Source organism: Senegalia massiliensis (assembly GCF_009911265.1).
Taxonomy (GTDB): domain Bacteria; phylum Bacillota; class Clostridia; order Tissierellales; family SIT17; genus Anaeromonas; species Anaeromonas massiliensis_A.
This window is the reverse complement of record NZ_QXXA01000012.1, coordinates 1-115343: the sequence shown is the minus strand read 5'-3', so window position 1 is coordinate 115343 and position 115343 is coordinate 1. Positions and strand designations below refer to the sequence as shown.

Below are 115343 nucleotides of genomic sequence, written 5' to 3'. Positions count from 1 at the left end.
AATAGAGCCCCTAAAAACGTAAAGAATATACCAAATTGCGCCGCCGCTCCAAGTAATAAACTTTTAGGATTAGCAATTAAAGGACCAAAGTCTGTTCCTGCTCCTACGCATAGAAAAATAAGAGGAGGATAAATTCCAAGTTCTGTTCCTTGGTAAATATAGTATAAGAGTCCCCCTTTATCCATAAGTCCTGCAAGTGGCATATTTACAAGTAACATACCGAACGCTATGGGTATCAATAAATAAGGCTCATATCCTTTTTTAATAGCTAGATATAGAAATGTTAATGCTATACCTATCATAACAAATTCTCCAAGAGTCATAGCTGCAAAGCCGGTACTCTCCCAAAATTCGAGTAAAATATCCATCTAGAGTTACCTTCCTTTCTATTAGTAATATTATTCTAAGGATATTAATGCGTCTCCTGAATTAACAGATGCTCCCTTAGAAGTATTTACTGCTGCAACTTTTCCACTTCTTGGTGCTACTATTTCATTTTCCATTTTCATAGCTTCAAGTATTAATAAAACATCTCCTTCAGAAACACTATCCCCTTCTGATACTTTTATATCTAATACTGAACCAGGCATAGGTGCACTAACTGTCTCTGCACCTTGTGGTACAGCTTTTGGTGTAGAAGCTTTTGGTTTTTCTTGTTTTTTAGGTTGTGGTGCTGGAGATGGTTCTGGTCTTTTAACTTGTGTAGTAACTTGACTAGGTCTTGACTCACTTGCACTTGCTCCTACTTCTTCTACTTCAACCTCGTAAGTATTTCCATTAACAGATATATTATATTTTTTCATATTGATATCCTCCTTATTTCATTTTACTTATCTTATTATATACTGCTCTTTCTCTTCCCGCCTTCATCCATATTGGAGAAGTTTGTTGAATTCTTCTTATATTCTTTATATTTATATTCTCTACTCTACTTCCAGTATGTGCTGCTATTGCTGCTGCAATAACTGCTACTATTTCTTCATCATTATCAACTATTTCTTCTGTATCCTCTACAATTGCATTGTCTCCAATAGGAGGGGTTTCCTTTTGAACAGATGTCTTTTTAGAATCATCTTTATAAAATATTGCTTTAAACCCACCTAATATAAAAGAGATAATGATAAGTGTGAGAAATACTATACCCATACTAAATAGAGTCACTATTAATCCTTCTGAAAGATTAACTCCATCTTGTAAATTCATCTACTCTCACCTCTCTAACTAATAGTATTATAACGGAAGATTACCATGCTTCTTAGCTGGCATTTCTTCTCTTTTACTTGCTAACATATCAAAAGCATTTATTATTCTTGGTCTAGTTAATTGAGGTTCTATTACATCATCAATATATCCTCTAGATGCTGCCACATAAGGATTTGCTACAGTATCTCTATATTCACCTATTTTCTCACTTCTTGTTTTTATAGCATCTTCTGAATTTTTTATTTCTTTTCTAAAGATTATATTTGCTGCACCTTCTGGACCCATTACTGCTATTTCTGCACTAGGCCAAGCAAGTACAAAATCTGATTTAAGATGTCTTGAACACATTGCAATATATGCTCCACCATAAGCTTTTCTTAATATTACAGTAACTTTTGGTACTGTAGCTTCAGAATATGCATATAACATTTTAGCTCCATGTCTTATAATTCCACCATATTCTTGCCCTGTTCCTGGTAAAAATCCTGGCACATCTACAAGAGTTAGAAGTGGGATGTTAAATGCGTCACAAGTTCTTATAAATCTTGCTGCCTTGTCTGAAGCATTTATATCTAAACATCCTGCTAAAACTTTTGGTTGATTAGCTATTATACCTACTGATCTACCATTTAGTCTCATAAATCCTGTCATTATGTTTTGTGCATAATATGGTTGTACTTCTAAAAACTCACCATTATCTCCTAATATAGATATTATATCCTTCATATCATAAGGCTTATTTGGATTTTCTGGTATTATCTCATTTAATTTTTCTTCTATACGATTTATGTCATCTTGTGATTCAAAACTTGGAGCATCTTCTAAATTATTAGAAGGTAAGAAACTAAGTAATGTCTTGATATTATCTAATGTTTCTTCTTCTGTATTATTTATAAAATGTGCCACACCACTAGTACTATTATGTGTCATAGCTCCACCTAGTTCTTCAGCTGAAACTTCTTCTCCTGTAACTGTCTTTATAACTTGAGGACCAGTTATAAACATTTTACTTGTATTATCTACCATAAATATAAAGTCAGTTAAAGCTGGAGAGTATACTGCTCCACCTGCACATGGACCCATTATAACTGATATCTGAGGTATTACACCTGAAGCTTTCGTGTTATTATAGAATATATTTCCATATCCAAAAAGTGCATCTACCCCTTCTTGTATTCTTGCTCCACCAGAATCATTTATACCAATTAAAGGAGCTCCTACTTTAATTGCCATCTCTTGTACTTTACAAATTTTTGCTGCATGCATTTCACCAAGTGAACCACCTATTACAGTGAAATCTTGAGCAAATACATATATTAATCTTCCATTGATAGTTCCATATCCTGTAACGACACCTTCACCAGGGGCCTTTTTCTTTTCCATACCAAAATTAGTACATCTATGTTCAATAAACGCATCTATTTCAATAAAACTACCATCATCTAATAAATATTCTATTCTTTCTCTTGCAGTCATTTTACCTTTTGCATGTTGCTTTTCAATACTTTTTTCTCCACCGCCAAGTCTTATATTTTCTTTTCTTTGGCGTAATTCTTCTACTCTTTTATTAGACATTTATAAACCTCCTAGCCACATTAATCTCTTTGGCATAATTCTATCAATACACCATGAGTACTTTTTGGATGTAAAAATGCTATTTTTGCTCCACCAGCACCATATCTTGGTTTTTCATCAATCATTCTTATACCTTTTTCTTTCATTTCTTCTATAGCTTTTTCTATATCATCTACTCTGTAAGCTATATGTTGAACCCCTTGACCCTTTTTCTCAATATATTTTGCTATAGGACCATCTTTATCTGTAGATTCTAATAACTCCATTTCTGTATCACCTATAGGTAAAAATGCAACTTTTACCTTTTGTTCCTCTACAGTTTCTGTGCCTTGTAAATCCATACCTAAAACATCTGTATAAAACTTTAATGTTTCTTCTAAATCTTTTACAGCTATACCTATATGATCTACTTTACCTACCATTTTACATTCCTCCTTTAAATAATAGCATTAAATAATTCATCCTTAGCACTATAAGGATCCACTTCTTTATTGTATACATCTTTTAATATATTGTCTAAAAGATTATATATATCTCTATCATTAAATATTCTAGACTTAATCTCTTGTTCAACTAAATCTATTATCTCAGATCTCAGTCTCTCCGTTCTCTTGCCTTCTAATTCCCCAGATGATACTAAGTATTCTTTATGACAGATAATTTCTTTCACTAAATCTTCTATTCCTTCATTTTGACTTGCTATAACATTTAATATAGGTGGTTTTTTATCAGAATTATCCATTTCCACCATCATCTTTATTTCCCCTGTAGTTCTCTCTGCTCCATCTAAATCACTTTTATTTATAGCAAAAATATCTGCAATTTCCATTATACCTGCCTTTATAGCTTGAATATCATCTCCAAGTCCTGGCACCATAACCATCACAACTGTATCCGCTGTTTTAACTATATCAACTTCAGATTGTCCTACGCCTACAGTTTCAATGAAAATATAGTCACATCCAAAAGCATCAAATATTTTTATAGCTCCATATGTCGCTTTTGAAAGTCCACCTAAATGTCCTCTTGTTCCCATACTCCTTATAAATACATTAGGATCAGTTGATAATTTATTCATTCTTATTCTGTCTCCTAATATTGAACCACCAGTGAAAGGACTAGTGGGATCTATAGCAATGATCCCCACTTTTTTACCCTTATCACTTAATTCTTTACTCAATCTATAAGTAAGTGTTGATTTTCCTCCACCAGGTGGTCCTGTAATTCCTACAATATGAGCATTTCCTGTGTATTTATATATTTCTTTTAAAATTTCTAAAGCTCCTTTTTCATTATTTTCAGCTTTAGTAATAGCTCTAGCACAGGCTCTTTTATCTCCTTCAAGTAATTTCTTTACCAAATCCAATATTAGCACCACCTAATTTTAGTTACTTCTTTAAGTTATTTTTTATAAATTCAATTGTAGTAGTAGTAGGTGTTCCAGGTGTAAATACTTCTTCTATACCTGCTTTTTTAAGTTCTGGTATATCATCTTCTGGAATAACTCCTCCTCCAATAATAAGTATATCTTCTGCACCTTCTGCTTTCAATAATTCAACTACCTTAGGGAATAAATGATTATGTGCACCTGATAATATACTTAACGCTACAACATCAACATCTTCTTGTATTGCTGATGCCACTATTTGTTCTGGGGTTTGTCTAAGTCCTGTATAAATTACTTCCATACCTGCATCTCTCAAAGCTCTTGCAATAACTTTTGCCCCTCTATCATGACCATCTAATCCTGGTTTAGCAACTAATACTCTAATAGGTCTATCCATTTAAAATCCTCCTAATCTTTTTCTTATAACATTACTGCTTGCTCATATTCTCCAAATACTTCTCTCATTACTCCACATATTTCTCCTAATGTAGCATATTCTTTTACAGCATCTATTATATATGGCATAACATTTTCATCTGATTCACATGCATTTCTTAAAGCTTTTAATTTAGACTCAACTTCATCATTATTTCTTTCTACTTTAAGTTGATTTATTTTTTCAACTTGCATTTCTCCAACTTTAGGATCTACTTTTAGTAAATCTTTTACTGGTTCTTCTTCTGATTGGAATTTATTCATTCCTACTACTATTTGTTCTCCTGATTCTATTGATTTTTGATATCTATATGCAGCATCCATTATTTCTTTTTGAATATAACCCATATCAATTGCTTTTGGTGCTCCACCTATTTCATCTATTTTTTCAATATATTCCATAGCTTTCTTTTCAATTTCATCAGTTTTAGCTTCTACAAAGTATGAACCAGCCAGTGGATCTATAGTATCAGTTACTCCACTTTCATGAGCAACTATTTGCTGTGTTCTTAAAGCTGTTCTTACAGATTTTTCTGAAGGAAGTGCTAATGCTTCATCTTTAGAATTTGTATGAAGTGATTGAGTACCCCCAAGTACAGCTGCAAGTGTTTGAATAGCAACACGAACAATATTATTTTCAGGCTGTTGAGCTGTAAGAGTTGACCCTCCTGTTTGAGTATGGAATTTAAGCATCATTGATTTAGGATTTTTAGCATTATATCTTTCTTTCATTATTCTTGCCCATAATCTTCTAGCTGCTCTATACTTAGCCACTTCTTCAAGTAAGTCATTATGTGCATTAAAGAAAAATGATAATCTTGGTGCAAATGAATCAACATCTAATCCTGCTTTTATAGCAGCATCTACATATGCGATTCCATCAGCTATAGTAAATCCTACTTCTTGAGCTGCAGTAGATCCTGCTTCTCTTATATGGTAACCTGAAATACTTATTGTGTTCCATTTAGGCACATTTTTTGAACAATATTCAAAAATATTAGTTATAAGCCTCATAGATGGCTCTGTTGGGAAAATATAAGTTCCACGAGCTATATATTCTTTCAATATATCATTTTGTATAGTCCCTCTAAGTTTCTCTTCTGATACACCTTGCTTTTCTGCTACTGCTATATACATAGCAAGTAATACTGCAGCTGGAGCATTTATAGTCATAGATGTACTTACTTTATCTAAAGGTATGCCATCAAATAATAATTCCATATCTTTAAGTGAATCAATTGCAACTCCAACCTTTCCAACTTCCCCTTGAGATAATGAATGATCAGAATCATATCCAATTTGAGTTGGTAAATCAAATGCAACAGAAAGTCCAGTAGAACCTTGTTCAACTAAATATTTATATCTTTTATTTGATTCTTCAGCTGTAGCAAAGCCTGCATACATTCTCATTGTCCATAATCTTCCTCTATACATTGTAGGTTGAACACCTCTAGTATAAGGAAATTGACCAGGAAAACCTAAATCTTCATTGTAGTTTAATCCATCAATATCAAGTGGAGTGTAAAGTCTTTCTACTTCAAGACCTGAACCACTTTTAAACTCTTCTTTTCTTTCTGGGAAACGAGATAAAGCTTTGTCTAAAGTACTCTCTTCCCACTTCTCTCTTGAATCCTTCATTGCTTTAACATTTTCATCATTCTTCACAATTTTGCCTCCTTTAAATTAAAGGTCATTATATCATTATAATTTATTTACTTCTATATTTTTTATAACATACCTTCAACAAATACATATATTAAATTTAATTAATATATCATTACTTCATACTACCTTCTTTCAGAAATTTTGCATGCCATGATAACGATTTCTCAATACAATGAGGTGTATGTTTATGTTTACAAGTATCAAATGCTTCATTATAATACTCATGAAGTTTTTCTTTGTAATCTGGATGTGCACAATTTTCAATTATTACCTTAGCTCTTTCTCTAGGGCTTAATCCTCTCAAATCTGCTACACCTTGTTCTGTTACTATTACATGAACATCATGTTCTGTATGATCATGATGAGATACCATAGGTACTATTGATGAAATATCTCCATTTTTTGCAATAGATTCAGTTGTAAATATTGATAAATATGCATTTCTTGTAAAATCTCCAGAACCACCTATTCCATTCATCATTCTAGATCCCATTATATTAGTAGAATTTACATTTCCATATATATCAACTTCTATAGCTGTATTCATTGCTATTATTCCAAGTCTTCTTATTACTTCTGGGTTATTACTTATCTCTTGTGGTCTAAGTATTACTTTATCTCTATACTTATTAAAATTTTGATAAAAATCATCTAATCTATCTGGTGATACTGTTAATGAAGTTCCAGATGCAAATACCACTTTACCTGAGTCAAGTAAATCAAGTGCAGAATCTTGAATTACTTCTGAGTAAATTTTAAGATTTTCAAAATCAGAATCCACAAGACCTCCTAGTACAGCATTTGCTACACTCCCTACTCCTGATTGTAATGGTAATAAATCTTTTGGTAATCTATTTTCTTCAACTTCTTTCTTTAAAAAGTTTATAAGGTTACCTGAAATTTTCTTAGATGTATCATCAATAGGTGCTACAGGACGAGTCCTATCTTTTTTATCAGTGATAACAATTGCAACTATTTTTTCTAGATCACATGGTATATAACCTGTACCTATTTTTTCCTCTGTCTGTGTTATAGGAATAGGCTCTCTATTTGGTGGGTTTTTTGGAGAATATATATCATGTATCCCTTCAAGTGATAGAGGTTGACTAGTATTTATTTCTACTATTACTTTATCAGCCTTTTCTATAAATACATTAGAATTACCTACTGATGTAGAAGGAATTATACCTCCATCTTCTCTTATAGCAACAGCCTCTACCAAAGCTATATCTATATTTCCAAAAAAACCATACTTAACCCATTGTGGTGTGTGGCTTAAATGCATATCAGCATATTCTATTTTGCTATCATTTATACCATTTCTAGAATCTTTATTAGTTTGATAAGGATATCTCCTCTTAAGTACTCCCGAACGGGCAAGTGCTCCATCTAGCTCATCTCCTACAGATGCACCAGTTATTATAGTTAGCTCTAAATCTTCTCCATTTTCTTTTCTTTCAGCTATGGCAAGAGGTACTGCTTTTGGATAGCCAGCAGGTGTAAATCCACTAGTTCCTACTGTCATACCTTTTTTAAAAAATTTTGCAGCTTCACTTGCTTCCATTATCCTTTTTTTAAGTTCTTCATTTCTCAATCTATTTTCTATCAACTAAATTCCCCCTTATTTTATACTAATTTACCATTTATTTTACTAAAATTCTTATGACACATTTTTATAGTTGTTAAAATAGCTTTTTTTGCAGAACCAAAATAATGTTTTTTTACCTTCATTTCTAATTGATTTAAATCACTTATTTTTTCACCTACTAATAGTTCTTTTACAAATGTTCTTCCAAGATAAGTAGACAATGTTGGCTCAACATCTAATATTTCTCCTGTGCATTTATCTACTGTCATTGCAAGTGCTACTACTCCATATAATTCTCTTGCAGTAATTCCCTCAGGAAGTTTAGCATAACCTGTTAAAAAGACTTGATTTTTATACAATTCGATCACTCCAATTAAAAGCTTTTAATTATATTTTAACAGAAAAATTGCTTTCATAGATAATTATATGAAGATTTTTTTCACACCTCCTTTGTTTAATTATTAACCATCGAAAAAAAATATAAAAAAGCACAGTAGAACTAAGGATTAAACTTAGACTACCGTGCTATAGTTATTTTATTGATAAAAGGTTATTTTATCACCACAACCATATGGTATCTTTATTAAATTTTCTAAATGTTTTTCTTTAAATACATTATAATATAATGATAATTATAATACAAGTATAAAATTAATATTTTTTACTTTTAATATAATTGTTATTCATTTATTTTTGAAATATTCCTTTATTCTTTCGACATTTCAATGTATTCCCCGGGAAATTACGACAGGAAATTTAATCATATAAAAAATATGGCTCATTGAGCCATATTTTTTATTCTTCTTTATCAATATCTTTATCTTCTTCAACTATTTTATCTTCTATATTTTGTTCTCCGATATTTTCATTCTTTATATCAATTTTACTTTCTTCATCATAAGCTTCTTGATTTTCTATCTTTTCTTCAAAGATAGAATTGAATTCATCCTTATTTAATGTTTCTTGTTCTAATAATTTTTGAGCTACTTCATGAAGCTTATCTATATTTTCTGTAAGGATATTCACAGCTCTTTCATATGCTTCTTCTACTATTCTTCTCATTTCATGATCAATTTCAGAAGCTACTTCCTCACTGTAATCCTTACTTCTACCTATATCTTTACCAAGGAATACTTGACTATCATCTTTTCCATAAGTCATAGGTCCAAGTTTATCACTCATACCATAATGAGTTACCATATCACGTGCAATTTTAGTTGCTCTTTCAATGTCATTAGATGCACCTGTACTTATATCATCTAAAACTAATTTTTCTGCTACTCTACCACCTAATAATTCAACAATTTTTTCTTCCATTTCTGTTTTAGACATATAACTTCTGTCTTCTGTAGGTAAGCTCATAGTAAATCCACCAGCTCTACCTCTAGGCATTATAGTAACCATATGCACTGGATCTGCATTCGGAAGTAATTTACCCACAACTGCATGACCAGCTTCGTGATAAGCTGTAAGTTTATTTTCTTTTTCACTTCTTACTCTACTACGTTTCTCAGGTCCAGCTATAACCTTCGTAATCGCTTCTTCTAAAAGCCTCATTGGTATTTCCTTTAAATCTTCTCTTGCAGAAAGTAATGCAGATTCATTCATTAAATTTTCTAAATCTGCTGGAGTAAATCCTATAGTTCTTCTTGCAATTACATTTAAATCTATATCTTTAGCTAATGGTTTACCTTTAGCATGAATTTTTAATATAGCTTCACGTCCTTTAATATCTGGAACGCCAATTTGTACTTGTCTATCAAATCTACCTGGTCTTAAAAGAGCAGGGTCTAATATATCAGGTCTATTTGTTGCTGCTATAATTATAATACCTTCATTTATTCCGAACCCATCCATTTCCACAAGAAGTTGGTTAAGTGTTTGTTCTCTTTCATCATGACCACCACCAAGACCAGCTCCTCTTCTTCTACCTACTGCATCAATTTCATCAATAAACACAATACAAGGTGAACTCTTCTTAGCTTGTTCAAATAAGTCTCTAACTCTGGATGCTCCAACACCTACAAACATTTCTACAAAGTCAGAACCACTTATACTGAAGAATGGTACTCCTGCTTCACCAGCAGTTGCCTTGGAAAGATATGTTTTACCTGTTCCTGGAGGTCCTACCATTAAGACCCCTTTAGGAATTCTAGCACCTAAATGTGTGAATTTTTTAGGGTTTTTCAGAAAATCAACTACTTCAACTAATTCTTCTTTTTCTTCTTCAAGTCCTGCTACATCATCAAATGTAATTTTGTTTTTAGGATCTTCTTTATGCATTTTTGCCTTACTTTTACCAAAGGACATTACTCGTCCTCCACCACCTTGTGACTTTTGCATAAATACAAACCAAAATACTATAAATATAAGTATCATAAATATAGTTGGTAATGCGCTAATATACCAAGGAGTCCCTGGATCTGGTTTAGCAGTAACCTTTATCCCTGTATCAGCAACCACTTCATCATAATATTCTTTCTCTACTTCAGGTATATATGAAGTAAACTTAGTTTTTGCCTCATCATTTAACGTACCTTGAACTTTATTTTTAACCAATGTTACTGATTCTATATTTCCTTTTGCTGCTTCTTCTTTAAATTTTGAATAGCTAAATTGTACAGTTTCAGCTTTACCATCCATAAATAGCCCTACTACTAATACAATAACTACGAATATAAGTAAATAAGCACTTATACCTCTAAAAAACTTCCTCAAAAGTGTTCCTCCTTCCAAATTAAAAAGACTAATATTAAATTATTCTATCACAGATGAATTTAAAATACAATTATAGTTAACGGTATACATTTTCTTTTAATATCCCTATATACGGAAGATTCCTATACTTTTCTGAATAGTCTAGTCCATAACCTACTAAAAATGCATCTGGAACAGTAAATCCTACATATTTAACATCTATATCAATTTTTCTTCCTGTTGGCTTATCTAATAAAGTACATATTTCTATACTTTTTGGTCCTCTAGACTTTAATATTTTCATAAGATAACTAAGAGTTAAACCACTATCTATAATATCTTCTACTATTAATATGTTTTTATCTTCAATACTAGCATCTAAATCTTTAATAATTTTCACTACTCCAGAAGATGTTGTTCCTTCTCCATAACTTGATACATCCATAAAATCTATTTCTAAAGGTACATCTATATTTTTTATCAAGTCACTCATAAACATTATTGCACCTTTAAGTATACAAATAACCGTTAATTTTTCACCTCTATAATGTTCTGATATTATTTTACCTAATTCACTATTTTTGTTCTGGATCTGTGTTTCATCAATTAAAACTTCTTTAATATCTTGTTTCATCTTTACCCCCTATTTTTTATAGCAATCATTAAAACTTTTTCTGTATTACAACTTACTTTATAATCTTCACTTATTCTATGACCTACTACCCATAAAATTCCTTGCTTGTCATAGATAATAGGTATTTTATTCCTCTTTTCTCTTGGAATCTTTTCATCAATAAGAAAGTCTTTTAATTTTTTATTTCCTTTCATTCCTAAAGGTCTAAATTTATCTCCTGGTTTTCTAAATCTTATAAACAAACCACCTACTATTTTATCATAATCAAAATATTTTATAAACATGTCTTTTTGATTTATTTTATTTTTGTTAAAATTTTCAACTTTTAAAGTTATTTCTAACCTTAATACATCTATATAATTAGTATCTTTTAAGCTTAATTCTTTATCTAATATTATTTTTTCTTCCTTAGTTTTAAATCTTATTTCTAAGTAGTTATAATTTATAAATGCTTCTATTCCATTAGATATATCTATTCTTTTACCTGTACTATTATTTTCAATTAAATTTATTATTGATTCTATATGTATTTGTTCTACTTCTTTTAAATGACCTATTAATTTTTCAATTGCTACTCTTATTATTCTATATTGAATTGCTTTATGTTGATTAATTAACATCTCTTTATCTAATGAAATTTTTTCTTTTGAAATTTGAGTTTTTAAATTATTAAACTGTTCATTAGCATAATCATTTATAAAATCAGAATCAACTTTCATTATCTTGGAAGTTCTATAAAGAGTATCTATTATGGATGGATTGTATTCTTTTTTAATATTAGGTATTAAGTTTAACCTTATCTTATTCCTTCTATAAATATCCATTTTATTAGTTTCATCTATTCTTACTTTTATATTATTTTCAGAAATATATTTTTCTATTTCTTCTCTGTTTATATTTAATATAGGTCTAATAATGTCACCATTTTTAAAATCCATTCCTTTTAATCCATCTATACCTGTTCCTCTTAAAAATCTCATAATCATAGTTTCTGCTTGGTCATTTTTATTATGAGCTACAGCAATACTACCTTTATTATTATATTTTTTAAAAGTTTTTCTAAAAAAATCATATCTTAATTCTCTTCCTGCTTCTTCTGAAGATATATTTTTTTGTTTAGCATATCCATTCATATCAACTTTTATAGAATGAAAATCAACTTTCATATTTTTACATAGTTCTTTTACAAAGATTTCATCTTTATCTGTCTCAATTCCTCTTGTTCCATGATTAATATGACAAACTACTATGTTAAATTTAATTTTTTGTTTAATTTTATCTAATGTTGATAATAAAAAAATTGAGTCAGGCCCACCTGATACTCCAACTATAATATTATCATCTTTTTTTATTAGATTATATTCTTCTATTGTTTTTAATACTTTATTCTCCATCTAATCCCTCATTTAAATTATATATATATTTTAAATAAAACCCCTAAAAAAATCAAAAAAAGACTTAAGCTAAGAAAAAAAAATCTATCTATATATTTAATAGCATATAATTTTTCATTACAATTTAATATATTATCTATATCATGTATATACTCATTCATATTATATTTACCTTTTAATCCTCTTGTAATCAGCGTCTTAATATCATCATTAATTTTTAGTGTCTTCATCTTATATATTATATCTTCAATATTATTTGTCAATGGATTATAACTTTCCTTAGTTAAAGATGAGATTAGCAAAAGGTTTACAGAAAACACCAATGCTCTATCATCATAAAAAGGTGTATCAAGAAATGAATTAATATTATATAAAGGTGTATATTCTTTTATTGAATAATTATTTTTTGTTACTCCTCCAAAATCTATTAATTTTAATTTTCTAGTATTTTTTTCAATTATTATGTTTTCAAATTTTATATCCCAATAAGTATACCCTAATTTATAAATATCATATAGATTTTTTGATAGTTCATATGATATTTGGAGTAATTCTTCTATATTAGATTTACCTTTTATATATTCATTTAAACAAATTCCTTCTATGTATTCCATAACAAAAAAATATATGTAACCATGTCCAACATATGCATCATCCAAATCATAAACCTTAGGTATAAATGATAATGACAATTTTTTTAATACATTAAACTCAATTGTAAGAGATGTTATATCATCGGAACATTTTAAAGCAAATTTTTTCCCTTGATTATTTCTTACTAAATAAACAATTCCTATATTTCCTCTGCCTAACTCTTTTTCTATTATATATCTATTCTTATTCCATCTTCCCTTTATAATACCTATAGTCATACTTTAATCTCTTTTCATATGGATATATGCATTTTCTAATGCCTCTCCAGTGGGAGTAAGACCTTGCGTAACTATACTTTTTAAGCTTTTTTTAAGTGTCCTTATATTATCAGTAAAATCACATATAAGTTTATAATCTTTATCCTTATAAGGGAAAATCATAACTGCTATATGATTTTTACCTTTTCTAGACTTTAGTGTATTTAAAAGATTTATTATTGATTTTTTTGCAGCATTAACTTTTAAATTCATACTTTTACTTGTATCTAATAATATAATAGTCTTTAAGTCAAATGAATCTGATAAATCTTCCATCATCATTATTACTTTTTGTCTACAAGTTGGATCTACATTTGAAATATCACTACCTACTACTTTTTTTAATTCAGTATTTATTACTGATTGCAATGTATTATATATTGATTTTTTTGTTGTATTATATACTGTAGAACTTAAGTTTTCTATATTTGTTAGTTCACATACTCCTTTACCTATATCAGCTATACTTTCCAATTCAAATTTTGCTCTAGTATTACTTTTTTCATTTAATATACCTATTGTACTAACAGTTATTCCTTCTTTAATTACTTTTTTAGTTATATTAATAGGATTTTTAAAGCTATTCGATTCACCATCTGTAACTAATATTATCTGTTTAAGAAATATTTCTTTTTGCATTATACTACCCCCTATTATCTTTTAAAAATAAGTATTGCCAATAGGAAAATAGATAAACAAAAAAGATAAAGCAAAAGCTTTATCTTTTTTTCCATACTTTAGTTACTAATACTGTCATATCATCTTTACTATTATCACTTGATACATCTATTGAATTCTTTAAAATTTGATCAGCTATTGTTTGTGGATTTTTACTTTTTATATTTTCTATTATATCTTTCATCCATTTCTCTTTATCATAAACCTCTTCATTTGAATCTAATAATCCATCTGACATCATTATTATAAAGTCCCCATCCTCAATATTACTCTCATAAATATTAAAATCTACCTCTTTCAATATTCCAACTGGAAGTGTATTAGAATTTATTATCTCAACTCTATCTTTCCTTTTTATAAAAGTAGGAGCTGAGCCTATTTTTATAAATTGTGCATTTCCTTTATATAAATCTAAAATGGACATATCAATAGTTGTAAAAACTTCTTCATTAGATTTTAATACTAATATTGAATTTATAGTTCTCAAAGCCAGTTCTTTATCATATCCCGCTTCCAAGAATTTTTCTAATAAATTTATGGTAATACTACTCTCTGTTTTAGCCCTTTCTCCTCTCCCCATGCCATCACTAAGTACTGCATAATAATTATTTTGTCTTTCACCAAATGTATAACTATCACCAGAAATATAATTATCATTATCATAACATACAGCAACTCTTGTCACAGAACTATATCTATTGGATTTTATTAGTTTGAATCTTACTCCCTTATCATAGTCTAAATCACTTGTAGAAAATCTATCTCTTATTAATCTATATCCTACTACTTCTGATGCTATATTAATCACCTTAGAAATCATCCTCTCTTTATTACAAGTTATTTTTAAATCTATATATATTTCAAACTTACCTTCATTTGATTCTGTAACTGTTATTTCTTTTATAGGTATATCTTCTTTTCTTAATTCACTAAATATATTTCTTTCAACCTCTTCTTTGAATCTTATATCGGTATATATTTCTTTTGCTAAATCTTTTATTATGTTACTTACACCATTCAATTGTTGAGATACCATTTGTCTACTTTCTGTAATTTTTTTCTCCCATTTATAATTTAATCTATAAATATTAAATATATTATTTATTTTTTCAATGAAATTATTTTTGTTTTTACACCTATTGTGAAATAATTCCGGTAAATCTCTTTCAGAAATCACTCCTTTATTTTCCAATTTTACTATTACTTCAAACATTTTATTGTAAGTATTATAAAAATCATTTTTCCAACATATTCTATTCATTGGACAATTACCACATATTTCAGAAGATATAGAATCCATTAAAGAAGATATATCATTTTCTTCTAATATATTCTCTCTATACGAAACTTTCTTGAGGATATCTGATAACTCTTTGAATACACTGGAGAATTCATTTAATCTTCTGAAAGTAATATCTTTTATTCTATTACTATATACATCTTCTACTAAATAACCTCTATCTGAGCCTATAATTATTTTATTACTAGCTCCAGAAACCTTCTTAGAAACTAGAAAAAATATAATAGATGCTATTATCATCTCTTTAAATCCTATTATTTCTGTAGAAAAACCATTTATATAAAATGACATTATCAAATTCCCTAAAGTAAATCCTAATATTATTCCAATTTTCCCTATATCCTTAAATACACCTGCAAGTAACCCTGATATAGCAAATATTGATATTATATAAGGCATGTCCACTTTGGACATTGAGCTTATAAGACCTATACTAACACCTATAACAGTAGCCATACTTATACCTCTTGTATATGCAAAAAACAATATAAGAAATACCCCTAATATATCCATTATAGATAAAGAAAATATTGAAATGTCAGATACTCCTGTAACTGCTATAGATAACATAATTACCGAAGAGATCATTTCTTCATTCGTAAATAACCTATTCTTAATATTATCTAAAAAGCTTATGCTATATGTAAATATAAATGATATTGAGAAAACTATAATTGATTCAAATATAATTATCATTAAATCATATATATAAAAGTCAGTTCCTATCATAATCATACTTCTAAAAATAAAAAGTATAGATGCTGTCAATAGTGAAAATAATATTTTTTTATTTTTAAAATCTAATATATTAATTAAAAAATATAGAATAATCATAGGAATAATATATTGATAACTATTTAACCCATGTATTGTTATAGTTCCAATAGATACTGCTATCAATGTAGAAAACTTAGATTTATACTTAAAAGAGTATGATACTAAAAAAGCTATTCCAAAAGGTGTTAAGTTATTCATTACGGATGCTCTAGATATACATAAAGAAATTAAAAATACTGCTATACTATTAATTGTAATTTCTTTTTTGTATATGTCTCTTAATATTTGTATAATTATTTTTTTACTATCTTTCTTAATTTTTAGATTATTCAATTCCGTATTTATCATTAGAACCACCATCCTCTATCGTTACCTACATATATTCTAACAAAGTAAAAGTAAAATATTTGTCAATTATGGTTGTCCAAACTTAAAAACTTTTCGTCATAAAAGTAGATTTTTTTTAATTTTTTATCTATCTATCAGCTTTATAATGTTTTTTTGATTCTACAAATTTTTCAAGTATAATAAAAAACGATATATTAAAATGTTAACATTTTAATATATCGTTTAATAAATATTATGATTGCTATAATAAATCAAATATTATTATTTTATTGAATTTAAGATTTAGAATTCATACCTCTTTTTGAATCTCTAGATTTAATTTGATCTTGTCTTTCGTTACTGTCTTTTAGAAACTTTGAAAGTTTATCTTCAAATGATAAGCCTTTCATCTTTGGATCAGCTTTTTTTGACCAATCAATTTCTTGTGGATTACTTGTTTTTGGTTTAGCTTGTCTTATGGATAAACTAATTTTGCCTTTTTCCATAGATAAAACTTTCACCTTAACTTTTTGTGCTTTTTTCAAATAATTATTAATATCTTTAACATAATCATCTGAAACCTCAGAAATATGAACTAATCCAGTCTCACCTTCTCCCAGCTGAATAAATGCTCCAAAATTAGTTATACCAGTAACTGTTCCTTCAACAATACTACCTACTTTAACGGGCATAAATACAATACTCCTCCTTTTAATATCTATACTAATCTACTAAAGTATATATGAATATTTAATATATGTCAATATACCTATTTTCTAAGGTGTTTCATCAAATACATTTTTTAACTTATTTTTATCTATGTAAATTATTTCATTAGGTTTTACCATAAACAATTCTTCTCTTGCTACATTCTCTATATGTTCTAAAATCTTCTTATATTCTTCTTTTTGTTTCTCATTATCTAAAGAATTCATATAGTTAACTGGATTTTTAGCAGATGATATATTATTTAAATACTCAGCTTTTTTTTCATTTTCAGAAATATATTCTTTTAGTTCTGTTTTTTTCTGTTTTTGATCTTTTATATTAGCTTCAAGTTTATTTATTTCAAACTCTTGTCTTATAAATATACTTGCTAAGTAAATAATAAATAGTATCATCAATATGTATTTTATTTTAAATTTATTTTTTTTCCTCTTTTTCATATTAGGTCCTCTATTCCTAAATAGTTTTATTTATAATTATATTATATGCTATAATTTCCATATTTTAAAGCAATAAATATAGAACATTATTACTATTTTTTTCGCTTATCATTATCTTTATACCCTTTTTTTATCCATTTTAATATTTTTTTAAGAAGAATTTTTATTATATTTATTAATATTTTAATAGGAGAAATTATAGTATCAAGTGTTTTTTTAAACACCTTTATAATTTTATTCATAATAAAAATTAATATTTTTATTATATATTTACTAAATATTATTTTATAAAGAATACTACCAACTAAAAATCCTAAAAAAACATACCATCTAAGTTCTGCAGAGTTAGTATAAAACAATAAAAATAATACTATAATAGATATCAGTATAAAGAATATAGTATCTTCTATCATTGTAGCAATTTTTTTTGGCTTTAGATAATATCTAAATACTCTGTATAGATCATATATAAGCCCTAAAATAATTCCACCTATAATTAATTTAATTAATATATAAAATTGTTCTAATACTAAATTTGACATATTACTCCCCCAGTTAAAATAAACACTTTAACTATTTAAACATTTTCTTAAAAAAACTTCCTTCTTTTGATCCTGTATTTATTTTATTACTATAAGCAAGAGATTCTATCGTGCCCTCAATCTTAACATTACCATCTTCAAGATTTAACTTGCTTATATTTAAAGATTCTCCTTTTATAGTTAAAGATCCTCTTACTGTATAAATCACTATTTGACTTTCATTAAAACTTTCTACTTGTTCTACTCCTGATATATTTAATTTTTCTCTATTTTCTAAAGATAAATTTTGTAATTTCATGTCCTTTTCCACACTATCCCCTCCTTATATCTATAGAATAAGATATGAAACTACATATTAATTTATTACAAAAAGCACCTGATAAATGAAATCATTTATCAGGTGCTTTTTATTCAACCACTTTATACATTTCTGATGATTTTTCTTTAGGTGCATGTTCTAAAATTTCCAATACTTCTATTTTCATTGTATTATTACCAAAATTTATTTCGATTTTATCGCCTACAGATACTTCAGAACCTGCCTTTGCAACATTCTCATTTATTAAAACACGGCCAGTATCACATGCTTCTTTTGCTACTGTTCTTCTTTTTATTATTCTAGAATTCTTTAAGAATTTATCTATTCTCATTTTTTCACCCCTTAAGATCTATTATAATTCAATTTTATAATATTAAGCTTTATATTACAATATTCTAAATATACAAATCTCTTTTAGGATAAACTTTAAATGTTCCTATCATACTAATTGATATTATTATAAATGAAATCACAATATAAACTAATTGCAATTCTAAATTCTCTAATATGTATGATGATTTAAAGTATTCAAATGGAGTTATATATTTTAAAAAATCAATTTTATCTGTAAGTCCTATAAGTACAGATATTATATAAGTTACAAATAAAATTGTAAGTGAAATATTTCCTGATTTCTTATACCTTTTTGTTATTGAAGCTATAAAAATACCAATACTTAAAAATATTAATTGAGTTAAAAATATTCCTAGAAATAAAAGTAATAAAAACTTATAAAATTTCCCATCAGGATTATGTTGTAGTCCCATTATAACTATAGTTAAAGCTGTTAAAAAATTTAAATTTATAACTTCTAAAATAGATGATATGATTTTATTTACTATTGCCTTTTTTCTTGAAACAGGAAGTGTAAATAAAAATTCAGCTGTTTTGTCTCTTTCTTCCTTTGAAATAATTGAACTTCCTAAAAGTGATGCATGAATAGATAAAGGCAAATAGATATATAGTGAAATAAGACTCAAAAAACCAGATAAAGTAGTCATATCAGCATCCCCCATCCCAAGTGCACTTAGTACTGAATCTGGAAAAGAATTAAGTACATCATTAATTTCAGGACTATCTCTAAAAGCACTAAATTCTATAAATACAGCTATAATAAGTAAGATCATACTTACAGACCATATTATTCTAGATTTAAAATTAGATTTTAATTCTCTTCTAATTATATTCACATTTTTCACCTCTCTTACAATGAATTAATATCACGTTTTAAGTATAAGATGTAATTTGATATAAAAGATACAATTATAACTATTACCCCTATAACTAAAAGAGATATATTATATTTTCCATTTTTTAAAATATATCCTGGTTCAAAATAATAAAATGGAGTAATGTATCCTAATAAATCACTATCTATTATCCCTCTTATTGAATTAACTACATAAAGACCTATAGTAAGACCAAAGGAATAACTAAGTACTGACCTTACTTTGCTTACAATTACAGATATAAGCATCCCTATTCCAAGAAAAAACAATTGAAATACTGGTACTATACTAAGTAATATAATTATATTTTGTTTATCATATACTTCTCCATTATTAAATATTTCAAGAGCTATAAAACTTGATATTGATATAGATATTGCAGTTACTAATAATCCTAAAAAAGCTGCTAAAAACTTAGAAAAATATATCTTTTTTCTTGACACAGGTTTAGTCATTAAAAAGTCTGCAGTCAATTCCCTTTCCTCTTCTGAAAGAATAGAAAAACCATAATTAGCACTTTGTATTGCAATTACAAGTTGTATAATACTAAATGTAAGAGTAAAATATCCTATTAATGTAGTAAAAGAAAGTCCAGATTGCATTCCAAAAGCTTGTAAAAATTCTTCAGGGAAATTTTCCATAAGCTGATTAAAACTTTCAGAATCTTGAGCTAATCCAGGAAAGAATGCCATATAAAACAACATAAATCCAGATATAGAAATGGACCAGATAATTATAGATTTTATTTTCATTTTAAATTCATGCTTAAATATATTCATTATCTTCACCTACCTATAATAGTGCATAAATATTTCTTCTAAAGTTGGCTCTTGAATCATAACATCTTTTAAGTCTATTCTATTTATATTTTCTATCATTATATTTATATCACCTTTATAGAAAAAGGTTATTTCATCTTCATTTTTGTCTAATTTTGTAACTCCATCAAAGTCAAATAAATCCTTATTTAAATTTTGACCTCTTATAGATATTTTTTTATAATTATTTTCTCGGAGTGTTTTTATATCTTCAACCTCAACAATAGATCCTTTTCTAATAATAGCTACTCTATTACAAAGTTGTTGAACTTCCGATAATATATGAGATGAAAAAAATACAGTAGCACCTTTTTGATTTTCACCTTTTATTATTTCAAAGAACTTCTGCTGCATTAGTGGATCTAATCCACTTGTAGGTTCATCTAATATAATTAATTTTGGTTCATGTAATAGTCCTTGAACTATACCTACTTTCTTTTTATTTCCATAGGATAAATCTTCTATTCTCCTATCTAAGTCTAGCTCCATAGCACTTGAAAGTTTTTTTATCCTATTAGAATAATCTCCTTTATAAAAGCTCGCAGAATAATTAAGTAAATCTTTTACTTTCATTTTTTCATAATAAAAAATTTCTGAAGGAAGATATCCTATATTTTCCCTTATTTCAGGACCATAATTTATAACATCTTTCCCAAATATTTTTGCACTTCCTCCACTAGGATATATAAGATTTAATAATAATCTTATGGTAGTTGATTTACCAGCACCATTTGGTCCTATAAACCCAAATATTTCTCCTTCCTCTATATCTAAATTTACATCTTTTATCCCAAGTGATTTTCCATAATATTTCGTTAAATTCTTAGTCTCAATTATACCCATTAATTCCCCTCCTTGAAAGTTGACTTATATGGTCAATTATAGAATATCATATGTTAAAAACTTAATCAATAAAATAATAAAAAAACTTTGCTGATTGAAATCAACAAAGTTTTTTTATTATTTACTGTTTCTTTAAATTTTTTATATTAAAAAATACTATAACATAACTTTTACTTTAAAAATTTATTTCTTCTCTATTGTATCAAAATATTCTTTAATTTCATCACATAATACATTAATTAACCTCTCTTGATATTCATCTTCTTGTAACCTAATTTCATCTTGAGAATTTGAAAAAAATCCCGTTTCTACAATTACACTAGGTTGATCTCCATACTTTAAAACATGATATTCTTCTAATATATATTTTAAATTTACCCCTAATTCTTGATTAAATGCTTTTTGTAAAGATGTAGCAAAATCAAGTGAACCTTGTTTACGAACAAGTATCTGAGTTCCTTTAATTTCACTACTATATTCATTAAAATTTTGATGTATGCTAATTAACATATCTGCATTAGCATCTTCAATAACTTTTCCTCTATCTTCAATTTTAAGTTTTGTATCTGTTCCTAATTGTTCTGTTATTTGCTCTGTTCTTGTCATTATAACAGTAGCACCAAGTTCTTTTAACTTACCTTCTAATATATAACTTATTTTCAAACTCAAATCAGCCTCTTGAACTTCAGTTCTGGGTCCAATTGTTCCAGGATCTGATCCCCCATGTCCTGCATCTACAATTATTTTTTTTCCACTTAAAGGCCCTTTTACTTCCTCATCTAATGAAGGTATTCTATCTTCAGAAATTCCTTGAGCTTCTGTAAAAGAAGTATCTAAATAGCTGTTCAATTTATTTTTTCCAAATATTAAAAGAATAAACATAAAAATTAAAGCTAAAGTTAAAAAAATCACTCTTACTCTTCGTACCTTTTGTTTTCTCTTGTTTATAATATTATTTTTTTTATTCAAATTATTACCTACTTTCTAATATTTAATATTTTGTAAAAAGAATCTAAGATAAATTGTATTTATATAAGTTTTATGCTTGTCCTATTATTGAAATAAATTTGATAATACTTATTAGAGTATTCTTCTTAGAAAAAATGATGTAACCCTTATATATTAATATATATAAGGGTTACATCATTTTTTCTACATAGTTGTATCATTTTTGCATATTTAGTTATTAATAAAATGCTATCATAAAATAATTTGGTCTTTTTATAAAGGTATATTTTACATTTAAATTATTAATATTCACATAATAAAATCCTTTTGTATTATCTTCATTTTGTTTAAATGCCACTTCTTTAGAATCAATTTCTAGATATTCCAAAAATGCTATTGGTGATATTTTTGATGTATCAAATGGTAATTTATCCTCCGTTGAATAAATAGAAATTTGATAAATCACTGAAGTTTCAGTATCTATAGTTACTGATATCCCAAATTCCGGATAACTTATAGTTATTTCCCAAACACTTGTTGAAGTATTAGGATTTACACTATCCATAAAAGTAGCTTTATATAAGTAGATTGTAGTATAGTCCTCATCAATATCAAATTCTGGTAAACCGTTCATTTTCTGAACTGTAAGAATTTGTTCCTTGATTATATCTATCAAATTGCTTATTCTTTCATTTTTTATATCTATCTCTTGACGTGTAATAACACCTGTTTTTTCAGTTTGTGCTTTTACTATTGTTTGTATTCGTTCAAGAGTATTATAATCAAAAATAGACTCATGTTCAATCTTCAAGGATTCTTTAGAAATCTTCTTAATATTATATTTATTAAATAATCTTTCATTATTAAGCTTTGTTATCCAAATAGGTGATATTGCTATTATAAATAAGACTATTAATAGAATCATTACTTTTATAATTTGATTTGTTTTACTCACTTTGTACTCCTTTCATTATAACAGTAACTTTTGTTCCTTCACCTACAGTACTATAAAATTCTATTTCAAAATCATGCAATCTTAATATTTGGTCACAAATAGATAACCCAAGTCCTGCACCACCTTGTTCTCTAGCTCTAGATTTATCTACCATATAAAATGCCTCTTTAATTTTTGAAAGCTCATGTTTTTCCATCCCTTTACCATTATCCTCTATAATGATACGATAAGTATCTTTATCAGGTATACCAGTAATATGAATATACCCCTTTCCATCTATTGCTTTTCTTGCATTATCAATTATATTGATAAATACTGTTTTCATTAACTCAGGTTCTAACTTAACAATTGCAGGTCGAAGATTTATTAACATTTCTATATTCTCTTCTTTTAACTGCGGAGAAATAATAAAATTTATTTCTTCTAAGAACTCTCTAATTAACACAGGAACAATATGAATTTCTTGATTTTTTAAAACAATTAAATCAAGAAGTCTCATAGATAAAGTTTCTAGCCTCTTACCCTCAGTAAAAATATAGTTGGCACATAAACTTATTCTTTCTGGATTTAATTCTTTCCTTCTAAGCATATCTGAATATCCAATAATAGATGTAAGTGGAGTTTTTAATTCATGAGAAAAATCACTAACAAATCTCTCTCTTCTCTCTGCTTCTCTCTTCAATTCATAAATTTTTTCTTCTAAGTCATCTGCCATATAGTTAAAATTTTTAGATAATAACGAAAATTCATCTTGACCTTTTATTTTTACTCTTTTACTTAAATTGCCTGCTGATATCTCTTTTGTAACTTTTGTTAAAGATACAACTTGTCTTATTAGTAATTTTGATATTATGAATGTAAGTGTTCCTCCTAAAACAAAAATTCCAACTATAATCCACATAACCATATTATACTGTGATTTTTGATTATCAAAAATATAAGTTACATCCTGAATTGTTTCAATATAATAATTTTGACCAAAAAATTTTGCAGGTCTAAATGCCTGAATATATATTTCTGATTCCGTCTGTTTAAGGGTATATCCTTTTTGACTTATACTTAAATCTTTAAGAAGTCTTTTATCAAGATTTTTTTCTAAAGAGGAATAAAAACTTTCTTTCTCGTTATTTACAATACTAAATCTAATTTTACCATTTGTAGTATTAATATTTATAGATTCAGCAACTTCATTAATCATATCATTAGTATCATTGTTCATATAAAAATTTTCATTATCCTTTAACTCATTTGCAAGAGAATAATAAACTATATCTCCAAAAGAATAAGCTGTTTTAACTTCACTCTCTAATAAAGAATTAAAGTTAAAGTTAATTAAAATATAACCCCCTAAAGAAAAACAAATAACACATACAAACATAGTAGCAAAAAACATTTTCCAAAAAAATTTCAAGGCTATACCTCCAACCTATAACCAATTTTATATATAGGAATAATCTTATTTTCAAGAGATAGCTTTTTCCTCATTCTTTGTACATGCAAGTCTACCGTTCGACTATCTCCCATGTATTCTCCTCCCCAAACCTGTGAATAAATTTGACTACGATATAATGCCCTATTCTTATTTCTTGCAAAAAGAACCAATAAATCAAATTCCTTAGTAGTTAAATTTATTTGCATTTCATTTTTAGTTACAATTCGGGCATCAATATCTATCAGTATATCTAAAAATGAAATGTACTGTGCTGTCTTATTATATCTTCTAAGTACAGTTTCTATCCTTGCTAAAAGTTCCATAATATTAAAAGGTTTTGTTAAATAATCTTCAGCTCCTAACTTTAATCCTTTAACTTTATCATTAACACTTGACTTTGCTGTCAAAAAAATAACTGGAACATCATAAAAATTAATATATTCTATCAATTCATATCCATTAATCTTAGGCAACATTACATCTAATAAAATCAAATCAAATGAATCTTCCTCAATAATATCTGCAGCTTCTTGTCCATTATAAACACAAGTACAATCATACCCTTCATCCATTAAGCTTATTTTTATTAAGTCAGATATAGGTTTTTCATCTTCAACAATTAATATTTTTATCACTTATAGTACCTCCTCTAAAAAATAGATACACAAAAATTATATCATAGCTATATAACATTTATTATAGAAATATTTATAATATACTTACTTTTATTTCCATTCCTAAAAATATAATACTTCCTTTATATTTAATATTTAAATACTCTAAACATACAAAAAAGCAACTTATAAGAAATTGAAATTTCTTATAAGTTGCTTTTTATACCAATAAATTCTTCTAATATATTATAGCGAAAATCATATGTTCAATACAATATATTATACTTAGATTGTTAATCTAATTAAATTCAAACTACTTATTTACTGTTTCTTTTAATGTCTTACCTGCTTTAAATACAGGTGCTTTTGATGCTGGTATTTGGATTTTTTCTTCAGGATTTCTTGGATTTCTTCCTTCTCTAGCTTTTCTGTGTCTAACTTCGAAAGTTCCAAAACCAACTAATTGAACTTTTTCTTCTTCAACTAAAGCTTCCTCTACACTTTTTATAAATGCATTTAATGCTCCTTCTGCATCCTTTTTAGTCAACCCACTTTTTTCTGAAATACTTGTGATTAATTCTGCTTTGTTCATTAATAATTCCTCCTTAATTTTTTCATGTATTAAGTATTGATTTATAAAATCCATTATATCATGGATCGAAAAGCTATAAATAGCTTATTCTAGTTTTTTTACGAAAATCCTTCTTTTTTTAGAAATTTAACCTAAATATTTTTTGCCTCATTCCATAATTTTTCCATATCTTCTAAATTACTTTCTTCTAATCTTTTTCCTTGCTTTAAAATTGTATCTTCTATATATTTAAATCTTGATATGAATTTATTTATGGTTTTATTTAAAGCAGTCTCCGGATTAACATTTAAAAATCTTCCAAAATTTATTATTGCAAATAAAAGATCTCCAAATTCATCTTCTATATTTTCAATTACTTTTTCATCTATAGCAACTTTTAATTCTATTATTTCTTCTTGAATCTTTTTATATGCATCTTCCTTGTAATCCCAATCAAATCCAACCTTAGATGCTTTTTTTTGAATCTTATATGCTTTTAAAAGTGTTGGAAACTCTTTAGGTATACTCATCATACTTTCAGTAATAGTATTTATATCTTTATTTTTGTTTTTTAATTTGTCCCAATTATAACTTATATCATCTATACCATTTACTAAAGTATCAGAAAACACATGAGGATGTCTATAAATCATCTTATTTGAAATAGAGCTTATAACGTGCCAAATATTAAAATATCCTTCTTCTCTAGCTATTTGGCTAAGAAAAACTACCTGTAACAATAAATCTCCTAATTCTTCTTCTAAAGCATCTATATCATCTCTATCTATTGCATCAACTACTTCATAAGATTCTTCTATTAAATAGGCTCTTAAAGATTCAAATGTTTGTTCATTATCCCACATACAACCATCTTTACTTCTTAATCTTTCCATTATCTCAATAAGATTATTCATATCATATGAATTTTTATTACTATTTGTCTTTGGGATATATATAGTTGAATCATAATTATACTCATCAAGTCTATCTAATTTGTATAAGGGTATAGAGTACTTTTTTTTGTCAAAGAAACTATTTATTATTTCAATAGGATGATTATCACTATAAATTTCCTCTAAATGTATTTTTATTTCTGATGCAATAAGATTATCATAAATTCCAAAAATTATCAAATCACTATTTAAATCTAAAGTAGTAGCTTTTATATCTGAAGCATCTATTACTTTAATATTACTTGTCATAGGTTTTTCTAATACATTAAATACACTTTCTATAAAACCACCATTATTATAGACATTAATTTTAATTTGTTTGTCCATTTGATGATTCAATAATATTTGAGTAACCTTGTCAAAAAGCAAAGGACTTTTAGGAACACAATAATTGATAACAGAATATTTTTTGCTATTTTCTATTAAATCATTGACGATATTAATATATACATTATCAAAATTATCTTCAGTCTCATATATATAATCATAAGATGAATAATCAATATCTTTTTCATTTAAATAATATATAATGGGACTTTTATCTGTTCTAAAGAAATTCTTATGTTTTTCTAAAGCCTTTATACTTTTAAAATTTAGATCACTAACATCACCAAATCCCAAACCAATTATATTTATTATTGACATAAAAACCTCCATAAGCTTTAAAGATAGTAAGCATCAGTCTCTTTTAAGTATATTGCTAAATTAATATAAAATCAAGTACTATCTTCTAAGTAAACCTATTTTTTTCAATTTTATAGCTAATTTACTTCCTCCAGGTAGCAATTCAAAGTCTTTACTTGTTATAGTAGATGTTAAAAGTAAGGCAAATCCATAACTAATTCCTCCAAATGCAATTGCAATTAATGTAGCTAATCTAGAACCAATAAATCCATCTAATAAATTATAACTTAATGATACAATTAAAGTCATTATAGCTACTGATAAAATAGGTTTGAAAAATAAATCTATTAAATTAAATCGAATTCTTGCATACTTTTTTACAGCTCTTAAATTTAAAAATGAAGCTATCATATAAGCTGTAATTGTACTTACTGCTGCTCCTTTAACTCCAACTCCAGGTATCCCAGTCAATACATATACTATTACCACTTTTGCTAATGCTCCAATTATAAGATTTCTCACAGGAATAAAGGCTTTGCCCATTCCTTGAAGTATAGCAGTAAGTGATTGAACTAAAGTCAAAAATATTACACTAAAAGATAGTACTCTAAGTATAGAACCTGCACTTTCTTGAACTTCAATTGGATTACTAAAATAAAGCAATTTAATAATAGGTTCAGCTAGTATAAAAAGTCCCATAGCTGCTGGAAGTCCAATGAGTAAAGTAACCCTTATTCCTGAACTGGCAGTTCTTTTAACTTCACTAAATTTTTTTCTGGCAAAAGCAGTTGATATAGCTGGTACAAGACTTGATCCTATTGCAACTGAAAATACTTGAGGAAAGTTTATTAAAGTTTGTGCCATTCCTGTAAGTTGGCCATATAATCCTGAAGCTTCTTTTTCAGTATAGCCTATATCTTGAAGTCTTCTCATTACAATGGCAACATCTATTGTGCCAAAAAGTGGTACAACTGAAGCACCTATTGTAATTGGTATAGCTATTACTAATATACTTTTTATTATTTGAGAAGTATCTTGTTTTTTAAATCTTTCTGATCTTCTTATTTCTCTTCTAATCTTTTTTCTTCTTTTTAAATAAATATATATAATAGTAATACTTCCTAAAAGAGCTCCTGCTGAAGCACCAAAGGAAGCTCCACCTGCTGCCATAGGAAGACCTTTATCAAATCTAAGAATTAATGCAACTAATAATAATCCCATTCCTACTCTTGCAAGTTGTTCTATTACTTGTGATAAAGCAGTAGGTGTCATATCTTGTCTACCTTGAAAATAACCTCTAAAAGCTGACATTATAGGTGTAAATAAAAGTGCAGGTGCAAGTGCTATAAGTGCATAATAAGCATTTGAGTTACCTATTTTATCAGCTATAGTTTTTGCTCCTAAAAATACAAATGATGAAGTTAATATTCCACCAATTAAAAGACCTATAAAAGATATTCTAAATATTCTTTGTGCTCCTCTATAATCACCAATAGAATTTTTTTCTGATACTAATTTGGCTATAGCAACAGGTATTCCTGCTGTTGAAATTGCAAACATAAGTGTATATATTGGATAAGCAGCTTGATAATAACCCATTCCAGTATCACCTATCATGTTCGCTAGAGGTATTCTATATACTGCTCCTAATATTTTAACAAGAAAACCAGCTATACTTAATATAGCAGCCCCTTTTAAAAAATTATCTTTACTCATTTATTTGTTCCTCCTAATATTATATCTAAGACCAATACTTTGATTATATCAGAAAGTTTATAAGTTGAAAACAAAAACAATAATAAATACCTACCATAAGGTAGGCACTTATCATTGCTCCATTTGTTTTGATAAAAAGCGAGATGCTGTCTCGCAAAGTTTTACTTCTAATTCGCCCATCTTATCATTAGAATCTTTTGATAATACTATAACTGCGCCAATAGGATCTCCTTGTGTTACTATTGGTGATATGACTTGAGATGTATAGTTTTCAGGGTTATATTCTTCTGCAGTTATACGTATAGGTTTTGTATTACCTTCAGTTAAATATACTTCTTTCCCCTCAATTAACTTTTCAAGTTCAGGACTTAATCTTTTATTTAAATAACCTTTTTTTGTGCCTCCAGATATTGCTATAATATTATCTCTATCTGAAATTAAAGTGGTATAACCTGTAGTTTCATTTAAAGAATCTGCATATTCACTTGCAAACTCATTTAATTCTCCTATTGGAGAATATTTCTTCAAAATTACTTCTCCCTGTCTATCAGTAAATATCTCCAAAGGGTCTCCTTCTCTTATTCTAAGTGTTCTCCTTATTTCTTTTGGTATAACCACCCTTCCTAAATCATCTATTCTTCTAACTATTCCTGTAGCTTTCATTTTATTCCTCCTGTAAAATTAATATGTACTCAAGTTAGACTTATTATTTTACTATTTGCCATTTTTTATACATCATAGATAATTTTTTCTATAAAAATAAAACTGCCATGTGGCAGTTTTATTTTTATTCGCTTTCTTGTTCTTTATTTTCTTTGTTTTCATCTTGATTTTGACTTTCTTCTGAATTGTTATCATTTTTATCATCTTGATTGTCTTCTTCTGAATTTTCATCAGCATTATCTTCTTTATTTTTTTCTGCTTCTTTTTCAAAATCAATTAATATCTCTGTATCTGCTTCTTCTATTAACTCCTGAGCTCTTTCATTAAATTTCTCGCCTTTTAAATTTTCTTTTATTTCTTCCTCATTTGCTTCTAATCCTTTTTTCTCATCAGTAACTTTTATTATGTGATATCCATATTCACTTTTTACTGGACCTGATACTTCACCCTTTTTAAGTTCAAATGCTGCATCTTTAAATTCAGGAACTAAACTAGCATCCTTACCAAAAAAGCCTAAGTCTCCTGCGTTTTGTTCTGCACTTGGATCAGTCGAATATTCTTTTGCAAGTTCTGCAAAATCTTCTCCTTCTTTTATCTTATTTTTAACTTCTTCTGCTTCTTCTTTAGTTTCTACTAAAATATGACTTGCTTTTATTTTGTCATATGATTCTTTATTAGCTTCATATTCTTCTTTTACAGATTTTTCATCTATTTTAACTAATTTATCCATAAGTTTATTAATTGTCATACCTTGTTTATACATTTCTTCAAAATATTCCTCTGAAATACCTAATTGGTCTAAGTAATCATTAAAATTCTTTTCCTTTTCTTCTGTATTTCTAAATTCTTCTAATTCTTTATCTAATTCTTTATTTGTTACTTCAATTTCTTCCTCATCAGCTTTTTGAAGTAAAACTCTTTGATTTATTAAATCTTGTAACGAGCTTTGCTTTAATTGTTGCTCATAAGTAAATTCACTACCTTCTATAACTTGATCCCACATTTCAGGAGCAATATAACCACTTAATTCTGCTTCTTTCTTTCTATAGTCTACATATTTCTCAAGTTCATCTTCTGTAATATTTTCATCATTAACTTTTGCAACAGCTTTTTCTGCTTTTTCATCACTACATGCTGATATAAATACAGATACTGTGACTAGCAATATCAAAGCCCAAATAACTCTTTTATTTTTAATCAAATACATCATCTCCTCAATTTATACTATACTAAACCATTATATATTATTTTTTTATTTCTTTAAACTCTTTATCTTTTGAAATATCTCCTCTAAAGCTGTAAGTATCTTATCTTGTGAAGTATTATTAAGTTTATATTTCACTGCAGGAGTGCTAGATAAATCAAATGACATCTTTCGTCCAAAACTATCATATAGTGCATTTATCATTTCAGGATTCATCTTAGAATTTTTATCAAATTCAAGTATAAGAATATCATCCTTTTGTGACAGATTTGTGAACATCAATTTATTTGCAATAGATTTTATATATCCAATCCTAAGTAAATTATCTACAGGTCTTGGTATATCCCCATATCTATCAATTAACTCTTCTAACAAATCTCTATATTCTTCTCTATCATCAATAGATGTAATTCTCTTATACATTCTTATTTTTTGTTCTGAATTTTGTATATACTTATCAGGAATATAAGCATCTACATTAACTTCAACTGTAGTTTCTACTCTTTCAGTATCAATATTACCTTTTAATTTATTTACTGTTTCTTCTAGATATTTTACATATAAATCATATCCTATTAAAGTCATATGACCGTGTTGTTCTGCTCCTAATATATTTCCAGCGCCTCTTATTTCTAAATCTCTCATAGCTATCTTAAATCCTGATCCGAACTCCGTAAACTCTTTTATAGCTTTTAATCTTTTTTCTGCCACTTCTGTTAACACCTTATCTTTTTCATAAGTAAAATAAGAAAATGCAATTCTATTTGATCTACCAACTCTACCTCTTAATTGGTATAGTTGAGATAAACCCATTTTATCTGCATCATATATTATCATGGTATTTACATTTGATATATCAAGTCCAGTTTCAATTATAGTAGTACAAACTAATACATCATATTCACCATTCATGAAATCAAGCATTACTTTTTCAAGTTCTCTTTCACTCATTTGTCCATGAGCTACAACTATTCTTATTTCAGGCAATAATTCCTTTAATCTAGCTGCAATCTTTCTGATGCCACGAACTCTATTATATACAAAATATACCTGACCTTTTCTATTTACTTCTTTCAATATAGCTTCCTTAATCATATTTTCATTATATTCAACTACATAAGTTTGAACAGGATATCTTTCTTCAGGTGGCTCTTCTATTACAGACATGTCTCTTGCTCCTATTAGTGCCATATGAAGGGTTCTTGGTATAGGAGTAGCAGTAAGTGTTAATACATCTACGGATTCTTTTATTTCTTTTATTGTCTCTTTATGTTTGACACCAAATCTTTGCTCTTCATCTACAATTAAGAGTCCTAAGTCCTTATATTTTACATCCTTTGTAAGTAGTCTATGTGTACCAACTATTACATCTATATTTCCACTTTTTAAATCCTTAATTATCTCTTTTTGTCTTTTAGGTGTTCTAAAACGACTTAGCATTTCAACATTAATAGGAAAGTCACTAAATCTTTCTACCATAGTATTAAAATGCTGTTGTGCAAGTATTGTAGTAGGTACAAGCATGGCTACTTGTTTGCCATCTAAAGTAGCTTTAAATGCAGCTCTTAGAGCTACCTCTGTTTTCCCATATCCTACATCTCCACATAATAGTCTATCCATAGGAGAAGGTTTTTCCATATCACTTTTAATATCTTCTATACATTTAATTTGATCTTCTGTTTCTTCATATGGAAATGTGTCTTCAAATTGATTTTGCCAAGGTTGATCTTTAGAAAAACTAAAGCCTTTTACTGTTCTTCTTTTTGCATAAAGCTCTAATAGGTCTATTGCCATTTCTTTTATAGCTTTTTTAACTTTACTTTTAGTTCTAGCCCATTCTCCACTTCCTAATTTACTTACTTTAGTTTTGCCTACTTCACTTCCAATATATTTTTGAATTAAATCCATTTGATCAACTGGTATATATAGTCTATCTTTTCCTGAATATCTTACAGATAGATAATCTTTTTTTATTCCATCTACTACTAGTTGTTCCATTCCAATATATTTACCTATACCATGATTTTCATGTACTACATAGTCTCCTACTTTTAAATCTCTAAAGGAGCTTATATTTTTTTGATCTTTTTTATTTTTCTTTCTTCTTTTTCTTTTTATAGTTCCAAAAACTTCTTTATCACTTATTATCATAAATTTAATATCAGGATACTCAAAACCAGATGCTATAGTTCCGGGAACTATAACTACTTGGCCTGTCTTTATATCTATATCATAAGTATCAGAATAAATATTATCTATACTCTTTTCTTTTAAATTTTTAGATAATCTCTTTCCCCTTTCATCAGTTCCTGATAATATAACTATTTTATATCCTTTATATCTTAAACGATTTAATTCATCTTTTAATATATCCAGTTTGCTATGAAATGCTTGAACAGATTTAGTAGATATACTCACTATTTTTTTAGGTTTAAATTGCTTATTATTTTTAAGCAATCCAGTCATAGTAACTACATCTTTAGAATTTAATATTTTAATTATTTCTTCATAATTATAAAAGATATCTTTATGAGAATTTAATACCTCACCTGATTCATACAGGTCTCTATATTTTTCTAAAAAATCATCATTTAATGACTTTATATTTTCATCTATTCTATTTGGTTCATCTACTAAAATTGTAGTATCATTTTTAATATAAGTAATTATATTAGATAAATCTTCTATCATATAAGGTAATATAATATCTAAATTTTCTATTGAAAGATTACTATCAATTCGTTCTATATAATATTTAAATTTTTCTTCTAAATTTTCCGATTTTTGTTCTTCTTTATTTAATTTAAATTTCTTTAAAGTACTATTTAACTCTTTTTCAATTTTTTCTTTTATACTTTCTTTAAACTGCTCTTCTATAAATATTTCTTTAGCTGGAGTAATTTTAGCCCCAGTAAAGTTTTCTATTGAACGCTGATCTTTCAAGCTAAATGTTCTTATAGAATCTACCTCATCATCAAATAACTCAACTCTGAAAGGATATTCATTTGTGGTAGGAAAGAAATCTATTATTCCACCTCTTACACTAAACTGTCCATGTCCCTCTATCATATCAACTCTTTCATAACCTTGAACTATCAGTGAATTCACAATTTCATCTAAATTTAATCTATCACCAAAATTTATTTCTTTTTTGTATTTCTTAAAGATATCTTTTTTCATAACTCTATTTAAAATAGATTCAATACTTGCAACTACTATGATATTTTCTTCATTAATAAGCCTATCTAACACTTTAAGTCTTTGGTTTGAAATATCATGACTAACTGCATCAAAATCATAAAAAACTAATTGTCTAGCAGGATAAATCTCAGAATTTTGTGCATCAAACAATGCTAAATCTTCTATTATTGATTTAGCTCTTAATTCATCATAAGTTATTATAAGCACTTGTCCTTTTAAATCTTCTTTTATAGCATATGCTATATGTGATATATTTTCTTTAGATAACCCATGAAGAGATATAGGTGATAATTTATTTTTTAAATTTTTTATTAATTCATTGTAAGAAGCAAGATTATTCAATTGCTCTTTAAATACATTCATTTGACACACTCCTTAAAATACCTTTAGCCTAGGATTTAAATCCTAGGCAATTAAGTATTTTATATCTTTAACTATTGTACATATTCATTGATCGTTCTATATCTGAATTCATAATTTCCTCTACTGCTTTGGCAGCATTTAAGATAGCTTCATCAATTAATTCTCTATCTTCTTTATTAAATCCACCTAATACATGACTAATTAAATCTTTATCATAACCAGGTTTACCTATGCCAATTCTGATTCTTGGAAATTTATCATCTTTTAAATGGTATATTACTGATTTCATTCCATTATGACTTCCTGCACTACCTTTTTTCCTAATTCTAAGATTACCAATAGGTATATCTATATCATCATAAATTATAATAATATTTTCTATAGGCAGTTTATAAAAATCTGAAAATCCTCTAACCGTAATGCCACTATCATTCATATAGGTTTGAGGTTTTATGAGTAATACTTTTTTTCCGTTTATATTAGCTTCTCCATACACAGATTGATGCTTTATCTTATTTACTTTAATTCCTAGTCTTTCAGATAAAATATCTATAGTATCGAAACCTACATTATGCTTAGTATTACTATACTTTTTTCCTGGATTCCCCAGACCTACTACTAAATACAACTTTTTCAACTCCTTAATTTTACTTGAAAAGTTTACTTACTGATTTATTTGCATATATTCTATTTATGGCATCTGCAAATAAAGGTGCTATTGATACTACTTCAATTTTGTCTATTTGTTTTTCTTCAGGTAGAGGTATAGAATCTGTTACTATTAATTTCTCTATCATTGAATCTTTTAACCTTTCTATTGCAGGACCTGATAATACTGGATGAGTACAAGCTGCATATACTTTTTTAGCTCCAAAATCCTTTAATACTTTAGCTGCTTTTGCCATAGAACCAGCAGTATCAATAATATCATCTACTATTATTACATCCTTGTTATTTACATCTCCAATTATATTCATAACCTCAGATACATTTGCTTTAGGTCTTCTCTTCTCTATTATAGCTATAGGTAAGTCAACTATACTTGCAAAATTTCTCGCTCTTCTAACTCCTCCTATATCAGGTGAAACTATAACAGTATCGTTATTAATTCTACCTTTATCTATACAATCTCTTGCAAGAATTGGAACACCTAATAAATGGTCTACAGGTATATCAAAATACCCTTGTAACTGAGTTGCATGTAAATCAATTGTAACTACTCTATCTGCACCTGCTACAGAAACTAAATCTGCTATTAATTTAGATGTAATTGGATCTCTTGCTTTTACTTTTCTATCTTGTCTAGCATATCCATAATATGGTATCACTGCATTAATCCTACCTGCTGATGCTCTTTTTAATGCATCAATCATTATTAAAAGCTCCATAAGGTTTTCATTTACAGGAGGATTTGTAGGTTGTATTACAAATACATCTGCACCTCTTACAGTCTCGTTTATATTTACTGATATTTCACCGTCACTAAATCTAGTTACTTCAGAATCACCTAAAGTCACTCCTGCTTCTTCACAAATTTTTTCTGCTAATTTCTTATTTGCATTACCTGAAAAAATTTTAATGTCTCTTCCCATCACTTGCATGTTAATCCTCCTAAAGTTATTATTTATTTTTATTATTTTTAAAAACCCACCCGGGTTTATTTACTTGTCTAGCACGTGCTATTGATAAGTCCCCTTCCATTACTTCCTCTGTAATAGTAGAGCCTGCTGCTATATATCCATTATCTCTAACATTAACTGGTGCTACTAAATTTGAGTTACTACCTACAAATGCATTGTTCCCTACATTAGATCTAAATTTATTTTTACCATCATAGTTTACAAAGACTACTCCGCAACCAATATTTACATTTTCTCCTACATCTGCATCACCAATATATGAAAGGTGAGATGCTTTAGAATTATTACCTATATTAGCATTTTTAACTTCAACAAAGTCACCAATCTTAACATTTTTACCTATATTACTTTTAGGTCTTAAATAAGCATTTGGACCTATCTTAGTGTCATCACCAACAATACTTTCTATAAGTGTAGATGATTTTACATTTATTCTGTTACCAAGAATTGTATCTGCGATATTTGAACTTCCTTCTATAATACAATCCCTACCTATCTTAGTATTTCCTTTAATAACTGCTCCAGGATAGATTATAGTATCTGTCCCTATCTCTACACCTTTTTCTATATATGTAGCTTTAGGATCTACCAAGGTTACACCATTTAACATATGATACTCATTGATTTTCTTTCTCATAATCTCTTCAGCTTCTGATAATTGGACTTTTGAATTCACTCCAAGTATTTCAGTATTATCTTTTAATATAAATCCATCTACATTATATCCATTATCTGATAATATTTTTATTGCATCGGTTATATAATATTCATTCTGAGAGTTATCATTCGTCAAATTATTTAAGGCATACTTAAGGGCACTACCTTTAAACATAAAAATACCTGAATTGATCTCTTTTATCTTACGTTCCTCTTCTGTTGCATCTTTATGTTCTATTATACCTATTATATTGCCATTTTTTTGTCTTTTTATTCTACCATAGCCCGTTGAATCTTCAAATTCTGCTGTTAGTACTATAGCATCTAAATTATTTTTAGAACTATAATCTACAAGGTCTTTTAAAGTATTTCCTTCTATTAGTGGAGTATCTCCTGTAAGTATTATTACTCGATCATTATCTGATATATAATTTTGTGATTGCATTACTGCATAACCTGTGCCATAAGGTACACCTTCACCTGTAGGTTGAGTTACAAATTCTATATCATTTCCACTTAAAGCTTCTTTAACCCTCTCTTTACCATGACCTACAATCACTATGTTTTTTTCGCACCCAGCATTTTTAGCTGCTTCAATAACATGACTTGCCATAGGTTTTCCACACACATGATGAGCTACCTTAGGTAAATTTGACTTCATTCTCGTACCTTCGCCAGCTGCTAGTATTACAGAAATTATCATCTTAACACCTCTACTTATTAAAATATCATTTTTACACTAAAGTCTTCTGAAATGATTTTCCTTTATATTATAACAGAAAGATATAGTATTTTATAGGGTTTTTAAGGATAATTAAGATGAAATATTTTTTGCATCAAAAAAGATACCTAAATTTATAAGAAGGTATCTTTAAAATTATGTTTGAGATTAGGCTAATTCTTCGCTTTCTACATCTAATTGAGCTTCATACTCATTGAAAACAGCTTCCTGAATTTTAGCTCTAGTATCTGAATTAATAGGGTGAGAAATATCTCTAAACTCTCCATCAGACATCTTCCTACTTGGCATAGCTACAAAAAGTCCATTTAATCCTTCTATTATTTTGATATCATGAACTACAAATTCTTCATCAAATGTTACAGAAACTATTGCTTTCATCTTTCCTGTTCTATTGATTTTTCTAATTCTTACATCTGTTACCTTCACGAACACCCACCTCCTAAACCTTATAGATGATATAAAATTTTTAGCTTATATTTATATTCTCCATACAATTTAAAATTCCTTCTTTTTTTGCAAAATTTCATTAACTTTTTTTAATATTTCTAAATATTAAAAAATCGATTTATTAGGAGTTATACTTATTTTATTTTCTGACTTATTTATTGATTTAAAATTTAATAATGCAATATAATCATCTATTAACTTTTCTTCTGGATCAGGTGTATTTATAAGTACACCTGTCCCAACTACTTCTACATTAAATTCGTTCATCATATCTTTTATTCCTTTAGCAGTGCCACCTGCTTTCATGAAGTCATCTATTATTAATACCTTTGAATTCTCTTTTAAAGCCCTTTTAGTTAAAAACATAGTTTGAATTTTTTTTGTTGAACCTGATATGTAATTTATACTAACAGTAGCTCCTTCAGTTATTTTTAAATTCTTTCTTATTATAACTAATGGAACATCTAATATTTTAGCAGTCATAGTAGCAAGGGGTATGCCTTTAGTCTCAATAGTAACTACATAATCTATATTTTCTTCCCAAAATTTAGTAGCAAATATACGTCCTATTTTATATGATATATCAGGAGAATAAAGTATATCTGACATATATATAAATCCTCCTGTTATAATTCTATTTTCATCTATTAATTTACTAGATAAATCATCCAAAAAAAATTCTGCGTTCTTTTTAGAAATAATCGGTATAAATTTAACGCCACCACTGGCACCAGCTATTGTTACTATTTTTCCTAACTCTAGAGTCTCAACTAATTGTTTAATCATCATAATATCTTCACTTATACTTGATTTTGCAGTTTCAAACATATTGGTAAAATATTTGTAAGTAAATACGTGATTTGTTTTTTCAGTAAGTATATTCATTATTGCAGCTAATCTATCTTTCCTGTTAAATTTTTTCAAAAAGCTCACTCCTTAACGAATTATATAATTATTTAATTATATTTTATTCGTTTTTATAATAATTATCAATGACAATTACTTTTTATTTTATAAAGTTTTGAATTGTGGTATAATCGTGAAGAGTATATTACGCATATTTTGGAAATAATATAGATATTCTAAACTGGAGGTAATCATATGTTGAAATTTGATATAAATAAAACTAATTATAAAAAAATACACTTTATTGGCATTGGCGGAATTAGTATGAGTGGTCTTGCTGAAATTTTACTAAACAGAAATTATATAGTTACAGGTTCTGATATGAATAATTCTAAAATAATAGAAAAACTAATAAATAATGGTGCTACCATACATATTGGTCATAATTCTAAAAATATAGAAGATGTTGATTTGATAGTATATACTTCAGCAATTGGAGAAGACAACCCTGAATATGTTTTTGCAAAAAAAAATAAAATACCTATGATGGACAGGGCAACTTTTCTTGGAGAATTAATGAAAAGCTATAAGGATTCTATAGCTGTAGCAGGAACTCATGGAAAAACTACTACTACTGGAATGATAGCATCTATTCTATATATTTCATTATTAGATTCAACTATTCTTTTAGGTGGAGAACTAGATTCAATAGGTGGAAATGTAAAAATTGGAGATAATAAATTACTTCTAACTGAAGCCTGTGAATATAAAGAGAACTTTTTAAAATTTAATCCCACAATAGGAATAATATTAAATATTGACGAAGATCATCTAGATTATTTTACTGGCATGGATCATATAAAAGATACATTTAAAAAGTTTAATAATTTATCCCTTGAAGGTGGCTACTCAATTGTAAATGGTGACGATGAAAATGTTAAAACCATAATAAATACAGCTAAGAATATTATTACTTTTGGACTTAATTCAAACAATAATTACTATGCAACTAATATAAAATATAATGATAAAGGTTACGGTGAATATGATCTATATATAAATAATAAGTTTATAGACCATATAAAATTAAATGTTATAGGTGAACACAATATATATAATTCACTTTCTGCTATTGCAGCTACTTTTATATCAGGGGTAGATATAAAAACAATAAAAGAGGGCTTAAAAATATACAAAGGAACCCATAGAAGATTTGAAGATAAAGGAATAGTTCAAGGAATTCAGTTAATAGACGATTATGCTCATCATCCTACTGAAATAAAAGCCACATTAAATTCTATAGGTGACAAATACAATAAAATTTATTGTGTGTTTCAACCACATACTTATACAAGAACTAAATCTCTTTTAAAGGAATTTGGCAAATGCTTTAAAGGATCAGATAAGATAATTATTACAGATATTTATGCAGCAAGAGAAAAAAATACAGGAATAGTTAATTCAAAACAATTAGTAGATGAGATAAATAAAAATGGTCAAGACAGTATTTTTATCGAAACTTTTGATGAAGTAGTTAATTTCTTAGAAAAAACTGTGGATAAAGGTGATTTAATTATAACTATTGGTGCAGGAGATGTGTATAAAGTTGGGGATATGTTTAAAACTAAAATAAATAAATAAAACTTTCAAATATTTAGGTTTAAAAAAAATCTATTTGGTTATAAATATACTATACCTTAGTCCCCACTCCCCCATTAAAAGAGCTCCCAAAAATTGGGAGCCTTTTTTTATTATTCTGCTATTTTTTCATCTAAATCTTCATCAGCTTCTACACCATATATTTCTTTCATTAATTCTCTTGTTTCATCTTCATTATGTTCAAAAAATGATAATGTCCATCCTTGGAATGTAAGAGATTTTGTTTCTCCAGGAAGGGTATGAGCATTTACATTATTCATATTCATTCCTATAGCTTTTGTAGCATTGGCAGTTATATCTAATACACTCATATCAGTTTTTACTTCTTTTGCAACAGTCATTGCTACTTTTGGAAGATTAAATCCTAATGCTTTTTTAAGAGCTGCTTTTATAAATTTCTGTTGAGCTTCTACTCTACCAATATCTCCATTTGCATAGCCTTTTCTAAATCTTAAAAAACCTATAGCTTCACTACCATTTAAAACTTGTGTTCCTTCTTCTAAATATCTCATTTCTTTTGTTCCATCTGGATAAAAGTATTCATATTTCATCCTTTGTGGCACGTCCATCTCAACTCCACCTAAAGATTCAACTATGTTTTCTACTCCATCATAAGATATTGTAGCATAGTTATCAATAGGTACACCTAGTATTTCTTCTACAGCTTCCATTGTTTTTTCAGCAGCTACTTTATGTCCTTTTTTTAAATTCCTAATATATACTGCATTTAATTTTCTATTGTCTGCTGTATCATATCCTGGTACATGATATTCAGTATCTCTAGGAACAGATATCATATCTACTTTTTTAGTTTTAGGATCAAAACTTGCAAATACAAGTGTATCACTTCTACCTTCTGCTTCTATTCCAATAAGTAATACATTTATTCTATCACTGTTTGCTACTGCTTTTTCAAATGCAGGCAAATTTTCTATTTCCTCTTGAGTATAGTCACGCATTGGATGGTCATTCCTTTTATCATTTGCATTTGCTGTTGAATCAAAGAAATTAAAATAAGTATAGGCACCTGCTCCCATTACTACTGTAAAACATAATAGGGCGATGGAAAAAACCTTTAGAAAATATTTCACATTTTATCATCCTTTATATTCTAATTGTAAGTTCACATAGTTATTATATCACATCTATGTATATATAGTATTATTTTTTTATTTAAAATATAAAGAATCCATACTTAAAAGGAGTCATGAGAATATTATTTTTAAATCTTACTATTATGTCTAAAGAAAATAAAACCCTAGACACAATGTCAATTCAAGCTAACAAACCCTAATATTTGAATTAAAAATTCATATGGCTTTTCATACATGGATGCATGACCTGAATTATTAAATATTACAAATCTAGAATCCTTTATTTTTTCATGTATCACTTTTTGATATTTTAAAGGTGTAACTACATCTTCATCTGAACCCATTATAAGTGTAGGTACATTTATCTTATATAATTCATCTGTAATATTTAAATCTTCAGCGCTAATTGTAAGTCTTACAAATGCATCATACCATTCTTTTGTAAATATATTAGTAAACATTTCTTCTCTTTTTCTGAGCCATTCTATATTTTCTTCATAAAATTCTGGGGAATATATTACTGGTATTGTAGTTTTAAAAAAATTAGAACCATCATATGTTTCAGCTGCATTTATCCAAGATTTACCTACATCTTTTAAGTTGTGATTTGTATAGCTTGTGGTATTTGCAAGTATTAGTGAACTAAGGTAATCTTGATATTTAAGTGTGAATTTCATAGCAACTTCTCCACCATAGGATATACCTACCATATGCACTTTTTTAACTTCTAAATAATCAAATAATCCTTTTAGTGTTTCTACATGTAAGTCTTGTGTGTATTGATAATCTACTTTTTCAGATTGTCCCTGATCTATGAAATCTACTAATATTAATTTATTATTTTTAGATAAACCTTCAATATATCCTTGCCAGCTTGCTGTACTCATCATTATTCCATTTAAAAGTATGATAACTTCGCCTTCACCATATGCTTCATAATAAATATCCATACCATCAATATTTACTATTGCCATATAATCACTCCTTACCATATCATAAGTTCATTTGCTCTGTTCTTAATTTCTTCTCTAAAATCAGGATGAGATATATTTATAAGTCTTTCTACTCTTTCAGCTATATTTGTACCACGAAGACTTGCTATACCATATTCCGTCACTACATAATCTACATCATTTCTAGATAATGTTACAATAGAACCCTTATCTAATAAAGGCACTATTTTAGAGATAGTTTTTCTTTCATCACCAACTCCTGTCCTTACACTTGCAGTAGATGATAATGCTATAATAGATTTTCCCCCTTTTGAATTTTGTGCCCCTATAGCAGTATCTGCTTGACCACCAGTTCCACTAAATTGATTATGTCCTATTGATTCAGATGCACATTGTCCTGTTAAATCTACTTGCAAAGTAGTATTTATTGATACCATCTTATAATTTTTACCTATTACGCACGGGTCATTTACCCAGTTTCCTTTCATAATCATTACCGCTGGATTATCATTAATAAAATCATATAATTTTTTAGTTCCAAGTGCAAATGTAGCTATCATCTTTTCAGGATACAATGTCTTTTTCTTTCCTGTTATAACACCATTTTTATATAAATCTACCATTCCATCTGTCAGCATTTCTGTATGAATCCCCAAATTCTTTTTATTCATAAGAGCATCTGCTACAGCATTTGGGATACCCCCTATGCCAAGTTGTAAGGTAGAACCATCTTCAACTAAAGTAGAGATATATTCTCCTATTTTTTTATCTATTTTACTTGGTTTTTGAGCTGGCAATTCAGGTACCTCATAATCTACTTCTATGAAATAATCTACATCTCTTATATCTAAAATAGTATCACCAAATGTCCTTGGCATATTAGGATTTATTTCAAGCATTACAACATCAGCATTTTCTATTATTTCTCTTTCATATGTTGCACTTAATGATAAAGATACATATCCATGCTTATCTACAGGAGAACAAGTTCCCATATAAATATTAGGCTGTCTATGATATAGCCTTTTTGTAGCCGAAAAATGAAGATGATTTGGTATATAGGAAACGTTTGCATGCTTGTGAGATTTTCTTATAGGAGGAGAATAAAACCATCCATCCATATGAAAATGACCTTTATTTTTATGGTTAGTAAAATACTCATAAACTCCCATAGGAAGACATGTAGATAAATTGACATTTTCTACTCTATGAGATATTTTATGCAAATTTTCTAAAATTCTTTTAGGCTCAGCTGCACCAAGAGCAGAAACTAAATTTTGATTTGATTTTATCTTTCTTAATGCTTCATCTAAAGAGATTACTTTTTTACTATATATATTATTTATATCCATTGTAATACCTCCTTAACCCCATCTTATGACATTTGCAGCCCAAGCATATCCTATACCTGCTGCTATCATTGAAACAATGGTTTTATCTTTAATCTTACCTTCTTTTAACCCTAAATAAAGAGATAATATTTGATCCACTTGACCCATATGACCATAATTTTCCAGGTAAATACTGTTATTTTTATCTAAATTTAAACTTTCTAACATTAATTCATACATTGAACGCTTAAAATGAAGCACTGCAAGATATCCTAATTCATCTTTATCTACATTAGATTTTTCAAATGCTTTATCTATACATTTAAACCAATTATTCATAGATACTTCATTTAGTCTATCTTTCATATGAACTGGATTCATTAATTTAAGAGACTTGTAAGCTTCACCTAAATTGCTTTCATCTATTGGATTTACAGTTCCGCCAATTTCTACACCTGCATCTCTTGACATAGAACCATCACTCATTATATGAGTACCTAATAATAAGTTTTTATTATAATTTTTCTTTAGTATAATAGCTCCACCACCAGCAGCTAAATTATACATCATAGAAGACTTTGGATCAGCATAATCTATTAAATCCCCATTTCTATATCCGCCTACTATCATTACTGTATTTATATTATCATCTGAAAGCATCATATCTTTTGCTATTTTCATAGCTGCAACTGTAGTACAACATCTTTGTTGTACATCCAGTGACCATGCATTTTTTGCGCCAATTTTTTCTTGAATATATATTCCTGAGGTGGTAAGAGGATATTCCTTCCATTCTTCTCCCATACATAATATTAAATCTATCTCTAGTGGATCTATTCCTGTATTTTTAATTGCATCAAGTCCTGCCTTTACTCCCATTTCTTGAGTACCATCACCTATATCAGGAATAGTTTTTTCTATTATACCTAATTTTTCTTTTATAGCTTCTTCTGCCCAAATACCTCCTGTAGCATCAGATATATCTTTTGCTGTCATTCTTACTTCAGGTATATAAACTCCCATACCTACTATACCTACATTTGGCTTTTGCATATTAAAACCTCCTAAAGTTTTTACATATTTATATTGCATAATCTATGCCAATAAAACTATAGTGAAAACGGCTAATTTTAGCTATTTTCATTAGTATAAAATATGCTATTTATTAGGCTGTTTAAAGTGTATTTTATTTAAACAAAAACTATATTAATTTAGTGTATTTTATATATACATGTTTTTTTATAGGACAGAAATTTTCAAAAAAAGAAGCATGCTTTATCGTTTTAAACAAAAACAAATATATTTTTATTTATATCTAGTAAATCTTAATTTCTTGATATTTATTGCAACAGATAAAATTTTCATATCCGTAATAATTTTATCTATAACTTTAAGAAACAGGTCTTAGAGCTAGAGCTCTTTGACCTGTTTTTCTCTTAGAAGCTTTTTATTTTAAAACAGCCCCTTTATTTTTTTGAAGTGAAATCAATTATAGAATCAATCAATTCATCAAGGTTGTCTATTAACGGTGAATGTCCACTATTTTCAATAACTTTTAATACTGCGTTATCCCCTATAGCATCTTTAATTCCTTTTGCCATTTCCATTGGAACAACATAATCCCTGTCTCCTTGAATTATTAACGTGGGAACCTGAATTTTCTCTGCTAGATTATTTCCTTCTACTACACCATTGTGTTTATTACTTATATTAAATGTTAATAATGCATAGTCTACATCAACTAAATTCCTTTGAGTTAACATATCTTCTAAGTAATCATCATATCTAGAATCATTAGGCTTATTATGAGTGTATATAGTCATTTCCCAGATTTGCTTTAAAGTCTCCTTATCCTTGTTCTTATAAGCGTTAAGGATAGGCATAACTTGGATAGGATCCATGGCTACTTCCTCTTTCGTTTTCAAAATTTCTCCTATGATAGGATTTCCTTGCTCATCTTTTTTAAATATTGGATATCCACTCACTCCAACTGATTCAAGTAAAATTAAATTTTCTACGTACTCAGGATAGTCCGCTGAAAATTGCATAGCCACTCCTCCACCAGTTGACCAACCAGCTACTGTGAACTTCTCCAAACCTATTTTGTCTACAAATAATTTTACATCTTCCGAAAAATCTTTAATGGAATTAATCTCCTTATTATATGTTGATATACCAAAACCTCTTAAATCTATTGCATATACTTTATAATCATCAGGTAGATTCTCCATTAATAAATCCCAATGCTTAGAGGATGTCATATTTCCATGTATCAATAGTAAATTTTTTTCACCACTACTACTTTCTCTATAACCTAGAGTTTCTCCGTTGTCTAATTCTAGTTTTTTTAATTTAATATCCATAAATCTCACCCTTATAGTTTATTATTTATATATTGCAAAAATTATTCTAAAGAGAAACATGTGATTTACATCCATTTATTTTATACTAATTATTAAATTAATACACATGTGCAAAGATAATGCATCATTTGATCCTTAATTATATATTCTATCTTATATAATATACTTTTCATTATTATTTAAATTCCATAAAATCTGTCATTTGTTTAAATTGATAACTTCCATTTTCTTCTACAACTTCACTTACTGCCATTTGAGTAACTCCTTCTCTTTCTCCTTCTGAATAAGATATTTCAGAAGCTAGACCTTCTGTATAATTAAGCCCATTCATTGCTTCTATATACCCGTCCCAAGATAAATTATCTTCAGCCTTTTTAAGACCAGCTACAAAAGTTTCTCCTGCTACCCAACCTGCCATTGTATATGAGTTTATTGGTGTATCTGGATAGTATTCTTTCATTGCATCCATTAATGGTTGTAATGACTCTTCTGTAACTTCTAACCAGCCCATTACATGTAGATTCTTAATAGCTTTTTCTGCTGCTGGTGCTGCTACTTCTAAAAATGATGCATCTGCATTTGAATAAGTTGTAAGAGAATCTACATCAGTCATACCTGCATTTTCCATGTTTTTAAGTATTCCTGCTGCACCTGTACTTAATCCATATATTATAATTAAATCAGGATCTTGTTCTTTAGCCTTTTGAATTGGTACTGTAAAGTCTGTATCACTTGCTCCAAATGGTATTTCTGCTTTTAATATATCTTTTTTATCTAGTTCATCTAATCCTGTTTTAAATCCTTCTAACCCATCATTACCTACATCATCATTTTGATAAATTACTACTACATCTTCTGCATTAAATTCTTCTACTGCAAATTTACTCATAAGTTTTCCTTCATATAAGTAATTTGGTTGTACTGGGAAGAAATTTTCACCAGCTTCTGTAAGAGATGCTGCTCCTGATCCAAAATATACTGAAGGTATACCTTCTTCTTTAATAATTTCTTCACTTGCTACTACTCCAGGAGTTCCTAAATGACCTACTACAGCAAATACTTCTTCGTCAAATATTAGAGATTCTATTGCTTGAACTGACTTATCTGGTTTAAATTCATCATCTTTTTTCAGAAGTTCTATCTCACGTCCATTAACTCCACCATCTTTATTTATAGTTTTAAAATAAGCTTCCATTCCAGCTACATAAGGAGCTCCTATAAATGATAAGGGTCCTGATTGTACTGCAACTGTTCCAATTTTTACATTATCTTCACTTACACCTTGTGCTAATTCTTTTTCACCTGATGTTTCGCTTGAATCGTTACCACATGCTGCCATAGAAATAGTTAACATCAATATCAACATAATCGCTATAATCCTCTTTGCCATTTTTATTCCTCCTTTAATTTCCACCTAGATATGCTTTTTTAATATCTGTATTTACTAATAATTCTTTGCTATTTCCTTCTAACACCACCTTTCCCGTCTCTAAAATATAGCCATAATCTGCAATAGATAATGCTTGATAAGCATTTTGTTCTACAAGTAATACTGTAGTACCTTCCTTGTTTATATCTTTTATTATTTGAAATATTTCTTTAACTATAATAGGTGCAAGACCTAGTGAAGGCTCATCTAAAAGTAAAATTTTTGGCTTAGCCATAAGAGCTCTAGCTATTGCAAGCATCTGTTGTTCTCCTCCTGATAAAGTCCCTGCATATTGTTTTTTTCTTTCTTTAAGTATTGGAAAATAATTATAAACTTCTTCTAGAGAATTTTCTATATTATTTCTATCTTTTCTAGTGTAAGCTCCTGCTTTTAAATTTTCTTCTACACTTAATTCAGGAAATATTTGTCTACCTTCAGGAGATTGTATAATTCCTTCTGATACTATTTTTTCAGGAGTATATTTATTAAATGATTTATTATTAAATTTTATTTTTCCTTTTTGAGGTTTTAATAATCCTGATATAACTTTTAATGTAGAAGTTTTTCCAGCTCCATTTGCTCCTAAAATGGTTACTATTTCTCCTTTTTTTATATTTATATTTATATTTTTTAAAGCATGAATAAATCCATAATATGCATCTATATTTTGGAGTTTTAACATTATACTATTTCACCTCCCAGATAGGCTTTTTGAACTTCTTCATTTTGTTGTATCTCAATAGGTGATCCTTCCGCAATTTTCTTTCCAAAATTTATAACACAAATTTTTTCACAAATATCCATTACTAGACTCATATCATGTTCTACTAATAAAATTGTAATATTTAATTCATCTCTTATTCTTATAATTAATTTTGCAAGTTCTTTAGTTTCAGTACTATTCATACCGGCAGCAGGTTCATCTAATATTATAAGTGATGGATCTGATACTAAAGTTCTTCCTAGTTCAATAAGTTTTTGTATTCCATATGGTTGTGATGCTGCCAACTCATGTTCTTTTCCTTTTAACCCTAAAAACCTTATTACATTTAATGCTTTTTTTCTTATTCTTTTTTCTTCCTTTATTGCACCTGGAAGTCTAAAGCCATATGAAAAAATATTCCCTTTTGTATTAGTTTGAAGACCAATTAATATATTTTCTAAAACCGTCATAGTCTTTACAAGCTCCACATTTTGAAAAGTTCTTACAAGTCCTTTATCTATTACTTGATGAGTTTTATAGTTTAAAAGATTATATTCTTTATTATTAAAAAATTTTAATTCTCCACTATCTGGATTATAAAATCTACTTATACAATTAAATACTGTAGTTTTTCCAGCTCCATTAGGACCTATGAGACCATATATAGTGTTCTTTTCTACATTAAAAGATAAATTATCTACTGCTTTTAATCCACCAAAACTGATAGATAAATTTTTTATAGTTAATATGTCCACTTTAAAACCTCCAATCTATACCACTTTTTCTTCTTTTAATTTTTCTTCTTTTGTTTTTTTATTAAATAAAAATTTAATTTTGATTCCAAGTCTTGCAATCCCTTGAGGCATAAACATTATTACTACAATTAAAAGTACTCCTGTTAAAATCATAGATAAATTTCTAATCTCACCTATTACAGGAATTTCCTTTAATATTTCTGGAATAGCTGTTAAAAAAGCAGCTCCTAATATACTTCCAAATATACTAGCTAGACCTCCTATAACTACCATTGCAAGTAAGTTAAGTGATAATTCTACTCCCCATTGATTGGGCTCTACAAATCTAATTAAATGTACATATAACCCTCCGGCTATACCAGTATAAAATGCTGATACTGAAAATGCTATAAGTTTATATTTAAAAATACTTATACCCATAGCTTGAGCTGCATGTTCACTATCTCTCATAGCAATTAAACCTCTACCTATTTTTGAATGTATAAAGTTATATGAAAAAATTGATAAAAGAGCCAAGATTATAAGAGAAAATATATAAAAAGACTCTCTACTTCGTAAACTTGTTCCAAACAAATTTATAGCACTTGCATTCATCCCAGAAAAACCATTTGTAAATGCTACCCACTCTTTAAATACTTGCTGTATTGCTACACCAAAGCCAAGTGTTGCAATAGCAAGATAATGTCCTTCAAGTCTAAGTGCTATAAGACCTAAAATTAAACCTATCACTAATGGTATTAATCCAGCTAAAAATATTCCTATTATAAATTCTACTCCTCCCATTTCAGGTAAAGTATTTGTTACATATGCTGATATATAAGCTCCAAGCCCCATAAAAGCAGCATGACCAAGTGAAATCTGTCCAGAATATCCAAGTAGTATATTAAATCCTAAAGCTGCTATTGAATATATTACTATTGTATTTATAAGTGTCATAGTAGATCTTTGTACTCCTAATATAAATGGTAAGCTTGATATTATTAAAATAAAAATAATATATATAGTAGTTTTTTTATTTATATTCTTCATATATTACACCTTCTTTCTATGAGTTTTTCCAAATAATCCTGTAGGTTTTAATATGAGTATGACTATTAACAGTCCATAAACTATTACAGTTTTCCATGCAAGTGATATATACATTCCTACTAAATTATCTAGAACTCCTATTATTAATCCACCGAGTACTGGTCCATAAAAAGAGCCGAATCCCCCTAATACTGCTGCTATAAATGATTTTAAATGAACTTCTCCCATCATAGTAGTAGATACATTTGTGGTAGGTGCTATTAAAATTCCTGCAAGCGCCCCCAAAAGTGTTGCTGTAATCCATGCAAACGAATAAACTTTAAATACAGGAATCCCCATAAGTCTAGCTGTAATTTCATTTTGTGCTGTAGCTCTTATTGCAATCCCTAACTTTGTTTTATTTATTATATAAAATAATATCCCTGTAATTATCATAGTAAGAGCAATTATAAATATTGCATTTGGTTGAATTACCACACCACTTACTTTAATATTATCTACATCTATTGCCCTTCTAAAGTAATATGAGTCAATACCAAATATTGCTGAAGCAAGGCCTCCTATTATCATTATTAGTCCTAATGTAATTATCATTTTGCTTACAAGTGATGCATTTGATGCAGGTCTTATAAATATTCTTTCTACTAAAAATCCAAATATAAGCGCAAATACTAATGCTCCTAATACAGCTAAATAATAAGAAAAACCAAAGCTATCAAATAATGTAAAAGATATAAATGCCGAAAACATAGCCATTTCACCTTGAGCAAAGTTTACAACATCTGATGTTCTAAATATTAAAACTAGTCCTAAAGCGGCCAAAGCATATAAACTTCCTGTTTCAAGACCAGCTATTACATTCTGAAAAAATATTGCCATTTTTACCCCTCCTACTCATACTTTTGAAAACGCTTTCTTTTGTAATATTATATTTGCAATATTTATGCCATATATCACAATATTATAGAATTGCTATTTTATCTATATTTAAATAGAACAAAATAAATCTATTTATAAAAAAAAGTAAAATTGTATTAATTTAAAACAACTTTACTTGAAATTACTGTATTCTATTCATACACTGTCCAATCATACTACACAGAGATATTATATCTTTCAATTTTGTCATAAAGATTAGATCTACTTATTTTTAGTAAATTTGACGCTTTTAATTTATTTCCTTTTGTATAAGTTAAAGCTTCTATAATAGCTTTTCGTTCTGCTTTTTCTATTATTTCTTTTATAGATTTTACAGGACCTATTGTTATTTCCTTTTTAGTTTTTGTTATATAATTAGATAAATGTCTAGTAAGTATTCTATTATTATCCGTTAAATTTACAGCTCTTTCCAAGATATTTTCAAGTTCTCTTACATTTCCAGGCCAATCATGCGATTTCAAATAATCCATAGCTTCATGGGAAATTTCATTTACATACTTTCCTAATTGTTTAGATATCTTTTTTAATAACAATTTACTTAGAGATTCTATATCATCTATTCTTTTTCTTAAAGGTGGTATTTCTATACTCATAACATTTAATCTATAATATAAATCTTCTCTAAATTTACCTTCTTCAACTAATTCTTCTAACCTTTTATTCGTAGCTGCTATTACTCTTATATCTATATTTTGTGTTTTATTGCTTCCAATCCTTTCAATCTCACGTTCTTGCAAAACTCTTAATAGTTTAGATTGCATATTTAAAGGCATATCTCCTATTTCATCTAAAAATATACTTCCTTTGTTTGCTAATTGAAATTTACCTATTTTACCGCCTTTTTTAGCTCCAGTGAATGCTCCATCTACATACCCAAATAACTCTGATTCAAGTAATTCTTCTGGTATAGCAGCACAATTAACTTTTACAAAAGGATCAAGATGTCTTCGGCTATCATTATGAATAGAATGAGCAAATAATTCCTTACCTGTACCGCTTTCACCAAGTATTAGTACATTAGAGCTTGTCATAGAAGCTTTTCTTCCCATGGATTTAATTTCATTCATTATAATACTTCTACTAATTATATTTTCCCAAGAATATTTAGCGCCTGATAACTCTCTTAATCTATTTCTATAGTGCTTTATTTCTGTTTCTAAAAGTTTGTTTTTCTCTATTATATCTCTAAACTGTTCCATGTCTTGAAAAAGCACCATCCCGAAACCATAATCTACCTCACCATTTTCATCTAATATAGGGATTCTATGAACAATACCAGTATGACCATTTTCAAATTTATGTTTCCAAGCTATTTCAGATTTTTTTGTTTGAAAAACATAAGGAAATCTAGAATATTTATCTACATCTTGAACCTTTTTACCTATTATATATGATTTTTCATATCCTAAATAATTAGCAAAAATATCATTAATCATTATGATTTGTGTATTTCTATCTAATAATATAAGTGGGACTGGTATAGGATCAAATATTTTTTGCATAGTAGATACTAAATAATTATTTAATTCTAAATTTTTTGTCATTTCTATCTCCCTTCAAATTCTTCATTAATTATATATATCATATTATTAAACACTAAATTAATTCTTTCATCTTTTAGAAAATTTTCTTCTATTTGCGATTTTAATAGTAATATAAATTCTATTATATATTCCTTTACACTAATACTTGTTCTAGATTCAATCATACTTTTAAACCACTTTATTTTATTTTTAAATATTACATACCTTTGTGTTTCAAGTATTATTTTTAACCCTTCTATAGTATCATTAGATGCCATATGTATAACTTCTTCAGAAGAACTAGAATATTGATTAAAATATTTTTTATCTTTAGCTCTAGCTATAGTAGACTTAATTATATTTATTTTTTTCTTATCTAAAAGTATAATTAATTCATCTATATCCATATCATCATCCCCTTTAGATTATCTTATATATATCATATAATATTTTCCATAAAATTAAAACAAAAAAAGAGTATACATCAGAATTCTGATATATACTCTAGTTAAACTTTATTTATATTTACTATCTTTCAACTATAAGTGAAGTACCTTGTCCTCCACCGATACATAGAGTTGCAAGTCCTGTTTTAGAGTTTCTTTTCTCCATTTCATATAATAATGTAATTAAAATTCTAGCTCCACTAGCTCCTACTGGATGACCAATTGCTATAGAACCTCCATTTACATTTACTTTCTCTGGATCCATTTTTAAATCTTTAACTACTGCAAGTGATTGTGCAGCAAAAGCCTCATTAGCTTCTATTAAATCTATATCTTCAATGCTTAAATCAGCTTTTTCAAGTGCTTTTTTAGTAGCAGGCACTGGACCATAACCCATTATTTTAGGATCTAACCCTGCTGAACCATATGATTTTATAGTTACAAGTGGTTTAAGTCCTAATTCTTCACATTTTTCTTTACTCATTAAAATAAGCATTGCTGCTCCATCATTTATTCCTGATGCATTTGCAGCTGTTACTGTACCATCTTTTTTGAATGCTGGACGTAATTTTGAAATCTTTTCTTTAGTTACTCCTTTTTTAATATATTCATCATCTTGTACTACTATAGGTTCTCCTCTTCTTTGTGGTACTTCTACAGGTACAATTTCATCTTTAAATCTTCCTTCAGCTTGAGCTTTTTCTGCTCTATTTTGACTTCTTACTGCAAACTCATCTTGCATATCACGAGTTAAATTCCATTGTTCCGCTATATTTTCTGCTGTTATACCCATATGAATATCAAAGAACGCATCAGATAATGAATCATTAATCATACTATCAACTATCTGTCCATCTCCCATTCTTTGTCCCCATCTTGCCTTAGGAAGTAAATATGGAGCATTACTCATACTTTCTGTTCCTCCTGCCAGTATAACATCAGCATCTCCAAGCATTATAAACTGTGCTGCCATACTAACAGTTCTAAGTCCTGAACCACAAACTTTATTTATTGTCATTGCTGGAGTGGTTTCTGGTATTCCTGCATTTATAGCAACTTGTCTTGAAGGGTTTTGTCCAAGTCCTGCTGACAAAACATTTCCTATTAAAACATTATCTACCATTTCTGGCTTTATACCTGCTCTTTTCATAGCTTCTTTTGCTGCTACAACACCTAAGTCTATTGCTGATAATTTTGATAAAGCACCTCCAAAAGCACCTACTGGTGTTCTTGCTGCTCCTACTATTACTACTTCTCTCATTTATAACTCCTCCTTGTATGGTTAATATATTAACGATGTCTTTACATAACTCGAACCTTGCACTATGCAAGGTTCGTAATATTTTTTATTTATCTATTATAATCATAGAATCCTTTTTTAGTTTTTCTACCTAACATTCCGCCTCTTACCATTTTTCTAAGTAATGGGTGAGGTCTATATTTAGAATCACCAAATTCATCATATAAAACTTCCATAATGGCAAGACATACATCTACACCAATTAAATCTGCAAGTGCTAATGGTCCTATTGGATGATTTGCTCCTAATTTCATAGCTTCATCTATATCTTCTTTAGATGCAACTCCTTCTGCAAGTATACCTGCTGCTTCATTAATCATTGGTACTAGTATTCTATTTACTACAAATCCTGGTGCCTCTTCAACTTCTACTGAAGTTTTTCCTAACTCCTTAGACATTTCAATTATTTTCATTTTTGTTTCTTCACTAGTTGCTATTCCTTTTATAACTTCTACTAGTTTCATAACTGGTACTGGATTGAAAAAATGCATTCCAATTACCTTTTCAGGTCTATTTGTAGCTGATGCTATTTCTGTTATAGAAAGAGAAGAAGTATTTGAAGCAAGTATTGCATCTTCCTTACAAACTTCATCTAATTCCTTAAATATTTTTTTCTTTATATCCATATTTTCTACTGCTGCTTCTATTACTATATCAGAATCTTTTATATCATCATTAGAAAGTGTACCTCTAACTCTACCCATTATTTCATTTTTCTTATCTTCAGTTATTTTTTCTTTTTTTACTAATCTGTCTAAATTTTTAGATATGATTTTTATACCTCTATCTATTCCCTCTTGATTTATATCCTTTATCATTACATCATATCCCGCTCCTGCAAATGCTTGAGCTATTCCTGAACCCATTGTTCCGCCACCAATAATTGTAGCTTTCATATTCAGCCTCCTAACAGTTTATTTATTTTTGAAATTTGGTTTTCTCTTTTCTATAAATGCATTCATTCCTTCTTTTTGATCCTCTGTTGAAAAACATAGTCCAAATAAATCTTTTTCTATTTCTATTCCTGTTTCAATATCTGTTTCAATGCCTCTATTAATTGCAGCTTTTGAATATCTTACAGCAAGCTGAGCTTTAGATGATATTTTCTCAGCCATTTCTAGTGCAGAATTCATTAGGTCTTCTTTTGATACAACTTGATTTACAAGTCCAATTTTTTCTGCTGTATTAGCATCTACCATATCGCCTGTAAATATTAACTCTTTAGCTTTAGCAGTTCCTACAAGTCTTGAAAGTCTTTGGGTCCCACTAAATCCTGGAGTTATTCCAAGTCCTACTTCTGGTTGACCAAATTTAGCCTTTTCAGATGCTATTCTTATGTCACATGCCATAGAAAGCTCACATCCTCCACCTAATGCAAATCCATTTACAGCTGCAATAACTGGTTTTTCCATTATTTCTATTTTTCTAAAAATATCACTGCCAAGCTTACCAAATTCTCTTCCTTCACTTGCAGTTTTTTCTTTCATTTCTAGAATATCAGCACCTGCTACAAATGCCTTACCTTCACCTGATAATACAATAACGTTTACATCTTGATCTTTATCAAGCACATCAATTGCATTATCTAGTTCCAATAGAGTATCTGTATTTAATGCATTTAAAGCTTTGGGTCTATTAATTTTAAGTATTGCTACATTTTCTTTTTTCTCCAAAGTTAAATTATTAAAATTCACATTATCCCTCCTCTATTTCTATATAATTTTAATATGCAAATACTATGCCAGTTTAAAAATATATTTATTTTTGTTGCAATAACTATATTTAAGTAGACATATATTTATTTGAATTTAAAAAACTGTGCAGAAACCCATACAGATGTATAAAATAATATACACCAAGAGTTTTTGGCGTATACTGTCAATTAGCTTTTTTTATCATGTTATTATATGCTTTATTTATTTTAAATACTCCTAAATAATTATTTTCATTATCTATTACTGGTAAAATATCATATCCCTCTTTAAATTGAATTTCTAATGCTTCCATTATAGTTTTATTCTGATTTATTGCTGCTATATTCTCTATATTTTCTTTCATAAATACAAAATTCTTCCCTATATAATACATACCTATATATTGTCCATTTTTTAATACAGGTAAAATATTTATATCTTCTTCAAATTTTAACTTTGCATTATTTTCCACATTATTTAATTCTATTGTAGGGTAATTCTTAACTAATGTATTTTTAATATTTGCTACATCTGCATAAGAAGTAAAACTTTTTATGCCAAAAAATTCATTTATATAATTATCTTCTTGGTTAAAAAATATATCCTCTCTACTACCAGATATAATAAGCTCCCCTTCTTTTAATAACACTATTTTATTTCCAAGCTTCATAGCTTCATGTATATCATGAGTTACAAAAATAATAGTCTTATTTACTTTTTTGTGTATATCTATTAATTCATCTTGTAATTTTTTTCTAGTAATTTCATCTATAGCTCCAAAAGGTTCATCCATTAAAATTATAGGAGGATCTGCCGCTAGTGCTCTTGCAACTCCAACTCTTTGTTGCTGTCCTCCACTTAATTCACGAGGATATTTTTTTAAATCATTTTTTGTAAGACCTACAAGCTCTATAAGTTCCCTTGCTCTTTGTTTTCTTTGAACCTTTTCCACTCCTTTAATCTTTAGTACATATGATATATTTTCAGATATATTTAAGTGTGGAAATAACCCTACTTGTTGAATTACATATCCTATCTGACGTCTTAAATATATTTGATTCCATTTAGATATTTCTTTATTATTAATATATATATTACCATCAGATGACTTAATTAATCCATTTATTAACTTTAAAGCTGTTGTTTTGCCACATCCAGAGGGACCAATCAATGTTACAAATTCACCTTCATTAATCTCTAAATTCAAATTTTTCAAAGCTTTTTTTCCATTACCATAATCCTTTGAAACATTCTCAAACTTTACTACTGCCACTATAATAGTCCTTTCTCTTCTAAAAATTCATATGCTACATCTTCTGGATCTTCATTTTTACTCTCAACTTTATTGTTTATATTTCTTATTTCTTCTTCACTTATATTATTAGCTAACATATTCAAAACATCTTTAAGTTCTGGATATTCTTTTAATGTTTCATTTTTAACTACTGTTGAAGCATAATATGATGGGAAGAAATTATTATCATCTTCCAGTACTTTTAATCCATATTCATCTAATAACCCATCTGTAGAGAAAGCATTTATAACATCTACTTTACCTGATTCTATTGCTTGATATTTAAGTCCTATATCCATTTCTTTTGTGTCTTTAAAATTGAATCCATAAACATTTTTTATAGCATTAAATCCATCATCTCTTTCATAAAAATCATACTCAGCTCCAAATACAAGTTCTTCACTATTTTCTGCTAAATCTGAATATGTTTCTATACCTAATTCTTTTGCTTTTTCAGCATTTACTGCCAATGTAAAAGTATTATTAAATCCATACTGGTCAAGCCATAAAAGATCAAATTCTTCTTCATAAGCTTCTTTTGTTCTTTTATACATTTCATCAGGATCTTCTATCAAATCATTTTCAAGAACAAACATCCACCCTGTGCCTGTATATTCTGGATAAAGATCAATTTCACCAGAAATTATTGCAGGATGTAAGTTACTAGTTCCACCTGCTATACCTGATTTCATATCTACATTTATCTCTGTTTTTTCTTCCACTAAAATCTTTATCATTTCACCTATTATATATTGCTCTGTCATAGGCTTTGTTCCTATAGTTATTGACTTTTCCTCTCCAGCACCTGATGTTTCTTCTCCATTTTCATCATCACAAGCTACAACTGTTCCTAGAATTAAAAATAATGCTAAAATTAATATTCCAATTTTTTTAAGCATTTACGTTTCCTCCTTTAATCTTTTTCCCTGCACTTTTCTAATAACTAATTTTTCTATAAACTCCAATATTCTATCAGCAATAATAGCAAGAAGTGCAACTAAGATACTCCCCGAAAATAATAATTCTGTATTATATGTGGTTATTCCTCTCCAGATAGCTGTTCCTATACCCCCTGCGCCAATAAATGCAGCTATTGCAGTCATAGCAATAGTCATAACTATCATTGTTCTAAGTCCTGCTATTATAACTGGAAGAGCTAGAGGAAGCTCTATATTAAATAATAATTGAAACCGAGTACTTCCCATTCCTTTTCCTGCTTCTACTATTGATTTGTCTACTTCTGTAATCCCTACATAAGTATTTCTAACAACGGGAAGAAGACCATATATTATAAGTGCTAATATTGCATTAGTAGTACCTAATCCAATAACAGAAACCATAATTCCAAAGAACGCTATCACAGGTATAGTATATAAAAAGTTAGTAAGACTTATTACAAATGGTGCTAATCTTCTATACCTAGAAATTAATACTCCAAGTGGTACACCTATAAGTGTTATAAAAGTTATAGCAATTAAAGAAATTTTTATATGCTCTAAAGTTATTTCTAAAAAATAATCACTTCTTTCTATATATATCCTAAACAATCCAGATATTGAATTAAAAAAATCCATATTATCCCCCCAGTGTTTCTAGTCATTCATTAAAAAATCTATACCCTTTATATTATATATATAATCATGATATAATTAATAATATTCATATTGTTTATATAATATCATTCAGGGTAAATAATGAATTGAAATATTAAAATAATAGGGAGGTTTTTTAGTGGAAAATATTTTGCAAATATTAAAATATGCTATGGAAATGGAAAGGCAAGGACAAAGATTTTATCAAAAATATAAAGATGAAATTGAAGATAAAGATGTTAAAAAAGTTTTTGAAAGTTTAGCTGATGTGGAAAACGACCACTATAATATATTAAAAAAGCATTATGATGGATTATCAAAAAATAATAATTGGAATTCTTTTGATATCGAACTTTCTGACGGAAGTGAAATATTTGAAAATGTTTTTGAACAAGAAAAAGATAAAATGACAAAACGAAATTTAGAATCTAACTTTTCTGATATGACTATTATGAGAATGGCATATTTAATAGAAAATGATTTTGCTAATTATTATAGAGAAGCTATAACCAAAACAGATAATGAACAAGCTAAAAACCTACTAAAAACATTAGCAGAATGGGAAGATAAGCACAGAGAATATTTTTACAATGAATTCAAAAAATATATGCAAGATAGTTGGTTTGATCAAAGCTTCTATCCATTTTAATAAGGAGTGTTATACTTGACAGAATTAGATTTTATTTATAAAAGAAAAAGCATTAGACAATTTAAAGAAGAAAATATTAATGATGAAGATATAAAAACCATTATAAAAGCAGCTACCCAAGCACCTTCAGGCAAAAATGAACAAGGTTGGCATTTTGTTGTCATAAAAAATAAAGAAAAAATAAAGAAATTAGCAAATATAGTAGAAGAAAAAAATGATGAATTAGCATCATATTTAAATGATGAAAATGATAAAAGAAACCTTACAAAATTTCTTAAATATCATACTATATTTAAAAATGCTCCTATTATAATTTTAGCATATGCTAAAAATTATATTCCAGCTGGATATAAAGCTCTAAAAGCTAAAGGAGCTTCACAAGAAGAAATTCATGACCTTCTTAGACCATCTCCTGGAATACAAGGAATTTCAGCAGCAATGGAAAATTTACAACTAGCTGCAGCTAGTATGAATTATGGTACATGTTGGATGACAGGTCCATTATATGCAGCAAAAGAAATATCTGAGTATGTTGGGTTCAGTAAAGAGAATTACTTTTTAGCTGCTATAACACCTTTAGGTATCCCAGAAAATGAAAATGTTGTATCACCTCCTAGAAAAACTCTAGAAGAAGTTTTAACTATAATAGAATAAAATAAAAATAACCCATATGGGTTATTTTTATTTTATTCTATTCATTAATTCTTTTCTTAATTCTTCATATCCCGGCTTTCCTAAGAGGGCAAACATATTTTTCTTATATTCTTCTACTCCTGGTTGATTAAATGGATTTACTCCTAATAAATATCCACTTAAACCACATGCCTTTTCAAAAAAGTATATTAATTTTCCTAAATAATACTCATCCATTTTCGGTATATTAATTATTATATTTGGTACTCCGCCATCTACATGAGCAATTAGTGTTCCTTCAAATGCTTTTTTATTAACAAAATCCATAGTCTTACCTGCTAGATAATTAAGACCATCTAAATCTTTCTCATCTTTTTCTATTTCTATATCTACTTCTGGATCATTTATATTCAATATAGTTTCAAATATATTTCTTCTTCCTTCTTGAATATATTGACCCATAGAGTGAAGATCTGTTGAAAAATCTACAGAAGATGGAAAAATCCCTTTACCATCCTTCCCTTCACTTTCTCCATATAATTGTTTCCACCATTCAGATATAAAATGAACATGTGGTTCATAGTTTACAAGTATTTCTATTTGTTTACCTCTATTATATAATATATTTCTCACTGCTGCATATTTATAGGCTTCATTATTTTCTAGACTATTATGACTATATTCTTCTCTAGCTTTTTTTGCGCCAAATATTAGTTTATCTATATCAATTCCAGCTACAGCAATAGGTAATAATCCTACTGGAGTTAAAACTGAGTATCTTCCACCTACATCATCTGGAATTATAAATGTTGTATATCCTTCATCTTCAGATAATTTTTTAAGTGCCCCTTTAGAAGCATCTGTAGTAGCATATATTCTTTTTTTAGATTCTTCTTTTCCATATTTATCTTCCAAAAATTTTCTGAATATCCTAAATGCAAGTGCAGGCTCTGTTGTAGTACCTGATTTAGATATTACATTTATACTTATATCTTTATCTTTTATTTTACTCATTATTTTATTTATATATTTTCCACTTATATTATTTCCCACAAAATATACTTCTGTATCTTTTTCATTGTCTTCTAAAGCTTCTATTACTGCTCTAGCACCTAAGTATGATCCACCTATTCCTATAACTAAAAGCACATCTGATTTTTCTCTTATATCATTAGCACTTCTTTTAATTTTTTCAAGTTCTTCTTGTTCTAAGTTATCAGGTAAATCAATCCATCCTAAATAATCATTCCCAAGACCTTTTCCTGATTCCAATAAATTATGTGCTTTACTTACAAAAGGTTCTATAGCTTTTAATTCTTCTTTTTTTATCATTGCATTAGAATAATCAATAAAAATATTATCCAAAAAATCTCCTCCTTAATTTCACTTATTATCATTATATCACTTAATCTGGACATAAAAAAAGAAAAGTTATTAAGATATAACTTTTCTTTTGATTCCTGGAAATGTTGGTTTGTTAGGATCATTATTAGATATATACTTATATATATAATCTTCTGCTCTTATTCCTTGATGTTTTAATCCTTCATTACCAAATAAAACATTAAACTCTAATATATAAAATTTGCCTTCAACTTCTACTACATCAAATCCTGCATGATTAATACCTAATTTTTTTGCAACTCTATCTACTAAATCTACAGCTTGTAAAGGTATATCTTCAAAAGAATAGCTAGCTCCCTTAGCTATATTGTTATGAAATTTTCCTTCTTCAGCTATTCTCCAATATGCACTTATTACTTTATTACCTATATATACAACTCTTAAATCTCTATCTATTGGTAAATACTCTTGAATATATAATATTTCATTTTTATTTATATAATTCTTTAATTGATTTCTATTTTCTAAAAGAAATACTCCATTTCCCATTGAATTTTTTATTTCTTTTGCTACTACAGGATATCCAAACTCTTCTTCAATTATATCAATTGTAGAATTAGAACTTCCCATTATTCTAGTATATGGTATATTTTTAGGAAATGTTGCCATGAAAGCTCTTGTCATTTCAACTTTATTATGTCCTAAATGAAATGTATCTATATTTGGAAAAATATTTTTCTTCAAACCATACACCAACGAATTTACTTGCCAATATTCTGGAAACAATATAAAATCAGCATCTTTAATTTTATCTATTTCTCTAAACATATTTTCAGGTTTTATATATGTGATATTTTTCATGCCTATTGTTCTAAATGGATTAAATGATATTATTTTCATCTTCTAATTCCTTTCTCTTTAACATGTAAATATATTACTTTAACTTGAAGAAGATGTCAATATTTTTTTATAATAATATTATATTTTTTTTATTACATTCTTCTACCATCCATTTAGGCCAAATAGAAGATTGTACCTCACCAATATGAGCTTTTCTCAAAAAGAACATACAAAGTCTCGATTGACCTATTCCTCCCCCTACAGTAAGAGGTAATTTATCTTGTAATAATAACTCATGATATTCAAGGGTCTTTCTATCCTCACAATTAGATAATCTTAATTGCTCTTTAAGTGCTTCTTCATCAACTCTTATACCCATAGAAGATATTTCAAATTCACTATTTAATACTGGATTCCAGAATATTATATCACCATTTAGATCCCAATCATCATAATCAGGAGACCTCATCCCATGTGGCTCACCTGACTCTAAATTTCTACCTATTTCCATTATAAATACAGCCTTTTTTTCCTTTGCTATTTTTCTCTCTCTTAATTCTGGACTTAAATTAGGATATAATCTTTCTAACTCTTTTGAAGAAATAAATTGTATTTCTTCAGGTAAAATAGGCTCTATATGATCATATAAACCACATATATATTTTTCTGTATCCTTACATATACCATATATTAGTTTTACTATTTCCTTTAATTTTTCTTGATTTCTTTCTTTTTTATCTATTATTTTTTCCCAATCCCACTGGTCAACATATATTGAATGAGTGTTATCAAATTCTTCATCTCTTCTTATTGCATCCATATCAGTATAAATTCCTTCTCCAATTTCAAAATTGTATCTCTTAAGTGCCATTCTTTTCCATTTTGCAAGAGAATGAACTATTTCTACATTAGACTCAGAATCATTTTTCATATCAAATATAACTGGTCTTTCTACACCAGATAAATTATCATTTAATCCAGTATTTGTTCTTACAAATAAAGGTGCTGATACTCTTAATAAATTTAATTTTTTTGCCAATTTTCTTTCAAAATAATCTTTTATAGTTTTTATAGCTATTTCTGTTTGTTTTAAGTTTAATGTTGGTTTATAGTTACTTGGTATAATTAATTTAGTATCCAAAAAATCCACTCCTTTAATTTTATATTTTAAAATAAAAAAATCTTTTATCTCTATATAGAGACAAAAGATATATTTTGCACCACCCTAAATGATATTTATCAGTACGGAAACTATGTTTCGATACTGTCCAATAAATAACGGTTTGGTTCCGACTAAGCCTAATTTTCTAATGAATTTCAGTTAGCTATTTAGAGGCGTTTTTCATTATAAGTTTTGTATCGAACTTTCACCATCGTCGACTCTCTAAAACAAACTCTTGTAATTACTCTCCTCATCACAATATTTAAATCTATTTAGTTTTTTATTAGAAATAATTATATTACAAACATTTAATAAAGTCAATAAAAACCAGCCTATTTTTTAGACTGGTTTTTAATTCATTCTAACTTTTAATAAAGCTATATCATCTTGTGGTTCATCATAATGAAAACAATTCATTGATTTTAAAATATATTTTATAAGATTACCTTTTTTATCCTTAATACTATTTTTTAATCTTTCTATTCCATATTGTTCTCCAAATTTATTTCGAAGTTCTATTATGCCATCTGTATAAAATAATATTTTATCATTTTTTTGTACTTTTATAGTCTTTTCATTATAATTTATATCATCAAACAAATAACATATTGGAAATCCAGTATTTTCTAAAACTTCTATACTATTATTTCTCAATAATAAAGGTAAACTATTATGTCCAGCATTTGCGTAGGTAAATGTACCTTTCCTTTTATCTAATACTCCATAAATTATTGTAAAATATTTATCATCATCTATGTTTAAGTCTAGAAAACTCTGATGTAATTCCTTCAATACATTGGAAGGTTGTATTGTGGTATCCATTATTGCTCTCATGGTCTGTCTTACAAACATAGTAAGTATAGAAGCTGATACTCCATGACCCACTACATCAGATATATAGATACCTGTATACCTTTCATTGATATTAAATACATCAAACATGTCCCCACTTAATACTTCTGAAGGTTTGTATATATAATCAATAGATACAGAGCCATAATTGCCTTTTGGAGGTAAAATTCTTTTTTGCAATGCTCTAGAATATTTAATATCTTTGTTCATCTTTCTATTTCTGTCTATTACTTGTTTTTCAAGATGCTTTTCCTTTGTTATATCTCTAAACACTTCCACAACTGCATATATATTTCCGTCATTATCCTTAACTGGAGAGCTTTTTATAGAAAATACTCTTCCATTTATAATTTGTTCTTTTTCAGATATAGCTTCTGTTTGAAATGTAGTTTGAGTTATACATCTGTTACATTCACAAGTTCTTCCAAGAGAAAAATAGCATGATTTTCCTAAAGAATTAAAGCCAAGCTCTTTTTTCATAGTTTCATTTTCATATATAACTATTCCATTTCTATCTATAACTCTTACCCAGTCAGCCATACTATCTAATATATTACGAGTTAATTTTTGATTATTAATATGATCTTTATTTAAAAACATTTCAATACTATTATTAATACTCAAATCAGATACCTCCCCAGGTTTGAGAAGAATTTTCAAACCAATATATACAATTATATCATAATAAAATTTTTATTTATATAGTAGACATAAAAATAATTAAAAATGACCCTGAATACTATAGTATTCAGGGTCATTTTTAATTATTAAAATCTACTTCTTCATATCCATCTTCAATATATCTAGATAAAGAATAAAGTAAATCTGAGAGTCTATTAACATATTTTAATAAATGTTCATTTACATCAGCTTCTCTTGCAAGTGTAATTATTCTTCTTTCTGCTCTTCTACATATAGTTCTACTTACATGTAGAAATCCCGCAGCTTTTCCTGCTCCAGGTATTATAAAATAATCAGGAGTTTCTACCATATCTAAATATTCATCAATTTTATTTTCTAAAAATATTACTTCATCTTCTGTCATTTCAAACTTAAGCTTTGATTTATCTTCTGTAGCAAGTTCTGCTGCTACATCAAATAATTTTCTTTGAATCTTATTTAATAAATCATACACTTTTTTATCTTCAATAAAGTTTTTAGTTAAACCTAAATATGAATTCAACTCATCAATTGTTCCATAAGACTCTACTCTTATACTATCTTTAAAAACTCTTTTACTATCATAAAGACTAGTTTTACCTTTATCACCTGTTTTAGTATATACTCTCATAAAACACACCTCCAAATTCTAAAATAATTATACCCAAAGAAAAATGAATTATTCTACTTATTAATGGATATAAAAAATATATATATTAAAATAACATTTCTAGGAGTTTATTATGAAAAATAAATTGAAACTAATTACAATTATAATAATTATATTATTTGTTTATATAACAAATTTACACTATCATTTAAGAAGTTATCTTATAATGTATCCTTTAAAAATATATTATAAAAACACAGGCTTATATAATGATATCAATATAAATATTCCTACTAGAAAAATAAATAATACATCCTTTTATCCTTTTATGCTATATTTTAATTCTAAAAATGGTTTTTCAAACTATATAAACGAAGATGTGGAATTAAGTATTTCATATAATTTTGGAGGATTTAAATTTCTTAATGAATATTCTAGTTATTATGATGAAGATTCTGAACTATTTTCCGCATTTTATGGTGCATATATTATTGATTCTAAATCAAATAACCCCTTTGGATTTAAATCAAATGGAGATATAAATATTGATTTATTAGAAAAAGTTCCAAAGTATGACCAAAAATATTTGGTACTACGTTCACTTGGTCTTAATCCTAAAAAATCGACTTTTAAAAATGATATAATAGATATTGAAGAAAATATAGAATATATCAAAAGTGATAATTGGATAAAAGTAGATTCCAAAATTCGTACAAATTCCCCAAATCATAATAAGAAAAATTTCCAAAGAGGTTATATTCAATTTGGCAATCCTAAAAACACTAGCAAAAACTATCCCATTATAAATATGTATGGAAGAATGTATGTCAAATATTTCAAAAATTATGATAAAACAATAGGATTCTATATATTAGGAAAAAATAAAAATATAGTTGATAAAATAGATAATGAAATTATGTCAAGAGCATATATTAATTAAAATAAGTCCTCTATAGAGGACTTATTTCAACCATTCAGGTTGTGTTCTTATATATGGTCTTATGCCATATTTTTCATCATGCTCTTTCAATGCTTCATCTATGTCTTTATTACTCTTTATATTTTCAATATCAACACCTTGGCTAAAAGGACAACTAGATATACAAATTCCACAATCTGTTCCTAATATTCTCCACATATTATAGCAATCTTCCTGATTTATTTGCCACCTATTTATACCATTTATATCTTTTTTATCTTTTGGTATAGCCTTGCCTGGACAAGTTCTCAAGCATCTATTACATCTCTCACAAAAATTATTTAAACCAAAGTCTTTATATTCATCTTCTATTAAAGGTATATTTGTAGTAATTAGTCCAAGTCTTATCATTTGACCATATTCTTTTGTGATGATTATTCCATTTCTTCCTATATCTCCAATACCTGCATCTCTTGCTACAAGCGGTAATACAGCTAAATAATTTGCATCCATATGATTTCTAGCTTCATACCCAAGTTCTCTTAAAAAATATGATATCTGCATTCCAATAATACTTGCTTTTACATAGGCATTTGAAGTATCTATGATTTCTGAGACTTGTGGGGATCTATTTAACATTTCCTTATCCATTTTAACAGCAAAAACTATACCATATTTATGGTTTGAATTTACTTTATCACCATAAGTTTCATTATCCCTACCTCTATTAGAATACCAATGATAATTTCGCATTCTCGTAATACCTACCTTGACAGCACCAAAGTGTTTTGAAAGACCTTTTATTCTTCTAGTGATAGTTTCACTATTCACATCCACCTTTTCAAGTGCAGGAATTCCTTCTGATATTTTTTTTATATCATTTAAAAATTTAAAGTTTGCTTCAGCTATTTTAGAATTTATTGGATCATATGTGGCAGTTCCTTCTCCACAAATTTCAGGTTTATTTCTAATTTCATCATCTTTTTCTTTTTTCTCAGGATGATTATTATAATAATTATTATAGTCCTTAGAACCTTCTTCTAAATTCATACGTGAAAACATAGTATCTCTTTCATCTATTTTTTTCATAATTTATTTCCTCTCTAAGCTAAGTTTTCAAGTAAATTTAAATCTTTTATAATTATTTTCTTATTCCCTATTAATTCTATTATATTATCATCTTGAAGTGAACTTAACTTTCTACTAACTGTTTCTCTGGTTGATCCTATATAATTTGCCATATCTTCTCTACTAAGTGGTATCTCAAGTTCTACTATACTTTCTTTGGGTGTACCAAAATCTTTAATTAAACTTAAAAGTAGTCCTGCAAGTCTAGATTCAATATCTTTTGTTCCTAGCCTTTGTATTTGATTTTCTAAATTTACTACTCTATCATGAATTACACCTAATATTTTTAATGCAATTGTAGGGTTATTTAAAAGTATTTTGTCAAAATCTTTTTTAGTTAGTATTGATATTGTGCTATCTTCCATAGCTATAGCATTAAATTTAAATTCACTTTGTTTTATAAGACTCATATCTCCTATAAAATCACCTTCTGCTAATATATATATAATTTGTTCTTTTCCATCTCGTGTATATTTAAAAGCTTTTATTTTACCTTTATTTATTAAAAATAATTTATCTGAAATATCTCCTTCAAAAAAGAGCATATCATTTTTTTTGTATTTTCTTACTTCTAATTTATTTGTAATTTGTGCAAGCTCCTCTTCTGGAAGTATGGAAAATATAGATACTTTTTTAGCACAATATTTCCCTTGGCATAAATCACAAACTCCATTACAATTGCTCATAGTTTCACCCTATTCTACTATATATTTCTAATTATAATTCAATTATATTATATCATAAAAAAATAGGATGGTTAACCATCCTATTTATGCCCTTTTTCAGGTACTATACATATAAATTTAAACTTACCTTTGCCTACATTTTTAAATTGATGAAGTTTATTTTCAGGTACATATGCATATGAACCTTTCTCAACTTCATGTTCTTTTCCATCTATAAATAGTATTCCTTTTCCTTCTAACATATAATTAATATGAGGCCATGGATGACTATGCTTTGGAGTATAGCCCTCTTCTTCTACCTCCATCACTCTCATTACGTGACCTTCCCATCCTTCTTTTGGTGATATTATAGCTTTCATTGATGCACCTTTTACTTCTGGATTATCAAATTCTACTTTCTCTATATTCTTTTCATGAGATACTATCATAATAAACACTCCTCATAAATAAATTTAGTATATATTTATTATACCCTATAATATACTATAAATGAAACTTATTTTGATACTCGAAATAAGTTTTGATATACTATAGGTAACTATACTCAAGGGGGACAATATGGACTATGCCGAGAAACGTAAACTAATATTAAAAGGAGATATGGCAAAAGTCATATTAACTTTATCTGTTCCACTTATGATAAATAATTTAATACAGACAATTTATAACTTAACAGATACTTTTTTTGTAAGTAGGCTTGGAGATATAGAAGTAAATGCAGTTGGTTTTGTATGGCCAATTATCTTTTTTATGATGTCGATTGCAGTAGGCCTTTCAATATCAGGAACAGCTCTAATTTCTCAATATACAGGTGCTAATGATCATGAGCAAGCAAAAGTTGTTGCTGGACAAATTATTTCATTTTCTTTTATTTCTTCTACAGTTTTAGGAATATTAGGTTTTTTTACTACCCCATTTATCGTTTCAATAATGGGAGCAGAAGGAGAGTTATTTAATTATAGTGTAGATTTTTTAAGAATAATACTTTTAGGGCTTCCAACTATGTTTATATTTTTTGCTTTTAAAGCAATAAAGCAAGGTCAAGGGGATACTTATACTCCTATGGTTCTTGTAGCTTTTTCGGTAGCATTGAATATAATTTTAGATCCTATTTTTATTTTTGTATTTAATTTAGGAGTAAGCGGTGCTGCAATTGCTACAGTTTTAGCAAGAGGAATACTTGCACTATATGCCATGTATATTTTATTTACAAAAGATGATGGTATAAAATTAAATAAGTGTCATTTGAAAGTTAAAAAATATTGGCTTAAAAAGATTATTTTAGTAGGCCTTCCCTCTTCAATTGGTCAATCTACTGCTTCTCTTGGATTTGCTGTATTAAATGTATTTGTAAAATCATTTGGAAGTGCTACACTTACAGCATTTATAATTGGTAATAGAATAAATTCACTTATTCTCATGCCTGCTATGGGGATAGGTAGTGCACTTGCTACAATAGTAGGACAAAATTTAGGTAAGGATAATATTTTAAGGGCAAGAAAAGCTGTAAAAACTAGTGCAGCACTTGCTACGATATTTTTAATTATAGGTGGATCTATTGTATTTATAACAGCACCACAAATTATAAATTTATTTACAAATAGTAAAGATGTAATATCACAAGCCACATTTTATTTAAGAGTTATATCTGCTTCTCTACCTTTAATGGGAATATTTCAAATATTTAATGGTACTTTTCAAGGCTCTGGACATACTATCATGGCAATGCTTATTATGGGTTCCAGACTATGGGTATTTAGGATACCTTTGATACTCATATTTAAAAACTTTACCAATTTAGGTGAAAAATCAGTATGGTTTGCAATGATATTAAGTAATGCATCTGTATGTTTAATAGGATTTATTCTTTATTTATCTAGAAAATGGGAAAATAAAATAATAAAAAAAGAATTTAGTTAAATTTAATAAGAGGTGATTATTTTGTTCAACTTGGATACTTGAGTATCTTACATTACAGATAACTCGACTAAAATCATTACTGAAACATTTGATAAAATACTTAATGAAAAAGGAGTTACTAGAGTGCAATGGATTGCACTATATTATTTAGGAAAAAACAATAATGTTAATCAAAGAGATTTAGCAAAACTTATGAATATTAAAGAATCTACTATAGCTAGATTAATAGATAGAATGGAAAGAGAAAAATTAGTTATACGTAAAAAAAATCAATCTGATAAAAGAGTTATAAATATAATATTAACTCAAAAAGGAAAAGAAACAAGAATAGAACTTTTACCTGAGGGAGAAAAATTTAATGAATTAGTATCAACAGGTATAAAAGAAGATGAATTGGAAATATTCATGAATGTACTTCATAAAATGGTTTCAAATGTAAGTAAACATAATATCTAATATTATGTTTACTTTTTTATTTAATATTGATTGACAATTAACAAATTACTTGCTATACTAAGTATATTAAAATGTTAAATCTAAATTAGGAGGAGTTAATAATGGCAGATGTAAGAAAAATGTTAAATGATTTCACAGGTGGATTAGAAGAACTAGCAGAATCTAACGAAAAGCATGTAGGTGCTTTTATGGGCCTTTTAGAAGCATCCTATGAACCTGGAGCATTAGATTTAAAAACTAAAGAATTAATGAGTATAGCTATAGGTTGCTATAATAGATGTGAATATTGTATTGTCTTCCATACTTATAAAGCACTTGAAGCAGGAGCAACAAGAGAAGAGATTCTTGAATCAGCAATGGTAGCTGTAGCTTTTGGTGGCGGCCCTTCAATTGCATATAGTGTAACATTACTAAAAGAGTCATTGAATGAATTTGAAAAAGACTTTAAATAATTTAAATAAGTGCATAAGACAGTAGAGATACTGTCTTTCTCTAATATTTATTAGAAAAGGATGAGAAAAATGTTGATTGATATTAAGCTTGAAAAATTATCTGGACATTCTAATAATGGAAAGATAGGAAAAGTATATGTAAAAGTTAATGATAATATAAAATCAGGAGATGAAATATTAGATATAGAATCTAATAAAGGTAATAAAACAATAACCTCTACTGCTTCTGGAGTTGTTAAATCAGTTAAGGTTCAAACTGGTGATACGGTCAAAAAAGATGACATACTTATAACAGTTGATGGTGAATTAAAAAATACTTCTTCTAAGAAAAAAAGTACATTCAACTATATGGGTGGATTAATGAAGCCTAAAAAAGAAGAAATAGATATGGATATAACTGTTATTGGTGCAGGTCCAGGTGGATATGTAGCTGCTATTTATGCTGCAAAAATGGGAGCTAAAGTTGCTATAATCGAAAAAGAAAAAGTAGGTGGAACTTGTTTAAACTGGGGTTGTATACCTACAAAAGCATTTGTAACTTCAGCTAAAATGTATGACAATTTAAAGAATATAAATGAATTTGGATTATGTGCTGAAAATATATCAGCTGATATAAAAAAAGTAGTTTCTAGAAAAAATAATATAGTCAAAGAGTTAACTAACGGTATAGAATATTTATTTAATAATAATAATGTTACTTTATATAAAGGAAATGCTAAAGTTTTAGATAAAAACACTGTATTTGTAAAATCTAATAATACAGAAACAACTATAAATACTAAAAATATAATTTTAGCTACAGGTTCTAAAGTATCTATGATTCCTATTAAAGGTATTGATTCTAAAAATGTTCTAACTAGCAAACAAATACTGGATATAAATAAACTACCTAAAAAACTCACAATCATAGGAGGAGGAGTAATAGGTATGGAGTTTGCTTTTCTTTTCAATAACTTTGGAGTAGATGTAACTGTTATTGAATATATGAATGATATACTCTCTAATATCGATAATAATATAGTTTCAGAAATTACTTCCATAGCAAAAGAAAAAGGAATAAAAATATATACTTCATCAAAAGCTGAAGAAATAATTGATTCTGAAGATAAAGAAAGTATTGTATCCTTCAGCAAAAATAATAAATTACATTATATTACTAGTGATAAAGTGTTATTATCTGTAGGAAGAGAACCAAATTTAGGTGAAATAGATTTAGAAAAGTTAGGTATTGAAAGAAATGAAAATAAAAGAGGAATAAAAGTAAATACTAAAATGCAAACTAATATTTCTAATATATATGCTATAGGTGATGTTACAGATAAAATTCAACTAGCTCATGTAGCGTCTCACCAAGCTATAGTAGCTGTAGAAAATATTTTAGATAAAGATGTAGATATGGAATATGATGTTATACCTTCTGCCATATTTACAGATCCAGAAATAGCAATAGTTGGATTAAATGAAAAAGAAGCTAAAGAAAAAGGGTTAGAAATTTCCATTGGTCAATTTCCTTTTTCCTCAAATGGAAAAGCATTAACATTAGGAGAATCTAAAGGATTTGTTAAAATAATTAAGGACAAAGAAACAGGAGTTATATTAGGTGGTTCTATAATAGGTCCTCATGCTACAGATTTAATTCATGAAATAGCTTTAGCTATAAAAAACAAGTTAAAAGACATAGATTTAATGAATACTATACATGCTCATCCTACAACAGCAGAATCTATATATGAGTCTATATTAGCAAGTACTGAAACTGGTGCTATTCATAATTAATAAAAAAGAATTGGTTTAAACCAATTCTTTTTATATTAACTCATATCTTCTAAATGAGAAGTTTGAAGTAAATAATCTGCATAAAGTTTGTTTGTTTTTCCTAATTTATAAGAAAGTTTGTCTACAAATATTTGAAGAAATTTCATTCCCATCTTTGGTTTTGACCTAACTATCTCTTCAATTTGTGATTGCTCTAAAGATAAAACAGTTAAAAATTCAGTTGCTTTACCATTTACATAGTATTTTTCTGTAGCTATTGCAGTTTCTCCTATGAAATTTCCTGTACAAAGTGTTGCTAAAGAAATTTCTTCATTTTTTTCATTACGCTTAAATATATTTATACATCCATCTACTATTATATAAAATTTTGAATCCTGTTCTCCTTCTTTAAATACCATTTCATTATCATTAAAGAACTTAATATTTGTAATTTGTGCAATTTCTTTTATTTCTTCTTCTGTAAAAATTCCAAATTCTTTTATACTCTTTATTTTATTTATCTTATCTTCTAAACTGATATTTTTTTGTTTTTCTTTAGCATCTACATTTTGTTTAGATAAATTATTACTTTCCATTATTTTTCTAATTTGATATCTATTTTGTATAGTAAAATCAACTATTTTTTGCCAATTTCTTTGTATATATCTATATTGAGTAAAAGGATCTTTTTCTTTTACTGCTTCATATTTACTTATATAAATATTTTTCATAGTCTCTTTTGAAGCTTCCGTATCACCTTCTGCTAAATATTCTAAGGATAATAATACATTGGTCTTATATATTTTATCTTCTAAATCATCCTTTAAAAATTCACCAGGATAAGGATCAAAATCCTCTGGTTTTACTATGGTCATATTATTTACAGCATATTGTGAAGATAGCTTTGCTCTTTCATACATAAATCTATAAATATCTTCTCTAAATCTTTGCCATACTGGATGATTTTTTTTAGGTGGAAGATGTTTCACAGAAAGTTTATTATCTAAAAAGAAATTAAATCCAAACATCTTTGAATTAATTAAATAATCAATATCTTCTCCTCTCGTAATATTAGGATCAAAAGCTATAAGCTGATAAAGATTCTTGTGAATCACCATTGCTCCACCAAAAGCAAAAGGAGTTTGTTTTAATCTTGGTTCACAACCTATAATTTTATCAAATGCTTTAGCTTTACTACCAAATCTATCCCAATATGTCATCCAAGGCTCCATATCTACATCATCATAATATTCATCATGCTTATTTAGATAGTATCCAGCAACTCCATATATAATTTCACCATATATCCTTTTACCTATATATTTCTTAGACATGGATATGAAATTTTTATTTTCAATTATTTCATCATCATCTATTAAAATTACTACATCTGAAGCTAGTATATGGGCTGAAAAAAGACACATATTTCGAACATTAGAATATCCTTTCAAACTCATCATATCTATTATTTCCCTTTTCAAATCAGAAGATTTAAAAATATTTTTTATAGTCCTTAAACTTCTTGGAGTAAAAAGAAAAGTTTCAATCCCCATATCTACGCTATTTATTATATTTTTAACCTTTTCTTCAGCTTCTTTCTCTATATCTATTGTTGTAGGGCATAAAAGTATAACTAATTTAAAGTCTTTATCATTTAAATTTTTCAAACTTTCAAGTGTCCTTTTTAATGTCCCTTCCTTATCTACAGGAGTAGGATGATCATATATTGCATCTCCTTTTTTCCACCCTTCAGTTGATTTTCTGGACCAATATGTCGGTATAACTACAGTTTGTCTCATTTCTTAACCCCTCCATAAATTTTTTCTAAATTATCTAAAGTGTTTTTCCATGAGAAGTTTTTCTTAGCATATTTATAGCACCTTTTACTTCTTTCTTCTTTATCATTTCTAGTAAGTTCATTTCTTATAGCAGATGCAAGTTTCATATCATCATCTACATCTACAAGAGTTCCTACATCATCATTTATAAAATCTACAAGTCCTCCTTGGTTTGTAACTACTACAGGAGTTCCACAACCAAGTGCTTCTATTGCAACAAGTCCAAAAGGCTCTACCCTAGAAGGTACTGTACTTACATCTGCAATATTATATAAATCTACTAATTTTTTTTGACTTACATGACCTAGAAAGAAAAGATTATTAATGCTTAACCTATCCTTTAATTCTACTAGCTCTGAATAAAGTTCTCCATTTCCTGCAATTAATGTAACAACAGTTTTACCCTCTATACTATTATTATAAGTTTTAGCAGCCTTTACTAAAACATCTACTCCTTTAAAATGTGTAAGTTTGCCTGCAAAGGATACTATATAATCAGGACTTGTATTTACTCCAAAATTCTTTAAAATTTTCTTTTTATCTAAATCCATTGGTTTAAATAATTCTTCATCATATCCATTCATAACTATTTCAGTATCTTCATCATTTACTCCATATAAAGACTTAACTTCACTATCAACTTGTTTTGATATAGTTATTATTTTAGATGCATTTCTTGCCCCTTCTAAAGCATATTTATGATATCTACTATCTTTTTTAAATCCTTTCAAATCTGTCCCATGTGCTGTTACAATATAAGGTACTTTTGTTTTAGAAGCAGCAAAAGGTGCAATCCATAAATGTTGAGCATGAATTATATCAGGATTAAAGTCATCTACTTCCTCTTTTACTCTTTTTAAAAATACATCAATATAATCTTTCATTTGTTCATTATTTAAATCATAATAAGTATTCATACTTCTTGGGTGAGATGTAAAGCATGGAAAATCATAATCTAAATCCCAATCAGTACTATTTACACCTTTAAAGTATATTGGTCTTTGTTCAAATATTTCTTCTCTTGGTTTTTCATTTTCAGGAAATATTACCCTCACTTCATTTCCTCTTTTAGTAAGTTCTATTGCTAAATTTCTTGTATATACACCACTTCCAGAACCTTCAAGGGGAAAGTGATTAATTAATAATATCTTCATATATTCCATCTCCTTTTTTTAGTTTAATCATAGTTTTTTCCCAACTTTTAATAGTTTTCTTGTAATCTTTTATGACATGAGGTAAGTTGTTATAACTATTTTCTAAAGCTTCTGGTAATATTAGAAATCTATCGTCGTTTAAATATTCTGATAATTTTAAGGATCCAAACTTTATATTTTTTAACTGTTCTTCCTCTATATTTGATAAATCTTCTTCCATTAACCAATTTAAAAATGGATTTCTTCCTATCCAACCAAGACATGCATAGTAAAATCTATCTTTAATATTTTTATTATTTTTTATATCTGGCACATTAGGATAATTATTATAAGTATCATGAAATATCTTAACATCTATATCTATAAAATCTTCTTTTATTGTTTTAGATTTTAATCCTAAAATTGTATCTTCGCCTCTAGATAGTACATTATTTTTGCCATCTGGTGAGTAATATGAAGAATAAAATGGTGGCAATTTATCAAATGTTTCTAGTTTTATAGCTAAATTCCCACCTAGTATTTTGTGCCTAACAAAAGGCTCTTTAATTTCACTATCTATTTTCAGACAATTATGAATATTATAGTTCTTAATATATTCATATATTATTTCTTTTTGAAGCCCTATGAAAAGTTCCTTCATACCTTCAAACTCCATAGGTGGTATTATATAATAACCTGAATAATCCGATGTAGTTACTATTATATTTTCTTTCTTCATATAAGTCATATGTGAACCTATAAAGTCTATTTCTTCTTTTATAATTTGTCCCTTTTCTTTTCTCAAAACATAAGGATATACATCAGTATCTATGAAGAATAATATATCAGTGCCTGTAAGCATAGCTTTTAATATAGCATGATTTCTATTTATTCCATATGGAACTATTCCATCAGTTGATAATGTTTTTACCTTTAATAAACGATTTATATCTTTAGAAGAAACTCCTTTATAAAGTAGATCTTTATATAAGTCTGATTTATCATTTATTTTTACAGCATGAACCTTTACTTTTTTACTAAAGTATTTAACTGTAGTTTTATCAATTTTATGAGAATACACCACTATAACAGAGTAGATCTTATGACCAAATTTTTCTGCATTTTTAAGAAAATCATCTAATCCAGTATTAAAGTTAAAATTCTTTGTAATCATTGCTATTGAAATATTCATTTATCAAGATCTCCCTTATTCACTAAAATTTTATAATAAAAATGAACCCTGAGACTTATAAATAGCCTACTGGTCCATTATTTTCTGTATTTATACCCAATTTTCTGAAAATTTAACTTTGATTTTGTATTTTACAGAAATATTTTATATTTACATGGGTAGAATATATAATATTAAATATTAAGGATGATTTTAATGAAAAAATTAATTTTTACTTTATTAATACTTTATACCATATTATTCTTTGTAGGTTGTACAGAAGAAATGAAAAATGAAGCTATAGGTATAAGAGGAGAAATAGAAAAAATAGAAGCTAATAATACTTCTTCCTATACTATTTATGTGGAAGGAAAAAAAGAATCTGACACAGAATATGATAAAGCATCTGTTTATGTAGACAGTAACACAACAATTTATGATGGAACTAAAAAAGTTAATATAGAAGATTTAGAAGAAGGTCTGATGGTTGAGATAATATTTGAAGGTGGAGTAAGAGAGTCATATCCAGTTCAGGCAGATGCTAAAAAAATTTACATATTAGATGAAAAAATATAAGGCTAAATTATTATAATTTAGTCTTATATTTTACTCTACAGTGATTTCTACAGTATTTGAATTAAATCCTAATCTTTCTTTTAATTCATCTGTTATTTCTATTTTTATAGTATCTCCAACTTTTAAATCTTTATATATATAATGAAATGCAGTAACTATTGTACCATCTGTCATAGTTTCTTCATTTGGTTTTGGAGTTAAGGATTTTATATGTTCATTATAATGATTTCCACTTATTTTTCCTGATCTTATAATTTCATTTAATTTTTCATTTTGAGTTGTAATATTAGGATATCTCTCACTAAGTATTATTGAAAATTCTTTTTTATCTGTTGTAATTTCACTATTTAAAATTTCTTCATCACCAATACTTAATTCATATCTAAATAATCCTTTTGCTAATTCTTTTTGATTTTTCTCATATTCTTCATTTTTGTTTTCAAGTTCATAAATTCTCTCTTCCAAATCTTCTACTTTTGCATTTTCAACATCTTCATTATCATCAGTACAAGCTGATAACATGACAGATATTACTAAGAAAAAAATTAATACTCCAATTTTCTTTTTCATTTAAGCTACCTCCCTTTAATCTAATTCCAACCCCATTTGTATTGAACTATAGTATTTTCCATTTAAATATAAATCTCTTGTTATTATACCTTCTTTTTTAAATCCTAGTTTTTTATACAATTCTATAGCTTTTGTATTATCTTCTCTAACTCGTAAATTTATTTTCTTAATTATATCCCCATCTTCTGCCCAAGTTATCAAATGCTTTACTAGTTCTTTCCCTATACCTATGCACCAATATTCTTTTAATACACTTACTCCAAATTCTCCAGTATGCTTAATTCTTGGTCTATGCCCACCTCTAAAGGTCAAATTTCCAACTATTTTATTATCTATTAATGCTATTATATTTAGATTGTTATTTGAATTCAAAATGTTTTCTAGCATCTTTTCTTCATCTTCAACAGAAATATTAAATTCTCCTCGACCAAATGTAAGAAAATCAGATTGAACAGAAATTTCCTGTATATAATTTATTAGTTTTTTTGCATCTTCTTTTCTAGTCTCTCTAATTAGAAGTTTATTGTTATTTTTAAGTAATACTTTTTTCATTTATAATCACCTCATTTTTGTCCGCTAATAATTATCATGGGAGATATATTAAAATCCCAAAGTCTTTTATTTTCATCCAACATATTTATTCTTTTAACATATCTTTCATTAATTAATCCCATTAATTCATCTTTCTCTTTAACAGTTAATATACTTTCTTTTGCACCTATACTCATATTTATAAACTGCAATATACTCTCATGTTCTGATTCTATTATTAATCTTTTTCTTTTATAAGAATTTCTAGCATCATCCGTACAACTAACATAATTAAGCGTATCTAAATGTATTTCTTTAAACCCAACTTTTTCAAATAATCTTAATATATTTTGAGGGTTATCAAAATATTTTCCTACCTTTAATTCATCTTTTACTTCTTTTGTATATAAATCTATTTTGTTCATGAGAACTTTTTCCCTAGTAGTTGGTGTAATATTATCTTTACTCATTAAGGCTAACTCTGGTCTAATATTTAATATAGATACATATCCACCTTCTTTACATACTCTATATTGTTCTTCTAAGAATTTCTTATTTGGTACATGTTCTATTACAGTATGAGATGTACACGCATCAAAAGTGTTATTATCAAAAGGCAATGATAATGCATCTCCTTCAATATACTGAATATTACTTAATTTTTCTTTTTTAGCTTTCTTTCTGCAATAGTTTATAAAGTTATGATCCATGTCTAAACCAGTTATTTTTATATCTTTAGATAAATATTTTCTAATCTTTCTAGTAAAAGTACCAGTTCCACATCCAACCTCTAATATATTCTTTGCATTTTTAATTCTAATAAATTCAATTATCTCTTCTATTTTATTTTCTGTAAACCTTAAATCTCTACTAGTATCTAAACTATATATACTTTGTATTTTCTCAGACCAATTCCTATTTTCCATAGGTACCCCCCTAAAATATCCTTTCATCTTATTTCCCCTTAATCATTTTCTATATTTTCAAAATAATTTCTGCATCTATTATTCCACTTAATTTCATATTCATCTTTACTTATTATCCTTTTAGTTAAATCTTTTACTGATTTTATATTAGCATTCTTGCACCAATCAATAAAAACTCTATAATCTTCTAAGTTGCTATCGTTATCTATATAAATATATACATTTTCATACCCATTTATATATCCTTGTACAATCCTAGTATGTCCATCAAGCGAAATATATGTCCCATTGCTTTCTAATACAGGAATTATCAACTTTTCTTCAGAATCTAACCATGAGGAAACATTTTTTAATTTTTCTTTACTTATATATAATTGAGAAGGTTGGATATCATCAATATGTATCTTTTTTAATTCTTTAAAACCCTTATTTTCAAACTCTCCATTTTCATAATAAATAGTTTTAAGAAATGGATTCCAGTATAATATTTCATCTATAAATAGATTGGTTACTTTCTCTTTATCTACTCCTTCTACTTCTATATAAATATTTAACTTAGCAACCCTCTGACTAATTATATATAGCTCTCCTGTAGCAATTGTATCTTCATTATTATGGATTGCTATAAAAAAATTATTGTTTTTTAAAACACTTTTATCCCTACAATATTTATTATATTCACCTATATCCCTTTGAACTTCAATATTATTAATATCTAACATGTTTGTCACCTCTTAAATAACTTCATCTTTAAGTATAGAATAATACTTACAATCTGCAAATTGACCTCTTGAATTTTTAATTATCTTTCTAAGTGTACCTTTATATTTACTAAAAAAGATTAAGAAATTATTTCTTAATCTTTTTTAGGCTTTGGTCCAAAGTATTGATAATAATCTACTTTTATTCTACCATTATATAATTTTCTCTTTTTAGAAGCTTTTTTCCCATAAAGCTTTTCAAAATTTTCATCTGAAGTTATTATATATTTTGACCATGTTCTTAAGTTTTTAAATTCTTTACCCATATCTTTATATAATTCTTCTACTTCTTTTTTATCACCTAACCTCTCACCATATGGAGGGTTAGTTATGACTACTCCAAATTTATTTTTTATATTTATTGTAGAAAATTTTCTTACTTTAAAATCAATTGAATCATCTACTCCTGCTTTAAAAGCATTATCTTTTGCTATATCTATTGCTTTTTTATCCATATCTGATGCATATATTTTTAAGTCTCTATCGTGTTTTATGGATTTAAATGCTTCTATCCTTTCTTTTTTAAAAGCTCCATCAGGAATTATATCCCAGTCTTCTGATGCAAATTTTCTATTTAATCCTGGAGCAATATTTCTACCTATCATTGCTGCTTCTATTGGGATTGTACCTGAGCCACAAAATGGATCTAATAATACTCTATCATGACTCCAAAAACTTAACTGTACAAGTGCTGCTGCAAGTGTTTCTTTAAGTGGTGCTTCCATAGCTTCTTTTCTATATCCTCTTTTATGAAGTCCAACTCCAGAAGTGTCTATTGTAAGTGTTGCTATATCTTTTAAAAGGGCTACTTGAACAGTATATTTTGCTCCAGTTTCACTAAACCAATCTGTCCTATACTTTTCTTTCATCTTTTCCACTATTGCCTTTTTTACAATTGATTGACAATCAGGAACACTATATAATTTTGATTTGATTGATTTACCTGTTACAGTAAATTCTCCATCCCTACTTATTAAATCTCCCCACGGAAGTTTTTTAGTGTTTTCAAATAACTCTTCAAATGATAAAGCTTTAAATTCTCCTACTAATAATAAAACTCTATCAGCAGTTCTAAGCCATAAATTAGCTTTTGGAATATCTTCTAGTTTTGCAGAAAATATGACTTTACCATTTTCTACTTCTATATCTTTAAATCCTAAACTTTCTACTTCTCTTTTAACTATAGCTTCCAGCCCAAAAGTAGCTGTTGCTATTAATTTAATATTGTTCATCAAACCTCTCCTTCATATAACTAATTATATTTTATCAGAAAAACTATTTATTATCTATTATATCTATTTTTAAAATTTCTTAGCCAAAGCTAATTTTTTTGTGTTAAATATAATTAAAAGGGTATATTAATTAAGGAATGAAATTTTTAAAAATTAAGGGAGGATGTTTAAATGAAAAGTTTAGGTAATTTATTACAAACAGGTGACTGGAAAGGTGAAAAACACGTACCAGTAATTCATATTGAAGATACTATTAATGCAGGTGAACTTACAGAATTAAAAGTTTCTATTGGAGATGAAATTGCTCATCCAAATACTTTGGAACACCATATTAAGTGGTTTAAGATATTCTTCAAACCAGAAGATGGAAAATTTCCAGTTGAAATTTATACAGCTAATTTTGATGCACATGGTGAATCTGATCTATTTGATGAACCTCAAGTTGCAACATACTTTAAAACAAATAAATCAGGTACAATTCATGTAGTAAGTTATTGTAATATACATGGTTTATGGGAAAACAGCAAAGAAGTAAAAGTAAAATAATAAATTTAATTCTAAATGGACTCATATGAGTCCATTTTTTAATGCACAAATTGAATATTAAATAATATTATATATTAACCTTAAATATATTAATTTATAAATTAATTATTTTAATATTTATATTAATTATTTTAATATTAGTGTTGATTTTTTAAAATAATAGGTTATAATATAATTAAACATAATAATTATTAGATAATTCTAAAATTTATAGTAAAGGAGAATTATATGAAAAAAGAAACTTTAGGTACATGTCCAGTTTGCGATAAAAAATTAAATATCACTCGACTTACATGTAATAGCTGCGGGACTACTATGGAAGGAGAATTTACTCAATGTAAATTTTGCAGATTAACTTCTAAGCAAAAAAACTTTATAGAAGTATTTATTAAAAACAGAGGTAATATTAAAGAAATAGAAAAAGAAATGGGTATATCTTATCCCACTGTAAGAAACAAATTAGAAAATGTCATTAGGGATTTAGGATATAAACCTCAACCAACTGAACAAATTAGTAAAACAGAAATATTAAAAAAATTATCTGATGGTGAAATAACAGCAGAACAAGCATTAAATATGATCAATGAATAATTTATTTTAGGAGGTATTCTTGTGAATGAAGAGAAAATGATGATTCTTAGAATGTTAAAAGAAGGTAAGATTTCTGAAGAAGAAGCTGCTAAACTTTTAGATGCAATCGAAAATAAAAATGAAACTAACAATAATTCAAAATCAAATTTTAAATCTAAACACAATAAAGATTGGGAAAAAGAATTTGAAGAAAAAATAAACAAACTAGAAAGTAGCTTTAATAAATTTGGTGAAAAATTTGAAGAAAAATTTGAGAAATTCGGAAAGGATTTTTCTGAAGGTACAGGGTCCTTTGCTGATAAAATAATGTCAACATTTAATTCATTTATGGATAAAGATAATCTATATAATATATTAGGACGATATGAAATAAAAGAAGAAAATATACAATTAGAAATTAATGATATAGAAAGTCCAGTATTAGATATTAGAAGTATAAATGGAGATATAAATATAAATCCATGGAGTAAAAATTATATTTATGTAGAAGCTACTTGTTATTTGAAAAAAAATAAAATATCAACAGAAAATAAAATTATGAGTTTAAATAAATCAGATAATAATATAATATTAAAACCTTTATTTGATTCAGATATAGCAGTAAAATTAGATATATCATTACCTCATATGAAATATGAAAATATAAAAATAAATACTACTAATGGTAAAATAGATATATTAGATTTATACTCTAAAAACATTTCTGCATTTACTAAAAATGCTTCTATAAGTTTATCTGACATAAACTGTGATTATTCTGTTGATTTATCAACTAAAAATTCTCCTATTTATTTACACGACACAAAATGTAATGAGGCAACTTTATCTACAAAAAATGCTAAAGTTATAGTAAATGATGGAGAAATTAATACATTGAATATAAATACTTCAAACTCTTATATAAGAATTGAAGATTCTAACCTTATAAATGTAATAGGTAAAACATCTAATGGTAAAATTCATTTAAATAATATAGACACAGATTCTATAAAAACAATTAGATTTATCACTTCAAATGCAGGGATATATATTGATTTAGATGAATTTGAAAATTCCTATAAAATAGATGCAAATACCACTAATTCTAATATAGACTTAAATTTATCTAATATAGTCTATGATTACAATAATAAAAATCAAAATATAAAAGCTCACAAAGAAGGTTCTATTGACAATCCAGTGATATTTGACTTAAATACTACTAATGGTAAAATAAATATAAATTAAAAACGAGACTGTTTTATAACTAATTAAATTAGTTATGAAGCAGTCTATTTTTTTATTTCCTCTTTACTATTTGAAGTGCAAATAAATCCTGCAATTTATCATTTATATATGTATAACTATCTTCTATAGCTGTATTATATATATCCGGAGCTAATTCTTCTATAAAAAAATCTAATACTAATTCAGCAGCTAAATCCCCTAAATCATCTCCTCTTTCTTTTAAAAAATAATCTTTGATTTTTCCTATCATTATCAACTTTTTATCTTTATTAATTTTTATTTTTCTATCCAATTAAAACATCTCCTTTATTAACATTATATTATAAAAATTTGAATATGTATTGACATTTCAGGCTATTATATATATTATATATTAAAATAGAGATATAAGCATTGATGGAAATAGTAGCTTTTTTTAAGGGAAATAAGAGACAGGTTGGTTGGTGAAAAATCTGCCCAAAAATTAAGTGAATTACGATTCTTAAGCTTCTATAGGAAACTATAGCGACTTCTACATGATACGTAGTATAATGAGGCATCTAAAAAGATGTAAATTAAGGTGGTACCACGAGTTTTCTCGTCCTTTGGGATTTGAGAGGACTTTTTTTATTGCTTAAAATGAAATTTATAAGGAGGTTTTAAAATGAGTAATATATATGATATTTTAGTAGAACGTGGATTTATAGAACAAGCTACACATGAAGATGAAATAAGAGAATTATTAGACAAGGAATCTGTTACTTTTTACGTAGGATTTGACCCTACAGGAGATAGTCTTCATGTAGGTCACTTTGTTCAAGTTATGGTTATGATGCATATGCAAAAAGCAGGACATAAACCTATTGCACTAGTAGGTGGTGGAACTGCAAAAATAGGTGATCCATCAGGAAGATCAGATATAAGAAAAATGCTTACAGAAGAACAACTTGATAAAAACGTACGTGGTCTTACAAACCAATTATCTAAATACTTAAATTTAGATAGAGAAAATGGATATGCTGTAAATAATAAAGATTGGTTAGATGATTTAAAGTATATAGAATTTATAAGAGATATTGGTAAACATTTCTCTGTAAATAGAATGCTTACAGCTGAATGTTTCAAATCAAGACTTGAAAAAGGATTATCATTTTTAGAATTTAATTACATGCTACTTCAATCCTATGACTTTTTAGAATTAAATAAAAGATACGGATGTAAATTAGAAATGGGTGGAAACGACCAATGGTCAAATATTATAGCTGGAGTAGATTTAGTAAGAAGAGAAGAACAAAAACAAGTTTATGGCCTTACTTTTAAACTCCTCACTACTAGTGAAGGCAAAAAAATGGGTAAAACTGAATCAGGAGCTGTTTGGGTGGATCCTGATAAAACATCACCTTTTGAATTATACCAATACTTAAGAAATATTGATGATGCTGATGTAGAAAATACTTTAGCTATGCTTACATTCTTACCTATGGAAGAGGTAAGAAGACTTGGTAATCTTGAAGGTTCAGAAATAAATAAAGCAAAAGAAATACTTGCATTTGAATTTACAAAAATAGTTCATGGAGAAGAAGAAGCTATGAATGCTCAAAAAGCAGCTAAAGCATTATTCTCTGGTGGAAATGATATGACTAATATCCCATCTACAGAAATGGAAAAAGCTAAATTTGAAGATGGAATAGGCCTACTTGCTCTTATGACAGAACTTGGACTTACTGCTTCAAATGGTGAAGCAAGACGTCTTGTGAAACAAGGTGGAGTTTCAGTTAATGATGAAAAAATAACTGATTTTAAAAAAGAAATTACACTTGAAGATTTTGTAGATAATAAGTTATTGATTAAAAAAGGCAAGAAAAAATATCATCAAGTTATAGTGAAATAAAGAAAATGTAGGCTTAAGCCTACATTTTCTTTATTTTAGTTTTATATCTACTTTTTTATCGGGAAAATCAATATATTCTTGGCTATGAATCACTAAATACTCGGGAATTATATATTTCTTTTTATATAATTCAGGGATTCCAGCTTCTTCAAAGTCATTTTTTCTTATAATGAATTTTTGTTCTTCTGCGTAGACATATTCCTTATTATTCTCAAATCCTTTTAATTTATCTTCACTTTCATCTGTATTAATATTTTCAACTTCATATTTTGTATATTCACCTCTCAAAAGATAATCACCACTATGCATATAAGGTCTATCATATTCTTTATTTTCTAGATTGTTAGATTTTCTAAAAGTTATATTTGATTTTAAATATTTCCTATCCTTACTATCATCTTCTTCTATTATTATTTCTGTTTCTTCTTCTCCCATACCTATACTTTTAACTGTTAAATTGCTTCCGTCATATTCTATAGTCTGAGGCAAATTGTCCCAATCTATATTATAGTATCTTGCTCCTCTAGTAGAATATCTTTTTGTATCTATATTTAAAGTAACTTCTTTTGGATCTTTTAAATATAAAGGATATAGATGATATTTTCTATTAGTATATCCTTCATCATCTGCTGTGTAATCTGAATATTTATCGTAACTTATAGGTGAATTAGCAAATCTTTCTCCCTTATATTCCATGGAAAAATCAATTGAATCTAAGTTATATCTTACTTTTTCATTTTCCACCTTAAATCTATAATCTATTTGAGTGGTTGTTGGTGCTATAACTACTTTATCAATTATCACTTCATTTCCATCTAAATCTATTTCCTTCCCTACTTCATAAATTTTTGAAGAAATTTTTTCTCCTTCTATTTCTAATGTCCAGTTTCCTTCTACATATTTAATATCTTCTTCACTTTCATTTATCATAGTTTGTAGTGTATCTATATTTAGTGTGAATTTTCCTTTGTCTTTGGTCATAGTATTAGTATTTACTAATATGTTTAGCTTATTTTCATCTTCAGTATAAATATTTGTGATATTCACGAATGAAGATGTATCTTCATAAAAATTTTCTATATCCCCTTCTACTATTACAGGCCAAGGAACGTGAGTAGGATCTTTAAATATAGCATTATATGATGGTGTTAACCTTCTATCTTCATTTAAATTTTCTATTTCTAATAGTACCAAAGTATTTATTTCATCTGCTATTATTCCTTTTGCTGTTATCTTTACACCATTGTCTTCTGTGCTTATATCTAATTTTTGTCCGACACCATTTTCTATTAATTCTTCCCATGCATTAGTTTGTATTTTACTACTATCTTTCCACCAATCTAAGAAACCTAATTTCTCAGCTGCAAATACTGTAGCTACTAAAAATATTGAAAGAAATATTGCTATAACTCCTATTCTTCCAACACTTTTAAATTTATTCTTTTTTATATTTTTATCTAATTTCAATTCTTTATTAGTATTTATTTTTTGGCTATTAGTTTTTAAATAACCTATTGCTTCTTTTAAATTTTCATATTCTAGCTTACATTCTTCACAAATTTCTAAATGTTTTTTTACTTCCTCATTGTCTTGAGTCTCTCCATGTATATAGTCAACAATATTTTGTTTGCATTTTTCACAATCCATAATTACACCTCCTGCATTAATTTTCTAAGTTCTTTTAATCCTCTATATATTCTTGATTTTACTGTGCCTATGGGTATATCTAATATTTCACTTATTTCTTCTTGAGTGTATTCTGAAATATATTTAAGAACTATAACTTCTTTAAATTTATCCTCTAATTTATTAATATCTTCATAAAAATTATAATTATCTTCATGATTTTTTTCGTATGTTATTTCTTCTTTTAAAATTTCCCTTTTTCTCTTTCTAAGTTTCATTTTGCATTCATTTATAAGGATTCTTATAAACCAAGTTTCAAAGTATTTTTTCTTATGTAACTTTTTTATATTTTCGTATACTTTTATTATTGTATCTTGGAATACATCTTCTACATCTTCATGATTATATAAATAAGACCAAGCAATTTTATATAATTTCTCTTTTCTATTCTCTATCCATTCATTTAAAACTACCAATTTACCTTTTTTTATGTTTTTTATTAATAATTTAATTTCTAACTCATTGATATCAATCACCTCTTTCTGTATCTCTTTTCTTTATAATTAGATGTACTTATAGTCAAAAAAGTTCCGTTAAAATAAATTAACGGAACTTTTTTATTCTTTATCTTTTATAAATATTTCTAATCCTCCAAATTTTGAAGAGAAAGCGTTATATAAAACTCCACCTATAGCCATTGTAACTCCATATATTATTACAACTGCTATAGGCATAGCAAGATATAACATTCCAAAAGCAATAGCTGCTCTTTCTCCTGAAATTAAACCTGCAATAAAAGCCAATACCCCTACTATAATCATTAAAGCTATTGGTATAATTGAAAAATATAATGTAACTTTAACCAAACTTGAAATCCCTAATTCTCTTACTTCAATTTTTTTCACAGTTAATCCCCCTATTTTTTATTTTATATCTTCCCAATTTACATATTTATTTAATATATCTACAAATGCTTCTAAATACTTACCATCTTCTTTATAAAATCTATTAGTTATAGGACTATCTATATCCAGTACTCCTATTAATTCTCCTTCCTTTATTATAGGTATTACTATTTCTGAACGTGAAGCTACATCACATGCAATATGCCCCTCAAACTTGTTTACATCTTCTACTATTTGTACTTGTCTTGTTGCTGCTGCTGTACCACAGACTCCTTTTCCTATTTCTATATGAGTGCATGCAGGCTTTCCCCAAAAAGGCCCTAATACTAATTCACCTTTTTTATATAAATAAAATCCTGCCCAATTTATATCCTCTAGTAATAAACCTAAAAGTGCTGCACTATTAGATAAATTAGCAAGCCAATCTGATTCTTCACATATGAGACCTGTTAATTTCAAGTTCAAATATCCATAAAATTTCTTTTTATCTTTTATATCTACCTTTTTTATCTTTTGCATATTACCACTCCTTAAATATATTAATATTATTATATAATCTTTTTAACATATTTTTCAATCAATACTTGACTTTTAATATGAATGTAGTTAGAATACTAATAGTAAGAAATCTAACTATTAGTTATACTAATTAAATTGAGGTGAAATTTTGAAAGATAAAGAATTAAGTTCTATAAATGAAAATTTATTAGAATTCACAGCATTATTTCATAGTAAAATTGGTAAAATTTTTAGAACTACTAATCATAAAAGCTACCATTGCAATAAAAATCAAAATAGAACTATTATGATTTTAGGTAGACATAAATATTTATCTCCTTCTACCTTAGGTAAATACTTAGGTATGAGAAAAGGAAGTTTAACTACTCTTATTGATTCATTGATAGAAAAAGATTTAGTATCAAGAAAGATAGACCCTAATGATAGAAGACGATATTTACTGTCCCTTACTGAAAAAGGTGAAAATTACATGCAATATCAAAAATCTCTATTTGATGATGCAATGAAAGTATTATTTCAAAATTTAAATGAAGAAGAAACTAAAAAATTTTCTAAAAGTATAAAGAATGTAGTTGAATTAATGACAAAGGTGTGAGGTGTAGTATATGGATAGACAAAAATTATTAGGCAATGCTCCTATAGGAAAATTATTACTTAAATTTTCTATACCAGCTATAGTTGGTATGATGGTAAATGCACTATATAATACAATTGATAGAATTTATGTGGGACGTAAAGTTGGTGAACTAGGTATAGCAGGTATAACTATAGGATTTCCTATAATGCTTATAATAATGGCATTTAGCATGCTTATAGGAATTGGTGCTACTTCCCTAATCTCCATAAAACTTGGTGAAAACAAAAAAGAGGAAGCTGAAAAAATATTAGGTAATGGAATGTTTTTACTTGTAATAGTAGCTGTGATTATTTCAGCTTTAGGACTTATATTTTTAGATCCACTATTAAAGTTATTTGGTGCAAGTAGCTCAGTACTTCCTTATTCTCGTGATTATCTTCAAATAATATTATTTGGAGCAATTTTTCAAACTGTAGGGTTTGGAATGAATAACTTTATAAGAGCTGAAGGTAACCCTAAAACGGCTATGCTTACTATGTTAATAGGTGCAGCATTAAATATTATTATTGACCCTATATTTATATTCGTATTAGATATGGGAATACGTGGTGCAGCTTTTGCAACAATAATATCTCAAGCTGCTTCTGCTATATGGGTATTATCTTATTTCTTTGGAGGCAAAAGTTCTTTAAATATTCATAAAGATAATTTCAAATTACAATTACCTGTAGTAAAAAATATTGTTGCAATAGGTTCTGCACCATTTCTAATGCAAATAGCTTCATCTGCTATAAATGCTATATTAAATAATAACCTTCAAACTTATGGTGGAGATACAGCTATTGCCTCATTTGGTATTATAAATAGTATTACCATGTTTATACTTATGCCTATATTTGGTATAAACCAAGGTGTTCAACCTATTATTGGATATAATTATGGAGCAAAACAATTTGATAGAGTAAAAAAGGCTCTAAAACTTGCAGTAATAGGTGCTACTTTTATTACTGTTACAGGATATATTATAACTAGAGCATTTCCTAAGGAATTAATTTCTTTCTTTGGTGGAAATAATAAAAACTTAATTGAGATGGCAACAAACGGACTAAGAATATTCCTATTTATGCTACCAATAATAGGTTTTCAAATAGTATGCTCAAATTACTTCCAAGCAGTAGGAAAGCCTAAGCATGCAATGTTTCTAAGTTTATCAAGACAAGTGGTTTTCTTAATTCCTGGTATAATATTATTGTCAAAGGTATTTGGTTTAAAAGGAATTTGGATGGCAGCGCCAGTATCTGATATACTAGCATCATTAGTTACAGGAATATGGATCACATTAGAAATGAAAAAGCTAAATGAAAACACAAATAATGTATCAAGTTTTAAACCAGTTATAGAAGAAAAATAATATAATTTAAAGCCCATACCTTGAATTATCAAGTATGGGCTTATTTTATTTAACTTTTAACTTGATGTCTTCTGAAACTAATATATATAAATATAGTAGATAGTATTCCTAAGATAATCATAATGACTATAGCAGCATAGGGATAGAGTATTGGTCGTTCAAATATGTTTAGGGTATAAAACCCATTAAATAAATCATATGCTTTCGATACACCCACATAACTCAAGTTCTCTAATGTTTCTATCCAATGTTTTGAACCATAACTAGAGTAACCCTTTGGATAAGGAAGATATATCTTTATAAGTACAGGCAATATATACACCATTCCTCCTATAAAAAATGGTATAAGTAAAGATTTACTTATGGATGACAATGCTAAAACTAATAAGCTAAAGGATAATATACCAACAAAATTAAATAATATCTGAATTAATAAGAATTCAATTGTTGTAAAATCATATGGAGAATATGCTATAGGAGAAAAACTCTGTATTGGAATATTCCATACATTATTACCATATAAAATTAAAATAGTTATAAAATTAACTATAAAAACTATTATACACATACATACTATAAAGATAAATGCAGATATTATTTTTGATGTTATAACCTTGCTTTTTCCATTTTTACTGCTAAGAATTAATCTATCCATCCTTGTACTATATTCTTCAGTAAATACACTAGATAAACCTAATAAAGAAATAGCACCTAAAGCCAAGAACCCTACACCGTCAAAATACCCTAAAATTCCACCCCAAAATGACTCATCATATATCTCAGGCTTTGATATATCTTTGAGCATATTATATTCTAATTTAGATTGTTTATGCTTATAGTCATTTAAAACATTGTTTTCTATACTATTATATAATTCATTTATTCGTTCTTCTTTTCTTTTCTGTATCCCTGCAACCATTGAAACATGTTGATACACTCCATCTAACGCATGATCCCTTGTACTTAACACCTCTAAAAAGGATTTTCCATTTCGAGAACCCTCCATAGCTTTCTTCTCAATTTTTTTATGACCTTCTTGAGCTAATTTTAATTTTTCCTCAGTAAGTTTCCCTTCAAATCTGTTAAATTCTTTTTCTGCAATATTTTTATACTCTTTTTGAGTTTCATAATCATAGAAAGTACCAAATCCATAAATCAAAATAAAAAATAATAATCCAATAAGTAAACTTTTCTTACTAATTATCTTATATAACTCAAATTTAACTAAATTTATCACTCTTCCACCTCCTTATCAAAATAATATAGATACATATCTTCCAATCGTGGTTCTGCTTCTATAGCCTTTAGAAAAGGCTTTTTATCAGATATTATTCTAAGTTGTACACCATTTTTTCTAACTACATTACTTATTTTATAATCATTCTTTATATTTCTAAACCTTTCTTCTGTCGTAGTCCCTTTCCATACTTTTCCTTTCATGTTTTCTAATATATTATCTGGAGAATCTATCCCCAACAATTTTCCTTCTTTTATTAAAATTACTTCTTTAGCTATATATTCTATATCTGAAACTATATGAGTAGACAATAAAACTATCCTATCTTTGGATATTTCTGATATTAAATTTCTGAATCGTATTCTTTCCTTTGGATCAAGACCTGCTGTAGGTTCATCTAATATCAATATTTTAGGATCATTGATCAAGGCTTGAGCTATTCCTATTCTCTGCTTCATTCCACCAGAGAATTTTCCAATTTTTCTTTTACAATGTTCTTTAAGATTAACTAATTCTAACAATTCATCAACTTTCTTTAATGCTTTAGATTGATCTATGCCCTTTAAAGCTGCTATATACATCATAAATTTATGAGCAGTAAAGCTTTTATAAAATCCAAAGCTTTGAGGTAGATATCCTAATATATCTCTATAGTCATCCCCCATTGTAGATATATCTCTATCGTTTAATAAAATTCTACCTTTAGTTGGCCTTAATAGATCTGCCAATACTCTCATCAATGTAGTTTTGCCTGATCCATTAGGTCCTAAAAAGCCATATACTCCTTTATCTAGTTTAACAGTAAAATTTTCTACTGCAATTTTATCTTTATACTTCATTGTTATATTATCAATAATTAATTTCAAATAATCCTCTCTCCTTATTTATTATATTTTTATCTATAAATATTTTTATCTGAATTAAACTTATACTAATTCCAAGTATTGATATACCTACATATGCACTTATATTTACTAAAAGAAGCCTCTCTAAGAGTAATGGAGTATTAATAATCATAATTATTAAACTTATCCATAGTGATACTATTATAGTCATAGTATAGCTGCTCTTAATTTTCATAGCTAGCCATAGGGATATTCCAGAGATAAATGTAAAGGGAGTGAACCACATTATAGTTAATCTCAAGAAATTAAAATTACTTATAGAATATAATAACAATGTAAAAATTGTGTTTAGAATAATATTATAAAATCCAATTATAGTTAATTTGGATAGAAGTATTTCTCCATAGGATATTTTACAGGTCATTTCTATTTCCATCATACCTCTATCTCTACCTTTAAATATTTCTACTATTCCAATTGTAAAAGGTAAAGGAGATAATGTTATAGTTATAAGATATGGATTCATATCTCGATTAAAATACATCCAAATAACTCCTATGGCAAACAATAAACTACTTATTACCCAAAAGAATTTATTAATAAATGATATTTCTAACATTCCTTTTCTCATTAAATAATAAAATCTATCTATAAAATGATATTCTTTCTTTTTATCAGGTACATATTTTCGTAATCCATTTATAGATTTATCTATCTCTTTCTCACTAGGTAATTCAACAGTATAGCGATCCATCATAGACCACAAATTATCTAATTCTTCTTCTGTCATATCTTTATATGTTTCAAAATCTTCTTTTTCTCTTTTCAATATCTTCACCTCCTAATAGATTTTTCTTTAATTTACATGTACCTTGCCTTAACCTTGATTTAACCGTTGATTCTTTGCTCTCTGTTATATCTGCTATTTCTTTTAACTTCATGTCATGATAATACCTTAATATTAGAACATCTTTTTGATAATCAGGTAGTCTTAAAATTTCTTTCTTAACTAAGTTTCTTTCTATCTTTTTCTTTAATAAATCCCATACTTTATCGTTATTTTCTGACATACTATCTTCTAGTTTAGTTTCCCTTGTTCTATTCTTAAATGTTTTACTTTTATAATAATCATTACAATGATTAACAGCTATCTTTAATATCCAATTATTAAACTTTCCCCTTCCTTCATATTTATTTATTGATTTCATCATTTTTATAAAGACTTCTTGTGTTAAATCATAGGAAATATGATAGTCCCCAACTTTACGATAAATATAAGAAAATATGCTTTTATAATATTTCTTTACTAGCACCTCCATTGCAGCTTGAGACCCCTTATTTATTTCCTCAATAAGTTCTTCATCAGTAGGCATGATATCACCCCTTTTCTCTTTAAAAACATTTCCATATATAATAACGATATAACTATAAAAAAAGTTTTAAAATTTAATAATTTTTTATAAAAAAATCCCCAACCTCCTTTAAAAGAAGTCAGGGACTAATATTAAAAATTTTATTCTTTTATAATATCTACAAAATTCTTTGTCATTCTTGCTGTCATACCCCAAATAACATAGTCTTTATATCTATAAAAAAACACTGGATAAATCCCTGTTCTCCAATCATAGGCTTTTCCATTATTTATTAAATGATAAGGAAAATCATCTCCTATCTGGGGTGAGATACCCATATTATATCTTTCAGGTTCGTTTTCTAGAAAAAATTTCAATGGAACAGTAAAAATACTTTCTACTTCAGATTCACTATAATTTATATCTTCAAAATTTATATCCTCTATAATTCCAACATAGGGATATAATGATATATTAAAAGGCATTATTATATAGTCAATAGAGTTTATAATATTTATATTTTTTCTTTTAATATTTAATTCTTCCATTGTTTCTCTTATTGCTGCATCCTTAAAAGTTTCTCCTTTTTCTACTCTACCACCCGGAAATGATATTTCTCCTGGTTGAGTATTAAGTTTTTTAGACCTAACTTCATATAATATGTGTAACTCATCTTTTACATATATTAGCGGTACTAATATAGCAAAATCTCTATCTATTCCTAAAGGTTTGGAGATTCTATTTGCAACTTTATTTATTATTTGATCTAATTTCATAAATTTATCACCTATTATCTAAACATTGGAAATACATACCTTCTTTTTTCTTAACTTCTTCATCAGCCATAGTAATTCCTCCTTATATAAATGCTATGTTTAATATATACCACTTCTGTTTTATATTAAGCACTTAAAATTCAAAATATTGCTAAATTTTTATGTTATTTATTTTATTATAGAAAATATTGGGTATAAAGTATCTAGTCAAATAAATCCTGTTAAAAAATAAATCATGGAGGTGTACATATTGTCTTTTAGTTTGAAAAATAATTTCATGCAACAAAAAATGATGCGTAAAGTTATTTATTCCTTAATACCAATAATTTTAGCATCAATATACTTTTTTGGATGGAGGTCATTATTATTAATGACTTGGATTACAATTTGGGGTTGTGCTACAGAATACATATTTGAAAAGAAATATGGCAAAGGAAAAGTATCTGAAGCTGTAATTGTAACATCTATTCTCTTTACATTAACTCTCCCACCTAGTACTCCTTATTGGGTAGGAACCTTAGGAATTATATTTGGTGTAATTTTTGGTAAAGCTGTATTTGGTGGTTTTGGTAAAAATGTTTTTAATCCTGCATTAGTTGCAAGAGCCTTTGTATATGTATCATTCCCACAACCACTTACTATTGACTGGTCAAATGTATCAAACTCATTTTTAGGTGGCTTTACTCGTTATATGACTAGCTCAGTAGATGCTATAGCTACTGCTACACCTATGCTAAATTTTAGAGAAACTGGAGAACTATCTAACTACATAGATTTATTCCTAGGGAATGTATCTGGCTCTTTAGGAGAAACAAGTGCACTTTTAATAATACTTGCTGGAATTTATCTAATCTATACAAAAACAGCCTCATGGCAAACTATGACAGCTGTAATTTCAGGTTTTGTAGGTTTAAGTTTGATACTAAGACTTATAGGATTTACATCTGTACCAAATCCGCTATTTGGAGTTATGAGCGGTGGATTGTTATTTGGTGCAGTATTTATGGCAACTGATCCTATCTCTTCAGCTAAAACTAAAGAAGGAAAATGGATTTATGGAATTTTAATTGGTGCTATCACAGTAATTATAAGAGGATACGCTTTATTTGCAGGAGGTATAATGTTTGCAATACTTATAGGAAATACTTTTGCCCCTATAATTGATGAAGGAGTAAAATATTATAAAAAGAGTAAAAAGGCTAAGAGAAAGAAGGTTACAGCATGAAAAATATAAAAAAATCATTTAGTTATCCTATTATTTTTATGATATTAGTAACTGCTTTTTTTACACTTGTATTATCATTATTAAACTATACAACTAAAGATGTTATAGCACAAAATGCACAAATAGACGAGTGGAAAACGCTTTTATATGTGTTCGATGTAGATTATCCAAATGATAACGATAAAAAAATAGAAGAATTATATAAGGAACATTTAAAACCTTTTAAGGTTGATGATATTACTATATATGGAGCAGAAAAAGATGGTAAGAAATTAGGATATGCCTTTCCTGTAGAAGGTAACGGTCTTTGGGGTACTATTAAAGGATATGCTGCTGTAGATGAAAATCTAAACACTCTTTTAGGAGTTGATTTTGTATCACACAGCGAAACTCCTGGTCTTGGTGGCAGAATTGATGAAATGTGGTTTAAAGATCAATTTAGGAATATAGATTTAGATAGAGATAATAAAAACTATCTTGAATATAGACCTGCAGCAGATGGAAATGTAGATGCCATTACAGGTGCAACGCTCACTTCTAAATCAGTAAAAAACTTATTAAATCAGGACATAGAAGAATTTAAAGACCTAATGAAAGGAGAAGATCTAAATGGCAAATAAAAAAGTAAAAAAGATATTTACTTTAGGATTATGGCAAGATAATCCTATATATAGACAAATATTAGGGATTTGTTCTGCACTTGCTGTTACAAACTTAATGCTTAATTCTCTTGTTATGGGAATAGGTTTAATATTTGTTACTTCTTTTTCAGAGCTTACTGTATCAATACTTAGAAATTATACTCCTAAACATATAAGAATGATGGTCCAAGTACTTATTATATCTTCTTTTGTAATAATAGTTGATATTGTTTTGAAAGCTTATTATCCTTCTATGAGTAAAGCTTTAGGTCCTTATGTAGGGCTTATTATAACAAATTGTATTATAATGGGACGTTGTGAATCATATGCGCAAAATAACAAGCCACTTTATTCATTTTTAGATGGTATTGCATCTGGTGCAGGTTATGCAATTATACTTTTAATTATAGCTTTTTTCAGAGAGTTATTAGGATTTGGTTCTATATTTGGAATACAAGTATTAGGAGAATGGTTTACTAAATGGACTATTATGGTTATGGCTCCTGGTGCATTCTTTATGCTTGGCATAGTTATATGGATAGCAAGATCACTTCTACCTAGTGAAGAAGAAGATTCATTAAAAGGGGAGGCTGTTAGCTAATGGAAGGTTTAAATCCGTTTGTAGTATTTTTCGCATCAATATTTACTAATAACATGATACTTACCAACTTCTTAGGTATGTGTTCATTTATTGCAGTATCTGGAGAAATTAAAACATCTTTAGGACTTGGTCAAGCAGTTACTTTTGTACTTACTTTTACTACAGTTCTAAATTATATGATTTATCATTATGTGCTAGTTCCATTAGGACTAGAATACTTACGGTTCATAATATTCATTATAAGTATTGCTGCATTTGTACAATTAGTTGAAATGATTGTTGAAAGATATCTTCCAAATTTATATTATGCCCTTGGAATATTCTTACCTTTAATAACAGTTAACTGTGCAATACTTGGTGTTTCACTATTTATGGTTATTAGAGATTATAATTTAATAGTTTCCCTGTTGTTTGGTTTAGGTTCAGGACTAGGTTGGATGCTTGCAATAGTAGCACTGGCTGGAATTAGAAAAAGACTTAAATATGCAAAAGTACCTAAGGGACTAGAAGGACCTGGAATAACTATAATAATAACAGGTTTAATGGCTCTTGCTTTTGTTGGTTTTTCAGGAATAGTACAGATTCAATAAAGGAGTGATTAGATGGGAACGATTGTTATTACAGTTGGTGCTATATCTGGAATTACAGGTGTTTTGGCATTTCTTTTAACACTTGCTAAAAATACTATAGGTAATTATGGAGAAGTTATTATTAATATAAATGATGATGAAGATTATGTAGTAGATGGTGGAGATACCCTTCTATCATCTCTTATAAGTCAAAAGATATTTATACCTTCTGCCTGTGGTGGTAAAGGTAGTTGTGGTTATTGTAAGGTAAAGATAACAGAAGGTGGAGGACCTGTACTACCTACTGAGCTAGGTTATCTCACTCCTGAAGACATGAAAGAAAATGTACGATTATCTTGTCAAGTAAAAGTAAAAGAAAATATAAAGATTGAAATACCTGAAGAATTATTTAGTGTAAGAGAGTATGAAGGTAAAGTGTCAAAAATAATAGATTTAACACCTACAATAAAACATCTAACTTTCGATATAAAAGAAGGTAGTATTGATTTTAAGCCAGGACAATATGTACAGTTAAGAGCTCCAAAATACAAGGGAAGTGACGAAGAGGTATATAGAGCTTATTCAATAGCATCATCTCCAATGCTTAAAAATAAATTGAAACTTATAATAGGCTATGTCCCAGAAGGAATTGCTACAACTTATGTGCATCATCATTTAAATGAAAATGATGAAGTATTATTTAATGGTCCATATGGAGATTTTTATTATCAAAATACTGATAGAGAAATGGTAATGGTAGCAATAGGTACAGGTATGGCTCCAATATTATCAATTTTATATCATATGGTTGAAAACAATATAGATAGAAAAGCTACATTCTACTTTGGAGCAAGATATATAGAAGATTTATTTTTTGTTGAAGAATTAAAAGAAATAGAACAAAAATTGCCTAATTTTAAATTCGTTCCAACACTTTCAAGAGCTAAAAAGAAAGATGGATGGACAGGTGATATAGGTAGAGTAACTGATGCTATAGATAAATATATGGAAAATGGAGAAAATAAAGAAGTTTACCTTTGTGGTAGCCCTAGAATGATAGATTCTACTGTTGAAACGTTAAAAGAAAAAGGAATTCCTGAAAACTTAATATTCTATGATAAATTTGAATAAATTTTAACCCCCTTAATTTTCAAGGGGGTTTTGTTCTTATATATTAAAGTAATTCTTCTCCTTCTTCCCAACCTATTGGGCATAATCCACCAGTTTTTAAAGCTTTAAGTACACGAAGAGTTTCTTCTACACTACGTCCTACATTTAAATCATGTACAACTGAATATCTTACTATTCCTTCAGGATCTATTATAAATAATCCTCTTAATGCTACACCATCTTCTTCTACTAAAATTCCATAATCTCTTGATACATTCATTGTTTTATCTGCACCAAGTGGGAAGTTTAATTTTCCTAGGTCACCATTTATCCAAGCTTTATGTGAATGTTCGCTATCTGTACTTACACCTAACACTCTAGCGCCTTCTGCTTCGAATTTTGCACATTGTTTACTATATCCTGTTATTTCAGTTGGGCAAACAAATGTGAAATCTAATGGATAAAAGAACATTACTAACCAATCGCCTTTATAATCATCTAATTTTACTTCACCAAATTCCTCTCCATTTCCTTTAACTATTGGCATTTTAAAATCTGGTGCTGGTTTTCCTACTAATCTTTCCATAAATCAGTTTCCTCCTTAGAATAATAATTTAACTCTCACAATAATATATATTCCCTATGCCAGATATTTTAAACATTTAAATGATAATTTTTTTCAATTAGTTTTTATTTCACTTTAATAATTTTCCAATTTCATCATAATCTACTTCAATTAGCTCTTCCATTGTACATTCAAGACCAGCACATAATTTTAAAATTGTTTCTAAGCTAAGTGATTCTAGTTTTCTATCGTTATTTAATTTTGTGATAGTAGGATTTGAAATTTGGCATAACTCTGCCACTTCAGTGACATTTTTTATTCTTTTTTTAGCCATTATTAATCTTAAATTAGATCTAATCATAAAGTATCCTCCTATCTTATATTATAATTATACACAATTCGACATTAAAAGTACAGTTTAATTATATCTAATTATATTTTTATAAATTAAAACTATAATTAAAAAAATTTAAATTATAACTTGAAAAAAATAAACTATAGTTATATAATAATATTAAGGGATTAGAGATTTTATTATATAAAAAGGGGGATATTCATGGATAAAAATTATTTATCAAAAATAAACAACACAAGAGAAGCTTTAAATAATTTAGTAGCAAAAAATTTGAATGAACTCACTAATTTAGAGATAGTTACATTAAGTAAAGAGTTGGACAAGCTTATTGTTGTTTATCAAAAAGAATTAAATAAAAAAAACATGATATTACATTAATCAAAATAAAAAAACATCGTCTTAGACGATGTTTTTATTTATTCAAAACATATGTAAATATAAGAATCAATAAAAATAAAGCTAGATCAATCTAGTTGATCTAGCTTATAAATTAAATTCTTTCTACTTTTATACCTGTGTCATGGCCATTTAAATTATGAATTTCTAGATTTTTATCCTCCACACTATTTACTTCTATTGCTAGTGTTTCAGACTTTATATAATCACTATATTTATTAATAGCATCATTTATTTCAACATTACCATTAAAATAAATCTTTATATTATCCATCATTTCATAATCATTATTTTTTCTCATTTGTTGTACTTTAGATATAAATTCTCTTGCATATCCTTCATTTAATAACTCACCTGTAAGGGTAGTATCTAATATTACAAATAAATTATTCTCCATAGATACAGTAAATCCTTCTTTTGATTCTATTCTTATATCTACAAGTTCTTTTGAGAAAGTAAAATCTTCCCCATCTAAATCAACAGTTAATTCTTCATTATTTTCTAGTTTGTTTACTGCTTCAGTAGAATCTAAACTATTAAGTGCTTTAGCAAAAAACTTAATCTTTTTACCTAGTTTAGGTCCTGCAACAGGGAAATTAGGTTTTAAGTTAAATCTCATATATTCTTTTAAATCTTTTGCAAATACTACATTTTTAACATTTAATTCTTCTTTGATTAAAGGAACTAAATCTGAAATTAAATCTTCATATTTTCCATCAACTATAACTTCTGATATTGGTTGACGTACTTTTATTCTTACTTGTTCTCTCGAAGCTCTTCCTAATTTAACTAAATCCCTTACTAAATCCATTTTTTCTTCCACTGTAGGGTCTATTAACTCATTATTAGTTTCTGGGTAATAATCTACATGAACAGATAAATTATTAGTTAAATTTCTATAGATTTCTTCAGAAATATATGGTGCAAATGGTGCAACCATCTTTGAAATACCAAGTAATATTTCATATGTTGTATTATATACTGCTTTTTTATCATCAGTTAATTCTGTAGCCCAGAATCTTCTTCTTGAACGTCTTATATACCAGTTACTTAGATCTTCATTTACAAATTCTTGTATTTCTCTTACTACTTTTGTTAAATCAAATTTATCCATATTTTCTTTTGTAACTTTTATAAGGTTATTATATTTTGAAAGAATCCATCTATCTATTTCTGGTCTATTTTTATAATCAATATTAAATTCTTTTGGATCAATTCCATCAGTATTTGCATATAGTGTAAAGAAGTTATATACATTCTTAATAGTTGAGAAGAATTTACTTTGTACTTCCTTTAAGCCTTCTTCATCAAACTTAGTAGGTGACCAAGCTGGTGATACATATAATAGATACCATCTAAGTGCATCTGCACCATATTTATCAAACATTTCAAAAGGATCTATTGTATTTCCTTTTGATTTAGACATTTTTTTGCCTTCTTTGTCTAATATAAGGTCATTTACAAGAACTTTTTTATATGGAGCTTCTCCTTTAACAAAAGTTGATATAGCAAGTAATGAATAGAACCAACCTCTAGTTTGATCTATACCTTCACATATAAAATCTGCTGGAAATAATTCATCAAAATTATCTTTGTTTTCGAATGGATAATGATGTTGCGCAAAAGGCATAGAACCACTGTCAAACCAACAGTCAATAACATCTTTTACCCTTGTCATAGTTGAACCACAATGCTCACATTTTATATGAACATCATCTACAAATGGTCTATGAAGTTCAATATTTTCATCTATATCCTCTATAGATTTTTCAACAAGTTCTTTTCTAGATCCTATACTCTCTGTATGGTCACAACTATCACATCTCCAAATATTAAGTGGTGTACCCCAATATCTACTTCGAGAAATAGCCCAATCATTTAAATTTTCTAACCAGTTTCCAAAACGCTTTTCTCCTACATAATCTGGATACCACTCTACATTATTATTATTTTCTATCAATTGATCCTTAAGTTTGGTCATTTCTATATACCAACTAGGCTTTGCATAGTATAATAATGGAGTCTTACATCTCCAACAGTGAGGATAATTATGAGCCATTTTTTGCTTTTTAAATAATTTATCCTTCTCAGCAAGCCATTTTATAATCTCTATATCTGCATCCATTACAAACATGCCTTCCCATGGAGTTGTCGTGTATTTCCCATCTTCATTTACAGGTTGTAATACAGGTAAATCATATCTTCTTCCAGTATTATAGTCATCTTCACCAAATGCAGGTGCTGAATGTACTATACCAGTACCATCAGTTGTAGTTACATAATCTGCAACAGTTACAAAAAATGCTTTTTTATCAGCTTCTACAAAAGGCATTAATTGTTCATATTCCATATATTCTAAATCTTTACCTGTAAGCTTTTCTAAAACTTCATATCCCCTATCTCCTAATACATTATCTAATAAATCTTCTGCTAAATAATACACTTCACCATCAGATTTAACTTTTGCATATTTTACATCAGGGTGTACAGTTAAAGCAACATTTGCAGCAAGTGTCCATGGAGTAGTAGTCCATACAAGAAAATATTCATCTATATTTTTTCTTTTAAACTTAACTATAACTGTATTTGTTTTAATTTCTTCATAACCTTGTGCAACTTCATGAGATGCAAGTCCAGTACCACATCTAGTACAATATGGCAATATCTTATGTCCTTCATAAATCATATTTTCTTTATTAAATTTATCTAATATCCACCACACTGACTCTATATAGTCATTATCAAGTGTTATATAAGGATTATCTAAATCAATAGCATATCCCATTCTTTTAGTCATTTCTCTCCATAAATTTTCATATTTAAATACTGAATCTCTACACTTTTCATTGAATTTATCAAGGCCATATTCTTCTATTTCCTGTTTGTTATTTAAATTCAATTGTTTTTCAACTTCAATTTCTACAGGTAATCCATGTGTATCCCATCCTGCTTTTCTTTTAACTTGATAGCCTTCCATAGTCTTATATCTACACACAGAATCTTTTAATGTTCTTGCAAGTACATGATGGATTCCTGGCCTTCCATTAGCAGTTGGTGGACCTTCATAAAATATAAATGGTTTTTTTCCTTCTCTTGTTTCTATGCTTTTTTCTAATATATCTACATCATCCCAAAAATCAGATATATCTTTTTCTTTCGTCTTTACATCTTCATTTGATAATTGCTCAAATTTATCCATTTTTTCACCCTTTTCTTTAAATAATTTATATAAAAAATAAATCCCTAAGCATATGCTTAGGGACGAATTTATCGCGGTACCACCCAAATTATAGTAAAAATACTATCACTTAAATAAATATAACGCATTTCTGCGAAATGTCTTACTAATTTCAGACATATTGCTCCAAGGTGATTTTCATATAAATATTAATAATAATCTTTCAGCCTATGGATTATCTCTCTATAAATAATAATTTATACTACTCTCCTCATCATAACTTTTAATTATATAGTTTGCTTAATAATATATCAAAATATAAATATTTGTCAAGATTTTTTAAAATTTATAATAAAGTTTCAACATTTGAATCTACTTTATATATTATATCCTTTCTTTCAATAATTATTGTAGTATTCTTTGATAATTCATCATCATTTTTTATAAAATCATATAATTCTCTATTTGGATTCATAGCTATAGGATTTCCAACCATTTTAAACATTGAAATATCTCCAGATGTATCTCCATATGCATAGCTATTTTTTAAATCAATATTAAATTTATCAACAAATTCATCTAAAGCTCTTTGTTTATTAAAAGAATCCCACATTTTAACTATTTCACCAGTGAAATTATCATTCTCATCTAATACATATTTACTACCTCTAAATTGAGTAACATCATATCTTTCTGCCATCTTTTCCACTAAAAACTCTGGACTACCAGATATAAAGAAAACTTTATGTCCTTGATCATGATGCCATTTTATACGATCTCTAGTATATTTATATACTTTTTCTCCATTTAATCTTATTACTTGATGAGCTATAAATGCTATATGTGATTTATTTATTCCCTTGAGTTCATTTACATAAATATCAGCTAATTCTTCAAGATAGTCTTCAAAATCACCATACCTTCTTTCCCATTTTTCATATGTGTGCTTTACATGACTATGCCATATTGCCTCATCTATAACTTCATATTTAATTAGTTTTTTAAAATGTTCTATCATTAACGAATTCCTGTAAAGTGTACCATCAATATCAAAAAATGCTCCTATCATAATTTTCACCTCTCTTTATTCTTATACTAACTAAAAACTATAAATTAATTAAAATAAGTGCTATAACCGTCATAAAAATTGCAACAATTTCTTTTCTTTCTAGTTTTTCTCCTAAAAACAATGTTCCAACAAGTGTTATAATTATAATACTACCTGCACTATATATTGGAAATACTACAGAAGTTTTCATATGGTTTAATGAGAGTATTAAAAAAAAGGAAGAAAACAAATTGGGTATACCTACTAATATTCCTGTAATTAAATCAATCTTATTAACTTTCTTTTTCTTTTTTAAAGTCATTATTAAGCTAATTATAAAAGCTATAAAAAAAACAAAAAATAAAAATATTGATTTATACTCTGATATTGCATATTTTTGAAATATCTTATTAGAAAACTCTGCAAATCCACCAAATAGAAATAATAGTATTAAACTTATATGTATATCTTTTATATGGTTTTTCTTAAATGATATGTTAACTATTATTATTGAAATAAGAGATAGAATTATACCTATCCATTGAATATATGTAGGAAATTCTCTCCATAATATTATAGAAAAACTCATAGGTACAAGTATTCCAAGCTTTGCAAAAGTTCCTGCAAGACCTACACTATTGTTTTTTACACTTATCTGATAGTATAGAAAAGATAAAAAGAAAAATACTCCTGCAAATACACCAACTATAATGGCCCAAATAAAACTACTACTTGGAGAAAAAAGTGCATTCCCTTTTAAAACTACATCTTTAAACTCATAAAAAAAGCTATCATATCCTTTTAAAATTATATTTCCTTCTACTATACTTAAAATAAGACTTACTATAAAAGCTGTAAAATAATTCATTGTAGTTACAGCATAACGATTTAAATTATTTGTTTCACTAAACTTAAATATTATAGCTATAGATGAACTACATATTATTGCAAGTAATAAGTACCCCATATCATTCCCCCATATTGTATAGATCAATTATAACATATTTATTCAACTAATTTCCCCTTTATAATTAACCTATGACTAGCTACTTTTATTGGAGTACATGTAACAAGTGTAATTTCTTTGTCTTTATTATTTCCTTCTAAAACCCATAATTCTTCTGGTTCAACAACTAAAGTCTCTTCTACTTCATATTTATAATTTTTATTTTTAGCTTCAACAGTTAATATATCACCTTTTTGTAATTCATCTAATCTATTAAAATGTCGCCCATAAGTATAACTTCTATGCCCTGCTACAGCAAAGTTTCCAACTTCCCCAGGTTCTGCTGTATGATTCATCTTAGATAAAGATATATCTAAATTCTCATCTGTTGCTCCATCTAATACAGGCATATATAATTCTATTTTATCTATTTTTAATATATACTTGTTAAGACTATCTTGTGGACTATCATTCTTTTTAGAACTTTCTATAGTTGAAATATCATTCATGCTTTGTTGCCATTGCTCAAGTACTTTTTCCCTTTTATAATCTTTGTACCCTCTATTTAATGTGGGAAATAATAATATTATTATTCCAGCTATTATAAATACAATAGATAATCGTTTCATTTTTGCAACTCCTTAATTTTTATATTTATAATATTATATACCCAAAAAAAGCTGCCATAAATATTTATGACGGCTTTTAATAATCATATATTATCCATTTACTACTGCTCCACCATTTATATGTATCATTTGACCTGACATGTATGAAGAATCTTCAGATGCTAAAAATACATATACTGGAGCTAATTCTACTGGCTGACCTGGTCTTTTCATAGGTTGATCATCTCCAAAACCTGCTACATGACTTGCTTCAAATGATGAAGGAATAAGAGGTGTCCAAATAGGACCTGGTGCCACTGCATTTACTCTTATATTTTTATCAATTAAAGCTTGCGATAATGAACGAGTAAATGTTGTTACAGCTCCTTTTGTAGCAGAATAATCTATTAAACCTGCATTTCCTTCATATGCTGTTATAGAAGAGGTATTTATAATGCTGCTTCCAGATTTTAAATAAGGTAATACTGCTTTTACCATATGAAACATTGAAAATATATTAGTTTTAAATGTTTTCTCTAATTGTTCTGTTGAAATATCTAATATATTCTTTTTTGGATGTTGTTCAGCTGCATTATTTACTAATATATCAATTTTTTCAAATTCATCTATGACTTTTTCCACTGCATCTTTACAAAATTGTTCATCACCTACATCACCTGATATAAGTAAACACTTTCTACCTATTTTTTCTACTCTTTTTTTAATATTTTTGGCATCTTCATGTTCATCTAAATACATTACTGCTACATCTGCGCCTTCTTTAGCATAATGAATGGATACAGCTCCACCTATACCACTATCTCCTCCAGTAATTATTGCTACTTTATCTTTTAATTTGTCTGCTGCCTTGTATTTATCATCTTCATAGATAGGTTTTGGATCCATTTTTGAATTTACTCCAGGTTGCTTTTCTTGAACTTGACCTTTAATATTATTAGGAAAATCCCATCTGTTCATTAATAAATTCTCCTTTCTATTTTAAATTTTCTTTGTTACATATGTTTATTATTATATGGTTTTTAACTATTTTCTTAATTCCTTTTATTATTATTTCTATGGTATAAAAATAATATACAATTTTCAAGGAGATAAAAGCTTAAGCTTTTATCTCCTTTTCTATTAATTTTATCATCTTTTTATTTCCTGCTATTATTGATACATTTTTCCCTCCAGAAATATCAACTACTTCTCCACCAGCTTCTTTTATAATTAATATTCCTGCTGCTACATCCCATGATTTTAAATTAAATTCCCAATATCCATCTAGTCTACCACATGCTACACAAGCTAAATCATAAGCTGCTGCTCCCATTCTTCTAATACCTCTTACCTTAGGTAAAATCTTAGAAAAATTAGATATATTATTGTTTTCATTTGTATTTCTATCATAAGCAAAACCCGTTGCTATTACAGACTTAATCAATTCATCCTTTCCACCTATCTTTATTTCTTTGCCATTCAAATATGTACCCTTTCCCTTTACTGCTGAGAACATTTCATCTAACATAGGATTGTATACTACTCCTAAAACTATTTTACCTCTAAACTCCAATGCAATGGATACTGCAAATATTGGAAGTCCTTGTGCATAATTAGTTGTCCCATCTAAAGGATCTATTATCCATAAATAATCTGAATCAGTCTTTTCAAACTCTGATTCTTCAGATAAAATATCATGATCGGGATACTCTCTTTTTATTCCTTTTATTATTATTTTTTCTGATAAATCATCAATTTCTGTAACTAAATCTATATCTGATGATTTAGTAGAAATTTGTAAATCTTCTTTCTCATAATTATCCTTTTGAGCTTTTCCAGCTTCATATGCCCACTCTTTAACTAATTCAATAGATTTATTTAAATCTATCATAGATATCCACTTCCTTTAATTTATATTTTTAAATATTAATTTCTTGCTATATCAATCAATTTTTATAATATTTGATTCTTTTGCTATTGCAATTGCAATTTCTTTTTTATCACCTGTTATCATTACTACTTGTATTCCAACATCTTGTACTTGTTTAATGGATTTTATAGACTATTTCTACATTATAATTTTTTAGATTGTTCTATAAAATCTCCACCTACAACTTCTAGTTTTTCCTTGTTATCTTGTTCATATACTACTTCAGTATTTTATTGAGATTTCTAATTGAACTAATATTTTATCACCTTTAACTATGTATTCTATGGATATTTTCTCTAATTTTCCATCTCTAAATACTTTACATTCTATTTGTGAAGCTTGTTCTTGAAGTTTTTAAATGATTTTTCATTACTATAATCTGAATAAATACTTACAAATATTGCTATTACTACAGCAATTGCTATTCAAAGAAACTCATACCATTCTACTTTTACCTTTTTTAATCTTATTATCTCCATTTTAATTTCTAGATTTTTTAACTTCTTCCTGTGTCAATCCTTTAAACTTTGATTTATTCATAGATTTAACTCCTTTCTGCTACTTAATTAAATGTACCCAAAAAAAAGGGGTATAAAACCCCTAAAATCTCTTAACTACTACATCCTCTCTTATCATATTCCACATTGATTCATCTTCCATTCCTAGTCTCCAAAGTGCAATTCCTTTTATCCCAAGTTTATTAGCAAGATTTATTTTGGCTTTTATACTTTCAGCATTTTCAAACCAAACTTCATGATTATTTCCTTCTTCATCTACATACTTAAAATAAGGAGTTTTTGTTTCTTCATCAAATATTACCTCTTTATTATATTTATCTGCTAAATTCATAGCACTCTCAAAAGTTACATAAGAATTTTTTCCAGTATCTAAATTAAAGTCAAAACCAAAAACAGATACTGCAGCCATTATTTTTCTTCTTGGCATTTTTGTCATTGTATAATTTAATACTCTTTCCATCCAACCTATTGAAACTACAGGACCTGGTCCACTTCCTGGCCATCCATGTTCGTTATATAACATTACTACAAATTCATCTACTGCTTCTCCTATTGATGCATAATTAAAAGGATCAGAGAAAGGATTAAATGGTTCATCACTTACTCTTGATGGAATTGAAGCAGATAAATAATAACCTCTTTTAGATAAAGCTTCTCCTAATTCTTCGAAAAACATAGTTAATTTATCACTATCTTTAATATCTACATCTTCGATATCAATATTAACTCCATCGAAACCATATCCTTCTATAAGCTCAATAGTATTTTCTATAAAAGTAGATCTGGTCTGTTCATTAGCTAACATCTGAGATGTTATTTCTTTTGCTCTTTCTACTCCTCCTGTATAAAGTAAATTATGAATTAAAGCAAGCATCTTTACATTAGATTTATGTCCAATTTCTATGACATCTTCAACATATTGATTAGTAAAATCTCCAAATTTTTCTATAGTAGTAGGATCATTTTCAGATATTCTAAACAAAAATAGAGGAACTTCAGTTAATTCATTTTTGTTTGCTACGAAAGAATCATAGGAGCTTGGAAGAGCCACTCCTTCTTCTAATGTATAATATCCTAATATAGCTACTATAGGTTTTTCTCCACCATATACTTTTAAATTTCCAAGTGTACTTTTAATAAATCCTTGTCTTCCATCATAAAGTTCAACTTTTGTCCACTCATCATTTATTTCTATTACAGGTAATTTTGCGCCTCTAACCATTTGTGCAATTACATCGAATTCAGTAGAGGGTCCAAGCCTAATGTTAGCTACATCTACATTTACTATCATTTCAGTATAATAAGGAATTTTTAATATTTGTCCTATAGATAAATTAGTATCTTCTAAATTATTTATTATCATCAAACTTTCTATAGGTACATTCAATCTATTTGCTATAGAATATAAACTATCTCCAGATTTTACTGTATAATTTTCTAGAGGAATTTCTAATATTTGTCCTGCATAAATATTAGAATTAGTCAAATTATTTATTCTATTTATTTCACTCATATCTACATTAAACTGTCTAGCTATTAGATATAAGCTATCCCCTGGTCTAACTATATATTTAATTGTATGCATAAAAAAACCATCCTTTCAAACAAAGTAGTATAATTGAACTTACTTTATACTATTCCTTTATCTAAAGAATGGTTTATATTTTTTAAATGAGTCTTATTTTATCTCATTTTCAAAAAGATTCTTTAAGCCTTCATAAGCTTCTTCTTCATCTGAGCCATCTATTTTAATATTTAACTTGTCACCTTTTGTAGCTCCCATACTTAATATACCCATTATGCTCTTTCCATTATATTCTGTACCATCTTTTACTACTACAATATCAGATGTATATTTTGATGCTTCTCTGATGAAAAGGCTTGCTGGTCTAGCATGTAAACCAGTTTCATTAGTTAATTCTATTTCTAAATTTTTCATACATATCCTCCTAAAAATTTTATTTAATCTATTATATAATAAACCGACAATATTATCTTGTCAAATTATAAACTGCAGCTGCATATATCTTTGTCACTTCAATAAGTGTATCTACCTCAATATATTCATTCGCTTGATGTTCTACTTTTTCTTGACCTGGAAATACTGCTCCAAATGCTACACAATTGTCCATTGCTCTAGCATAAGTAGCTCCCCCTATAACTAAAGGTGTAGAATCTTTTCCTGTTTCTTCTTCGTATACTTTTCTAAGTGTTTTAATGAGTTTATGGTCTTTAGGAACATATAGTGAGTTAAGAAAATCAAATTCTTCATATTCAATATTATATTCTTTTACCTTTTGTTTTATATCATCAACTATTTTTTCTTTATCTTTAGTAACTGGTATTCTTATATCAATTGCTATTTCTTCTTGATTCTCATCTATATTAAGTTTACCTATATTAAATGTTATCTTACCTGATGGTTCATCTTCACATTCTCCAAATATATTCTTAGCATTATAATCTTCACCTATTACTTCAGCTATAAATTTAATTGCATTACTTTCAACGCCAATATTATTAAGTGCAATTGCTATAAGAGCTATAGCATTAATTCCATTATGAGGTTGAGAAGCATGAGCACCTTTTCCTATTACATAAATAGTCTCTCCCTGCACTTCATATTCAAAACCTAAATTATCTAATTCTTGTTTTAATCTTTCATTATACTCTCCACTATAACCAATTCTATCTGGAACTGCATTAAATGCATTACCTCCTGATAATACTAACTTTCCACTGGATTCAGATTTTAATTTTGATTGTAATAAGCCCTTTTCTGCATGTATCATAGGAAACTCTGCATCTGGAGTAAATCCTAATGTAGGAACTTCTTCTTTTTCCATATACTTATCTATTCCACCCCAAAGGTTTTCTTCATCTGTTCCAAATATAAATCTTATTCTTTTATCAAATTTTATTCCTGAATCCATAAGTGCCTTCACAGCATATATTGCAGCAACTGTTGGCCCTTTATCATCCTGAGTTCCTCTACCATATAATCTACCATCTTTAATTTGGGCTTCAAATGGATCAGTATTCCAATTAGATAGTTCTCCTGCAGGTACAACATCTAGATGTCCTAATATGCCTAACATTTCTTTACCTTCACCTATTTCTGCATATCCATAATATCCTTCTGCATCATAGTATGTTTCAAATCCTAAATTATCACAAATTTCTAAAGCTTTTTTAAGTGCCTTATCTATGTCTTCTCCATATGGTGTATCTTTACTATTTTCATCTTTTACACTTGGTATATTTACCAACGCTTTTATAGAACTTATCATTTCATCTTTTAGTTGTTCTACTCTATTTTTATAATCCACTTAAAACTACCTCCTAATTTATTTTACTGTTATCCAATTAAGCTTTACCTTATATTTTTACCCAATCCTATACTAATAATAACATAAATAAAATTTAATTTAAAACTGTTTAAATTAAATAGTTTAGGCTATATTTTTATTAATATTATTAATTATAAAAAGGAGGAATTTAAAATGCTGAAATGGACATTAATATTCTTAGTTATAGCAGTTATTGCTGGTTTCTTTGGTTTTAGAGGTGTTGCAAGTGCTTCAGCAAGTATTGCAAAAATATTATTTATTATATTCTTAATATTGTTTATAATTGCCCTTATATTTGGTGCTGCTATATTCTAATTGAGAACAATATCAAATTATAGTATAATATAACGAGGAGCTAGCTCCTCGTTACATTATTTTAAGGGGGATTTATTTTGCGTTTTATGCCAATATCATTTGTTAAAGAAGGAACTCTTTTAGGTAAAAATATATGTAATGAAAAAGGAAAAACTTTACTTGCAAAAGGTACAAGATTATCCTCTAACTATATTAAAAGAATTAAATCTTTCGGAATATATTCTATATATATAATGGATAAATACTCAGATGTAGAACTAAATGACATAATCTCCCCACAAATTAGAAGTAAAGCTATTATAAAGTTAAAAGAAACTTATAATAGTTTTGAACATGACTATTCAAATAATAATTTATATAATAAAAATTCAATAGATAAAGCAGATAAAAATATATCTAGCATTTCAAATATAGCTGAAGAATTATTAGATGATATACTCTGCCAAAAAGATATAATGGTTAATCTAGTAGATATTAAAAGTGCAGATAACTATACATATGAGCATTGCTTAAGTGTATCAATCTTCTCAATAATATTAGGAATTGAACTTGGTCTAAAAAAAGAGCATTTAAAGTATCTAGCAATTGGATCTCTACTCCATGACATTGGAAAAACTTTAACTCCTTCAAAAATTTTAAATAAAAATGGAAAGTTAACAAATCAAGAATTTAAAATAATGAAAAAACATGCTTTAGATGGTTATGAATACCTAAAAGCTAGTAATAAAATTCCTTCTCCAGCTAGAATCATAGCATTACAACACCATGAAAAAATTGATGGATCAGGTTATCCAAAAGGGTTAAAACAAGAACAAATATATTTTTTAGCTAAAATTGTTAGTATTTGTGATGTATATGACGCATTGACTTCAGATAGGCCTTATAGATCTGCAATGACTCCAAATGATGCCTTAGAATTTTTATATGCAAATTGTTCAAATCATTTCGATATAAATTTAGTTAGAAAATTTTCAAATAAAATAATACCTTATCCAATAGGCACTATGGTAAAATTAAGTAATAAAAATATAGGTATTGTAAAATCAATAAACACAGGATTTCCATTAAGACCTAAAATAAAAATTCTATCTACTAATAATACTATTGATTTAATGACACAGAAAAATATAGTTATAGAAAGTATTGTATATAATGAAAATGAAGCCTTAGCTTAGGCCTCATTTTTTATTTTATCAAATATTAACTTACCATTTTTTATAACTTTTTCTACAGTACTTACCCCTATATGATATGGTATATAATCATATGTTGGAAATTCATGTATTACAATATCTGCTTTCTTACCCTCATCAATACTACCCACAGTATCAGCTCTATCTATAGCTGCTGCACCATTTATAGTAAGAGCATTTATTGTCTCCTCTATACTCATATTCATATAAAGAGTAGCTAGTGCTATTACAAGTGGTATAGATTCAGTAAAACAACTTCCTGGATTCATATCTGTTGCAAGTGCCACAGCACATCCTGAATCTATTATATCTCTTGCTCTAGCATATTCTTCTTTTAAACTAAAAGCTGTGCCTGGAAGAAGTGTAGCTACTACATTATTTTCTGCCATCATTCTTATACCTTGATCTGATGCTCTAAGTAAATGATCTGCTGAAATAGCACCAATTTCACTTGCAAGCTCTGCACCACCTATACGTACTATCTCATCAGCATGTAATTTTGATTTTAATCCTAACTTTTGAGCACTTTTTAAAAGCTTTCTAGATTGTTCTACTGAAAAAACATCTTTCTCACAAAACACATCACAAAATTCTGCTAAATCGTCTTCTACTACTTTCGGAAGTACTGTTTCTATTATAAAGTCTATAAATTCATCTTCTTTACCTTTATATTTAGGTGGAACTGCATGTGCACCTAAGAATGTTTTTGATATATCAATAGGATGAATATCATCTAACTTTTTCATTGCTTCTAATTGCTTTATTTCTGTATCTAAGTCTAATCCATATCCACTTTTTGATTCTACTGTTGTAACTCCAAATGAAACCATAGAATCAAGTCTTTTAATACCTAACTGTACCAACTCTTCTAATGTAGCTTTTTTAGTAGCCTCAGTAGTACTTTGAATTCCTCCACCACGTTTCATTATTTCCATATAATCTATGCCTTTTAATCGCATATTATATTCTTCTGCTCTATATCCACCAAATACAACATGAGTATGAGAATCTATGAAACCTGGTAAAACACATTTATTTTTAGCATCTATAATATTATATTCCTTTTCATCAATATCTTTTAATATTTCTTCAGATGTTCCTACCTTTTCTATCTTATCATCTTTTATAATAATACAACCATCTTCTATCACATGAAGCTCATTCATTTCTGATCCTTTTTTTTGATTACTACCACTACATGTTACTACTTGATTAGCATTTTTAATTAAAATTTTATTATTCATTTTATCTCTCCAATCTTTAAAATAACCCACTAATTTCTCCCTCATCAGAAAGATACATATTATTTGCTGCAGGTGTTTTAGGAAGCCCTGGCATTGT

Annotated in this window: 118 protein-coding genes and 2 other annotated features (1 of these 120 running past the window's edge); of the genes, 23 read left to right on the top strand and 95 right to left on the bottom strand. The window is 27.7% G+C overall.

Annotated features, from left to right (window positions below):
* From D3Z33_RS11845 to purR, 39 genes are all read right to left on the bottom strand, one after another.
* A protein-coding gene (locus D3Z33_RS11845) for a sodium ion-translocating decarboxylase subunit beta (RefSeq protein WP_160197967.1) crosses the window boundary here: on the bottom strand, positions 1-368 show its start. It extends 763 nt beyond the left edge of the window; the window shows 368 of its 1131 coding nt (coding positions 1-368); it begins with the start codon at positions 366-368; its stop codon lies off the left edge, out of view.
* Between the two features lie 30 nt (positions 369-398).
* Positions 399-803, bottom strand: a complete 405-nt coding sequence (locus D3Z33_RS11840) for a biotin/lipoyl-containing protein (RefSeq protein WP_160197966.1) — start codon at positions 801-803, stop codon at positions 399-401.
* Between the two features lie 13 nt (positions 804-816).
* Positions 817-1203, bottom strand: a complete 387-nt coding sequence (locus tag D3Z33_RS11835) for an OadG family protein (protein ID WP_160197965.1) — start codon at positions 1201-1203, stop codon at positions 817-819.
* A gap of 27 nt (positions 1204-1230) precedes the next feature.
* Positions 1231-2778 (bottom strand): acyl-CoA carboxylase subunit beta, encoded by a 1548-nt coding sequence (locus D3Z33_RS11830; protein WP_160197964.1) that lies wholly within the window; start codon positions 2776-2778, stop codon positions 1231-1233.
* Positions 2779-2798: 20 nt separating this feature from the next.
* The gene (gene mce, locus D3Z33_RS11825; protein WP_160197963.1) at positions 2799-3200 is read right to left on the bottom strand and encodes a methylmalonyl-CoA epimerase; all 402 of its coding nucleotides are present in this window, start codon (positions 3198-3200) and stop codon (positions 2799-2801) included.
* Between the two features lie 14 nt (positions 3201-3214).
* The gene (gene meaB, locus D3Z33_RS11820) at positions 3215-4153 is read right to left on the bottom strand and encodes a methylmalonyl Co-A mutase-associated GTPase MeaB (protein WP_347561268.1); all 939 of its coding nucleotides are present in this window, start codon (positions 4151-4153) and stop codon (positions 3215-3217) included.
* A gap of 13 nt (positions 4154-4166) precedes the next feature.
* Complete coding sequence (locus D3Z33_RS11815) at positions 4167-4562, bottom strand: cobalamin B12-binding domain-containing protein (RefSeq protein ID WP_160197962.1); 396 nt, start codon at positions 4560-4562, stop codon at positions 4167-4169.
* A gap of 23 nt (positions 4563-4585) precedes the next feature.
* A complete protein-coding gene (locus D3Z33_RS11810) occupies positions 4586-6238 on the bottom strand; it encodes an acyl-CoA mutase large subunit family protein (protein ID WP_201750524.1) in 1653 nt (550 codons plus the stop codon).
* A gap of 139 nt (positions 6239-6377) precedes the next feature.
* Positions 6378-7874 (bottom strand): acetyl-CoA hydrolase/transferase family protein, encoded by a 1497-nt coding sequence (locus D3Z33_RS11805; protein ID WP_201750515.1) that lies wholly within the window; start codon positions 7872-7874, stop codon positions 6378-6380.
* Between the two features lie 17 nt (positions 7875-7891).
* Positions 7892-8212 (bottom strand): DUF3870 domain-containing protein, encoded by a 321-nt coding sequence (locus tag D3Z33_RS11800; RefSeq protein WP_160197960.1) that lies wholly within the window; start codon positions 8210-8212, stop codon positions 7892-7894.
* A gap of 436 nt (positions 8213-8648) precedes the next feature.
* Positions 8649-10571: an ATP-dependent zinc metalloprotease FtsH gene (gene ftsH / locus D3Z33_RS11795; protein ID WP_160197959.1), complete on the bottom strand. Its 1923-nt coding sequence runs from the start codon at positions 10569-10571 to the stop codon at positions 8649-8651.
* 76 nt (positions 10572-10647) lie between these two features.
* Complete coding sequence (hpt, locus tag D3Z33_RS11790; protein ID WP_160197958.1) at positions 10648-11184, bottom strand: hypoxanthine phosphoribosyltransferase; 537 nt, start codon at positions 11182-11184, stop codon at positions 10648-10650.
* Between the two features lie 2 nt (positions 11185-11186).
* Entirely contained in the window at positions 11187-12578 is a 1392-nt protein-coding gene (tilS, locus tag D3Z33_RS11785; protein WP_160197957.1) for a tRNA lysidine(34) synthetase TilS, read from the bottom strand.
* 17 nt (positions 12579-12595) lie between these two features.
* Positions 12596-13450, bottom strand: coding sequence for a protein kinase domain-containing protein (locus tag D3Z33_RS11780; protein WP_160197956.1), 855 nt, complete (start codon positions 13448-13450; stop codon positions 12596-12598).
* A gap of 3 nt (positions 13451-13453) precedes the next feature.
* A complete protein-coding gene (locus D3Z33_RS11775) occupies positions 13454-14128 on the bottom strand; it encodes a vWA domain-containing protein (protein WP_160197955.1) in 675 nt (224 codons plus the stop codon).
* A 79-nt stretch (positions 14129-14207) separates the two neighbouring features.
* Positions 14208-16592: a stage II sporulation protein E gene (gene spoIIE / locus D3Z33_RS11770; protein ID WP_160197954.1), complete on the bottom strand. Its 2385-nt coding sequence runs from the start codon at positions 16590-16592 to the stop codon at positions 14208-14210.
* 275 nt (positions 16593-16867) lie between these two features.
* Positions 16868-17263: a S1 RNA-binding domain-containing protein gene (locus tag D3Z33_RS11765; protein ID WP_160197953.1), complete on the bottom strand. Its 396-nt coding sequence runs from the start codon at positions 17261-17263 to the stop codon at positions 16868-16870.
* Between the two features lie 84 nt (positions 17264-17347).
* The gene (locus D3Z33_RS11760) at positions 17348-17737 is read right to left on the bottom strand and encodes an FtsB family cell division protein (protein ID WP_160197952.1); all 390 of its coding nucleotides are present in this window, start codon (positions 17735-17737) and stop codon (positions 17348-17350) included.
* Positions 17738-17829: 92 nt separating this feature from the next.
* Entirely contained in the window at positions 17830-18279 is a 450-nt protein-coding gene (yabQ, locus tag D3Z33_RS11755; RefSeq protein ID WP_160197951.1) for a spore cortex biosynthesis protein YabQ, read from the bottom strand.
* 31 nt (positions 18280-18310) lie between these two features.
* Complete coding sequence (gene yabP / locus D3Z33_RS11750) at positions 18311-18589, bottom strand: sporulation protein YabP (RefSeq protein ID WP_347561267.1); 279 nt, start codon at positions 18587-18589, stop codon at positions 18311-18313.
* 97 nt (positions 18590-18686) lie between these two features.
* Positions 18687-18929 carry an RNA-binding S4 domain-containing protein gene (locus tag D3Z33_RS11745; protein ID WP_160197949.1) on the bottom strand — a complete coding sequence of 81 codons (243 nt, stop codon included), beginning with the start codon at positions 18927-18929 and terminating at the stop codon, positions 18687-18689.
* A gap of 64 nt (positions 18930-18993) precedes the next feature.
* Positions 18994-19788, bottom strand: coding sequence for an ABC transporter permease subunit (locus tag D3Z33_RS11740; protein ID WP_160197948.1), 795 nt, complete (start codon positions 19786-19788; stop codon positions 18994-18996).
* Between the two features lie 14 nt (positions 19789-19802).
* Positions 19803-20606 (bottom strand): ABC transporter permease subunit, encoded by an 804-nt coding sequence (locus tag D3Z33_RS11735; RefSeq protein ID WP_160197947.1) that lies wholly within the window; start codon positions 20604-20606, stop codon positions 19803-19805.
* Between the two features lie 9 nt (positions 20607-20615).
* Positions 20616-21488: an ABC transporter ATP-binding protein gene (locus D3Z33_RS11730; protein ID WP_160197946.1), complete on the bottom strand. Its 873-nt coding sequence runs from the start codon at positions 21486-21488 to the stop codon at positions 20616-20618.
* 183 nt (positions 21489-21671) lie between these two features.
* Positions 21672-22457: an N-acetylmuramoyl-L-alanine amidase family protein gene (locus D3Z33_RS11725; protein ID WP_160197945.1), complete on the bottom strand. Its 786-nt coding sequence runs from the start codon at positions 22455-22457 to the stop codon at positions 21672-21674.
* Positions 22458-22674: 217 nt separating this feature from the next.
* Positions 22675-23391 (bottom strand): hypothetical protein, encoded by a 717-nt coding sequence (locus tag D3Z33_RS11720; protein WP_160197944.1) that lies wholly within the window; start codon positions 23389-23391, stop codon positions 22675-22677.
* A complete protein-coding gene (locus D3Z33_RS11715) occupies positions 23384-24802 on the bottom strand; it encodes a sensor histidine kinase (protein ID WP_160197943.1) in 1419 nt (472 codons plus the stop codon). Before D3Z33_RS11715 ends, D3Z33_RS11720 begins: the two co-directional genes overlap by 8 nt.
* A 2-nt stretch (positions 24803-24804) precedes the next feature.
* On the bottom strand, positions 24805-25458 hold the full coding sequence (locus D3Z33_RS11710) for a response regulator (protein WP_160197942.1): 654 nt from the start codon (positions 25456-25458) through the stop codon (positions 24805-24807).
* 292 nt (positions 25459-25750) lie between these two features.
* Positions 25751-26083 carry an HU family DNA-binding protein gene (locus D3Z33_RS11705; RefSeq protein ID WP_160197941.1) on the bottom strand — a complete coding sequence of 111 codons (333 nt, stop codon included), beginning with the start codon at positions 26081-26083 and terminating at the stop codon, positions 25751-25753.
* 77 nt (positions 26084-26160) lie between these two features.
* A complete protein-coding gene (gene mazG / locus D3Z33_RS11700; RefSeq protein ID WP_160197940.1) occupies positions 26161-27606 on the bottom strand; it encodes a nucleoside triphosphate pyrophosphohydrolase in 1446 nt (481 codons plus the stop codon).
* A 78-nt stretch (positions 27607-27684) separates the two neighbouring features.
* The gene (locus D3Z33_RS11695) at positions 27685-29301 is read right to left on the bottom strand and encodes a putative polysaccharide biosynthesis protein (protein ID WP_160197939.1); all 1617 of its coding nucleotides are present in this window, start codon (positions 29299-29301) and stop codon (positions 27685-27687) included.
* A 111-nt stretch (positions 29302-29412) separates the two neighbouring features.
* Positions 29413-29964: a stage V sporulation protein T gene (spoVT, locus tag D3Z33_RS11690; protein WP_160197938.1), complete on the bottom strand. Its 552-nt coding sequence runs from the start codon at positions 29962-29964 to the stop codon at positions 29413-29415.
* 124 nt (positions 29965-30088) lie between these two features.
* Positions 30089-31165 (bottom strand): peptidylprolyl isomerase, encoded by a 1077-nt coding sequence (locus tag D3Z33_RS11685; RefSeq protein ID WP_160197937.1) that lies wholly within the window; start codon positions 31163-31165, stop codon positions 30089-30091.
* 51 nt (positions 31166-31216) lie between these two features.
* Positions 31217-34732, bottom strand: coding sequence for a transcription-repair coupling factor (gene mfd / locus D3Z33_RS11680; protein WP_160197936.1), 3516 nt, complete (start codon positions 34730-34732; stop codon positions 31217-31219).
* Positions 34733-34799: 67 nt separating this feature from the next.
* Entirely contained in the window at positions 34800-35369 is a 570-nt protein-coding gene (gene pth / locus D3Z33_RS11675) for an aminoacyl-tRNA hydrolase (protein ID WP_160197935.1), read from the bottom strand.
* Positions 35370-35379: 10 nt separating this feature from the next.
* Entirely contained in the window at positions 35380-36333 is a 954-nt protein-coding gene (locus D3Z33_RS11670) for a ribose-phosphate diphosphokinase (RefSeq protein ID WP_160197934.1), read from the bottom strand.
* A 19-nt stretch (positions 36334-36352) separates the two neighbouring features.
* Positions 36353-37732, bottom strand: coding sequence for a bifunctional UDP-N-acetylglucosamine diphosphorylase/glucosamine-1-phosphate N-acetyltransferase GlmU (gene glmU / locus D3Z33_RS11665; protein WP_160197933.1), 1380 nt, complete (start codon positions 37730-37732; stop codon positions 36353-36355).
* 186 nt (positions 37733-37918) lie between these two features.
* On the bottom strand, positions 37919-38197 hold the full coding sequence (gene spoVG / locus D3Z33_RS11660; protein WP_160197932.1) for a septation regulator SpoVG: 279 nt from the start codon (positions 38195-38197) through the stop codon (positions 37919-37921).
* Positions 38198-38323: 126 nt separating this feature from the next.
* Complete coding sequence (gene purR / locus D3Z33_RS11655) at positions 38324-39142, bottom strand: pur operon repressor (protein WP_160197931.1); 819 nt, start codon at positions 39140-39142, stop codon at positions 38324-38326.
* A 180-nt stretch (positions 39143-39322) separates the two neighbouring features.
* On the opposite strand from purR, the gene murC reads away from it, so the two are divergent.
* Positions 39323-40705: a UDP-N-acetylmuramate--L-alanine ligase gene (murC, locus tag D3Z33_RS11650; RefSeq protein ID WP_431768838.1), complete on the top strand. Its 1383-nt coding sequence runs from the start codon at positions 39323-39325 to the stop codon at positions 40703-40705.
* A gap of 110 nt (positions 40706-40815) precedes the next feature.
* Here murC and D3Z33_RS11645 read toward each other — a convergent pair whose 3' ends face one another.
* The 18 genes from D3Z33_RS11645 to D3Z33_RS11560 form a co-directional block, all read right to left on the bottom strand.
* Entirely contained in the window at positions 40816-41814 is a 999-nt protein-coding gene (locus D3Z33_RS11645) for an LCP family protein (protein WP_160197929.1), read from the bottom strand.
* 179 nt (positions 41815-41993) lie between these two features.
* Entirely contained in the window at positions 41994-42791 is a 798-nt protein-coding gene (locus D3Z33_RS11640; protein WP_160197928.1) for an alpha/beta fold hydrolase, read from the bottom strand.
* Positions 42792-42802: 11 nt separating this feature from the next.
* Positions 42803-44122, bottom strand: coding sequence for an acetyl-CoA hydrolase/transferase family protein (locus tag D3Z33_RS11635; RefSeq protein WP_160197927.1), 1320 nt, complete (start codon positions 44120-44122; stop codon positions 42803-42805).
* A gap of 12 nt (positions 44123-44134) precedes the next feature.
* On the bottom strand, positions 44135-45154 hold the full coding sequence (locus D3Z33_RS11630) for a 3-oxoacyl-ACP synthase (RefSeq protein ID WP_160197926.1): 1020 nt from the start codon (positions 45152-45154) through the stop codon (positions 44135-44137).
* Positions 45155-45567: 413 nt separating this feature from the next.
* Entirely contained in the window at positions 45568-46464 is an 897-nt protein-coding gene (gene phaZ, locus D3Z33_RS11625) for an intracellular short-chain-length polyhydroxyalkanoate depolymerase (protein WP_160197925.1), read from the bottom strand.
* A gap of 175 nt (positions 46465-46639) precedes the next feature.
* Positions 46640-47854, bottom strand: coding sequence for an ABC transporter substrate-binding protein (locus D3Z33_RS11620; RefSeq protein ID WP_160197924.1), 1215 nt, complete (start codon positions 47852-47854; stop codon positions 46640-46642).
* Positions 47855-47867: 13 nt separating this feature from the next.
* Positions 47868-48575 carry an ABC transporter ATP-binding protein gene (locus tag D3Z33_RS11615; RefSeq protein WP_160197923.1) on the bottom strand — a complete coding sequence of 236 codons (708 nt, stop codon included), beginning with the start codon at positions 48573-48575 and terminating at the stop codon, positions 47868-47870.
* Positions 48575-49351, bottom strand: coding sequence for an ATP-binding cassette domain-containing protein (locus D3Z33_RS17115; protein ID WP_160197922.1), 777 nt, complete (start codon positions 49349-49351; stop codon positions 48575-48577). Before D3Z33_RS17115 ends, D3Z33_RS11615 begins: the two co-directional genes overlap by 1 nt.
* Before the next feature lie 15 nt (positions 49352-49366).
* Complete coding sequence (locus D3Z33_RS11605) at positions 49367-50380, bottom strand: branched-chain amino acid ABC transporter permease (protein WP_201750514.1); 1014 nt, start codon at positions 50378-50380, stop codon at positions 49367-49369.
* Between the two features lie 3 nt (positions 50381-50383).
* On the bottom strand, positions 50384-51259 hold the full coding sequence (locus tag D3Z33_RS11600) for a branched-chain amino acid ABC transporter permease (protein ID WP_160197921.1): 876 nt from the start codon (positions 51257-51259) through the stop codon (positions 50384-50386).
* A 215-nt stretch (positions 51260-51474) separates the two neighbouring features.
* Entirely contained in the window at positions 51475-52863 is a 1389-nt protein-coding gene (locus D3Z33_RS11595; RefSeq protein ID WP_160197920.1) for a sigma-54 interaction domain-containing protein, read from the bottom strand.
* 2 nt (positions 52864-52865) lie between these two features.
* Positions 52866-53249: a hypothetical protein gene (locus tag D3Z33_RS11590; protein WP_160197919.1), complete on the bottom strand. Its 384-nt coding sequence runs from the start codon at positions 53247-53249 to the stop codon at positions 52866-52868.
* A 121-nt stretch (positions 53250-53370) separates the two neighbouring features.
* Positions 53371-54549 carry an acetyl-CoA C-acetyltransferase gene (locus tag D3Z33_RS11585; protein WP_160197918.1) on the bottom strand — a complete coding sequence of 393 codons (1179 nt, stop codon included), beginning with the start codon at positions 54547-54549 and terminating at the stop codon, positions 53371-53373.
* 89 nt (positions 54550-54638) lie between these two features.
* The gene (locus tag D3Z33_RS11580; RefSeq protein WP_160197917.1) at positions 54639-55484 is read right to left on the bottom strand and encodes a 3-hydroxybutyryl-CoA dehydrogenase; all 846 of its coding nucleotides are present in this window, start codon (positions 55482-55484) and stop codon (positions 54639-54641) included.
* A gap of 18 nt (positions 55485-55502) precedes the next feature.
* The gene (locus D3Z33_RS11575; protein WP_160197916.1) at positions 55503-56282 is read right to left on the bottom strand and encodes a short-chain-enoyl-CoA hydratase; all 780 of its coding nucleotides are present in this window, start codon (positions 56280-56282) and stop codon (positions 55503-55505) included.
* 184 nt (positions 56283-56466) lie between these two features.
* The gene (locus tag D3Z33_RS11570) at positions 56467-57555 is read right to left on the bottom strand and encodes an ATP-binding cassette domain-containing protein (protein WP_160197915.1); all 1089 of its coding nucleotides are present in this window, start codon (positions 57553-57555) and stop codon (positions 56467-56469) included.
* Complete coding sequence (locus tag D3Z33_RS11565) at positions 57555-58475, bottom strand: glycine betaine ABC transporter substrate-binding protein (RefSeq protein WP_160197914.1); 921 nt, start codon at positions 58473-58475, stop codon at positions 57555-57557. The genes D3Z33_RS11570 and D3Z33_RS11565 overlap by 1 nt, the downstream gene beginning before the upstream one ends.
* Positions 58476-59150 carry an ABC transporter permease gene (locus D3Z33_RS11560; protein WP_160197913.1) on the bottom strand — a complete coding sequence of 225 codons (675 nt, stop codon included), beginning with the start codon at positions 59148-59150 and terminating at the stop codon, positions 58476-58478. It lies immediately after the preceding gene.
* Between the two features lie 157 nt (positions 59151-59307).
* On the opposite strand from D3Z33_RS11560, the gene D3Z33_RS11555 reads away from it, so the two are divergent.
* Together D3Z33_RS11555 and D3Z33_RS11550 are read left to right on the top strand one after the other, a co-directional pair.
* Positions 59308-59817: a ferritin family protein gene (locus D3Z33_RS11555; RefSeq protein WP_160197912.1), complete on the top strand. Its 510-nt coding sequence runs from the start codon at positions 59308-59310 to the stop codon at positions 59815-59817.
* Between the two features lie 15 nt (positions 59818-59832).
* Complete coding sequence (locus tag D3Z33_RS11550) at positions 59833-60471, top strand: nitroreductase family protein (RefSeq protein ID WP_160197911.1); 639 nt, start codon at positions 59833-59835, stop codon at positions 60469-60471.
* 27 nt (positions 60472-60498) lie between these two features.
* On the opposite strand, the gene D3Z33_RS11545 is transcribed toward D3Z33_RS11550, so the two are convergent.
* The 5 genes from D3Z33_RS11545 to D3Z33_RS11525 form a co-directional block, all read right to left on the bottom strand.
* Positions 60499-61815 (bottom strand): glucose-6-phosphate isomerase, encoded by a 1317-nt coding sequence (locus D3Z33_RS11545; RefSeq protein WP_160197910.1) that lies wholly within the window; start codon positions 61813-61815, stop codon positions 60499-60501.
* Between the two features lie 69 nt (positions 61816-61884).
* Entirely contained in the window at positions 61885-62694 is an 810-nt protein-coding gene (locus D3Z33_RS11540; RefSeq protein WP_160197909.1) for an ATP-grasp domain-containing protein, read from the bottom strand.
* Between the two features lie 67 nt (positions 62695-62761).
* Entirely contained in the window at positions 62762-63775 is a 1014-nt protein-coding gene (asnA, locus tag D3Z33_RS11535) for an aspartate--ammonia ligase (protein ID WP_160197908.1), read from the bottom strand.
* A gap of 372 nt (positions 63776-64147) precedes the next feature.
* Positions 64148-65272, bottom strand: a complete 1125-nt coding sequence (locus tag D3Z33_RS11530) for a PP2C family protein-serine/threonine phosphatase (RefSeq protein WP_243153493.1) — start codon at positions 65270-65272, stop codon at positions 64148-64150.
* 136 nt (positions 65273-65408) lie between these two features.
* Complete coding sequence (locus tag D3Z33_RS11525) at positions 65409-65939, bottom strand: cob(I)yrinic acid a,c-diamide adenosyltransferase (RefSeq protein WP_160197907.1); 531 nt, start codon at positions 65937-65939, stop codon at positions 65409-65411.
* A 112-nt stretch (positions 65940-66051) separates the two neighbouring features.
* On the opposite strand from D3Z33_RS11525, the gene D3Z33_RS11520 reads away from it, so the two are divergent.
* Positions 66052-66858, top strand: a complete 807-nt coding sequence (locus D3Z33_RS11520) for a hypothetical protein (RefSeq protein ID WP_160197906.1) — start codon at positions 66052-66054, stop codon at positions 66856-66858.
* Between the two features lie 21 nt (positions 66859-66879).
* On the opposite strand, the gene D3Z33_RS11515 is transcribed toward D3Z33_RS11520, so the two are convergent.
* From D3Z33_RS11515 to D3Z33_RS11505, 3 genes are all read right to left on the bottom strand, one after another.
* A complete protein-coding gene (locus D3Z33_RS11515) occupies positions 66880-67926 on the bottom strand; it encodes a 4Fe-4S dicluster domain-containing protein (RefSeq protein ID WP_201750513.1) in 1047 nt (348 codons plus the stop codon).
* A 14-nt stretch (positions 67927-67940) separates the two neighbouring features.
* Positions 67941-68651 (bottom strand): Crp/Fnr family transcriptional regulator, encoded by a 711-nt coding sequence (locus D3Z33_RS11510; protein WP_130808115.1) that lies wholly within the window; start codon positions 68649-68651, stop codon positions 67941-67943.
* A gap of 80 nt (positions 68652-68731) precedes the next feature.
* The gene (locus tag D3Z33_RS11505) at positions 68732-69079 is read right to left on the bottom strand and encodes a cupin domain-containing protein (RefSeq protein ID WP_160197905.1); all 348 of its coding nucleotides are present in this window, start codon (positions 69077-69079) and stop codon (positions 68732-68734) included.
* A 130-nt stretch (positions 69080-69209) separates the two neighbouring features.
* Between D3Z33_RS11505 and D3Z33_RS11500 the strand changes: the two genes are divergently transcribed.
* The 4 genes from D3Z33_RS11500 (at position 69210) to lpdA (ending at position 73255) form a co-directional block, all read left to right on the top strand.
* A complete protein-coding gene (locus tag D3Z33_RS11500; protein ID WP_160197904.1) occupies positions 69210-70571 on the top strand; it encodes an MATE family efflux transporter in 1362 nt (453 codons plus the stop codon).
* Between the two features lie 51 nt (positions 70572-70622).
* Positions 70623-71027, top strand: coding sequence for a MarR family winged helix-turn-helix transcriptional regulator (locus tag D3Z33_RS11495; protein WP_431768837.1), 405 nt, complete (start codon positions 70623-70625; stop codon positions 71025-71027).
* Between the two features lie 101 nt (positions 71028-71128).
* Positions 71129-71479, top strand: coding sequence for a carboxymuconolactone decarboxylase family protein (locus D3Z33_RS11490; protein ID WP_201750512.1), 351 nt, complete (start codon positions 71129-71131; stop codon positions 71477-71479).
* A gap of 60 nt (positions 71480-71539) precedes the next feature.
* Positions 71540-73255 (top strand): dihydrolipoyl dehydrogenase, encoded by a 1716-nt coding sequence (lpdA, locus tag D3Z33_RS11485; RefSeq protein ID WP_243153492.1) that lies wholly within the window; start codon positions 71540-71542, stop codon positions 73253-73255.
* A gap of 35 nt (positions 73256-73290) precedes the next feature.
* Here the strand turns inward: lpdA and D3Z33_RS11480 are convergent, their stop codons facing one another.
* Genes D3Z33_RS11480 through D3Z33_RS11470 form a run of 3 tightly spaced genes read right to left on the bottom strand, consistent with a single transcriptional unit; the run spans position 73291 to position 77397 of the window.
* A complete protein-coding gene (locus tag D3Z33_RS11480) occupies positions 73291-75033 on the bottom strand; it encodes a cyclic nucleotide-binding domain-containing protein (RefSeq protein WP_160197903.1) in 1743 nt (580 codons plus the stop codon).
* Positions 75030-76226, bottom strand: a complete 1197-nt coding sequence (locus tag D3Z33_RS11475) for a glycosyltransferase family 4 protein (protein WP_160197902.1) — start codon at positions 76224-76226, stop codon at positions 75030-75032. Before D3Z33_RS11475 ends, D3Z33_RS11480 begins: the two co-directional genes overlap by 4 nt.
* Positions 76207-77397, bottom strand: coding sequence for a hypothetical protein (locus D3Z33_RS11470; protein ID WP_160197901.1), 1191 nt, complete (start codon positions 77395-77397; stop codon positions 76207-76209). Before D3Z33_RS11470 ends, D3Z33_RS11475 begins: the two co-directional genes overlap by 20 nt.
* A 195-nt stretch (positions 77398-77592) precedes the next feature.
* Between D3Z33_RS11470 and D3Z33_RS11465 the strand changes: the two genes are divergently transcribed.
* Positions 77593-77952, top strand: a complete 360-nt coding sequence (locus D3Z33_RS11465) for a DUF3221 domain-containing protein (RefSeq protein ID WP_160197900.1) — start codon at positions 77593-77595, stop codon at positions 77950-77952.
* A gap of 30 nt (positions 77953-77982) precedes the next feature.
* Here D3Z33_RS11465 and D3Z33_RS11460 read toward each other — a convergent pair whose 3' ends face one another.
* The 5 genes from D3Z33_RS11460 to D3Z33_RS11440 form a co-directional block, all read right to left on the bottom strand.
* Entirely contained in the window at positions 77983-78522 is a 540-nt protein-coding gene (locus tag D3Z33_RS11460; RefSeq protein ID WP_160197899.1) for a hypothetical protein, read from the bottom strand.
* Positions 78523-78537: 15 nt separating this feature from the next.
* Positions 78538-79074, bottom strand: coding sequence for a GNAT family N-acetyltransferase (locus tag D3Z33_RS11455; RefSeq protein WP_160197898.1), 537 nt, complete (start codon positions 79072-79074; stop codon positions 78538-78540).
* 11 nt (positions 79075-79085) lie between these two features.
* A complete protein-coding gene (locus tag D3Z33_RS11450; protein ID WP_160197897.1) occupies positions 79086-79979 on the bottom strand; it encodes a class I SAM-dependent methyltransferase in 894 nt (297 codons plus the stop codon).
* A gap of 38 nt (positions 79980-80017) precedes the next feature.
* On the bottom strand, positions 80018-80701 hold the full coding sequence (locus tag D3Z33_RS11445) for a hypothetical protein (protein ID WP_160197896.1): 684 nt from the start codon (positions 80699-80701) through the stop codon (positions 80018-80020).
* A 134-nt stretch (positions 80702-80835) separates the two neighbouring features.
* Positions 80836-81972, bottom strand: a complete 1137-nt coding sequence (locus D3Z33_RS11440; RefSeq protein WP_160197895.1) for a THUMP domain-containing class I SAM-dependent RNA methyltransferase — start codon at positions 81970-81972, stop codon at positions 80836-80838.
* 171 nt (positions 81973-82143) lie between these two features.
* Here D3Z33_RS11440 and D3Z33_RS11435 point away from each other — a divergent pair, with 171 nt between their 5' ends.
* The 3 genes from D3Z33_RS11435 (at position 82144) to D3Z33_RS11425 (ending at position 84336) form a co-directional block, all read left to right on the top strand.
* On the top strand, positions 82144-82518 hold the full coding sequence (locus D3Z33_RS11435) for a class II SORL domain-containing protein (protein ID WP_160197894.1): 375 nt from the start codon (positions 82144-82146) through the stop codon (positions 82516-82518).
* Positions 82519-82746: 228 nt separating this feature from the next.
* A complete protein-coding gene (locus tag D3Z33_RS11430; protein ID WP_160197893.1) occupies positions 82747-83109 on the top strand; it encodes a DUF2089 domain-containing protein in 363 nt (120 codons plus the stop codon).
* 21 nt (positions 83110-83130) lie between these two features.
* A complete protein-coding gene (locus D3Z33_RS11425) occupies positions 83131-84336 on the top strand; it encodes a DUF4097 family beta strand repeat-containing protein (RefSeq protein WP_160197892.1) in 1206 nt (401 codons plus the stop codon).
* A gap of 52 nt (positions 84337-84388) precedes the next feature.
* Here D3Z33_RS11425 and D3Z33_RS11420 read toward each other — a convergent pair whose 3' ends face one another.
* Positions 84389-84628: a DUF2164 domain-containing protein gene (locus D3Z33_RS11420; protein ID WP_160197891.1), complete on the bottom strand. Its 240-nt coding sequence runs from the start codon at positions 84626-84628 to the stop codon at positions 84389-84391.
* A 92-nt stretch (positions 84629-84720) separates the two neighbouring features.
* Positions 84721-84924, top strand: a binding site (T-box leader).
* A 55-nt stretch (positions 84925-84979) separates the two neighbouring features.
* On the opposite strand from D3Z33_RS11420, the gene tyrS reads away from it, so the two are divergent.
* Positions 84980-86206 carry a tyrosine--tRNA ligase gene (gene tyrS / locus D3Z33_RS11415; RefSeq protein WP_160197890.1) on the top strand — a complete coding sequence of 409 codons (1227 nt, stop codon included), beginning with the start codon at positions 84980-84982 and terminating at the stop codon, positions 86204-86206.
* A gap of 30 nt (positions 86207-86236) precedes the next feature.
* Here the strand turns inward: tyrS and D3Z33_RS11410 are convergent, their stop codons facing one another.
* From D3Z33_RS11410 to D3Z33_RS11395, 4 genes are all read right to left on the bottom strand, one after another.
* Positions 86237-87853: a DUF4179 domain-containing protein gene (locus D3Z33_RS11410; RefSeq protein ID WP_160197889.1), complete on the bottom strand. Its 1617-nt coding sequence runs from the start codon at positions 87851-87853 to the stop codon at positions 86237-86239.
* A 2-nt stretch (positions 87854-87855) separates the two neighbouring features.
* Entirely contained in the window at positions 87856-88368 is a 513-nt protein-coding gene (locus D3Z33_RS11405) for a sigma-70 family RNA polymerase sigma factor (RefSeq protein WP_160197888.1), read from the bottom strand.
* An 81-nt stretch (positions 88369-88449) separates the two neighbouring features.
* Positions 88450-88737, bottom strand: coding sequence for a hypothetical protein (locus D3Z33_RS11400; RefSeq protein ID WP_160197887.1), 288 nt, complete (start codon positions 88735-88737; stop codon positions 88450-88452).
* An 18-nt stretch (positions 88738-88755) separates the two neighbouring features.
* Positions 88756-89256, bottom strand: coding sequence for a GAF domain-containing protein (locus tag D3Z33_RS11395; RefSeq protein WP_160197886.1), 501 nt, complete (start codon positions 89254-89256; stop codon positions 88756-88758).
* Between the two features lie 148 nt (positions 89257-89404).
* Between D3Z33_RS11395 and D3Z33_RS11390 the strand changes: the two genes are divergently transcribed.
* Positions 89405-89851 (top strand): MarR family winged helix-turn-helix transcriptional regulator, encoded by a 447-nt coding sequence (locus D3Z33_RS11390; protein WP_160197885.1) that lies wholly within the window; start codon positions 89405-89407, stop codon positions 89849-89851.
* Positions 89852-89861: 10 nt separating this feature from the next.
* Positions 89862-91244: an MATE family efflux transporter gene (locus D3Z33_RS11385; RefSeq protein ID WP_160197884.1), complete on the top strand. Its 1383-nt coding sequence runs from the start codon at positions 89862-89864 to the stop codon at positions 91242-91244.
* 49 nt (positions 91245-91293) lie between these two features.
* Here the strand turns inward: D3Z33_RS11385 and D3Z33_RS11380 are convergent, their stop codons facing one another.
* The 5 genes from D3Z33_RS11380 to D3Z33_RS11360 form a co-directional block, all read right to left on the bottom strand.
* Positions 91294-92481 (bottom strand): ABC transporter permease subunit, encoded by a 1188-nt coding sequence (locus D3Z33_RS11380; RefSeq protein ID WP_160197883.1) that lies wholly within the window; start codon positions 92479-92481, stop codon positions 91294-91296.
* Complete coding sequence (locus tag D3Z33_RS11375) at positions 92478-93347, bottom strand: ABC transporter ATP-binding protein (protein ID WP_160197882.1); 870 nt, start codon at positions 93345-93347, stop codon at positions 92478-92480. Before D3Z33_RS11375 ends, D3Z33_RS11380 begins: the two co-directional genes overlap by 4 nt.
* Positions 93331-94155 carry a hypothetical protein gene (locus D3Z33_RS11370; RefSeq protein ID WP_160197881.1) on the bottom strand — a complete coding sequence of 275 codons (825 nt, stop codon included), beginning with the start codon at positions 94153-94155 and terminating at the stop codon, positions 93331-93333. The genes D3Z33_RS11375 and D3Z33_RS11370 overlap by 17 nt, the downstream gene beginning before the upstream one ends.
* Positions 94130-94699 (bottom strand): RNA polymerase sigma factor, encoded by a 570-nt coding sequence (locus tag D3Z33_RS11365; RefSeq protein WP_201750511.1) that lies wholly within the window; start codon positions 94697-94699, stop codon positions 94130-94132. The genes D3Z33_RS11370 and D3Z33_RS11365 overlap by 26 nt, the downstream gene beginning before the upstream one ends.
* Before the next feature lie 140 nt (positions 94700-94839).
* Entirely contained in the window at positions 94840-95454 is a 615-nt protein-coding gene (locus D3Z33_RS11360) for an NUDIX hydrolase (protein ID WP_160197880.1), read from the bottom strand.
* Between the two features lie 250 nt (positions 95455-95704).
* Between D3Z33_RS11360 and D3Z33_RS11355 the strand changes: the two genes are divergently transcribed.
* Genes D3Z33_RS11355 through D3Z33_RS11335 form a run of 5 tightly spaced genes read left to right on the top strand, consistent with a single transcriptional unit; the run spans position 95705 to position 99621 of the window.
* Positions 95705-96679 (top strand): RnfABCDGE type electron transport complex subunit D, encoded by a 975-nt coding sequence (locus D3Z33_RS11355; protein WP_201750510.1) that lies wholly within the window; start codon positions 95705-95707, stop codon positions 96677-96679.
* Positions 96676-97299 carry an FMN-binding protein gene (locus D3Z33_RS11350; RefSeq protein WP_160197879.1) on the top strand — a complete coding sequence of 208 codons (624 nt, stop codon included), beginning with the start codon at positions 96676-96678 and terminating at the stop codon, positions 97297-97299. Before D3Z33_RS11355 ends, D3Z33_RS11350 begins: the two co-directional genes overlap by 4 nt.
* Positions 97289-97921: an NADH:ubiquinone reductase (Na(+)-transporting) subunit D gene (locus D3Z33_RS11345; RefSeq protein ID WP_160197878.1), complete on the top strand. Its 633-nt coding sequence runs from the start codon at positions 97289-97291 to the stop codon at positions 97919-97921. Before D3Z33_RS11350 ends, D3Z33_RS11345 begins: the two co-directional genes overlap by 11 nt.
* Positions 97921-98511, top strand: a complete 591-nt coding sequence (locus D3Z33_RS11340; protein ID WP_130808149.1) for an Rnf-Nqr domain containing protein — start codon at positions 97921-97923, stop codon at positions 98509-98511. Before D3Z33_RS11345 ends, D3Z33_RS11340 begins: the two co-directional genes overlap by 1 nt.
* 12 nt (positions 98512-98523) lie before the next feature.
* A complete protein-coding gene (locus tag D3Z33_RS11335) occupies positions 98524-99621 on the top strand; it encodes an NADH:ubiquinone reductase (Na(+)-transporting) subunit F (RefSeq protein ID WP_160197877.1) in 1098 nt (365 codons plus the stop codon).
* 43 nt (positions 99622-99664) lie between these two features.
* On the opposite strand, the gene D3Z33_RS11330 is transcribed toward D3Z33_RS11335, so the two are convergent.
* Positions 99665-100186 carry a peroxiredoxin gene (locus D3Z33_RS11330; protein WP_160197876.1) on the bottom strand — a complete coding sequence of 174 codons (522 nt, stop codon included), beginning with the start codon at positions 100184-100186 and terminating at the stop codon, positions 99665-99667.
* Positions 100187-100295: 109 nt separating this feature from the next.
* The gene (locus D3Z33_RS11325) at positions 100296-100526 is read right to left on the bottom strand and encodes a helix-turn-helix domain-containing protein (protein WP_160197875.1); all 231 of its coding nucleotides are present in this window, start codon (positions 100524-100526) and stop codon (positions 100296-100298) included.
* 195 nt (positions 100527-100721) lie between these two features.
* Here D3Z33_RS11325 and D3Z33_RS11320 point away from each other — a divergent pair, with 195 nt between their 5' ends.
* Positions 100722-100898, top strand: a complete 177-nt coding sequence (locus D3Z33_RS11320) for an aspartyl-phosphate phosphatase Spo0E family protein (protein WP_160197874.1) — start codon at positions 100722-100724, stop codon at positions 100896-100898.
* A gap of 112 nt (positions 100899-101010) precedes the next feature.
* Here D3Z33_RS11320 and ileS read toward each other — a convergent pair whose 3' ends face one another.
* The 9 genes from ileS to pepV all read right to left on the bottom strand — a co-directional run bounded on the left by ileS (position 101011) and on the right by pepV (position 112473).
* Positions 101011-104115: an isoleucine--tRNA ligase gene (gene ileS / locus D3Z33_RS11315; protein ID WP_160197873.1), complete on the bottom strand. Its 3105-nt coding sequence runs from the start codon at positions 104113-104115 to the stop codon at positions 101011-101013.
* A 55-nt stretch (positions 104116-104170) separates the two neighbouring features.
* Positions 104171-104381, bottom strand: a binding site (T-box leader).
* Positions 104382-104440: 59 nt separating this feature from the next.
* Entirely contained in the window at positions 104441-105166 is a 726-nt protein-coding gene (locus tag D3Z33_RS11310; protein WP_347561269.1) for an HAD family hydrolase, read from the bottom strand.
* 34 nt (positions 105167-105200) lie between these two features.
* Complete coding sequence (locus D3Z33_RS11305; RefSeq protein WP_160197871.1) at positions 105201-106109, bottom strand: SMR family transporter; 909 nt, start codon at positions 106107-106109, stop codon at positions 105201-105203.
* Positions 106110-106147: 38 nt separating this feature from the next.
* Positions 106148-106717, bottom strand: a complete 570-nt coding sequence (locus D3Z33_RS11300; RefSeq protein WP_201750509.1) for a class D sortase — start codon at positions 106715-106717, stop codon at positions 106148-106150.
* A 90-nt stretch (positions 106718-106807) separates the two neighbouring features.
* The gene (locus D3Z33_RS11295; RefSeq protein WP_160197870.1) at positions 106808-107674 is read right to left on the bottom strand and encodes an SDR family oxidoreductase; all 867 of its coding nucleotides are present in this window, start codon (positions 107672-107674) and stop codon (positions 106808-106810) included.
* Positions 107675-107813: 139 nt separating this feature from the next.
* Positions 107814-108587, bottom strand: coding sequence for an inositol monophosphatase family protein (locus tag D3Z33_RS11290; protein WP_160197869.1), 774 nt, complete (start codon positions 108585-108587; stop codon positions 107814-107816).
* Between the two features lie 639 nt (positions 108588-109226).
* Positions 109227-110729 carry a LysM peptidoglycan-binding domain-containing protein gene (locus tag D3Z33_RS11285; RefSeq protein WP_160197868.1) on the bottom strand — a complete coding sequence of 501 codons (1503 nt, stop codon included), beginning with the start codon at positions 110727-110729 and terminating at the stop codon, positions 109227-109229.
* Positions 110730-110822: 93 nt separating this feature from the next.
* Positions 110823-111083 carry an HPr family phosphocarrier protein gene (locus D3Z33_RS11280; RefSeq protein ID WP_160197867.1) on the bottom strand — a complete coding sequence of 87 codons (261 nt, stop codon included), beginning with the start codon at positions 111081-111083 and terminating at the stop codon, positions 110823-110825.
* A gap of 52 nt (positions 111084-111135) precedes the next feature.
* Complete coding sequence (gene pepV, locus D3Z33_RS11275) at positions 111136-112473, bottom strand: dipeptidase PepV (protein WP_347561264.1); 1338 nt, start codon at positions 112471-112473, stop codon at positions 111136-111138.
* A 174-nt stretch (positions 112474-112647) separates the two neighbouring features.
* Between pepV and D3Z33_RS11270 the strand changes: the two genes are divergently transcribed.
* On the top strand, positions 112648-112809 hold the full coding sequence (locus D3Z33_RS11270; protein WP_160197866.1) for a DUF1328 domain-containing protein: 162 nt from the start codon (positions 112648-112650) through the stop codon (positions 112807-112809).
* Between the two features lie 86 nt (positions 112810-112895).
* Complete coding sequence (locus D3Z33_RS11265) at positions 112896-113984, top strand: HD-GYP domain-containing protein (RefSeq protein WP_243153495.1); 1089 nt, start codon at positions 112896-112898, stop codon at positions 113982-113984.
* Here D3Z33_RS11265 and hutI read toward each other — a convergent pair.
* Entirely contained in the window at positions 113981-115246 is a 1266-nt protein-coding gene (hutI, locus tag D3Z33_RS11260) for an imidazolonepropionase (protein ID WP_160197864.1), read from the bottom strand. The two genes, D3Z33_RS11265 and hutI, sit on opposite strands and share 4 nt — an antisense overlap.
* Positions 115247-115343 lie beyond the last annotated feature (97 nt).

What these genes read in the sequence shown, in the direction of transcription:
- D3Z33_RS11840 (WP_160197966.1), bottom strand. Translation starts at nt 803, where the DNA reads ATGAAAAAATATAATATATCTGTTAATGGAAATACTTACGAGGTTGAA.
- D3Z33_RS11835 (WP_160197965.1), bottom strand. Translation starts at nt 1,203, where the DNA reads ATGAATTTACAAGATGGAGTTAATCTTTCAGAAGGATTAATAGTGACT.
- D3Z33_RS11830 (WP_160197964.1), bottom strand. Translation starts at nt 2,778, where the DNA reads ATGTCTAATAAAAGAGTAGAAGAATTACGCCAAAGAAAAGAAAATATA.
- mce (WP_160197963.1), bottom strand. Translation starts at nt 3,200, where the DNA reads ATGGTAGGTAAAGTAGATCATATAGGTATAGCTGTAAAAGATTTAGAA.
- D3Z33_RS11815 (WP_160197962.1), bottom strand. Translation starts at nt 4,562, where the DNA reads ATGGATAGACCTATTAGAGTATTAGTTGCTAAACCAGGATTAGATGGT.
- D3Z33_RS11810 (WP_201750524.1), bottom strand. Translation starts at nt 6,238, where the DNA reads ATGAAGGATTCAAGAGAGAAGTGGGAAGAGAGTACTTTAGACAAAGCT.
- hpt (WP_160197958.1), bottom strand. Translation starts at nt 11,184, where the DNA reads ATGAAACAAGATATTAAAGAAGTTTTAATTGATGAAACACAGATCCAG.
- tilS (WP_160197957.1), bottom strand. Translation starts at nt 12,578, where the DNA reads ATGGAGAATAAAGTATTAAAAACAATAGAAGAATATAATCTAATAAAA.
- D3Z33_RS11780 (WP_160197956.1), bottom strand. Translation starts at nt 13,450, where the DNA reads ATGACTATAGGTATTATAAAGGGAAGATGGAATAAGAATAGATATATA.
- D3Z33_RS11775 (WP_160197955.1), bottom strand. Translation starts at nt 14,128, where the DNA reads ATGCAAAAAGAAATATTTCTTAAACAGATAATATTAGTTACAGATGGT.
- spoIIE (WP_160197954.1), bottom strand. Translation starts at nt 16,592, where the DNA reads ATGATAAATACGGAATTGAATAATCTAAAAATTAAGAAAGATAGTAAA.
- D3Z33_RS11765 (WP_160197953.1), bottom strand. Translation starts at nt 17,263, where the DNA reads ATGCCCGTTAAAGTAGGTAGTATTGTTGAAGGAACAGTTACTGGTATA.
- D3Z33_RS11760 (WP_160197952.1), bottom strand. Translation starts at nt 17,737, where the DNA reads ATGAAAAAGAGGAAAAAAAATAAATTTAAAATAAAATACATATTGATG.
- yabQ (WP_160197951.1), bottom strand. Translation starts at nt 18,279, where the DNA reads ATGTCAAATTTAGTATTAGAACAATTTTATATATTAATTAAATTAATT.
- D3Z33_RS11745 (WP_160197949.1), bottom strand. Translation starts at nt 18,929, where the DNA reads ATGAGAATAGATAAATTCTTAAAGAATTCTAGAATAATAAAAAGAAGA.
- D3Z33_RS11735 (WP_160197947.1), bottom strand. Translation starts at nt 20,606, where the DNA reads ATGAATATATTTAAGCATGAATTTAAAATGAAAATAAAATCTATAATT.
- D3Z33_RS11730 (WP_160197946.1), bottom strand. Translation starts at nt 21,488, where the DNA reads ATGGGTATAATTGAGACTAAGAATTTAACGAAATATTATGGAAAATCA.
- D3Z33_RS11705 (WP_160197941.1), bottom strand. Translation starts at nt 26,083, where the DNA reads ATGGATTTTATAAATCAATACTTAATACATGAAAAAATTAAGGAGGAA.
- mazG (WP_160197940.1), bottom strand. Translation starts at nt 27,606, where the DNA reads ATGTCAATAATAAATATAATTGGTTTGGGATTTGGTGATGTTAGTGAT.
- D3Z33_RS11695 (WP_160197939.1), bottom strand. Translation starts at nt 29,301, where the DNA reads ATGAGTAAAGATAATTTTTTAAAAGGGGCTGCTATATTAAGTATAGCT.
- spoVT (WP_160197938.1), bottom strand. Translation starts at nt 29,964, where the DNA reads ATGAAAGCTACAGGAATAGTTAGAAGAATAGATGATTTAGGAAGGGTG.
- mfd (WP_160197936.1), bottom strand. Translation starts at nt 34,732, where the DNA reads ATGAATGTATTTAAAGAGCAATTGAATAATCTTGCTTCTTACAATGAA.
- D3Z33_RS11670 (WP_160197934.1), bottom strand. Translation starts at nt 36,333, where the DNA reads ATGCAAGTGATGGGAAGAGACATTAAAATTTTTTCAGGTAATGCAAAT.
- glmU (WP_160197933.1), bottom strand. Translation starts at nt 37,732, where the DNA reads ATGATAATTTCTGTAATACTAGCAGCTGGCGAAGGTACGAGAATGAAG.
- D3Z33_RS11640 (WP_160197928.1), bottom strand. Translation starts at nt 42,791, where the DNA reads ATGGCAATAGTAAATATTGATGGTATGGATATTTATTATGAAGCATAT.
- D3Z33_RS11635 (WP_160197927.1), bottom strand. Translation starts at nt 44,122, where the DNA reads ATGGATATAAATAATATATATAGTAAAAAAGTAATCTCTTTAGATGAA.
- D3Z33_RS11630 (WP_160197926.1), bottom strand. Translation starts at nt 45,154, where the DNA reads ATGCAAAAGCCAAATGTAGGTATAGTAGGTATGGGAGTTTATATACCT.
- phaZ (WP_160197925.1), bottom strand. Translation starts at nt 46,464, where the DNA reads ATGGATATTAAATTAAAAAAACTAGAATTAGACAACGGAGAAACTCTA.
- D3Z33_RS11620 (WP_160197924.1), bottom strand. Translation starts at nt 47,854, where the DNA reads ATGGCAAAGAGGATTATAGCGATTATGTTGATATTGATGTTAACTATT.
- D3Z33_RS11615 (WP_160197923.1), bottom strand. Translation starts at nt 48,575, where the DNA reads ATGTTAAAACTCCAAAATATAGATGCATATTATGGATTTATTCATGCT.
- D3Z33_RS11605 (WP_201750514.1), bottom strand. Translation starts at nt 50,380, where the DNA reads ATGAAGAATATAAATAAAAAAACTACTATATATATTATTTTTATTTTA.
- D3Z33_RS11600 (WP_160197921.1), bottom strand. Translation starts at nt 51,259, where the DNA reads ATGGCAATATTTTTTCAGAATGTAATAGCTGGTCTTGAAACAGGAAGT.
- D3Z33_RS11595 (WP_160197920.1), bottom strand. Translation starts at nt 52,863, where the DNA reads ATGACAAAAAATTTAGAATTAAATAATTATTTAGTATCTACTATGCAA.
- D3Z33_RS11590 (WP_160197919.1), bottom strand. Translation starts at nt 53,249, where the DNA reads ATGGATATAGATGAATTAATTATACTTTTAGATAAGAAAAAAATAAAT.
- D3Z33_RS11585 (WP_160197918.1), bottom strand. Translation starts at nt 54,549, where the DNA reads ATGAGAGAAGTAGTAATAGTAGGAGCAGCAAGAACACCAGTAGGTGCT.
- D3Z33_RS11580 (WP_160197917.1), bottom strand. Translation starts at nt 55,484, where the DNA reads ATGAAAGCTACAATTATTGGTGGCGGAACAATGGGTTCAGGAATAGCT.
- D3Z33_RS11565 (WP_160197914.1), bottom strand. Translation starts at nt 58,475, where the DNA reads ATGCTTAAAAAAATTGGAATATTAATTTTAGCATTATTTTTAATTCTA.
- D3Z33_RS11560 (WP_160197913.1), bottom strand. Translation starts at nt 59,150, where the DNA reads ATGGATTTTTTTAATTCAATATCTGGATTGTTTAGGATATATATAGAA.
- D3Z33_RS11540 (WP_160197909.1), bottom strand. Translation starts at nt 62,694, where the DNA reads ATGAAAATAATATCATTTAATCCATTTAGAACAATAGGCATGAAAAAT.
- D3Z33_RS11525 (WP_160197907.1), bottom strand. Translation starts at nt 65,939, where the DNA reads ATGAGAGTATATACTAAAACAGGTGATAAAGGTAAAACTAGTCTTTAT.
- D3Z33_RS11520 (WP_160197906.1), top strand. Translation starts at nt 66,052, where the DNA reads ATGAAAAATAAATTGAAACTAATTACAATTATAATAATTATATTATTT.
- D3Z33_RS11515 (WP_201750513.1), bottom strand. Translation starts at nt 67,926, where the DNA reads ATGAAAAAAATAGATGAAAGAGATACTATGTTTTCACGTATGAATTTA.
- D3Z33_RS11510 (WP_130808115.1), bottom strand. Translation starts at nt 68,651, where the DNA reads ATGAGCAATTGTAATGGAGTTTGTGATTTATGCCAAGGGAAATATTGT.
- D3Z33_RS11505 (WP_160197905.1), bottom strand. Translation starts at nt 69,079, where the DNA reads ATGATAGTATCTCATGAAAAGAATATAGAGAAAGTAGAATTTGATAAT.
- D3Z33_RS11500 (WP_160197904.1), top strand. Translation starts at nt 69,210, where the DNA reads ATGGACTATGCCGAGAAACGTAAACTAATATTAAAAGGAGATATGGCA.
- D3Z33_RS11490 (WP_201750512.1), top strand. Translation starts at nt 71,129, where the DNA reads ATGGCAGATGTAAGAAAAATGTTAAATGATTTCACAGGTGGATTAGAA.
- lpdA (WP_243153492.1), top strand. Translation starts at nt 71,540, where the DNA reads ATGAGAAAAATGTTGATTGATATTAAGCTTGAAAAATTATCTGGACAT.
- D3Z33_RS11480 (WP_160197903.1), bottom strand. Translation starts at nt 75,033, where the DNA reads ATGAGACAAACTGTAGTTATACCGACATATTGGTCCAGAAAATCAACT.
- D3Z33_RS11475 (WP_160197902.1), bottom strand. Translation starts at nt 76,226, where the DNA reads ATGAAGATATTATTAATTAATCACTTTCCCCTTGAAGGTTCTGGAAGT.
- D3Z33_RS11470 (WP_160197901.1), bottom strand. Translation starts at nt 77,397, where the DNA reads ATGAATATTTCAATAGCAATGATTACAAAGAATTTTAACTTTAATACT.
- D3Z33_RS11465 (WP_160197900.1), top strand. Translation starts at nt 77,593, where the DNA reads ATGAAAAAATTAATTTTTACTTTATTAATACTTTATACCATATTATTC.
- D3Z33_RS11460 (WP_160197899.1), bottom strand. Translation starts at nt 78,522, where the DNA reads ATGAAAAAGAAAATTGGAGTATTAATTTTTTTCTTAGTAATATCTGTC.
- D3Z33_RS11455 (WP_160197898.1), bottom strand. Translation starts at nt 79,074, where the DNA reads ATGAAAAAAGTATTACTTAAAAATAACAATAAACTTCTAATTAGAGAG.
- D3Z33_RS11450 (WP_160197897.1), bottom strand. Translation starts at nt 79,979, where the DNA reads ATGGAAAATAGGAATTGGTCTGAGAAAATACAAAGTATATATAGTTTA.
- D3Z33_RS11445 (WP_160197896.1), bottom strand. Translation starts at nt 80,701, where the DNA reads ATGTTAGATATTAATAATATTGAAGTTCAAAGGGATATAGGTGAATAT.
- D3Z33_RS11440 (WP_160197895.1), bottom strand. Translation starts at nt 81,972, where the DNA reads ATGAACAATATTAAATTAATAGCAACAGCTACTTTTGGGCTGGAAGCT.
- D3Z33_RS11435 (WP_160197894.1), top strand. Translation starts at nt 82,144, where the DNA reads ATGAAAAGTTTAGGTAATTTATTACAAACAGGTGACTGGAAAGGTGAA.
- D3Z33_RS11430 (WP_160197893.1), top strand. Translation starts at nt 82,747, where the DNA reads ATGAAAAAAGAAACTTTAGGTACATGTCCAGTTTGCGATAAAAAATTA.
- tyrS (WP_160197890.1), top strand. Translation starts at nt 84,980, where the DNA reads ATGAGTAATATATATGATATTTTAGTAGAACGTGGATTTATAGAACAA.
- D3Z33_RS11410 (WP_160197889.1), bottom strand. Translation starts at nt 87,853, where the DNA reads ATGGATTGTGAAAAATGCAAACAAAATATTGTTGACTATATACATGGA.
- D3Z33_RS11395 (WP_160197886.1), bottom strand. Translation starts at nt 89,256, where the DNA reads ATGCAAAAGATAAAAAAGGTAGATATAAAAGATAAAAAGAAATTTTAT.
- D3Z33_RS11385 (WP_160197884.1), top strand. Translation starts at nt 89,862, where the DNA reads ATGGATAGACAAAAATTATTAGGCAATGCTCCTATAGGAAAATTATTA.
- D3Z33_RS11365 (WP_201750511.1), bottom strand. Translation starts at nt 94,699, where the DNA reads ATGCCTACTGATGAAGAACTTATTGAGGAAATAAATAAGGGGTCTCAA.
- D3Z33_RS11360 (WP_160197880.1), bottom strand. Translation starts at nt 95,454, where the DNA reads ATGAAATTAGATCAAATAATAAATAAAGTTGCAAATAGAATCTCCAAA.
- D3Z33_RS11350 (WP_160197879.1), top strand. Translation starts at nt 96,676, where the DNA reads ATGAAAAATATAAAAAAATCATTTAGTTATCCTATTATTTTTATGATA.
- D3Z33_RS11345 (WP_160197878.1), top strand. Translation starts at nt 97,289, where the DNA reads ATGGCAAATAAAAAAGTAAAAAAGATATTTACTTTAGGATTATGGCAA.
- D3Z33_RS11340 (WP_130808149.1), top strand. Translation starts at nt 97,921, where the DNA reads ATGGAAGGTTTAAATCCGTTTGTAGTATTTTTCGCATCAATATTTACT.
- D3Z33_RS11335 (WP_160197877.1), top strand. Translation starts at nt 98,524, where the DNA reads ATGGGAACGATTGTTATTACAGTTGGTGCTATATCTGGAATTACAGGT.
- D3Z33_RS11330 (WP_160197876.1), bottom strand. Translation starts at nt 100,186, where the DNA reads ATGGAAAGATTAGTAGGAAAACCAGCACCAGATTTTAAAATGCCAATA.
- D3Z33_RS11325 (WP_160197875.1), bottom strand. Translation starts at nt 100,526, where the DNA reads ATGATTAGATCTAATTTAAGATTAATAATGGCTAAAAAAAGAATAAAA.
- D3Z33_RS11320 (WP_160197874.1), top strand. Translation starts at nt 100,722, where the DNA reads ATGGATAAAAATTATTTATCAAAAATAAACAACACAAGAGAAGCTTTA.
- ileS (WP_160197873.1), bottom strand. Translation starts at nt 104,115, where the DNA reads ATGGATAAATTTGAGCAATTATCAAATGAAGATGTAAAGACGAAAGAA.
- D3Z33_RS11305 (WP_160197871.1), bottom strand. Translation starts at nt 106,109, where the DNA reads ATGGGGTACTTATTACTTGCAATAATATGTAGTTCATCTATAGCTATA.
- D3Z33_RS11300 (WP_201750509.1), bottom strand. Translation starts at nt 106,717, where the DNA reads ATGAAACGATTATCTATTGTATTTATAATAGCTGGAATAATAATATTA.
- D3Z33_RS11295 (WP_160197870.1), bottom strand. Translation starts at nt 107,674, where the DNA reads ATGAACAGATGGGATTTTCCTAATAATATTAAAGGTCAAGTTCAAGAA.
- D3Z33_RS11290 (WP_160197869.1), bottom strand. Translation starts at nt 108,587, where the DNA reads ATGATAGATTTAAATAAATCTATTGAATTAGTTAAAGAGTGGGCATAT.
- D3Z33_RS11285 (WP_160197868.1), bottom strand. Translation starts at nt 110,729, where the DNA reads ATGCATACAATTAAATATATAGTTAGACCAGGGGATAGCTTATATCTA.
- D3Z33_RS11280 (WP_160197867.1), bottom strand. Translation starts at nt 111,083, where the DNA reads ATGAAAAATTTAGAAATAGAATTAACTAATGAAACTGGTTTACATGCT.
- D3Z33_RS11270 (WP_160197866.1), top strand. Translation starts at nt 112,648, where the DNA reads ATGCTGAAATGGACATTAATATTCTTAGTTATAGCAGTTATTGCTGGT.
- D3Z33_RS11265 (WP_243153495.1), top strand. Translation starts at nt 112,896, where the DNA reads ATGCCAATATCATTTGTTAAAGAAGGAACTCTTTTAGGTAAAAATATA.
- hutI (WP_160197864.1), bottom strand. Translation starts at nt 115,246, where the DNA reads ATGAATAATAAAATTTTAATTAAAAATGCTAATCAAGTAGTAACATGT.